A 100,920-nucleotide genomic window follows, 5' to 3' on the forward strand; every position below is an offset into this window, starting at 1 on the left:
CCCCCACCCCGGTTTCGGGCATGCTTGCCCTCAACCCAAAACGGCTCGGCTCCCTGCGGTCGCCTTCGAAACCTTGAAATACAATGCATGTAAACCCTACCTGGACACGAAACGCTACTGGTAGGTTTGCGACATATGTGTTCGACTGGGCCTGGGCCGACGCGTACAAGCGCAACGGCCTGCCCTATTACCCGAAGCTGCTGTGCGCGGTGCCCTTCACGCCGGTACAGGGCAACCGGCTGCTGTCGGCGAACGAGCATGCGTTGCGCCATCTCGCGGCCACGTTGATGGCGTTCGCCGAGCAGGCCGAGGTGTCGTCGCTGCATGTGCTGTTTCCGACGCAGAGCGAAGCGGACGCGCTCACCGATATCGGCATGATGCAGCGCGAAGGCGTGCAGTTTCACTGGCTCAACGACGGCTATCGCGACTTCGAAGACTTTCTGTCGACGCTCGAACAGAAGAAGCGCAAGAACATCCGCGCCGAACGGCGCAAGGTGCACGAGGCCGGCATCACGATGCGAAGGATCCGCGGCGCAGACATCGAGGATGCCGACTGGCGCTTCTTCAGCAAGTGCTATCGGCAAACCTATCGCGAGCATTTTTCGAGTCCGTATCTGAACCTCGATTTCTTCCGGATGATCGGCGCGTCGATGCCGGAGAATCTGCTGCTCGTGATCGCCGAATATGAAGGCAAGCCGATCGCGAGCTCGCTCGTCGTCTATCAGCGCGACGAGAAAACCGGCGGCACCTTGTATGGCCGCTACTGGGGCGCGCTCGAACACGTGCCGTGCCTGCACTTCGAAACCGCGTACTATCAGCCGCTCGAATTCTGCATCGAAGAAAAGCTCGGCGCATTCGAAGGCGGCGCGCAGGGCGAGCACAAGATGGCGCGCGGCTTTCTGCCCACGGTCACGCGCTCGACGCATTGGCTCGCGCATCCGGCGTTCGCCGATGCGGTCGGCCATTTCCTCGATAACGAAAAAAACAGCATCCACGCGTACGTGGACGAGCTGCGCGAACACAATCCGTTCAAAGGCTAGAAGCGCGGTTATGGCGTGGTTTCTCTATCTGCTCGAATGCTCGGACGGCAGCGTCTATACCGGCATCGCGACCGATGTCGCTGCTCGCTTCGACAAACATCTGAGCGGCACGGGCGCGCGTTATACGCGCTCGCGCAAGCCGGTGCGGGTGCTGGCGTCGTTCGAGCTGGCGGACCGGTCGAGCGCGTCGAGCGCCGAGTATTGGGTCAAGCGGCTCACGGCGGCCGATAAACGGGCGCTGGCGGCCGGGGTGTTCACGCTGCAGTCGGTGTTGCCGGTGGCAGCGGTGAATGACGTCGCGGAAGACGGCGAGCGTTCCGACGGCTGAGTCGAGCTACCCCCTCGCCTCCCGCATCCTCTCCGTCAGCAGCCGATGCACCCGCGCCAGCTCGCCCACCACATCTGCTTCCAGCGACGTCAATTGCTCGCGAGCGGGTAACTCGAGCCGCACCGGCCGCAACGTGCGATTCAGCGCGGCCTCGATCGCCGCGCTGATCGCCTCGACCCATTCGTCGAGTTCGCTATGCATGTCGCGACGGTTCGCGGTGAGGCGCAACTGCGTCGCGGTGCCGGCCATCCGTCGCAGCAGGCTCAGCACCGTCTGCGTGACCGTATCGGCCATCGAGTCCTCGAGCTTTTCGAGCCGCACGCGGCCAATCGCTTCTTCCGCGTTGTTGCTGGTGAGGCCCGCGGCGCGGCGCAATTGCTCGATCTCCTTGCCGCCATGCCGAGGCGCGTCGAGCGACGCGCGCAGATACGCGAGATTCGCGCGCACCGCGTCGCCGAGATAGACGCGCACATCGAGCTTCTCGCGCGTCGGCCATAGAAGGAACGTCGCGAGCAGCGCGAGCACGCAGCCGAGCACGTTGTTGCCGAGCCGCGTCAGCGCGAACGCCAACTCGTTGGCGCCCGGCGTCGCGAAGTCGGCGACCAGCACGAAGGTCGGCGTCAGGAACAGCACGAACAGGCTGTAACTGACGGGGCGCAGCGCCATCGTCGCCATCACCAGCGGGAACACCGCGAGCGAGATGCCGAGCGGCGAATGAATCGCATAGCCGATCGCCGCCGCGAGCACGCCGCCGACGATACTGCCCGTCGCGCGTTCGATGCTGCGCGGCCAGGTCGCGGCGATCGACGGCTGCAGGATCAGCAGCGTGGCCATCGTGGCCCAATAGCCGAACGGCAGACCGAGCGCGCGAATCACGACGAAGCCCGCCGTCGTCGTCACGCCGACACGCGCCGCATGGCGCAAGCCGACCGACTGCCACGACAGATTGGCCTTCAGCGTCGACCACGCGCGCGCCGTATAACGCGCAACGCACGCGCTCCACGGCTCGACGTGCACCTCACGCGGCGCGAAATCGACGAGCTCGAAACCGGATTGCAGCTTCACCGGTTCGAGCAACGCGCTTTCGAGCCGATGCGCGAGACGCCGCAGACGCGCCTGCGGGTCCGCGAGACGTTCCCAGCGCGCGTCGCCGGTCGCGCTGCCGATGTCGCTGAGCACTTCGCCGATCGCATTGAGCGAGCGCACCGCGCGTCGCGTGCGGCGCGGATCGTCGGGCACTTTCGCGCCCGCGCCCGACACCGCGATCAGATACGCGAACAACGCTTCGCCGTCGGTCAACAAGCCGAGCAGCGTGTCGTAGACGGCCGCGCCGCCCGCTTTCGATGCGGGCACGTTCGCGAGCGCATCGCGCGAACGTTCGAGCGACGCGCGCGCATCGGCGCGAAAGCGCGCGGCATGCGTGGCCCATTCGCGCGGCGCGGCACGTCCGCCGACAAGCCGCGCGCTATCGAACGCGACATCGGCGAGGCGCAGATACACCGCGCGCAACGACGCGCGGCTCGCGCCGAATGGATGAATGCGCCACACCGTCAAGCTCAGCACGATCGCGAACAGGCAGCCGACCAGATAGACGCCGAGAAACGCGACACCCGCGCGCGCGTCGTGCATCGGCCGATCGACCATCACGACGCAGGCGGTCGCCGCGAGGATCGTCACCTGCGACGTGGCCGCGCCCCAGATGCGGCCGAACGCGCCGAGCGTCGTGAACGCGAGCACCGCGAGCGCTGCCCACGCGGCACCCGAGGCGGACGCGAACGCGGTCATGCCGCCGCACAGCGTCGACAGCAGCGCGAAGCTCATCATCGACATGAAGCGCGCGCGGTTCGAGCCGGCGGCATCGGCGAGGCAGGTCCAGAACGCGCCGATCGCCGCCCACGCAAACACCGGATCGTGCAGCACGTTGCCGAGCGCGAGCATCGCCGTCGACGCGCACGCCGCCCTCAAGCCCTCCGACAGATTCGCCTCGCTCGCCGCGAACGACACCATCCAGACCGGCCGCTTGCGATAGATCGCGGTGACGACCGAATGCAGCCGGGTCGACCAGCGCGGCGATGTCGAGTGGGACTTGCTGCGGTTCATCATCCGGACCGTGGTTCTTGAAGTGATGGAAACGCGCGTAGATGCCTGGAGTTCGCGCGCGAGGTCGTGCGGCGAATGATAAGGGTTTACACCTAAATATAAAAATGCGTTCCGTTCATCGGAGCGATGCGTTCAGGTTATGCGCGCGAGACGAAGCGTGCGAGACGAAGATCGCGGCGTTTTTGCACGGTAGTCGAATGCGGCGCAAATCAGATGAAAAAACCGCGCGGTCCTTGCGGACTCGCGCGGTTTTCGTACTGCATGCAGCAAGCGGATGAACGGCGGCGCGCTTAGTAGCGCTCCGCGGCTAGAAAATCGCGAAAGATTCTCACAAGATATTGATTTCATTGTCATTCCGCGCTCATTATAGGTCTTCGCCCCCGTCGCCAATCTTACGTTTTTCACTGCGACGCGCTTTTGACGGTCGACTGTATTCAGTCTGGCGTTGCCCGCGAAGCGCTGCCAAGGTCTCGCCTGTGTGCCTCCGGCCTGCCGAGAGACTGCAATCCAAAAGAGAAAAGGGAACCTGTATGCGCATCCCAATCCGTCCGTCTGGACCACTGGTACTGTCGGTAGCCGTCGCGCTTTCCATATCGGGACTTGGCGCACCGCCTGCATCCGCTGCTGGTGCACAGGGCACAAACTCAACCGAAGCGCCCTTCCTGCATGAAAACGATGCGGCAATGACGAAGATGATGACAGACATGTCCATCAAGCCGACTGGCGATGTCGACCGGGACTTCGTCGCCATGATGGTGCCTCATCATCAGGGAGCCATCGACATGGCGCAGGCCGAATTACGCTATGGAGATAACGAGCAATTGCGTCGTCTCGCCCAGGAAATCGTCGTCGAGCAACAGCAGGAAATCGTTGCCATGCGCCTCGCCCTCGGGCAGCCCCTGCCCCCTTCGGCACCCGCTCCAGACCAGCAGCAGCGCGTCCCGTCATCCGCAGACCACACACATTCGATGTCCAACCCTGGCAGGCAGATGAACATGCCGAATCACGCGCAACAGGAGCCCAAATGAAACGCACGCCGCTTCTCACCACCGCCCTGACCACAGCGGCACTGACTGCAGCGCAGTTCGCGTGGGCCGGACAGGTACCCGGTTCGTCGTCCGACCCAGACATTGCCGTGAGTCACCGCGACCGGGTCTATGCGGCCGAGCAATTCTCGAATACCGTCTCCGTCGTTGACCCGGCGGACAACAAGATGGTCGGGCTGATTCGTCTGGGCGACCCATCGCCGGGCAACTTCAGCCCATTGTACAAAGGCCAGTTGCTGGTGCACGGCATGGGTTTTTCGCCCGACCACCGGACAATTGCAGTCGTATCCATCGGCTCGAACTCGGTCTCGTTCATCGATACTCAGACGAATGCGGTCAAGCATGTTACGTACGTGGGCCGGTCGCCTCACGAGGCCTTCTTTACACCCGACGGGAAGGAGGTCTGGGTGACCGTGCGCGGTGAAAACTATGTTTCCGTGCTGGACGGTACAACCTTTGAAGAAAAGACCCGGATTACTGTGCCGGCCGGCCCGGGCATGCAAATCTTCTCGCCGGATGGAAAGTATGGCTACGTGTGCTCTTCGTTCAATCCCGAGACGAAGGTCATTTCGGTCGCCGACCACAAGATTGTCGGCACGGTGAAGCAGGCGAGCCCGTTCTGCCCGAACATCGCTGCGACCCCGGACGGCAAGCAGGTGTGGTTCACGCTCAAGGATGTGGGCAAGACTCAGGTCTTCGACGCGCGGCCGCCATTCGAACTTATCAAAACGCTCGACACGGGCCCGATTACAAATCACGTGAACATCGTGCATAACACCAACGGTACGTTCGCCTATGTGACCGTTGGAGGCCTGAATCAGCTCAAGGTGTTCCGGACCAACGACTTCTCGCAGATCGCGACAATTCCTGTCGGCAGTCTGCCGCATGGTCTATGGCCGTCCGGTGACGGCAGCCGCATCTACGTCGGCCTTGAAAACGCAGACGCGATGACCGCCATCGACACGCTGACAAACAAGGTCATTGCGACCGTACCCATTGGACAGGCGCCGCAGGCCGTAGCCTACGTACCGAATGCGGTCCCGGAAGGAGACGGCACGCAAAACACGCAGCCGCTCGGACTCGCCGGGCAGAGCATTCACCTGGTGCTGGTCCCCGTGGGGTCGGGCAAGCCGGCCGATGCCAGTAGTGCCCCCACGACTGTGGCGTTGTTTGACCAGGGTCTCCTGCAGGTCCTTCAGGCGGCCGTCACCGGTCTGCAACCGAAGCAGCCGTATGTACTGTGCCTTGCAGACAATCCTGACGGCAGCGGCAAGGTAGAGGCGCTAGCGAACTTCATGACCAATCCGGCCGGCTCGGCGATTGTGAATGCGCTTGGTCAGATTCGCCAGTTGGTCACGCCAGGTATGGAGCCTGCTGGCGACAGGCACCGCTACCTTATGATTGCGCCGCAAGTTTCGGGCAAGCCCGGCGCCCCCGTACAGGTGCAGGCAGCACTGAACGCGTCGTAGGCAAGTCTCGATGTCGACGTCACCAGCTCCGACGGAGACCGGACCAGGCAATCAAATGAGTGAGCCAACGAGCAAAATTAGACCGCCCACGGCGCGCGTGAGGTGTGGAATGCACGTCACGTCACGGGGTAGTACGATATTCGTTCTTCCTTTTCCCCTCCCGCCAGGCGTGAAGCGTCACGCCGCGCTGGCGTGACCCTTCCGGACGCAGGAGGCCCGCATGCGCGTACTGATAGTCAGCGCAACCGGAGCGCTCGGCAACGCGAACGCGCGCCTGCTCTCGTCCGAACTCCAGGTCATTGGCGCAAGCCGCAATGGCTCGGACCTGTCCGTGGGCCTCGCTGACAAAGCGTCCATCGTGTCCATGTACCAGAAACCTGGAACCGTGGACGCCGTGATTTGCGCCGCAGGTACGGCAAAGTTCGCGCCGCTCGAATCTCTCTCGGATGAAGACTTGGCGTTGAGTCTGGGCAACAAGCACGAGAAGAGGCGCAAAATCGCGCGGGATTTAACGCACTCGAGTTCGCCATGGAATCATTGCGGCAGGTTCTGAACAGCATGCGCTCTCTCGCCAGAAGGCGATATCTGTGGTCTCGTGTGAGAGCCGCCTATCTGATAGTCGCTGTTGCACTCGCCGCCTCGAGCCTCTCACAACCCTCTACAGCACAACTTCCTCCGAAGCCGACATCGACTGCATCAGCAAAGCAGCGCTCCTCACAGCCTCCGGCAGCGCAAGCCGGGTCAAGTCTCGCTGCTAGTTCAGCAAGCTCTGCCCCGCCTCAGGTCGGAACATCGGCAGCCCCCACAACCAGTGGCTCGGCTGCAAGCACACCAAGCCCCCATAGTAATCCTGCTGCCAGCGGTTCGTCCCCAGCCAGTACCCCTCCGGTGGTGGAAGAGGAACAGTTGGGGAAAAGATATGGGTGGATGGTCGCCAGTGCGCTCGCGCTCCTGTCACTCCTGGTATCAGTGTTCGCGGTCTTGCTCTCCATTCTGACCGTTTGGCGCAACTGGAGCATTGCACGCGTGAATATCGTCGCGAACTGCCACAAGACTTATGGAGACATTTTCAGCGAACTGTTCGAGCTTCGCGAAGCGTACGGACTTCAAGGCCCTGCCCAAGCCGCCCAAGCCGCAAACCAACCTCCTCTGATGCCCTTGCCTGTCATCAAAAGTCGGGCGCACAGCCTGTTCATAAAGCTGTGGAATCTTCAGCACGAGCAGTATCTGTACTTTCGCGAGGGACTTATTCCTCAAGCAATATTCGAGAGCTGGGTGACGTATCGCTACGCCGATTACCATGGCAACGACTACGACTTCGATGGAGTCACCTACAAATGGACATGGGACACGCGAAAGAACGAGTTTGGCAACCAGAGCGACTTCGTGCGATTCATGGACCTTGCGATGGATACCGCAGGGGTTCACGCCAACGCCCCGGATGCACCGGCACAGGCGCGGACCCAAGCAATGCAGTTATACATTCAATCAACCGAGAGGAGCAACCTGAAGCGGCATTGGGAGCGCATCGTCGACCTCTATAATCACTAAGCCGCCAGTCCTGCCGTCAAATCAAGCGTCTTCCCTATGCAGCCAGCCGGTGCTCGTAGTACGGCCGGTCCCTGTCACCAAGTATCGCGTACAGTGCCGCCAGGTCTGACGCATCCGGGTTCAACCACGCATCGACGTTTTCAGGCTTGATAGGTACGATGCATCGGTCGTTTCCTGCCGCCGCGACCTCTGGCGGCGGCTCATCCGTAATTGCCGCAAACGACAGCAAGTCCGGCTCACCCGGGGCGCTCCATCGAGACCAGAGGCAGGCGACCAGCATCAGTTGGCCATTGCTCGGACGAAATTCCAGAACAACATTCTCATCTCGCTCATGAGTCTCCAGTAACGTTCCCTCGAACTTCGCCTTGCTCACATTCTCGTAGAACACTTCGACAAGCAAGACGCCATGCGTGCGTCCAAAGCATGGTGCCCAGAAACCTTCGAGACTATCCCGGCGCGCATTGTAAGTTCCAGGGTATTTGACATCGTAGAAGGCGGGTTTTCCGGCAATGCGACATTGATAACGCATTGGCTTCACGATGCGTTGCCCGTCTTCGATGACTAGCACGGGCGCCTGGTGTCCCGGAAAAATCCGGGAGTTCCGCGGCTTCGGCTCGGTTCGCTGCAAGTCGTCAAGCTTCCCTCGTATCGAGGCAATCGTATCGGTAGAGATGCGCTAACTTTCGGTTGCTGCTTTAGTTATCTTTGTCTGCAGTGACCGTTCCGCATCCGCTAGGCGCTTGCGCTGTTTAAACAGGTCCTGTTCGAGCTTCGTTGCCTGTCCGGCATTGAACTGGCTGATGAGAGCGTTGATTCCGCGCTCCGCTTCATTCTGTGGTTCGGCAAAAGCGTCTTCCATTGCCTTCGGTATTTTCGCCTTGCTGATGCCCTCGGCGCGCTCGAAAAACAGACGCGCGAACTCGTGTATGTCCATCAGTGCGCCAAAGGTGCGCACAAATTTCCGGTAGTCCGCCTGGATTTGAGCCTAGTAGCACATCGATCTCCGTTTCATGCTCCCATGATACGCACTCTCTCGAACGACGCGACCGCGACGAATATGCGGCGTCGATGAATGGCCCCGTGAACTTTGGCCTGCATCAAGCTGCCAAAGAACGTGGGGCCACTCGGACATTTGTGTATGGCAAGCGTACTGCTGGTAGACGATGATGCGGAGGCTTTGGCCGCGTGGGGCGCCTGTTGCGCCGCTGACGGATTTGAAGTAAGAAGCGCGAGCGACGGCCAGGCGGCATTGAAGATGTTCATCGAATGCCCTGTCGACATAGTGGTTGCCGACTGGCGCATGCCGGTGATGTCGGGAAGCGAGCTCTGTCACCGTTTGCGAACACGTCCCGGATTAGCTGACGTCACATTCATTCTGGTTTCGGGGGAGCCCAGCCCACCAGCCTTCGTAAGCTACGACGGCTTTCTCTGCAAGCCTGTAGATGGGCAAATTTTACTGACCACAATGCGTCGCTTGCTGGCGGACCACGTAACCCATCGAGAGCAACAGCGCGGCAAGCCAACCTAGTCGAAAAGCCGCCTCTTGTGCTGACGAGGCCAATCGAAATATGGCTGTTGAAAGGAAATGCCGCTTCCAGGGGCAAATGGCAAGTCAGCAAAAATTTCTGCTCGCAGTAGTCAGGCCACCAAGCAGATGAGACATATCGATAACGCGCTGCGCGACCAGATGTCGAACCTCTCCCTGGCATTGCCATGTTCCGTACACGGCAAGTAGCGATGCGCCGAGCGCTTCCTTTCTCTGCTTTTCGAGCAGGCTCGGCCACACGATTACATTCATGTTGCCGGTCTCGTCTTCAAGCGTCACAAACATGACCCCCTTCGCAGTGCCCGGCCGTTGCCGTACTGTAACAAGTCCGCACCCACGAGCCAGGCGCCCGTCGCGATAGGTGCGCAGCGTCGACGCTGGCATCAGGCGATTTGCGAGCAGTTGCGGCCGCAGCAGCTCGAGCGGATGTCGACCTAGTGTGAGACCGACCGATAGTCCACGACGATGTCGTGCGCCTCCGTCGGCGCGCCCAGTTCAGGAGTCTCGTCCTCGATGGCCGCTATCGCAAGCATGTCTTTGTCCGGCACAGCGGCGACAGATTGCCAAAGCGCTTCGCGACGATTGCCGGCAACGGATGCCAAGGCATTAGCATCGGCAACGACATGCAGGTCTTTGCGGTCAAGCTGCGCTCTGCGGGCAAGGTCAGCGACGGTTTCGAACAGACGCACGGCTCTGGCATTCAATCCGCTCTGCGGCGCCGTCCTTCATGCCGCGCAGGAGCGACATGCCGAGTCGGACAGCCGGGCGGTCGTTGTCTGCCAGCCTCACCAGAGCAGAGTCCCAGCCGCTGACAGCAACGTCAACTGGCAGCACGTTCACGCCATGGCGTTGTGCGTCCTGCACAAGCTGCGACGGCGAATAGAATCCCATCGGCCGGCTGTTGAGCATGGCAGCAAGGAACGCTTCTGGTTCATGGCACTTCAGCCAGCTACTCGCGTATACGAGCAACGCGAAGCTGGCCGCATGACTTTCGGGGAAGCCGTATTCACCAAAGCCTTTGATTTGCTCAAAAATACCATCGGCGAAACCTTGGTCATAGCCCCGCTCCAACATACCATTCACAATGCGGTCGTAGTATTTTTCAAGACCGCCTTTGCGCTTCCATGCGGCCATGGCACGTCGCAATGCATCGGCCTCGCCGGCAGTGAATCCCGCGGCGAGTATGGCAACTTGCATCACCTGTTCCTGAAAAATGGGCACGCCGAGCGTACGACCCAGCGCCGTTTTCAGTGCATCACTCGGGTATGAGACCGGCTCGAATCCCTGTCGACGCTGCAGATATGGATGGACCGCACCACCTTGAATTGGCCCCGGCCGGACAATGGCGACCTCGATAACCAGGTCGTAAAACGTCCGTGGTTGCATGCGCGGCAACATCGACATCTGGGCACGAGATTCAATCTGGAAAATGCCGACTGTGTCCGCAGCGGAAATCATCTCGTACGTTTTCGGGTCCTCTGCGGGGATGTCCTGCATTTCAAAGCGTTCGCCGCGCTGTTCGGAAACGAGGTCGAGCGTGCGGCGAATAGCTGAGAGCATGCCGAGCGCAAGGACATCTATCTTAAGCAGACCCAATGACTCAAGGTCGTCTTTGTCCCACTCAATTACGCTGCGGTCTGCCATCGCCGCGTTTTCAACCGGCACAAGACGCGTAAGCTTTCCGCGGCTAATAACGAAGCCACCGGAGTGCTGTGACAGATGGCGAGGAAAGCCGCCGAATTTTCATTAGTGTGTAAATGTGTTGCGCGAGTTAGCCCGGGCTGGGCACGAGACCCTCGGGTCGTTCCGTACAACTGAACCGCAACAGCCGACCGCAGGGTACTCGCATAGGGAAACGCAAGCGAAGCGCGAAATCCTTGCCAACCTTTCGTCATGGCATGCTCATTGCGCAGAAAGGGAAGCTCCCTCATGGAGAAATTGATAACGGCACCTGGCGCGACTGGGAGCGGCCGTTTGCCGCCAGCCGCACCGCGGCGCATATCAGACGGGGCGCACAGAGGAATCATGCCGCAAGTCATCGTCGAGCTTTTTAACTCGTTTCTCGACGGCGATGAGGCGCTCCGAGCGTTGCAGGCAATGGGTTTATCCCCGACTACGGACACCTGTACCAAACGGAGCGACGAGAACTCGACTCCACTTTTGCCGAGGATGCTTTAGTTGCGGATTTGCGCGCGCAGGAGTACGCGGAGTATGCCGCGCACGGCGAACGGTTGGGCCTCGCCGGTTCGGCAATTCGATACAGCAGCGCAGACGAGCGCAATTCGCTGCCCGATACCGGACCAGGCATCGAGACGCCGACGCGCACGCTTCTGGTGGTCGGAGACATGCGCGGCCTGCGAGCGGCAGCCGTTCGCGAGGTCTTGTACGACTTCGGCGCGGTTGCAGTCAAGGACCCTACCGGTCACTGGCGCTTCTCACCTTATCGCAAGGTCTGCCGCAGCCAGGAGTAGAAGGCGGTAGCGGCGCGAGGGCGAAACTTGCAGTTCCTCGCGCCCGATGCAGCGCCCATAAGTTGGCTCAGCCGCCGCGCTTCGCCGATATAACACTGCGGCCCTGCTTTGTGCGCAGCCCGGCCGGACGAACCGGATTCTGGCGCGCGACCCAAGTGCCTTGGGGCAACTGTACCTCCAGCAGACGTTTCCTTAATCCTGACGCTGCCAGATACGACAAGCGCCGCAAAAATGGGCCTGTCGTGTGCGGACCATCGCTTCTCCCGGCATTTGCGCGTCGCTTGCCCCTCAAGGGCCAGACTGTATCAAGGACGCAATGAATGGAGGTAAGGCAATGGACGACCGATTTGATAGACGGGAACTGCTGCTTCATCTCGGGGACATTCTCGAAGCGTTGAACTGTTTAGCCAGGACAAGTCGGCGCGAACGCGCCGGTGACGCAGCTTGCGCAGGAAGAGGATTCGTTGCAGGACTTCGAGTTCCTCCGGGCGCTTGCGCCCAAGATGAAGGGGGTCGAGTTTAGTGCACGCATCGCCAGCGCGTTCTTCCTGTGGCCAAAGGAGCTGTTTGATACTGAGCCCAACCGCAATGCGCTTGCGTCAACCGTTCAGCAGGACCTTTTTGAGGGCAACCATGACGGTTGGAAGGCGTACGCCGCTCACGTCCAGAAGAAGGAGAAGTGGTTCGTGACTGGGCTTCCCGGGGTGAGGAAGGAGGCGGGGGCCGAATCGTTGCACGATGCAGTGGAGGAAGCGGGTCCGGTCGAGGCATCGGTCACGGCCGCGCCGCCCGTTCAGGGGGATGCGCATAAGAAAAGCGGTTGGCCCTGGGCCGAGTCGAGGTCTACGTCATGACGCATGCAATTCGTGGCGTCTATTCCGAACTCAAGGCGCCCCGGCGCTCAAACTCTCGTAGTGACCTCCATTCCGCTCGCTCTTGAAGCCGGCGCGCGTTTCGCATGTCGAGGCGCCTCCCCTATCAGGACGCGCCCGACCCTTAAAGAGTGAAAGGGAACCCGGTAAGCCCGACCAAGGATGTCGTTCCCCCTCGCGACGCGGCACCCAGCGCTTTCCGTTCCTGGCCCGCCCACCGTCAGTCCGTTGTTTAGCTCCCTCCGAAAAAAACGTTGCATTGTGGGTCTACCCTGCACGGCCTGGCATGTTTTACGCCGCTTTGTACCTTCGTGTCGGGCATACCGCCATATGCCTCCATCCCCGCACTGGGGTCGGTGGCTTGAGTCGCGGCGTTTTCCTGTGGGGCGGGTTGAGGGACTTGGGGCGCGCCTTGCGAATGCGCAAACCCGGCCATGACAAACAACCCGGCAGCAGAAGCGACCATCAGTGATGATTTCACGTTGGCTCCTTTAATCTACGTTGAGTTTTCCACGCATGAGATTCGCTATTCGCGTGCTCCGAACTCGAAATCCACATGGGAATTTCGGAGGTGCGAAGCCCACTTCGGGCATGCGTGGCTAGCTGCCCTGATAGATATCGCAGGACAGGCCCACCGTGCACGCGGCACCGTTTCTAGCTTTGCCGCTGCCGCTGCTTCCGCCGGGCTGCGGTCCGTATCCCAGGTCAGGGGTGCGGTCCATAGTCGTGGCCGGCTGAGCAGTTGTCATGGGCTGCTGGGCAGACGACGGGTCAGTTGTGCCCGACGGTTGCATTTGCTGCGAGTGGGCGGCGCCGGTCGCAGCGAGCAGGGATACTGCACTGAATACAGCTAAAAGTTGCACTTTCATCTCGTCACCTCTTTTTCGTCAACGGGTTGCGAATACCACGACCCCGGAATAACAAGGGGATTGGCATCCCCACGAGCGCGCGATGCTTGCATAAGACCTTTTCTCGCGCCTTGCTGATTCTTGCTTTCGCTCCACCAAATGCCATACAGCGTCGTCTCCGACGCCATTTAGCCGAGCAAATGCGAAGTTGGCTTGTTGCACCGTTTGTGCACAAAGCCGGACTTATCCGATGACTACCTGGGTAATGACGCGAGGCTGGTACCGGGCGGGGCAGAAGTATGCGCAATGAGTGCGCCGGTGACAGGACGTTGTACGCCCATTGACCAATAAGACCGCTGCTGCGTTTATGTTATAGAACGCCAAGGTCGTGATTGACAGCGGAATTGACAATCGGCAAGTCAGGGGCGACAGTCGCGCCTGGTCGCTCGCACTGCCATCGGAAGCAGCGACACACCTGTCCCCCCCCGCATCCAGCTACCCGAGGCCCCCGTATATGCAGTCAACGCAGCGCAATCCGGCGTCCCGTCATGAGGAAACCTCTCATGAAACACACCGCTTTTCTCGTTGCTGCCGCGTTGTCAGCCGCAGGGTCCGGGTTTTCGCGGCTAGCGATACCGTCACGGTGGACGGTCCGGCGACGTATCCCGTCGAAGACATTGTGGACATCGCGATGAATTCGACGGACCACACCACGCCCGTCGTCGCAGTTAAGGCGGTAGGCCTCGTGGGTACGCAGAAGCGTGTTGCGCGCTTTATCGTTTTCGCACCAACCAATGAAGCATTTGCAGCATTGCCGCCGGCCACGGTCGACAGCCTCATCAAACCAGAAAACAAGCCGATGCTGACCTGTATCCTTTCCTGTCACGTTATCCCGGGGCGTTACGATTTTTAGAAGCTCGACCAGCCCATCAGGGAAGGTGACGGGAAGGTGGAACTTAAAACCGTGAACGGCGAGACGCTCACGTCCCCGGACGGACCACACAACATCGTGCTATTGGACGCTGCGGGGGCACACGGCAGACATCTCGGCCTACGACGTCATCCAGAGTACCGGCGTAGTCGTGATGGTCGACAAGATACCGATGCCGAAGTAGCAGGACCGGCGCGCACGGTCAAAATGTTCGAATCCAGCCCGGCTCTGTCATTTTCGGCGCCGAACCACGACTTACCTGCATGCCTGACGTCCGGATAAGGCAAATGTCTGCCCTGTTCTGGCCCGAGCGGCTGCTTGCGCTTCGCCGCTGTGCAATCAGCCATCCAACGGTCAGGCGTTAGCGGTGCATGAAACTTCGACGCTGCTACAGCACGCGCCGAAATCGCAGGAGAAATGTGATGGAAAAGACAACGCGGAAAGTCGTGCTGGCGTGCGTCGCTGTCGTCTCGCTCTACGCCTCGAGCGCGACGTTTGCGCAGGGTGGAGGGAATGGGAACGGTGGAAGTGGGGGCGGTGGTGCTCACGGTGCCGCAACAGCAGGGATGACATACCACAGCGAGCCTGTCTCGAGCCCGTGGAACGCGAGACCGGGCAAAATGACAAAGAACACTGGCTCGACCGATACAGGCATGCACAGTATGTCGCCGGACGACGATGTTATGCCGGCAAAAACAGGGCAGTAGTGCCCACTGCCAGTAAAAGGCTGGCGCGTTTCATACAGTTCTCCTGTCCCGCTTACTGCTGGCGGGTACATGACAAGAGGGAGCGGCTGGGGCTGTACGGGTGGCTCGCCGGACCAGGTAAAGCCGAAACGCGCATTCTGGCCGGCAGCCCCCCGCCGGTCATGTCGGCTTTCACGATGAATACGACGCCGTCAGAAAGTCGTCGGCGACAACGTACGCCATCCCCTTCACGAGTAACGGCTACATCGGCAACGGCGTAATGACGGCAGCAGCGTATGCTACAGGGAGTGTTCAGGAGACAACCATGACCCTTGCCGGCAAGACAATATTCATGTCTGGTGGCAGTCGCGGCATCGGACTCGCCATTGCACTCAGAGCCGCACGTGACGGAGCCAATATCGTGATTGCGGCGAAGACCGGCGACCCGGACCCGCGTCTCGAGGGCACGATTTATACGGCAGCGGCGGCTGTCGAAGCTGCTGGCGGCAGGGCGCTCCCGCTTGTTGTGGATATTCGCGACGAAGAACGCGTGAAAGCCGCGGTTGCCGAGACCGTTGAGATGTTCGGTGGCATCGATATCCTCGTGAACAATGCCAGCGCCATTCGACTGACTGGCACGCTAGACACACCCGTCAAACGGTACGACCTGATGCATGGGGTCAATGGCAGAGGCACGTTCGTGTGCGCGCAAGCGTGCCTGCCGCATCTCCTCAATTCGCCGAACCCGCACATCCTCACGCTGTCACCTCCGTTGGTCCACGACGCAAAATGGTTTAGCGACTTTGCGGCATACACCATTGCAAAATACACGATGAGCCTGTTCACATTAGCGCTTGCCGGGGAGTTCAAAGACCGAGGTGTCGCAGTCAATTCGCTGTGGCCTCGAACAGCTATCGCGACCGCGGCTGTGCGAAATGAGATTGGTGGTAAGGACATGATTGCAGCGTGTCGCAAGCCTGAGATAGTTGCCGACGCGGCCCACTATATCCTGACGCGCCAAGCCAGGGAGTGTTCGGGAAACTTCTTCCTCGACGACGAGGTTCTTCTGGCAGCCGGTGTGCGCGACTTTGCACAGTACGACGTGCAGGCTGGGGCTGCATTGCAAGCAGATTTCTTTGTGGATGCCCTGCCGGGCATGTTGCCGGCGGACAATATGACGAAGCGTCCACCCCGCGATCCACTCCGCTAAAAAGTTAGGGTGTGCGGAAACGGACTGACGGCACGGCATACGTAGCTACTCAAGTCCCTGTTGAAGCAGGAGGAACCATGAGTCGAATTGAGACCGCTTTGATTGTGGGTGCGGGAAAGGGATTGAGTGCCTCCCTCGCGCGACTGTTTGCGGCCGAGGGGATGCAGGTTGCACTCGCTGCCCGCGACACCAGCAAGCTGACACACCTCGTCGACGAGACCGGCGCTCTCGCCTTGAGTTGCGACGCCAGTCGAGCGGACGAGGTCAAGGCACTCTTTGACCACGTAGAAGACGCATTCGGCGCTCCTGACCTCGTTGTTTTCAACGCGAGTGGCCGCTATCGCGCGGCTGTCGAAGATGTCGAGGCGGAGAAACTTGAGGATGCCTTCAAAGTGACCGCCTTCGGTGGCTTTCTCGTTGCCCAAGCAGCGGCTGTTCGAATGCTGGCACGCGGCAACGGCACCATCCTCCTGACCGGCGCTACGGCGAGCGTAAAAGGTCTACCCGGTTCGACGCCATTTGCAATGGGCAAGTTCGCCTTGCGAGGGATGGCCCAATGCATGGCGCGAGAGCTCGCACCGAAAAATATTCATGTGGCGCATTTTGTCATCGACGGCGGCATCGCCAATGGTCGGGCGCAACCGGACGACGGCAGCACTGACGACAAATGGCTGGACCCAGACGCCATAGCCAGCGAATATCTGCACGTTCATCGTCAGCACCGCAGTGCGTGGACATGGGAAGTCGAACTGCGGCCCTGGGTCGAGGAGTTTTAGGGCATACATCCTCGCCGAATGGGGAGTGGACGCAGCCGCGGTGAGATTCGGTATCGGGCGCTTCGTCCGTGGCTGGTCGTGTCATTGAGCGACACTCACTTCACATTAGGGAGCGTAAATTGTTGCCACATCTCATTGTGATAACGTTCGCCGAGAACGCCTTCACCGTCGAATCGACCGACGGTCGGCAGTTGAATGTGCCACTGGATATTTCACCGAAACTGCTGGCAGCCGTGCCAGAACAGCGTCCTGCGATGAGCCTCACGCCGAGCGGACTACACTGGGACGAACTTGACGAGGACCTCGGGGTTGCTGCGCGAATCCGGGCGCATGCTGTCGCTCGAAGATGCAGAAACGAGCCCTCAGTGATGAGCGGGAGGGGGCAAGTTCTATCCCAAAACAGTTCTACGCGAGCGGCTAAAGTCAGTCGGTCGGGTGATTAAGGTCGACCCAGAGGACATTTAGCGGCGGTCCCGCCGTAACCACCCTGCACACAATAGCCACCACGTCGAACCCGGCGCAACCGATTGATTTCACAAAGTCTCCAGTCCTAAACGGAAGATGCGGCAAACATACCGAGAGCGCGTCGTTGGTCACAATGGCGGACAACTCGCATTGAAACATAGGCGTCTGATTTCACATCCCGGGTGGGTTGTCAGTAAGCGTCGCGGCACGGCCGTCTTGATCTGTGCAATCGGAGAGGCCAAAGTGGTTCCCACCATTTCGAGTAGCGGGAACCATTTTGGGATCAGAAGAGAAGCCAGCGTCGGGAACACGTAAAGGCAGCCCGAACCATAGCCCAGAGTTTCGACGTCGCCTGGCCGCGGCTGCATGTGAACCAGGCGTCTCTGTTTCGAAACTCGCCCGGGAACATGGCATCAACGCGAACATGTTGTTCAAGTGGCGGCGGCGTTATCGTGCAGAGCAAGCTGCCGGGACGACCGGGCTTGTTCCGGTGATGGTCGTGAGCGACGCGCCGGTTGCCATCACGCCGACATCTTCGGTCGAACAGGAGATGGTGAAGCCAACCAGGACCATCGGCACGATTGAAGTTCGAATTGGCCGGGCGGTGGTGAAGGTCGATGGTGTAGTTGACGCCGAAACGCTGCGTACGGTGCTCAAGAGTGTGCGATCGTGATCGGCCTGCCTCGTGGCGTGATAACAACTTCATCGGGAATCACGACACCGAGCGCCTTAGCAATATTGGAAACATAGGGACGAGTCCGCCCGGGCAATTCCGTGCACCCGCGCACGACAACTTCGGTACCGCGGACAGTGACCAGAAACTCCAACGCGCGTCGGTCACGTTCGGAGTCTACGATGATGCCAACTGCAGTAAGTGCCGAGAAGTCCACAGGCAATCTCCGGTCGAAAACCAATTACCCCGGAGAACTCTATACGAAAAAACACAAAATTCAACAAATTCAAAGAACTACGCAATCTTGCACGAAGATTTGTGCGGCATGCGTGATTGGCCTCAGCGCCCTGCTGGGCGCCTCGGAAAACCTTTGAGAAATTTTCTCTATCTTTAAAACCAAAGGCGCGCAGGGTCTCACCGCCGAAATTCAGCCGAACAAACGCAAAGAGGCAAACCGTTGTGGCTTGCCCCTTAAAGACCTACTGAGTGTTCGCAAAGCGAGGTCAATCTTTCACTTCGCGATTACCCTGCTCTACTTCTTGTAGTTCGCCACGCCTTCGCTGATTTCCTTGTGGGCAGCATCGACGTCGGCCCAGCCTTCGACCTTGACCCACTTGCCCTTCTCCAGCGCCTTGTATTGCTCGAAGAAGTGCTTGATCTGGTCCTTCAGGTAAGCCGGCACGTCGTCGACCGACTTCAGGTTCGCCGTCATCGGGCAGATCTTGTCGTGCGGCACGGCGATCAGCTTCGCGTCGACACCGGACTCATCAGTCATTTGCAGCATGCCGAGCGCGCGGGCGCGCACGACCGAGCCTGCCAGCAGCGGGAACGGCGTGATCACCAGCACGTCGACCGGATCGCCGTCGCCCGACAGCGTCTGCGGAATGAAGCCGTAGTTGGCCGGATAGCGCATGCCGGTGCCGATGAAACGGTCGACGACGAGCAGGCCCAGGTCCTTGTCGGCTTCGTACTTCACCGGGTCGCTTTGCGCCGGGATTTCGATGATGACGTTGAAATCGTGCGGAAGGTCTTTGCCTGCGGGAACGTGATTGAAGCTCATGAGCGCTCTCTGAAGGGGATGGAAATCGGAAGGCGGCGAACGGCGCGCGAGCTGCCGATGCGGTGCGAACTGTGTGCGAACCGCGAACGTCGGGCACTGAAACCCTCTCGCCCCGAACAACGGGGCCGCGCACCGGACCGTACGGAATGCGCCATTATAGCCAATCGGCAGGTGGCATCCGCGGTCGGATCGGCGCGATAATCGTCTGGCGAGTCTCGCTTCGCGTCTCTACCGTTTTGTGTCTCCCCTTCGAACCCGCGCCGCCGCACGCCGGCCGCACGTCATCAAGGAGCATGCATGGAAGAAGCACGGCATTTCATCGGCGGCGAGTGGTGCGCCGCTTCCGGCGGCGATTCGATCGCCGTACTCGATCCCTCGGACGGCCAGCCGTTCACGCGCATCGCGCGCGGCACCGAGGCCGATATCGACACCGCCGTGCACGCCGCGCGCGCAGCGTTCGACGGCACATGGGGCGCGCTGAGCGCCGCCGAGCGCGGCCGCGTGCTGTACCGGCTGTCGCTGCTGGTGGCAGCGCGCCAGGAAGACCTTGCACGGCTCGAAGCGCGCGACACCGGCAAACCGCTCAAGCAGGCGCGCGCCGACGCCGCCGCCCTGACCCGCTACTTCGAGTTCTACGCCGGCGCGGCCGACAAGCTGCACGGCGAAACCCTGCCCTACCAATCCGGCTACACGGTGCTGACGATCCGCGAGCCGCACGGCGTGACCGGCCACATCGTGCCGTGGAATTACCCGATGCAGATCTTCGGGCGCAGCGTCGGCGCGGCGCTCGCGACCGGCAATGCGTGCGTCGTCAAACCGGCCGAGGACGCGTGCCTTTCCGTGCTGCGGGTCGCAGAGCTCGCCGCCGAGGCCGGCTTGCCGGCCGGTGCGCTGAACATCGTGACCGGCTATGGGCACGAAGCGGGCGCCGCGCTCGCGCGTCATCCGGGCATCGATCACATCTCCTTCACGGGCTCGCCCGAAACCGGCAAGCTCGTCACGCAGATGGCCGCCGAAAACCACGTGCCGGTCACGCTCGAACTCGGCGGCAAGTCGCCGCAAATCGTGTTCGCCGACGCCGATCTCGACGCCGCGCTGCCGGTGCTGATCTCCGCGATCGTGCAGAACGCCGGGCAAACCTGCTCGGCGGGCAGTCGCGTGCTGATCGAGCAGGCGATTTACGAGCCGCTGCTCGACAGACTCAGCAGCGCCTTTCAGGCGTTGCGCGTCGGGCCGTCGAATGCCGACCTCGACTGCGGACCGCTGATCAGCGCGAAACAGCAGCAACGCGTGTGGGACTTTCTGTCGGACGCGCAACACGACGGCATCGCGATGGCCGCGCACGGCGAGGTGATTCCCGAAGCGCCTGAAAGCGGCTTCTATCAGGCCCCGACCTTGCTGCGCGACGTGCCCGCGAGCCACCGCCTCGCGCGCGACGAAGTGTTCGGTCCGGTGCTCGCCGCGATGTCGTTCCGCGACGAAGCCGAAGCGCTCGCGCTCGCGAACGGCACGCAGTTCGGGCTCGTCGCCGGCATCTGGACACGCGATGGCGCGCGCCAGATGCGCCTCGCCCGACGCGTGCGCTCGGGCCAGGTGTTCATCAACAACTATGGCGCGGGCGGCGGCGTCGAATTGCCGTTCGGCGGCGTCAAGCATTCGGGACATGGCCGCGAGAAAGGCTTCGAGGCGCTGTATGGCTTTACGGTGCTGAAGACGATCGCGATCCGGCACGGCTAGCGGGTGCCGTAGGGCTCGCTCGCGATCGGCGCGAGCAGCACGTTACACGCAACAACGCATCGCTCTATCCATCACGAACAACGGAGACATCATGCGGTTGACAGGTAAAACGGCCATCGTCACGGGCGGCGGTTCGGGTTTCGGCGAAGGGATCGCAAAGACCTTTGCGCGCGAAGGCGCGAACGTCGTGGTCAACGACCTCAACGGGCCGGCCGCCGAACGCGTCGCGAGTGAGATCGCGATTGCGGGCGGCAAGGCGATCGCGGTACCCGGCAACGTCGCGCGACGCGACGACTGGCGCACGCTGCGCGAGGCCGCGCTGGAAGACTTCGGCAGCGTGCAGATCGTCGTCAACAACGCGGGCACCACGCATCGCAACAAGCCGGTACTCGAAGTGACCGAGGCCGAGTTCGACCGCGTCTATGCGGTGAACGTGAAGAGCATCTACTGGAGCGTGCAGGAGTTCGTGCCGTATTTTCGCGAGCAAGGCGGCGGCAGCTTCATCAATATCGCGTCGACGGCGGGCGTGCGGCCGCGGCCCGGGCTCGTCTGGTACAACGGCAGCAAGGGCGCGGTGATCGTCGCTAGCAAGTCGCTCGCCGTTGAGCTGGGGCCGGAGCGGATTCGCGTGAACTGCGTGAATCCGGTGATCGGTGAGACCGCGCTGTTGTCCGAGTTCATGGGGGTCGAGGATACGCCGCAGAACCGGCAGAAGTTCCTGGCAGGGATTCCTCTCGGGCGGTTTTCGACGCCGCAGGATATTGCGAATGCGGCGCTGTATCTGGCTTCGGATGAGGCGGAGTTTATTACCGGCGTGTGCCTCGAAGTGGATGGGGGGCGCTGCGTGTAGCGGTAGGTCAAGCGCTGCGCACGCACTGCGTGCGCAGTCAGTGTTTTCCCCCGATATCGATTCGTCCTGCAAAAGACCTGGCGCGGATAGAATCGTTCGGCGGCGGCACTTCAATTCCATAAAAAAGAGGAGACATAGTCATGGCTAGTCCTGCAGATCCGCTCCACCATCCCGGCGCTGGCGCGCCGCCTTCGACGTTCGAAGAGGCGACTTATCGCAAGGTTACCTGGCGGCTCGCGCCGCTATTGATGCTCTGCTACATCGTCGCCTATCTGGACCGCGTGAACGTCGGCTTCGCGAAGCTGGGGATGAGCACCGATCTTGGCTTGAGCGATGCGGTGTATGGCTTCGGCGCGGGGATTTTCTTCATCGGCTATTTCATCTTCGAAGTGCCGAGCAACGTGATCCTGCATAAGGTCGGCGCGCGTGTCTGGATCGCGCGGATCATGATTTCGTGGGGCGTGATATCCATGCTGACGATGTTAGTCACCACGCCGACGATGTTTTATGTGATGCGCTTTTTGCTCGGGCTTGCAGAGGCGGGTTTCTTTCCTGGGATTATTTTGTATCTCACCTACTGGTATCCGGCGCATCGGCGTGGACGGATGACGACCTGGTTTATGACGGCGATTGCGTTGTCGGGGGTGATTGGTGGGCCGGTGTCTGGGTACATCCTGAAGAACTTCAACGGCGTGAACGGTTGGCACGGATGGCAGTGGCTGTTTCTGCTCGAAGGGGTGCCGTCGGTGCTGGTCGGGATCATCGTGTTCGTGATGCTCGATGATCGGATTTCGAAGGCTAAGTGGCTGACCCGGGAAGAGCAGCAGTTGCTTGAGAGTCAGGTGTCGGCTGAGGAAGCGACCAAGCACGATATGCCGATTCGGCAGGTACTCACTAGCGGGCGGGTGTTGATGTTGAGCCTCACCTACTTCTCGTTTGTGATGGGGCTTTATGGGGTGAGCTTCTGGTTGCCGACGATTATCAAATCGACCGGCGTTACCGATGCGTTTTTGATTGGGCTGCTATCGGCCGTGCCGTTTGCGGCGGCTGTTGTGGCGATGGTGTTTGTGGCGCGGAGTGCGGATCGGTCGAGGGAACGGAGATGGCATATTGCGTTGCCGGCGTTTCTTGGTGCTGTGGGGCTCGTGCTTTCCGTCGTTTGGGCGCATAACACCCTGCTTGCCATGACTGGGTTGACGCTGGCTACTATGGGCATCCTCACTACACTGCCGTTGTTTTGGAGTTTGCCGACGGCGATTCTGGCAGGCACCGGCGCCGCTGCCGGGATTGCGATGATTAATTCGATTGGCAACCTTGCCGGTTTCCTTAGTCCTTATGCTGTGGGGTGGTTGAAGGAGGTTACCGCGGCGAACGATTCGGGGATGTATATGTTGGCGGCGTTCATGGTGCTGGGCGGTTTGCTTGCTATTAGTGTGCCGGCGAGGATGGTTAATAAGTGATTGGAGTCGCTGCTGCGAGAGTCTGGCGACACTCGTTACCGCCTCTCTCTTCTTCCAGGCGGGAAGCCCACGGCTTTTGTCTACCTCAACGCCCTCAGGAGGCGTGGTTCGTCACTCCTCAGGAACCGCCTCAGGGCGTGAAGCGGTCGATCAGAGTCCGAAATCAAACGTCCGCTGTCGGTACGATTTCGGCCCGTCAACACAACCTCGTTGAACATTGCCTCCTGGCCGAACCTTGGCCGATGATGAACTGCATAGCGGCCCGGCATGAACAACCCGCCGCGCCTCGAAACCGTCGTGGCACGGTGTTCCTTTTGCGCAAAGGTGATTTCGATGTCCGGCACTTCCGGCGCCAACGCCCCGCGCCTAAAGTCAGGTCAGCCTTCGGATGCGGATCCTCACAAATGGAACCGCGCGAAGCCCCCTCAAAACTCAACAGGAGCAAAACCATGCTGACCAGGACATCCCCCGCGCTTCTCACCAAACCGAATGTCGCCACGGAAGACGCGCAATACTTCGAATACACTTCGTCCGCCAATCCGATTGGTGCGAAGCTCATCTCGCGTGTGCCGTTCTGCAGCTTCTCGCCTTCGCTTTATGCAGACGGCGCAACCCGAGTCGTGCCGCTTGACCTGTCTGCGGAGTTGGGCTGCCCGGGTCCCGCGACCGGTCCCGGCTTGAGCGCCCACTTCCTGCGCATCAATGCGGGCGACGCGTTGACACTCGATCCCAATGCGACCTCGCAGGTCTGCTACGTCATTAGCGGAGCGGGTAGCGTGCAGCAATCCGAAACGAGCTTCCCCTTTTCGATGGGCGATTTCTTCACGCTCCCAGGCGGCCATGCCACGGTGCTGTCCGCTGCTGCGACGGCCACGCTCTATTACGTCAATGACGCGCCACTGCTCACCTATCTTGGTACCACCGGGGTACATGCGCGCTTTGCGCCGACACGCTATCCGGCCGCCGAGGCGCAGGCAGCACTGCGCGCGGTCGCGGAACAAGCGAACGCGGGTCGTCGCAACCGCATCAGCGTACTAATGGGCAACACCAACTTTCCGCAGACGCGCACGGTCACGCATGTGTTGTGGGCGATGTTCGGCATCGTGCCGCCCAACTCGGTGCAGAAGCCGCACCGGCACCAGTCGATTGCACTCGACTTCATCGCCAGCGGCAAGCTGGGTGTCTATACGCTGGTCGGAACGGAACTGGACAGGGATGGCAATATCGTGAACCCGACCCGCGTCGATTGGAAAACGGGGATGGCATTCGTCACGCCGCCGGGACACTGGCATGCGCATTTCAACGAAACGAACGAAAACGCCTATGTGATTCCGATCCAGGATGCAGGCTTGCAGACTTACCTGCGCACGCTAGACATCCGCTTCGCCCATCAAGGCTGACGCTCCAGTGCGAGTCCGTCGTCCCAGTACGGCGGCTCGCCAAACGCCTCGGCATAGAAATCCACGAAGGCGCGCACCTTCGACGAGACGATCTTCTTCGGTGGGTAGACCGCCCAGACCGCGGGTTCGGCTCGTCCGGTGCGTGCTTCCCATTCCGGTAGCACGTGCTGCAAGCGTCCTCCGCGCAGGGCCGTAGAGGCGAGCCATGTCGGCAGGAGCGCCACGCCACAACCGGCCACGGCGAGCGCGAGCACGGCTTCGGAGTCGTCAGCGCGCAAGCGCCCCTGCAACTCCACCAGCACCTGTTCCTGTTCTTGCGACGCCCGCGCGTCCGCGGTGACCAGCGTGAAATACCATTTGTCGTCCGGGACCAGGGACACGCGAAGCGCATCGCGCGCGGCCAGATCGCCAGGCACACGCGGTGTGCCGCTACGCGCGAAATACGCCGGGCTGCCACAGACGATACGACGATGCGGTGCCAGGCGCCTCGCCATCAATGACGAATCGGGCAGCACGCCGGTACGGATCGCCACATCAATGCCCGCATCGATCATGTTGAGCGTTTCGTCTGTAGAGACGATGTCGAGGTCGATATCAGGATAGCGCGCCATGAAGGCCGGCAGATGCGGCACGATGTGCAGGCGGCCGAATGCCGGTGGCATTGTCACGCGCAGCACGCCTTGTGGCGTGCGATTTAGCGACGACGTCACTTCGCGCGCGTCATCGAGTGCTTGCAACGCTAACAAGGCGTGTTCACGAAACAGCCGGCCGCCTTCTGTCAGGACGAGGCCGCGCGTCGACCGGTTGAATAGGGCGATGCCCAGATCTCTTTCGAGTTCGCTTACGTAGCGGGAGACAGTCGAGGTCTTGACTGACAGTGCATTGGCCGTCTTGCTGAAGCTCTGCAGTTCCGCTGCGCAAACGAAGGCCCGTACTGCGGCGAAGTAGTCCATGGACTGTCTGACGTGGATGGGATTACCTGGCTTTTGCCGAGACCGGTAGTGTACTGCCCCGGCGCGGGCGAGTGTCGCTCGTTCCCCGGCTGCAGCCCGGCAGCGATTGGCGGCACGCGACCCCTTCGAGTGACTCAATCCACGTTGACGAATGTCCCCTTGCTGCCCTACAGGAGGCCATCGTCAATCTGTTCGCCCCGAAGGGCTTTTCAAGTCAAGGCCGAAGGTAGTCCATGGGCAGCACTTATTGGCGGATCAGTCATACCTTTGCTGGGATTCAACGGCATCGGGAGCACCCGTCAAAAAATGTTCATGGTCAAGCGGCCCGGATGGACTATATACAAACGAGGGGCGGCGAATGGCTGTACGTCCAACGAAAACCGCCCTTGACTCAGGTCCGCGAGAGCCGCAGTCAAGCCGAACGGAGATGTACGACGCCGAATAGTCGCGACCCGTCTTTTCCCACATAAACCGGTCAGTGGATTGCAGCGTTAGCATCATTGCCGGGGGCGATGCGCTCCCGGCCAATCCACCGCGGCCCGATGTTCCCTGTTCGACCTCCTTAACCACCGTTAGTAAACGCGACAAGGGGTGAAGTAATGAAACAGCTCGCGAACTGGGTAACGCTCTTGCAGGTCTGCCTGTAGCCCAATTTATCAAGGACGTAACGTGCAGCTACCTGCTCTGCCCACTCGTCCATCCGACGTCACCCGTTCGCTCGTCGCCCACGCAAGGAGTACGCCATGTCATTTATCACGTGCCGTTTAACGTTTCTGTTGCGAACCATCGCGTTCGCTACGGCGTTAGGATTCGCTTCAATCAGCATTGCGCAAGCCGATTCGGAGGTCGATCCGCCAGGAGCGGTTTACGTTCTGTCAAACCAGCCGTCGGGGAACTCGGTTCTTGTCTATTCGCGCGCTGCCAACGGAATACTCACCTATGAAGCCACGTACTCAACCGGCGGCCAAGGAGCAGGCACAGGAACCGATCCGCTAGGCTCGCAGGGTTCGCTGACGTTGCAAGGGGGCTTTCTGTTCGCCGTGAATGCCGGCAGCAATGAGGTTTCGCTGTTCGCGGTCGACGGCAGCAAACTGACGCTGCTCGACAAAAAACCATCGGGCGGTCAAATGCCCGTCAGCGTGACAGTCAAGGGGCCCATCGCGTATGTGCTCAATGCCGGCGGCACACCGAACATCAGTGGCTTTATCGTCGACGCGTTTGGCAAGCGTCTCGTTCCGTTACCGGGTTCACAGCGACCACTTGCCGGCGGAAACCTCGCCCAGCCCGCGCAAGTGAAGTTTGCGCCGGAAGGCAACGAACTGCTCGTGACCGAAAAGGGCACACAATTCATTGACACGTATTATGTCGGCTTCACCGGTTACGCCTCGACTCCAACCCCCCATAGGTCAAACGGCGTCACGCCGTTTGGCTTTTCCATCACGACCCGGGGTTATGCGATCGTCTCCGAGGCCGGGTCTGATTCGGTTTCCTCATATGAGGTCGAGGACAGCAAACATCTGACTTCCATCAGTGCAGCAATTCCCTTGGGCCAGAGCGCCCCTTGCTGGCTTGTCACCACGGGCGATGGACGTTTTGCCTACACGGCCAATGCCGGTAGCGGCTCGATCAGCAGTCTGCGGATCGCGGCGGACGGTACAGTACGCTTGCTCAATCCGACTGCAGGCACACTCAGCGCTCCCCTTGACATGGCGCTCAGTGGTCACAGCAAATTCCTCTACGTTCGTGAAGGTAACGGCGCTGTAAGTGGCTTTCACGTGATGCCAGACGGAACACTCGAGCCACTTGGCTCAGTCACCGGCGTACCGCCGGGGGCACAAGGGATCGCGGCGCGCTAGACACATCTCCCCCCGCGCGGGGAGATGTGCACGCGGGATCATGCTTTCGTATCCCTGTATCGGCAGCCTTTGCGCAAGAAGGTTGCCGGTACCGCTGAGCACCCGCCGTCCATCTTGACCCGATTGAAATCGAGGCTCCCGGTCAAGCAGGTGTTAGGTGAGTCCAAACGGGCGACGGTGAGCGAGTCGAATCCCATCACTTTCTTCTGCCCAACCGACGCTCGAAAGCCATTGACCCGCTTTCGATCACGTTCATACGGGTAGCGACACGCTGCGTCTATCTGGCGGTCATCCTCCAGCCAGATCAGTACCATCCGATTCGGCGAGCGGCGCAACGCATCCTACACTTAAGTTGAACCGCGCAGGCTTGCACGTGGCTGCGCCACAAATTGGGCCGAACGCATATTGCGCTGATGGCCATCGATAGCGAGCATGGCGCGGTCGCGTTCGGCGGCGACCGAGGGATTCGTATCGCCTCCGGATATGTCTCAGAGGCTAACCACCAAGGAGGCGGTTTATGAACAGTAAGTTAGCCAACCCGGCGCCGCTCGGGCTCGCTGGATTCGCATTCACCACATGGATGCTCAGCATGGTGAACGCCGGCTGGTTCGACAAGGATGCCTTGGGGCTCGTGCTGGCGCTAGCGTTCGCTTTCGGCGGCACGGCGCAGATGATCGCGGGCGTGCTCGAATTTCCACGCGGCAATACGCTAGGCACGGTGGCGTTCCTCAGTTACGGCGCCTTCTGGTGGTCCTTTGCGCTGTTCGTCGCGTTCCTGGGCACCAGGGTGCCTGAGGCCTTCATCGGCTGGTATCTGTTTGTGTGGGGGGTCTTCACGTTCTACATGTGGATCGGCTCGCTGCACACGAGTACGTCTGTGCAACTGGTGTTTCTCTCGCTGTGGATCACTTTTCTGCTGTTGGCGATCGGCGCATGGACAGGTATGGGCGTTGCCACGCGGGCCGGCGGCTATGTAGGCTTGATTACCGCTCTACTGGCGTTCTATGCGTCGGCGGCGATGGTGATCAACGAAAGCTTCGGACACACCGTGCTTCCGACACACGACTGGGCACAAGCCCATCCGCGAGCGGCCTAGCCACTCGGCGCGGGTCGGCCGGCGTGCAGCAAGCGCGCCGGCCAGTCAGGCCTGCGGTGCTCCATGGAGACGGAGACCAAGTCTGAGTATCGAGTCTTTCCGGTATCAGCTAAGTGGGTCGAGAAAGGTGGACCGACTGGACTCGTTACGAGGCGATGGATCGCCGTTCGATGGAGGTACTCTGATGTTCGAACGAATACCCCTGACAATTCGCGCTATCGGCGGGTGTGATCACTGGCCGGCTCTACGACGTCGTAAACGTGTCAGGACGAAACGCAAAAGGTGCTAACACACAGCAAGATACCAGCGCTGGTATATCGGAGCCGGTGAACAAATTCGGGGCGTCGGCAGCATGTCGCCTTCGTCTTGTCTGAGAAGTGGGCCATGCCGGGCACACGGCATTGCGGCACCCGTTGCTGTCGCGGCGGCGCAACGTCCTACGCCTGCTGCAAAATCTCCATTGCACGAATCGTGTCGCCCAGCGCGTCCATTGCCAGATAGGCAACGAACTGTGTGCCGATAGCGGCAGCCGAAACGCCGCGAAGGTTGATTCCCCCGGTAGCCAACTTTTGGGTCAACTCTGCAATGATGCCCGGCCGGTCGGGGCCCATCACCCGCACCGAGTGAAGACTCGGGAGGACGTTGAACCCCACCTGCGAGGCGGCACGAATTTCTCGGTCGTTCTGAAGCGGCGCGAGAAACACGACTGCCTTCCCCGGTGCTTCCGCAGTTCGACGGGAGATGATGAATTGCAGGTTCGCTCCGGCATCTCGCAGGACACTTAACACTTCGGCGAGACCGCCGGGCCTGTCCTCGATTGTGGCCGCCCATACATCGACACGTTCAACGAGCAGATCCATGGCGCCTCTCCCGTTTGATGAACCCCAATGAAAATTTAGTTCAGGGTTGACCGACCGGCAAGTCAACGCTCGTCGTCGCGCTAACACCATTGGCCCTCGGGATGCAGCTCTTTGACAGGGAATACGTTGCTTGGCATTGCATCCGCCCTGGCCTTAAATTCGTTATGCAGCGCACGGACTGTCGCGCCTGGTGTCCAGACCCATGAGACAAGTCAAAAGACGCGCTGCCGCGGGTAGCGTGGGACACCTCGTGTCCCTGGGCACCTAGAAGCAAGGAGGAACTGTCATGTCACGAGACAAGTCATCGCGCCGCGCTTCCGCAGAGCAACAAGCGGCCGAGGTTTCCGAGGCGCAAATCGCCGTGCACTGGCCTGAAGAGGAATATTTCCCGCCGCCCGCCTCGTTCATCGCCCAAGCCAATCTGACAGACGCGGGAGTGTTTGCACGTTTCTCTCTCGACAAATTCCCCGAGTGCTTCAAGGAGTTCGCGGACCTTCTCGACTGGTACAGGTACTGGGACACGATGTTCGACGCGAGCAATCCTCCGTTCTGGCGCTGGTTCGTCGGTGGTCGGATCAATGCCTGCTACAACTGCGTGGATCGTCACCTCGCCGCCTACCGGAACAAGGCCGCGATCCATTTCGTGCCAGAGCCCGAGGACGAGACGGTCCAGCATGTCACCTACCAGGAACTTTATGTCCGCGTAAGCGAGTTCGCGGCCATGCTACGCGACGTCTGCGGTCTAAAAGCCGGTGACCGGGTTACTCTCCATATGCCTATGGTGGCGGAGCTGCCCATCACGATGCTCGCCTGCGCCCGGCTCGGGGTGATTCACTCGCAGGTATTTAGCGGCTTCAGCGGCGCGGCCTGCGCCGACCGCATCCTGGATTCCGAGAGCCGTCTGCTGATTACGATGGACGCTTACTGGCGTGGCGGCAAGCTGATCGATCACAAGGAAAAAGCCGACACCGCGTTCGCCGAAGCTGCAGGGAAGGGTCACCGGGCCGAGAAGGTTCTGATCTGGCAGCGGTATCCGGGCAAGTATTCGAGTCCGACGCAGCTCGTGGAAGAACGCGATGTCATCGTCAACGACGCCCTCAAGGCGTTCCGCGGCAAACGTGTCGAGCCCGTGCAGATGCCCGCTGAGGCACCGCTATTCCTCATGTATTCGAGCGGTACCACGGGCCGCCCCAAGGGGTGCCAGCATTCCATTGGAGGCTATCTCGCCTACGTCGCCTGGACATCGAAATACATCCAGGACATCCACCCCGAGGACGTGTATTGGTGCATGGCCGACATCGGCTGGATTACCGGTCACTCCTACATTGTCTACGGCCCGCTCGCGCTCGCGGCCTCGTCGGTCGTGTACGAAGGCGTGCCCGTCTACCCCGATGCCGGGCGCCCTTGGCGAATTGCCGAAAACCTCGGCGTCAATATCTTCCACACGTCGCCGACTGCGATCCGCGCACTGCGGCGCAGCGGACCGGACGAACCCGCGAAGTACGGCTATCACTTCAAGCACATGACGACCGTGGGCGAACCCATCGAGCCCGAAGTCTGGAAGTGGTATCACCGGTCTGTCGGGAAGGGGGAGGCCGTCATTGTCGACACGTGGTGGCAAACTGAAACGGGCGGGTTCCTTTGCAGCACGGTGCCGGCGTTGCACAAGATGAAGCCCGGCAGTGCCGGTCCGGGAATACCTGGCATTCATCCGGTGATTTACGACGACGCCGGTAATGAACTTGCAAGCGGTTCCGGCAAGGCGGGCAACATCTGTATTCTCAATCCGTGGCCCGGCGCGTTTCAGACCATCTGGAGGGCCCCGGAGCGCTACGTGAAAACGTACTATGCCCGCTACTGCCGGGATCCCAGGAGCAAGGACTGGCGCGACTGGCCCTACATGGCGGGAGACGGTGCTGTCGACGCTGCGGACGGCTACTTCCGGATTCTCGGTCGTATCGACGACGTGATCAACGTCGCCGGCCATCGCCTCGGTACCAAAGAAATCGAGTCAGCCGCCCTGCTTGTCCCCGAAGTCGTCGAAGCGGCTGTCGTGCCGGTCGCCGACGAGATCAAGGGCAGAGTGCCCGAACTGTATGTTTCGTTAAAGCCCGGGGTGGAAGCTTCGGAGGAGCTTGCAAAGCGGGTCACAAACTCGGTGGTCGATCGGATCGGAGCCATCGCGAAGCCGCACCGGGTGGTCATTGTTCCGGACATGCCCAAGACCCGGTCGGGCAAGATCATGCGGCGCGTGCTCGCAGCACTTTCAAACCATCAAGACCCCGGAGACGTATCCACGCTGGCTAACCCGGAGGTCGTTGACAGTCTGCGGGAGCTCGTGAAGTAATGGGGGCTACGTCCATGATCATCACGCGGCGCGCGCGGCGGGCGGGCGGCCATCGGGCGCCGCAGCCTTCGTCACCCATGTGACTCGACTCATAGGGAAAACTGGCCGGTCACCGCGGCCATTATCGATTGGTCCTGCGAAAACTCCCGCGTCAATCCTTTTCCGCCACCCGCCCCGGCTGCACAGCCGGCATCCTGCGATAGATCGTGTTCCGCGAGACCCCGAGCGCACGCGCCGCGGCAGACACGTTTCCGCCATAGCGCGCCAGCGTCATCGCAACCACAGAGGTGGCAACATCCTGCAGCCGAGCACCGTCGGGCAGCGACGCATCGCCAGCAGCAGAGGCATCCGCAGCCGAACCGGCCGAAATGGCTGAAGAGCTCGAAGCAGCCGACGCAGCAGAGTCCCCCTGTCCAACCTCGCCATCGCCGCAACCCGCGCCCCCCACATCATCCAAAAAATCATCCGGCAAATGTTCCCACCGAATCACCTCATCCTCATCCACCATCGCCGCCGCAGTGCGCAGCAGATTAGCCAGTTGCCGACAGTTACCCGGCCACGCATGTCGGCCGAACACCGCCATCACATCAGCCGCAACGCTGAGCGCCTGCCGCCCCCCGCTTTCGACTGATTCCCACTGCAACATCTTTTGAACGACGACCGCGAGATCGCTCCGCTCACGCAACGCCGGCAAACGAACCGCAAGCCCGTTGATCCGATAGTAAAGATCCTCACGAAACTGATTCTGCGCGATCATCTCGCGCAAGTTGCGGTGGGTCGCGCAAATAATGGAGACATCGACAGGAACCGCCCGCGTCGCCCCAAGCGGCGTCACAACCCGCTCCTGCAAAACACGCAGCAACCGCACCTGCAACGAATACGGCATATCCCCGATCTCATCGAGAAACAGTGTGCCTCCATTCGCCTGCATCAGCTTGCCGATCGCCCCTTTCCGCCGCGCTCCGGTAAACGCACCCTCTTCATACCCGAATAGCTCAGATTCGATCAGCGACTCCGGAATCGAAGCACAGTTAACCGCAACAAACCGCCCATCACCTCGCGGCGAATCGTTATGAATCGCCTGCGCGAGCAACTCCTTGCCGGTACCGGTCTCGCCGGCGATCAGAATCGGAATATCCTTGCCGAGCACCTTGCGAACCTTCGCGATCAGTGCGGACACACGAGCATCGCCAGTATCGAGATCGCTGAGCCGCGACAGTCCCGCAGCCGGCTGACGCGCGTTTGCGCATACCGGTCGCGGTGCGGCGACACCTTGCACATCCACCGCCCCATGCCCCAGCCCAAACGACGCCCGCCTGAACTGCCCGCGCGCGCAAACCACCGCACCGTTGTGCAAATTCAGCATCAGATGCGGCGCGACGCCATGCGTCAAACGATCGATCAATTGCGCATACGAGATCTGAAATAGCGACGACAGCGTATGCGCGCGCAACGCAGCGAGCGACAAGCCCAACTGAAACTGCGCACTTCGATTCGCGGACAGAAAGCGACCATCATCGGTAAATGCAATGATCCCTTCCATCAGCGTGCCGAGAAACTCAGGACGTCCGTGGAAAGATACTTGCAGGACGTCGCGAAACGCAGTCGAGAACAGATGGTTTTCGATCATCTGCACCGACATTTTCGCGAGTGCCGTCGTGTGCTGGTGATAGCTGCGGTGGTCGCCCGTCACGTCGAGCACGCCGATCAGATCGCCGTACGGATCGAGAATCGGCACACTCGAACAGGTCAGGAAGCGGTTCGCCGCCAGATAGTGCTGATCGCCATGAACGACCATCGCACACCCCTCGGCCAGCGAGGTACCGATCGCGTTGGTCCCCTGACGATCCTCGGCCCAGTTCGCGCCAGGCCGCAGCGCCACTTTTTCCGCGCGATGCAGAAAGTCGTCGTCGCCGATCGAATGCAGGATCAACCCGTCGGCGTTGGTCAGCACGATCATGCTTTGCGTGTTGACGATCTGCTCGCGCAGCGTCTCCATGACCGGCATCGCATGCGCGCACAGCGCCTGGTTCTGTTCGCGCTTCAGCGCGAGGCCCGTGTCGGACAGAATGTCGTAATCCGGCCGGATCGATGCGCGCAGGCCGAACGTCTCGGAGCGTTCGTGGGCTTTCTGGATCGCCGGTGCGGGCCAACCTTTGGAGCGATTAGCCGCCGCCACGCTGAGCGGATGAACGTCGTCGCGCATTGTCTCCTCCTGAATGCGCCCGGGTCGTGCCGGACGCTTTGATGCGTGTCAACAGAATACTCCCTTTGTCAGTGCGCCCGACGCGTGCGGCGACCCCGCGCGGGCCCGCATCCTTGATCTGCGTCAGCGTCGGCCGGACCTGCGGCGTTTCTGAACACCCGCAGCCCGCGCACCTGTTCCGAAACGAAACACTTCCGCCATGCGGCTCACCGCAATCCCTGAAATATCCCACTTCGATGCATTGGTACGGTTCGTGCCTGATGTGGTCCCGCGCAGTCACCCGATCACCATCACAAAACGGAGACAAGTGATGAATCCATTTGACCTGAAAGCCCTCGGCATCGACATCGAGTATCCCTATCGCCAGCGTTACGAAAACTACATCGGCGGCAAGTGGGTACCGCCGGTCGGCGGCGACTATTTCGACAACGTGTCGCCGATCAACGGGCAGCCGTTTTGTCTTGTGCCTCGCTCGAGCGCTGCCGATATCGACCTCGCCATCGACGCCGCGCACGCAGCGCGCCGCAAATGGGCGAAGACGTCGGTGACAGAGCGCGCGAACCTGTTGCTGGCGGTGGCCGAGCGCATGGAGAAGAACCTGAAGCTGCTAGCGGTCGCCGAGACGATCGACAACGGCAAGCCGTTGCGCGAAACGATGGCCGCTGACCTGCCGCTCGCCGTCGATCATTTCCGCTATTTCGCGGGCTGCATCCGCGCGCAGGAAGGCGGCATCTCGGAGATCGACGACAACACGGTCGCTTATCACTTTCACGAGCCGGCTGGGGTGGTCGGTCAGATCATCCCGTGGAATTTTCCGCTGCTGATGGCCGCATGGAAGCTCGCGCCCGCGCTCGCGGCCGGCTGCTGCGTCGTGATGAAGCCGGCCGAGCAGACGCCGGCTTCGATACTCGTGCTGATCGAACTGATCGGCGACCTGTTCCCCGCCGGGGTCATCAACATCGTCAACGGCTTCGGCAAGGAAGCGGGCGAAGCGCTCGCCACCAGCAAGCGCATCGCGAAGATCGCGTTCACGGGCTCGACGCCGGTCGGCAAGCGCATCCTGCACGCAGCCGCGGACAACCTGATCCCGTCGACGGTCGAACTCGGCGGCAAGAGCCCGAACATCTTCTTCGCCGACGTGCTCGATCGCGACGACGCGTTCCTCGACAAGGCGCTCGAAGGTCTCGCGATGTTCGCGCTGAATCAGGGCGAAGTGTGCACGTGCCCGTCGCGCGTGCTGGTTCAGGAGTCGATTTACGAGCGCTTCATCGAGAAGGCGATCGCGCGGGTGGAACGCATCAAGGCTGGCCATCCGCTGAACCTCGAAACGATGATCGGTGCGCAGGCATCGCAGCAGCAGCTCGACAAGATCCTGTCGTATATCGACATCGGCCGGGACGAAGGGGCGCGGTGCCTCGTCGGCGGCGAGCGCGCAACGCCTGGCGTCGGCCTCGGCGAGGGTTTCTACGTGAAGCCGACGATGCTGTTCGGCAACAACGATATGCGTGTGTTCCAGGAGGAGATCTTCGGGCCGGTCGCCTCGGTGATGACGTTCAAGGACGAACAGCAAGCGATCGAACTCGCGAACGACACGTACTATGGCCTGGGCGCGGGCGTGTGGACTCGCGACGGTACCCGCGCTTACAAGTTGGGACGCGAGATCGAGGCGGGACGCGTGTGGACCAACTGCTATCACCTGTATCCGGCGCATGCGGCCTTCGGTGGCTACAAGCAGTCGGGGATCGGGCGCGAAACACACAAGATGGCGTTGTCGAACTATCAGCAGACGAAGTGTCTGCTGGTCAGCTATCAGGCGGAGGCGCTGGGGTTCTTTTAAGCGAAGTGCGCGTCGTCTATGGACGGCGCGTGCCGAAGAATGCAGCCGTGCGGCGTGGTGGCCGCTCCGGCTGCATCAATCGATGCGAAATCACGAAGTCCGCTCAGACCTCAGTCCGCCTCGACTTCTCCGCCAAAGCCGCATTCCGTCATCAGTCTTTCTAAAACCGGAAGCATCGGCTCGCGAGCGCGCTGTTGGCAGGTTCATCCGGGGCCTCGGCGCATGGGGGATGCTTCTTCTGGAAGCTGTGAGATCCCGTTCGCCCGACAAATCAAATAAATCGCCTACATAGGCTAAAAATTCATCCAATTCCGAATGCTCCTGGTTGCCCCGCTCCCGATACTGTCGTTCGCACATAACAGAGGATGAGCGATGAAGAACGGCAACGGCCAGCCGATGATCCGGCTCGCAGACAAGACGACGCACGACGGCACGGTCATCGAGGCCGCGACAGACCTCATGCACATGGGCATCCCGGTTGCACTCGATGGAGACGGCGTCGAGTGTCCGAGGTGTGGCGGTGTCTATCCGATCATCGCGACCGGCCAGCGAACCCACAACGGCAAGCGGGTCAGCCATGCCGGCGACAGGACGGGCTGCGGCGCGATCCTGATCGCTTCATGATCGCTTCCCGATTGCCACGAAACACCGAGCTCCTTGCACGCATGGTCGAACCCGCACAGGACCGCACGCTAGGTCTTTCCAGTGACGCGCTACCCACATGGGGCAATGAGCCTTTGCTGGCTCCGCTACGCCTGCGCGGCACCGAATCCCTGGGCAAGCTCTATCGATACACGCTCGATGTGGCGACGATCGAAAGTCCGACGCTCGGATTGTGGCAAGCCCAGGAACTGGTCGTACCCGATAACCTGATTGGCAAAGTCATCGACATTTCGATCGCGTTCGACGGGAACGGATTGTTCGGTCAACAGGAGTTGGAACCCGGTGACGTGGCACACGCGGGCGCGGGCCGCCGCACGATTTCGGGCCTCGTCACAGGCATGAAACAGACCGGCACCGACGACCGGCGCGCCCATTACCGCTTCGTCGTGCGCCCCTGGCTGTGGCTGGCCACGAAGAACCGCGAAAGCAGGATCTTTCAGGACGCGAGCGTAACGGACATCACCGACCGGATACTCAAGGAGCGTTATCACTTTCCGGTGGTGATGGAGTTGGGCGCGACCGGTCTGTGCGAAGGCTACCCAAAGCGGGACCATGTCCGGCAGATGTGGGAATCCGATTTCGAATTCCTCACGCGGATCTGGAGAGAATGGGGAATCTACTATCTGTTCGACGGAATGACGCTGGTACTGTGCGATTCGCCCGGCTCGCACAAACAGCACGACAACGGCTACGACACTATCCGCTATCACGCGCCTGACAGCCGGCACGTCGACGAAGAACACATTCACAGACTCGAGGTCTCGCGTCAGATCACGACGGGCAAGGTCAGTCTGATCGACTACGACTACACGCGCCCCGGCATGCACTTCGAGGGCGAGTACGAGAGCTTCAGCGAACGGGCCTTCGACAACATCGAGCAACACGGCTGGGGCGACTACTCGCAACCGCTCGCCGGCGCGACGGGATTGTCGGGTAGGCGAAACAACTTCCGCAATGAAGCCGAACACCTCGCGAGCGTGCGCGTCGATGCAATGCGCTGCCACCGGCTACGTCTGAAGGGCCGAGGGAATCTGCGCGGCCTGACAACCGGGAAAACATTCTGGCTCGACAACCATCCGCAATGCGACATCAACGCCGAGTACCTGGCGGTATCGACCACACTCGACATTCGCAACGCGCCGCAGAACACACAGCCGTCCGATAACGACACGAACGACGCGTTGCGCCAGTGCGTGACCAGCTTCGTGCTTCAGCCTGCCAATACATTCTTCAGAAACCGCCCGAAGAAAAAGCCGCGCTGCGCGGCGGAAACGGCGATCGTGGTTGGGCCCGAGCACCAGCCGATCTGGGTCGATGGATACGCGCGCGCCAAGGTGCGTTTCGTGTGGGACCGGCTTGGCCCGACAAACGAGAGCGCCAGTTGCTGGGTGCGCGTGTCGTCGCCGTGGCAAGGCAATGGCTTCGGCGCGATCTATCCGCCGCGTGTCGGTCAGGAGGTCATGGTCAGCTACCACGAAGAGGACCCGGACAAGCCGTACGTATCGGGCCGGATGATCAATGGCTGGAACCAGCCGCCCTGGAAACTACCGGATAACCAGGCACTTTCAGGCGTCTTGAGCAGTGAGCTCAAAGGTGGCTGCGACGGCCAGACCAATCACGTCGTACTGGATGACACGCCGGGCCAACTCCAGGCACAGCTCGCCAGCGATCACGCACGCTCGCGCCTCGTGCTGGGCTACAACACGCGGGTCGTGCGCGAGGCCGGCCGACAGCAGGCCCGCGGCGAAGGCTGGGAACTGGCCACCGACGCATGGGGTGTCGCGCGCGCCAACAGAGGCATGCTGATCACCACGGAGGCGCGTCGCGGCGCGACCGAGCCGGCAAAGGATCTCGGCGAGACCGTGGCGCGCCTCACGCAGGCGCGCGATATCCACGAGAACCTCGCGGGTCTCGCGCGGCAGTATGAGGCACAGGAGCAACAGACCAGTCAAAGCGACGTATCGCGGGCCATCAACACGCAGAACGAGGCGATACGCGGCGTCGCGGCGCGTGCGGACCTTCCCTTCCCGCAACTGGGCGCGCCCGACATGGTGCTGGCCAGCGCGGCGGGGGTCGGTCTCACCGCAGCGCAAAGCACGCACGTGGCGAGTGTCGAACACATCGCGCTCACAGCGGGCGGACACGTCAGCATGGCGGCGGCGAAATCGCTGCTGGCGTCGGCAATCAACGGCGTGCGGGTGTTCACGCAGAATCTCGGCATCAGGCTCAAGGCCGCGTCAGGCAAGGTGCGAATCGACGCGCAGAGCGACGATGTCGAGATCATCGCGCAGCGGGTCGTCAGCATCATCAGTAGAACCGATTCGATCAATCTGATGGCCAGCAAAGAGATCGTGCTCCATGCGGGAAGCACGAAGGTGGTCATCAATTCGGAAGGGTACAGGGTCTATACGGATGGAGAGCATCGGGTCCACGCGCGTGGTCATCAAACCGACAGGCCAGCGGCGCGGCCTGTCAGTGTGCCGGTAACGCCCGGAAAGCCGGGCAAGCTGGCCGCGCATCATGTTCTGATCGAACACGCTACGGGCTTTGCGCTGCCGAACCAGCCGTACCGGATCACGCTCGACGATGGTCAGGTGATTCAGGGCGTGACCAATGCGCTTGGAGAAACGAGTCTCGTCACGAGCAATCTTCTTGCATTCGCGACGGTTGAACTGTTCGCCGCGAGCGAACCGGACAAGGTTATTGCGGTGAGCAGAGGCGCGGTGATCAGGGAGGCGAACGAGCCGTTTGCGGGCGCAGTGCCCAACGCGGAGAAACGCACCGCCAGGGTCGCAGGAAAGGCCGTGGCCTCTCCCAATCAAAGCGCGACGACGGAAGACAAGCCGCCCGAATTCGTTTCATGCGATCCGATGAACTTCGGTCTGCGCTTTCATCACTTCATCAACGGTGCGACCGAGGCTGATGCGCCGGCTGGTATGTCGATGCGCAAGGATGTTGAATATCCAGTGACCAAGGCTTATACGGCTGCGATTAAAACCGCGTTGCAGGGAATCGATTGGGCCGGGGTGAGGTGGCCGTTGACTTCCAGTTCGATAGAGACGATTCAAAACGCGGTCACGCCGCAACTGGAAATCGCGCTTGGTGCCGGGCCCTTTGGATTGCCACGACGCGATGCCGCCAACTCGGAAAAAGGTGGTGCCATGCCAAAGCTTGTGATTGTCGATCCACAGCGGGCAACGCAGTACGCCCTGCGGCAGGATGTCAGCGCCGCATTCATCGGGAAGTACTGGGTAATCGCCGTCAACGAGAGCGAGATCGCGCACATCGTCGAACTCAGGGACCAGCCGGCCTCGCTGGATAACCGTCTTAGGGCATTTGCCGACACTCTGTATCACGAGTCTCGCCACTGTCAGCAGTACTTCTGGATGCTTTCTTTGCTTCAGCACTTTCCGGAGGACTACAGAGACCTGCCGAATGTCCAGACGTTGTATTGGTCGACGATGCTGAAAAAAGCCTATACAGCGGCTGGGAACACGTCGCTACCCGACGATCAACGCGTTCACATCGGTCTGCACAGGATGCTTGTATTCCACTACTACTGGCTGATTTCCTACATGCAGAACAAGCGGGGCTGGGAGTACGTCAGGCGAGATCTCCCGAGTGCTGAAAGGAAGGTATGTGACCTGCTGAATGTCTCCGCTGAAACAGCTCAAAAAATGGTGCAATTCGAAACCGGCTATAGGAGCCAGATTCATGAAGAAGATGCCTACGCCTGCGCGGAAGTGGTTCAGGCCTACTGGCGCAATCCTGGTGATCCTCTCGTTCGCAATCCCGGTACATGCACGGCTCAGTACGCTGACGCCCTCAGGATCGTCGGGGCCAGGAACTGAGATGAGACCGACTGTGACCGACGCCCAGCGCGACATGGCCTTGAGAATATTGACCACGGCAATGGCGATCCTGCGGGACGACCAGCCCTTCGATCCCGCACATACGATATTCGGCCGCATTCTTGCAGCGCGGCCTGAGCGCGGCGTGGTAGGTGTTACGGAGTATTCCTTCGAGAATCCGGCGTTCCCACGGACGGAAATCACCGTAGTTGTGATACCCGATCCGCTCGACCGCTCTGCCGACCGCGCGCAGGTCAAGCAAGTCATGCTGGACTTCACGATCCGTTTCAGTCCACTGTTGACGGACATTAACCGTTCGACGCTGGAAGACCTCCTCCAGGTCGATATCGGCTACTGGATCGACGGCAACGGCGAGCGGCGGCCCGGCAACGATATGGGAACGGCGCCACCGCAGATTCGGCTGCATAGCTATCGCTATCGTGCTTCGAATCTGTCAACGAGCCGGTTTCCGGTGGACGTCGAATTTGCTTTCGGCGACCCCGACCCGAACGATCCGGCGCCGGACCAACCCAAAACGCCGGTCCTGATGGACGTTCTCCTCAGTCGTGACTACTCCGCGTTGAAACGGCAACACCGTGAATAGAGCCCGTCTTGAACAGCAGGTGGCAAAGCGCCACGGCGCGCGGAAGTGGTTCAGGCCTACTGGCGCAATCCTGGTGATCCTCTCGTTCGCAATCCCGGTACATGCACGGCCCAGTACGCCGACGCCCTCAGAACAGTCGGGGCCAGGAGCTGAGATGAGACCGACTGTGACCGATGCCCAGCGCGACATGGCCTTCAGAATATTGACCACGGCAATGACGATCCTGCGGGACGACCAGCCCTTCGATCCCGCAAATACGATATTCGGCTGCATTCTTGCGGCGCGGCCTGAGCGCGGTGTGGTAGGTGTTGCGGAGTATTCCTTCGTGAATCCGGTGTTGCCGGACACGCAAATCATCGTAGTTGTGGTACCCGATCCGCTCGACCCCTCGGCCGACCGCACGAAAATCAAGCAGGTCGTGAGGCGCTTCACGATCCGCTTCAATCCACAATTGACGGACATCAACCGCTCGACGCTGGAAGACCTCCTCCATGTCGATATCGGCTACTGGGTCGACGGCAACGGCGAGCGGTGGCCCGGCAACGATATGGGAACGACGCCACCGCAGATTCGTCTGCATCACTATCGCTATCGTGCTTCGAAACTGCCGATGAGCCGATTTCCGGTGGACGTCGAATTTGCGTTCGGCGACCCCGACCCAAAGGATCCGGCGCCAGACGAACCCAAAACGCCAGTCCTGATGGACGTTCGCCTCAATCGTGACTACTCCGCGTTGAAACGGCAACACCGTGAATAGAGCCCGTCTTGAACAGCAGGTGGCAAAGCGCCGCATGTACAGAGACGACATCCGCATTTTCAGCTTTGCATGGACTCGCTTGCCACCACCCTGTTTCGCCCACCCGCCTTCGCGGCGTACAGTCGCTGGTCCGCGACCGCAATCAACCCCTCGAGGTCAAGGCAGTTATCCGAGACACTCTCCGCCACCCCGATCGATATCGTGAACCATATCTCACGGCCTGGCGCGGTACGGGTTAATTGCGTCTCCTGAAGGACGCAGGCGTTGCGGGCGACGGCCTCGCGCACGCGCTCCGCAATCCGGGCCGCGTCGTCCGCGGTCGTATCGGGCAGCAGCACACAGAACTCCTCGCCACCCAGACGTGCCATCAGATCCCCCGGGCGCACGGCAATCCTGACCACGTTGGCCAGGTGCTTCAGTGCCTCGTCTCCGGCAGCGTGCCCCCAGTTGTCGTTGATCACCTTGAAATGGTCGACATCGATCATCAGCAGCGCGATGCGGCGCTCGTCGTTGCGCCGTGAAAGTGCGTCGAATTCCTCATTCAAACGGCGGCGGTTCGCGAGACCGGTCAGGGGGTCCGCGAGCGACAATTCCCGCAGCCGCCCGTTGAGTGCCATCTGCGTGGAAAGAAGCTGGTCGACGACAAAAAGAGTGGCCCAGAGAAGCAATGCCATCAGTATCCACACCCCGGCAAACAGCGCGCTGCTCAAGCGAACGACCGAGAAGAATACGGTCGCAGCGGATACATAATCGGTCAATACGAGATCCGCCGTATCCAGCTTTCTGAAGAGCAGGAAGTCCTGTCCCGCACTCAACGTTCCGCTGGGTGTCCGAAACAGCGTGGAAGCAGAGAGCGTGTTCCACTGCGCCGGCAGAGTCTTCAGCCAATTCTCATCATTGACCGAGAAAGTACTTCCGCTCGTTGCAATTGGCATCCCGCTCGGGTCTATCAGAGCGTGAGTTTCATCCGCTGTGGTGTTGTTCCACAGATAGTCCTGAACGATGCGTTGCGGGACCACAAAGAATATGAGGCCGCGAACCACGTCGTTACTCATCACCGCTGTCCCAAACAGCAGGCGAGGTCCTGCCGGGTTCTTGCGCCCGCGAACCGGATCGAACGTGACGTCATAGTCGAGCGGGTTCTGGTTGGCCAGCTGTAACAGGCGCGAGCTGCCGTACATTTGCAACAGCCGGACTACCTCGTCGTCGTCAACGGTTGGGTGAGCGACCACGATACCGGTCGGCGAGACATATACCGCGCGTTCGAGCCCGGTGCCCATCTGGAATTGCACGGCAAACAGCCGGCTCATCAATTGGGCGAGCCGCAGGTCCTCGACAAATGTGGGCTCGTCACGGTGCAAACCAGGAGTCACCGCGAGCTGCTGTGTGCCGATACCCCGAATGGGGGCGTCGATATCGCGAACTTGAAGATTCCAGACGCGCTCGTCCTGCGCCCGGAGTACCGCCTGGAGCGAGGCATCCGGTGTTCGATCGAGCTGTGCTGTCCGGTCCGCAAGAAGCCGCTCGGCACTCTCGCGAAGAAACTGCAAGTGCTGCCTGTTATTCCGGACCGCGACATCGAGAACCCTGGCCTGAATCTCGAGCCGATGCGAACGGTTATCGAGCTCCCGGGCACGTACGAGAAAATATTGGTGTACGGCAAGAATCAACGTGACAACGAATACCACGCCGAAACACAGGATCACGGTATGCCGCGGACGTGAACTGGCGCGGTCCCAAACCGTTTTCGCAGGCGTTTTAGAAGCGGACGGCAGGCGCATGCCGGCTCTCCGGTGATCCAGCTCCAGGTCCAAATACTATTCCTTCCCAACCATCTCGACATAGCTATCAACCGCACTGTTCACCGTCGGATGAAAGCCCGCATCGCCAATCAGATCGGTCAACTCGAAGCGTCTGAGCTTGTCGCGAACCGGATCCTTCACCTCTGCAAAGTGCAGCGCAATCCCGCGCTCGTCGAGCGTGCGCGTCAGTTCCCGCAGCATGTCGGCGGAGGTGACGTCCACGCTCGTCACCGGTTCGGCCGCCACCACCACACACCGCACCGGTGCCGGCGATTCGGCGACGGCTTCCAGCAGGCGCTCCTGAAACTGCTCGGCATTCGCAAAGAACAGCGGTGCATCCCAGCGAAACAGCACGAGCCCGGGGATTCGCTGGGCATGCGGATAGCGCTGCAAGTCGTGATAGCCGCGCAAACCTTCGACGCGACCGAGCACCGCGTAGTGCGGTCGCCAGCCGTCCCACAGAAATTCGATGACCGCGATCACCACCGCGAAGCAGATGCCGGGAATCGCACCGAACACCGCGACGCCGGCAAAGCAGGCCATCGACAGCCAGAACTCCCATTGCTGGATGCGGAAAATCCGCTTCAGGTCCGTGATCTCGAACAGACCGATCGCCGCCGCGATGACGACCGCGGCGAGCGCACTGTTGGGCAGGTAGCGCATCAGATTGGGCGCGGCCATCAGCAGCGCCGCGACCGCCAGCGCGCCGACGACGCCCGTCAGTTGCGTCTTCGCACCCGCCGCCTCGGCGACCGGCGTGCGCGACGAACTGCTGCTGATCGGGAAGCCGTGGAACAGGCCGGCCGCAAGATTGGCCGCGCCGAGCCCGACCATCTCCTGATTGGGGTCGACGCGGCTGCGAAAACGTGCCGCGAAAGTTCGCGACAGCACGCTGGTATCCGCGAACGAGATCAGCGCGACCGCGCAGCCGCCGAGCAGAATCTTGACCAGATCGGCGTCGGTGACCCACGGCAGCGCAAAGGTCGGCAGGCCTTGAGGAATCTTGCCGAGCACTTTCACACCAATGCTATCGAGGTGCAATGCGGTTACGCACAACGTCGCGACGATCACGGCGATCAGGATGCCCGGCAGCTTTTCGAAGCGCTTGAGAAACAGGATCAGCACGAGGCTTCCAGCGCCCACCGCGAAGCTATACCAGTTGGATTTGCCATCGGCGATGGCCTGCACGAGGCTCACGATGTCCCGCAATGGCCCGCGCTCTTCGATTGAGATGGCAAACAGTTTGGGCAGCTGACTGACCAGCACGGCGAGCGCAATGCCGTTCATATAGCCGTATCGAATGGGTTTCGACAACAATTCAGTGATGAATCCCAGCCGCAGCAAGCCCATCAAGATACAGAACAGGCCGGACACGATCGCCATCATGCTGGCCGCCGCAATCGCGCGCGACGGGTCGCCCGCAGCGATTTGCACCACGACCGCCAGAATCGGAGCGGCGAGCGCGGAGTCGGGACCGAGCACGAGAATCCGGCTCGGACCGAACAGCGCATACGCCAACAGCGGAACGATCGTCGCGTAGAGGCCGTACACGCCAGGGACGCCGGATGCCTCCGCGTAAGCGATCCCAACCGGCACCAGCATCGTGGTCAGTACCAGTCCCGCCGTCAGATCGTTCGGCAACCAGCTCAGCCGGTACGTCTTGAGCACCGTCAGTCCCGGCAGCCAGCGCATCCAGCGGCGCGCGCTGCTTACAGCAGTCTGTTCTTTGTGAGGAACTGGCCTGTCCGCGTCCATTTTTGGAATGTTCGTAGTCGAGGACGCCGCACCACGGTTTGTGGGCGGTACCGTCATTCGAAGGATAGTCCAGACATTCCGTCGGCGACAGGGATGAGGCCGACCGGCCGCGGATCAGGGCCGCTTGCGCCTCAGCAGCCACGCGACGCCCCCCGCCAGCGCCATCGCTGCCGCGCCGTACACCGCATTGCGATGCCGATCGGTGAACATCTGCCAGCAGTACGCACGCGCTTCGTCATCGAAGCGACCATGCGAAGTGTAGTGGCCCGGCACCGGCTCGTAGAGATTCGCGGGCGCATCGGCGGGCAACGGTTCATCGGTCAATTGCCCGTCGTAACCCGCCCGCGCGAGATAGCGGTCGAGCAGCGTCGGCGCGATCCGGTTCGCGAGGATCGCCTTGACCGTCGACCACCCGACCCACACCTGCCGCCGTCGATGGGTGGCCGCAAAGTAGATCGCCCGTGCCGCCACTTCCGGCTGAAACACCGGCGCCACCGGCCGTGCCCTGCGCCCCGTGCGATTGAGCGCCCAGTCGAATTGCGGCGTATTGACCGCGGGCAGATCGACCATCGTCAGATGGATATCGACTCCGTCGTGCAGCAACTCGGAACGCAACGAATCGGTGAAGCCGCGCACGGCAAACTTCGCGCCGCAATAGATCGACTGCAACGGCACCGACCGGTACCCGAGCGCCGAGCCGACATTGACGATCGTCCCGTGCCCGCGCGCGCGCATCACGGGGAGCGCCGCCAGCATGCCGTTGACCTGCCCCAGATAGGTCACCTGCGTGCCGCGCTCGACATCGCGCGCGCTGAGCGCCGACACCGGCGCAAACGCGGTCGCCATCGCGACGTTGACCCAGACGTCGATGCCGCCCCACTCGCGCTTCACACGCTGCGCCGCGCGCTCGATCGCGTCGGCATCGGCGACATCGGCCGGAATGGCGAGTGCGCGCACGCCATAGGTCGCGGCGATCTCCTCGGCGGCACGAGCGAGCCGTCGCGGCTCGCGCGCGATGAGCCCAACGTCATAGCCCTGCCGCGCGAATTCGGACGCGCTCGCGCGCCCCACGCCGGCACTTGCCCCTGTAATGACGACGACGCGCTTGCGCTCGACGTCGCCGCTGCGGGTCTCGGTTTGCACCGTCACAGCGTCGCTGGCCACTTTGAACACCTCCGAGGTTGCACATCCAGTGAGGTGGTGAAGCAAAGCGCAGTCCCGACGATTCGAGCTCGGGATCTACGAATTGCGCGCGAGTCCAGCGCACGCTCGGCCGCCGGGACGCCGGCCGCGGAAGCCGGAAAAAACAAAAGGCCGCAGCGCGGGGCTGCGGCCATCAGGTAGCGGTTTCCGAGGCTTGCGCGCTTCAGCGCATGGCCGAAAATGCCGAACTCACGTCACGTTCATCGCCAACGCACTCTCGCGATAGTGCTGGCTCGCCTTGTCGGTATCGCCCAGCTGCTCGTGCAGACGCGCGAGCGCGCGATGCGAGCGGATCTTCAGCGTCTCGTTGTCGGCAAGCTTCAGCGCGCGTTCGAGGAACGACTGCGCCTTGCCCCACAACTGCTGATGCAGGCACAGGCGCCCCAGCGCGAACATCAGGTCCGCGTCTTCCGGCCGATCCTTCTGCCACGCCTCGGCCTTCTGGATCAGCGGCAACGCGTCGCCGCCGGCCGTGTCCGGATAGCGTCGCAACAGGCGCGCATCCCAGTTCTGCGCGAGCGCCTCCTCGACGATCTTGCGCGCCTCCTGCGGACGGTTCAGCGCGACCAGCAGTTCGGCGGCGGTGTCGGCGAGGCGCGGCGAATGACGCTCGGTCGCCGACAGCGAGTTCCACAGTTCGAGCAGCGCGTCCGCATTGTGGCGACGATCGCGCAGCAGATTTTCCGCCGCCAGTTGACGCAGCCGCACCGCGACCGCCGGATGGATCGCCTCGCGCTTCTCCAGCGTCTTCACGAGCTTCAGCACTTCGCCCCAGTTCTTCAGTTGCTGCTGCGCGCGCAGCATGATTTGCTGCGCGTGAATGCGCCGCGCGCCCTGCGATTGCATCTCGGTCAGCGCATTGAGCGCGCCGTCGGCGTCGCGGCCGTCGGCGCGCATGTCGGCGGTGGCCATCAGGCGCGCGTCCTGCCAGTCGGCTTCGTCGATCTGCGCGAGCCATTCGTCGCGCCGCGCGTACTCATGCATGCGATGCGCTGCGGTCGCCGCGATCAAACCGGCCGCGCCCTTGTTGTCGCCATTCGTGAGCGCGTCCTTGGCGGCCTTTTCCGCGCGCGAGAAACGCCCCGCGTACAGGTTGCCGATCGCATCGCGCAACGCCGCGTGCGCCTTCGCGATACGCGCGCGTGCGCGGTACGCGGCGACGCGCTGCGGCATGCGCCAGATATTGCGGATGATGCGCAACAGCGCATAGAGCAGGATGAACAGCACCACCAGCCCGACGACGAACAGGTTCAGCGACATGTCGACGCGGTACGGCGGATAGATCAGCAGCACTTGCCCAGCGTCGAAGCGCCCGCCCACCGCGAGCACGACCGCGACGGCGAACAGCGCCGCGAGCCATAGGAGTCCCCGGATCGCCATGATTAACCCCGGTTCCGGTATTGATTGACGGCCTGCAGGCTCGTATCGAGGTTCGGCAGCTCGACCGCGGCCGAATCGGCGTCCACCTGCTTGACCAGATCGATGACCGTCTGCGTGTCTTTCGACGACGCGTCGAAGTAGCGCGTCAACGCGGACTGCGCCGCCTGCAGGTCGGACTTCAGCGTGGTCTGGTTGCGCGACAGCAGCGCGAGACGCGCCGACAGCAGACGCAGCTTCAGGTTCTCGCGCACGAAGTAGCCTTGATCCGGCGTGACCAGCATCGCGTCGGCGTTGTCGATACGGCGCACCTGCACGAGGCTCGTCAGCTGTTCGCCGATGCCGTGCGTGACCTCGTCGATCCACACTTCCCAGCGCGGCTTGCCGGTGGCCGCGGCCACCTTCGCGGTGTCGGCCCACGTGGCCGCATGCGGCGTGGCACGCGGAATCGGTGCTTCACCCGACAGCGGCAGGCCGTTCACGTGATCGATCGCGTTGTCGAGCTTGATCGCGAGGCCGGTCAGATCGGTGGACGGCGCGGCCTTCAGCTTGTCGATGTCCTGCGCGATCGCCTTGCGCACCGCGACCGCCTGCGGACTGTCCGACGCCGCGAGGCGCGTATCGGCGCTTTGCAACGCGAACAGCGCGAGCTGCGTATTGCCGGTCAGCTGCAACTGCTGGCTCGCCGCCGACAGCATCTGCCCGACTTCGGCGAGCGTCCAGTCGTCGCGATTGCGCGCGAGATCCGCGTATTGCTGTTGCAGCGCCTGCTGCGCGGCCTGCGCATCGGCGAGCTTGCCTTCGAGCTGCGCGACCTGCGAGTCCGATTGATGCACGGTGGCGAGCGCCTGGTCGATCTTGATGCGCAGTTCGTTGGTCTGGGTGTCGTTGGCCTGCTGACGCTGCGCGAGTTCCTGCTCGGTGCGCACCAGCTTGCGGTTCATCGCGAAGCCGCCCACGCCCGCCGCGCACGCGATGACCACGATGACCAACCACAGCAGCGGTCCGCTCGCGCTGCGGCTCTTTTGCGCTTCGTACGGCGTGAAGGGTGGGTTCGGCGGCAAGGCGGCGCTTGCTGGCGGCTGGGGTGAGGCGTTCGTGGATGCGTTCGTTTCAGTCATGCGTGGTTGAGCCGGGTTGGACGATACCGGTTGGACGACGGGAGGCACGGCGGCTGCGGCAACGAGGGCTCGAACTATGCGCTCGTCGCCCGCGCCGGACACCGTAATCCTATCAAAACCCAATGCCCGCGCGGTCTGCGCGATGCGCGGATGCGGCGTGACGAGGGGCGCGTGTTTGAGCTGCTCGATCTCGCCGGCGGTCAGATGCTCGTGCGCGAGTTCGTGCAGATTGCGTACGCCTTCGGAGCTGGTCAGAAGCCATGCGTGCGGCGTGCCCGCGAGCAGTTCGTGCACGCGCGCCCATGCGCCGATCGACGGCTCCGGCACGATGCGCCGGTAAGCGGCCACCGCGTCGACTTCGGCGCCGGCTTCACGCAGGCGCTCGCTCAGCCATTCGCGGCCGCCGTCGCCGCGCACGATCAGCACGCGCTTGCCTTCGAGGCCCGCGGCACCGAGTTGCGCCTCGAGCGCGGCAAACAGGCTCTCGGAGTCGAAGCTCGTCGATTCGTCGTCGGCGCCCGCCGCGGGGCTGATCACGCGATGCTCGGGCGCGCTGACGCCGTGGCGCGCGAGCGCTTGCACGCTGCCCGGGCCGACCACGCCGATCGGCAGCGCATGCGGCCAGATATCGTGCTGGCGCGCGAACGCGTGATCGACTGCGTTCGGCGACACGAACACGACGAGCGCGTAGCGTTCGAGCGACGCGAGCGCGGCGCACAACGGCGCGTCGTCGATGACGGGCGCGATGTCGATCAGCGGGAAGTCGAGCGACGCGAGTCCGGCTGCTTCGAGCCGTTCGACGAGTTCGCTCGACTGGCCGGCCGGCCGCGTGATCACGACCGTGAAGGGCGCCTTCTCGGGCGAGACGGCGGCCATCACTCGCTGGCCGCCGCGCCGGGCGCGGCCGCGGGACCGCTCGCCGTACTGAGCGCGCGGACGATGTCGAGGGCGCCCTGCTGCACGAGCGAGTGCGCCACTTCCTCGCCGAGCGCGAGCGCGCGCTCGACGGTGGGCGCCGGCGCCGACGCCTGCGCGCTCAGCACGCGCTGGCCGTCCGGCGTCGCGACGATGCCGCGCAGATGCAGCGCGCCATCGCCCCAGGTTGCGTAGGCCGCGAGCGGCACCTCGCAGCTGCCGCCGAGCACGCGCGATACCATGCGCTCCGCTTCGACGGCGGCCGCCGTGTGCGGATGATGCAGCGGCGCGAGCCATGCGGCGAGGTCCGCGCGATCGGCGCGAATCTCGATGCCGAGCGCGCCCTGGCCCGCCGCGGGCAGACTGTCCTCGGGATCGAGCAGCGCGCGGATGCGATCGGCGAGACCCAGCCGCTTCAGCCCGGCCGCGGCCAGAATGATCGCCGCGTAATCGCCGCGATCGAGCTTGGCGAGTCGGGTATCGAGATTGCCGCGCAACGGCCGCACGTCGAGATGCGCATAGCGCATGCGCAGCATCGCCTCACGCCGCAGACTCGAGGTGCCGACCACGGCACCGGCCGGCAGCGCGGCGAGCGAGTCGTACTGATTGGACACGAGCGCGTCGCGTGGGTCCTCGCGCTCCATGATGGTAGACAGCGCGAAACCGGCGGACAACTCCATCGGCACGTCTTTCAGCGAATGCACCGCGAGGTCGGCGCGGCCATCGGCGAGCGCGGCTTCGAGCTCCTTCACGAAGAGCCCCTTGCCACCCACCTTCGACAGCGTGCGATCGAGAATCTGATCACCGCGTGTCGTCATTCCGAGGATTTTTACGTCACAAGATGGATATAATTTGTGCAGCGCACATCGCACATGCTCGGCTTGCCACATGGCAAGGCGGCTCTCTCGCGACGCAATCACAAGCGTGTGGGGTGGCGTGGAAAACGTCTCGGTGTTCATTAGCTTGCTGCTGGATGTCGGGATGGAATAACAATCAATGTTAGCACGCGCCCTCGTTCGCGCCCTTTGGTTCCAAGGCACGGCAAAGCGCCGTGCGCAAGCGGCATCGACGGAGGAGACGGGCTTCGCGCCACGCGCGAAGGCCCCCATTGCGCGTTGTCACGTACGGTCGTTCGCGCACTGCGCGGCGGCATGCGGGATGATGCAATGCGGCGAACATGCTGAGGCGATGCCTGACGCGTGTTCGGTCCCAGCGCGGGCTGGCAGCCCGTGGCTCCTCTCTCCCTCGTCGGCGTCGCGCGATTCGGCAGCGCTCGTGTCGTTCCGCGTACGCGGTGCGGCACGCGCGGGCCCCGCTTCTAGTGGGTCGAGCAATCGCCGTGTACAGTCGCCGTTTCAAGTCTCCGTTGCAGTTGCACTAGCAGTCCGTCTTGTAGTCCGTTGCGTAGTCCCTGTTGCACGCAGTTCACGTTGCACTTGCTGGTTGCAGTTCCGCAGTCGCAGTTCATCAATCAACAGACCCTGGCTTCCCCGAGGAAACTCATCGTGACGTCTTCCGGATCGGCGCGCCCCGCCCGCCGCAACACTGCCTCGCCCACCGCTCGCCCGGCCGACGCCGCGGCGCCTGACGCCCTGTCCGACGTTGCCGCGCACGCCATATCGTCGAGCGTCGGTCAACATGGCGACACGCGCGCCGACCAGCGCGCCAGGCGCCGCGCCCTCGCCGCTCGCGCCACCAAAACCCCGAAGGCCGCGCAGACCTCGGTGCCCGTCAAGCAGGACAAGGCGCAAAAGGCGTCGAAAGCCGGCAAGGCCAGCAAGGCTGAACAGGCCGCGACGTCGGCCACCGCGCGCAAGCCGGCCAAGGCCAAGGTCGATGGCGACGCAACACCCCCGCGCGCCGCGAAACCGTCGAAACCGAAGGACGTGCCGCCGGCTGAGTCCGCCGCCGCGACCACCGCGAAGAGCGGCGGCCGCACGCGCGAGGACAAGGACCACCCGCTGTTCCAGGATATCCGCTATCTCGGGCGTCTGCTCGGCGACGTGCTGCGCGAGCAGGAAGGCGAGGCGGTGTTCGACATCGTCGAGACGATCCGGCAGACGGCAGTGCGTTTCCGTCGCGAGGACGACAGCGCCGCCGCGCAGACGCTCGACAAGAAGCTGCGCACGCTGACGCCCGAGCAGACCGTCAGCGTCGTGCGCGCGTTCAGCTACTTTTCGCATCTCGCGAACATCGCCGAGGACCGTCACCGCAACCGCCGTCACCGAATTCACGCGCTCGCGGGCTCGGCCTCGCAGCCGGGCACGATCGCCCATGCGCTCGAGCGGCTCGCCGCGGCTGGTGCCGCCGCGACACCGGTGCTGCAGCGGTTTTTCGACGACGCGCTGATCATGCCGGTGCTGACCGCGCACCCGACCGAAGTGCAGCGCAAGAGCATTCTCGACGCGCAGCACGACATCGCGCGTCTGCTCGCCGAGCGCGACCAGCCGCTGACGAACCGCGAGCGCGCGCACAACGAAGCGATGCTGCGCGCGCGCGTCACGTCGCTGTGGCAAACGCGCATGCTGCGCGACTCGCGTCTGACGGTCGCCGACGAAATCGAAAACGCGTTGTCGTACTACCGCAGCACCTTCCTCGAAGAACTGCCGGCGCTGTACGCCGACATCGAGGAGGCGCTGAAGGAGCATGGCCTCGAAGCGCGCCTGCCGCCGTTCTTCCAGATGGGCAGCTGGATCGGCGGCGATCGCGACGGCAATCCGAACGTCACCGCCGAAACGCTCGAAAATGCGATCACGCGTCAGGCCGCGGTGATCTTCGAGCACTACCTGGAGCAGGTGCACAAGCTCGGCGAGGAGCTATCGATGTCGAATGTGCTCGTCGGCGCGAGCGATGCGCTGAATGAGCTCGCGGCCATCTCGCCCGACCATTCGCCGCATCGCACCGACGAGCCGTATCGTCGCGCGCTGATCGGCATCTACACGCGGCTCGCGGCAAGCGCGCGCGTGCGCCTCGGCGAAGGCAGCGTGCCGCTGCGCAGCGCCGGCCGCGGCGTCGCGCCGGTCCGCGCGATTCCCTACGACGACGCCGCCGACTTCGTGCGCGACCTCCACGTGCTGATGGATTCGCTCGCCGAGCATCACGGCGCGCCGCTCGCCGCGCCGCGTCTCGCGCCGCTCGCGCGCGCGGCCGAAGTGTTCGGCTTCCATCTCGCGAGCATCGATCTGCGCCAAAGCTCCGACATCCACGAAGCGGTGATCGCCGAGCTGCTCAAGCGCGCCGGTGTCGAGGACGATTACGCGGCGTTGCCGGAAGCCGACAAGCTGACCGTGCTGGTCGCCGAACTCGCGCAGCCGCGCGCGCTGCGCGTGCCCTCCGCCGACTACTCCGAGCTCGTGAAAAGCGAACTCGCGGTGCTCGAGGAAGCGCGCATGACGCGCGAGAAGTTCGGCGTGCGCGCGGTGCGCAACTACATCATTTCGCACACGGAGACCGTTACCGACCTGGTCGAGGTGATGCTGCTGCAGAAGGAAACCGGCCTGTTGCGCGGACGCCTCGGCGACGAGCACGACCCCGCGCGCGCCGGCCTGATGGTGATCCCGCTGTTCGAGACGATCCCCGACCTGCGCAACGCGCCGCACATCATGCGCGATCTGATCGCGCTGCCGGGCATTAGCGCGCTGATCGAACATCAGGGCAACGAGCAGGAAGTGATGCTCGGCTACTCGGACAGCAACAAGGACGGCGGCTTCCTGACGTCGAACTGGGAGCTGTATCGCGCGGAGCTTGCGCTCGTGTCGCTGTTCAACGAACGCGGCGTGACGCTGCGTCTGTTCCATGGGCGCGGCGGCACCGTCGGGCGCGGCGGCGGCCCGACCTACCAGGCGATCCTGTCGCAGCCGCCGGGCACCGTCGACGGTCAGATCCGTTTGACCGAGCAGGGCGAAGTGATCGCGAGCAAGTTCGCGAATCCGGAAATCGGCCGGCGCAATCTGGAAACCGTCGTGGCCGCGACGCTCGAAGCGTCGCTGCTGCCGCACGACCACACGTTGGCCGAGCTGCCGGTGTACGAGGAAACGATGCAGCAGCTGTCCGATACGGCGATGGCCGCGTATCGCGCGCTCGTCTACGAAACGCCGGGCTTCAAGGAGTATTTCTTCGAGTCCACACCGATCGCGGAGATCGCCGAGCTGAACATCGGCAGCCGCCCCGCGTCGCGCAAGCTGCAGGACCCGAAGCAACGCAAGATCGAGGATCTGCGCGCGATTCCGTGGGGCTTCTCGTGGGGTCAATGCCGGCTGCTGCTGACCGGCTGGTACGGCTTCGGCAGCGCGGTCGCCGAGCACCTCGACAGCGCGCCGTCCGACGCCGAACGCGCGCGCCGTCTCGCGCTGCTGCAGAAGATGCACAAGAGCTGGCCGTTCTTTTCGAACCTGATGTCGAACATGGACATGGTCATCGCGAAGACCGACCTCGCGGTCGCGTCGCGTTATGCCGCGCTCGTGACCGACAAGAAGCTGCGCAAGCATGTGTTCGAGCGCATCGTCGCCGAGTGGGAACGCACGTCGAAGGCGTTGTCGGAGATCACCGGCAAGAGCGAGCGGCTCGCCGAAAATCCGCTGCTCGCGCGCTCGATCAAGAATCGCTTCCCGTACCTCGATCCGCTCAATCACCTGCAGGTTGAACTGCTCAAACGCTATCGCGCGGGCGACACGAATGCGCGCGTGCGGCGCGGCATTCATTTGAGCATCAACGGAATCGCGGCGGGGTTGCGCAATACCGGTTGAGGTTGCCGCATTGGCGGACAAAAGCCGGGTGTGGCCGACGCAGGTCACACCCGGCTTTTCTCATTGCGCGAACCCTGCCGCTACAATAGAGCCCGCCATGTACCAGTACAAGTTCGGCAATTATTCTGGTATCTCTATTACCCCCTCCACGCGCAGCCGATAGCATGACAACGCCGTCTTCCGCCGATCACCCGCCGCCGCTCGACGCTACCCCGGCCCGCGCGCTCGGCGACTTCATCCGCGCCCATCGCGAGCGGCTGTCGCCGCAGGCGGTCGGGCTGCCGCCGGGGCCGCGTCGCCGCACGCCCGGTCTGCGGCGCGAGGAAGTCGCGCAGCTGTGCGGCGTGAGCCCGACCTGGTACACGTGGATCGAGCAGGGCCGGCCAGTGTCCGCTTCCGCCGATGCGCTCGCGCGCATCGCGGTCGCGTTGCAGCTGTCGCGCGCCGAGCGCGCGTATCTGTTCGAGCTCGCCGCGCAACGCGATCCGGCCGAGCCCGACCCGGCCGCCGCCGATGCGCCCGCCACGCTGCTGCAAACCGTGCAGCTCATCGACACGCCCGCCTACGTGCTCGACCGGCAGTGGAATGCGCTTGCGTGGAACGAGCGCGCGGCCGATCTGTTCGTCGGCTGGCTCGACGGCGCGCACGACCGCAACCTGCTGCGCTACACGTTCACCGAGCCGGCCGCGCGCGCGTTGATCGTCGATTGGGAAACGCGCGCGCGGCGGCTCGCCGCCGAATTCCGCGCCGACTCGATCCGCCATCTGAACGATGCGCCCACACGTGGGCTGATCGATTCGCTGTCGGCCGCGAGCGACGAGTTCGCACGCTACTGGGCGTCCCAGGACGTCGGCGGGCGCGAAGGTGGCAGGCGCGAGTTCAACCATCCGCGCGACGGGCGCATCGTGTGTGACCAGATCACGTTCAAGCCCGCGCATCGCGAGGATCTGAAGCTCGTGGTGCTGGTGCGCGAATAGGCCCGCAATGGGCGGCAGCGCTTTGGCCGCCCTCACCCGGTGTTAAAATCTTCGTCTTTCTTCGCTGCGGCGGCGCTCTTGCACGATTCGCGCACTCGCGTTGCCAGCCTCTTCACCGCTCGTTTTTACCGCCCAACACCATGACGTCCCAACTGCACAAAAAAGGCGAAGCCTGGTCGGCTCGCTTCTCGGAGCCGATGTCGGAACTCGTCAAACGCTACACGTCGTCGGTTTTCTTCGACAAGCGTCTGGCGTTCGTCGACATCGAAGGGTCGCTCGCGCACGCGTCGATGCTCGCCGCGCAGAAGATCATTTCCGCCGACGACCTCGCCGCGATCCAGCGCGGCATGGCGCAGATCAAAGGTGAAATCGAGCGCGGCGAGTTCGAATGGCAGCTCGATCTCGAAGACGTGCACCTGAACATCGAAGCGCGCCTGACCGCGCTGATCGGCGACGCCGGCAAGCGCCTGCACACCGGCCGCTCACGCAACGACCAGGTCGCGACCGACATCCGCCTGTGGCTGCGCGGCGAGATCGACCGCATCGGCGAGCTGCTCACCGAACTGCGCGTGGCGCTGCTCGAGATCGCGGAGAAGAACGCCGCGACCATCATGCCGGGCTTCACGCACCTGCAGGTCGCGCAGCCCGTCACGTTCGGCCACCATCTGCTCGCGTACGTCGAAATGTTCTCGCGCGACGCCGAGCGCATGATCGACTGCCGCAAGCGCGTGAACCGTCTGCCGCTCGGCGCGGCCGCGCTCGCCGGCACCAGCTATCCGATCGACCGTCACGCCGTGGCGAAGACGCTCGGCTTCGACGGCATCTGCGCGAACTCGCTCGACGCAGTCTCCGACCGCGACTTCGCGATCGAATTCACGGCCGCCTCCGCGCTCGTCATGACGCACGTGTCGCGCTTCTCCGAAGAACTGGTGCTGTGGATGAGCCCGCGCGTCGGCTTCATCGATCTGGCCGACCGTTTCTGCACCGGCTCGTCGATCATGCCGCAGAAGAAGAACCCGGACGTGCCCGAACTCGCGCGCGGCAAGACCGGCCGCGTGAACGGCCATCTGATGGCGCTGCTCACGCTGATGAAGGGCCAGCCGCTCGCGTACAACAAGGACAACCAGGAAGACAAGGAGCCGCTGTTCGACACCGTCGATACCGTCGCCGACACGCTGCGCATCTTCGCCGAAATGGTCGCCGGCATCACGGTCAAGCCGCAGGCGATGCGCGACGCCGCGCTGCAAGGCTTCTCGACCGCGACGGACCTCGCCGACTATCTCGTCAAGCGCGGCCTGCCGTTCCGCGACGCGCACGAAGCAGTCGCGCTCGCGGTGCGCGTGTGCGCCGATCGCGGCTGCGATCTCGCGGACCTGACGCTCGACGAAATGCGCGGCGAACTGCCGAACGTCGCGCATCTGATCGGCGACGACGTGTTCTCGTATCTGACGCTCGAGGGCTCGGTGGCGAGCCGCAATCATCCGGGCGGCACCGCGCCCGAGCAGGTGCTGGCCGCGGTGAAAGCGGCGCGTGCGACGTTGAAGTAATCGACGCCTGGGCAGCGCCGTGAGCCTAAGCTTGCGGCGTAGCTGGTTGAACCGGAATCGAAAAGGCGAACCCGCTTGGCGGGTTCGCCTTTTTTATTGCCGCGTGTGAATGGCGAATCGAAGGCAAAAGAAAGCCCGCCAGAAGCGGGCTGAAAAGACTTCCACCGATGCCTCAGCAAGAGGCCATCAGAGTGTAGGCGGGTTTCGCTCGCCGACCAATGCGCGCACATTTCCGGCCATTACAGCGGAAAGCAAAGCGCCTCAGCGGGGCACGCACGATGACATCCGGCGCGCGAACGCCAATTGAATCCCGGCAGTTTTTGACTACCATTCAATCAGGTTCTCCTCGCGGTTCGTCGACGATGCTCTCTCGCACTTCTCCCCCTCCTGTTCCTCACCGTGTGGCTCTGCGCGCCTTCATGGCCGCTCGCATGCATCGGCTATCGCTCGCCGCGCTCGGTGTTGTCGCCGTGGCCGGTTGCACGATCACACCGCTGACGCCGCACGAAACCGTCAGCACACCGGTGGCCGCGATCAACAGCGCGACGCTCGATCAATATCGCGACGCGGTCGCACGACGGATCGTCGAGCGCAATCCGTCGTATGTGCTCCAGGGCAGGCCCCAGCCGATGCTGCGCTCGCTGGTGGTGGTGTCGTTCACGGTCGATCGTTATGGACACATCGTCGAGTCGTCGGTGTATCGCACGAACGGCGACGGCGAAGCCGAAAGCACCGCGCTCGCGACGCTGCGCCGCTCGGCGCCGCTGCCGCTACCGCCCGGCAAGCTGCTGAACGGCCGCGGCCAGCTCGAGCTGTTCGAAGACTGGCTGTTCAACGACAACGGCAAATTCCAGCTGCGCGAGCTCGCCTCGCCGCAAGCGGAAACGTACGACTGAGCGCGGTTGGCGCGTGCACTGACACGCACCGCCCGGCGCAGCCGCGCATGGGTCGGCCACGCGCGAGCTACTCGAGTCATCGCGCATAACTCATAAAGCCCCCTCGTTGCCGCGCAAACTTACACCGCCATTGCTGCGCGACGAGCGCGCTCGCTATAATTTTCCGATTCCCCGCGCCGGAGCCTTCCGGCATGGCTCACGCCGTCCGCACACCCGCCGGCGCGGCGCATGAGCCGACTGCAGTGCCGCGCCGCCACCCCGCGTGCGGCGCCCAAACCTATACCTCAACGAGGATGCCGCCCTTGCGCGCCGCCTGTCTGCGACGCACGGCTCAGCGCGCCGCGGCCTCATACAATTGGAGACCCTGCATGTCCACTTCGCCGATTTCCGCCGCTCAGCCCGCAAGCGGGCAAAACAGTAGGGCGCGGATCATCTTCGCGAGCTTCATCGGCACCGCGATCGAGTTCTACGATTTCTATGTCTACGCGACCGCCGCGGCGCTCGTGATCGGACCGGTATTCTTCCCGCATGGTTCGGCCACCGCGCAGGCGCTGTCGGCGTTCGTCACGTTTGGCATCGCGTTCGTCGCGCGACCGATCGGCTCGTTCCTGTTCGGCCACTTCGGCGACCGCATCGGCCGCAAATCGACTCTGGTTGCGTCGCTGCTCGTGATGGGCCTGTCGACCACGCTGATCGGCTTCGTGCCGGGCTACGACGCGATCGGCAGCCTCGCGCCGATCCTGCTGTGCGTGCTGCGTTTCGGCCAGGGTATCGGCCTCGGCGGCGAATGGGGCGGCGCCGCACTGCTCGCCACCGAAAACGCGCCGGCCGGCAAACGCGGCTGGTTCGGCATGTTCCCGCAGCTCGGGCCCTCGATCGGCTTTCTCGCGGCCAACGGTCTGTTCTTCGCGCTCGCAATGTCGCTCTCCGACGAGCAGTTCCGCAGCTGGGGCTGGCGCGTGCCGTTCATCGTCAGCTCGGTGCTCGTCGCGCTCGGGCTGTACGTGCGGCTGAAGATTGCCGAAACGCCCGCGTTCCAGGTAGCGATCGAGCGCAAGGAGCGCGTGCGCGTGCCGATCGCGACGCTGTTCTCGCAGCACTGGCGGCCGACCGTGCTCGGCGCGCTCGCGATGGTGGTCTGCTACACGCTGTTCTACAACGCGACGACGTTCTCGCTGTCGTACGGCGTCGGGTCGCTGCATATTCCGCGGCAGACGTTCCTCGGCCTGCTGTGCATCGCGGTCGTGTTCATGGCAATCGCGACGCCGCTGTCGGCCCGTGCGAGCGATCACTTCGGGCGTAAGCCGGTGCTGATCGTCGGCATCATCGCGGCGATCCTGTCGGGCTTCACGATGGCGCCGCTGCTCGGCAGCGGCGAGCCGTTGCTCGTGCTGCTGTTTCTCGTGATCCAGCTGTTCCTGATGGGCGTGACCTTCGCGCCGATGGGCGCGCTGCTGCCAGAACTGTTTCCGACCAACGTGCGCTATACGGGCGCCGGCGTCGCGTACAACCTCGGCGGAATTCTCGGCGCGTCGGTCGCACCGTATATCGCGCAGGTGCTCGCCGCGCACGGCGGCTTGGCGTGGGTCGGCGCGTACGTGTCGGTCGCCGCGGCCGTGAGCCTTGTCGGCGTGCTGTGCATGCGCGAGACGCGTGATGAGAGTTTGATGAAATGATGCAACGCGCATCGACGGAACGACGCTTTCGTCGATGCGCGTTTGCCGAGGTTCGATCGATGCTGCACCCGCGCAGTTTTTACGCGTCTGCGGCAGCATGCAGAGAGCATTATTTCCTCGCTGTTTCCGCGGCCCGGGCCGGGTAAAACCCCCGCCTTGCGCGTCCTTTTGACTTGCCTATACTCCCTGACATAACCCTATAAAAAACGGGGAGATCCGCATGAACGTCCATCTTCACAATGCCGATATCGTGACGATCATCGCGCTGGCCTTGCTCGGCTCGCTGCTGCTCGCGCTGCGCTTCCGTCCGAAGACATGGAAATCCATCGTCGTCGAGGCGCTGGCCGCGAACGCCGCGGCCATTGCCGCGGTGGTCGCGTTCGAAATGCTGGTCGCCTGAGGCTGGTGCTCCGGGCCTGAGCACGGCGCGCGGCTTAGCGGTAGTAGTAGCCGTGATGGTAGTAGCCACCGCCGCCGTAGTAATAGCCCGGTGCCGGCGCGATCACGCAGCCGCCGAGTGCCGATGCGAGCAGCGTGCCGGCCACGAGAGTCAGGATCAAGCGTTTCATGTTGTTCTCCATCGAGTCAGATTGATTCGAGCGCAAACCCCGAATGACCCGATTGGACACGATGCGCGCCGCAGCGAACGTTGCCATTTGTAAGGGAACATCACCGAGCTGTTACAGGACCGGCGCGCTGGATCGGCGCGTTCGATCGACCGCCCCGCTGCCGCCGGATCGCGCCACCATGGCGGAAAACACCGCCTATACTCCGTTGAGCGCACTGTCGCGATAGAAACCTTGCTGGCCGCGCCAGCGTCGCCGCAATCGAGCGGTTCGACGCGCGCCGTGCGAGCCTCGACGCACCGCGGCGTATCAGCTTGCCGCCCTGGCGTGCGCGCATCGGACGCTTCGGCGTCCAACGAAAAGCGACAGTTTTAACAGACGTGTAATCGATTCCTCTCCGCCCGCTGTTCCCCGACACGGGCGTTCTTTGAGGCGCGACGATGCAGTCCCCGCCAGCAAGGGTGGACTACGCATCGCGCCTCTTTTCTTTTGCGCAAACGATTGCGCGAGCGCGCGAACGAACTCAGGCGGCGGCTGATCCTTGCTGCATCGCGAGTACCGGCTCTGCCGCGTACACGTAGTCGATCGCTTCGAGCGCCGCGCTGATGGGCGGCACCGAGTCGCCGTCGCCGATCGAGGTCGAGCGATACGGCGCCTCGACGCCGCAATGCAATGGCGACGTCGCGACGAAGATCATCACGGTGCGCTTCTGCAGCGCATGCGCGAGGTGCACGAAACCCGTATCGGTACCGACCACGAGCGCGCACGCGCCGATCATCTGCGCAACTTCGGTCACACTCAATGGCGGCAGCACGGTCGCGCCTGGCACCTGCGCGGCGATCTGCCCGGCTTCGGCAAGCTCACCGTCCGAACCCCACGGCAGCACCACACGGAAACCGCGCTCGCTCAACTCGCGTCCAAGCGCCGCCCAGTGCGTGAGCGGCCATTTCTTGTCGGCTTTCGAGGTGGCGTGAAAGAGCGCCGCGACAGGCGCGTCTTGCGTCGCGAACGGCTGCGGGACGGTTTCGGGTAGCTGCAGGTCGTAGATGGGCGGTCCTTCCACTTCGTAGCCGAGCGCCTCGCTGGCGCTGATGCGCATGCCGTGCCACGCGCTGCCTTGCGGACGTGGGCCGAAACGCCCGGTGTAGGCGAACGCCGCGCCACGCTCGCCCAGATCCAGGGATTGATAGCCGATGCGCCGCGACGAGCGCGCGAGGAAGGCGATGATCGCGCTCTTGTAGACGCCGTGAATGTCGATGATGTAGTCGTAGCGATACGCGCGCAGCTCGGCGATGGATGCCCAGATCGCCTTCAGATCACTCCAGCGACGCGCCTTCTTGAAGCGGCGCAGCGGCGCGCACAGCACGCGATCGACGCCCTGGCTCCAATGCACGACTTGCGCGAATGCTTCGTCCGCCGCCCAATCCACCTGAACGCCAGGAAATGCGCGTTTGATGTCGGCGACGACTGGCAACGCCTGCACGATATCGCCTAGTGAAGTGACCTTGACAATAAGTATTCGCTTCATTGAGGGTCTGTTCGTTATTCAAAGTTGAAACTATTCTAGCTGACGTTTTACCGATCCCGCCAAATGGCCGTTGCGCGCGGTCCGATTCTCAATACGGCACGTTACAGCAAAAAATATCCGCCTGATGATTCACTTCACTTCAGTATTTCAAACATCTTTCACGTATTCTGGCCGGTCCCGCACGCTTTATACTTGGCCCTTTGCACGAATCTAATTCATGTCCCGGCCCTTCCCTTCCCGTTCGCCAGTTGCCATGCGTCGCGCAAAACGCCTGTGGCGGCAATACGGCATCTTCTGGCTCGGTGCAATCGCCGTCGGCCTGGTCGCGGTGCTGTACGCGCGCCTGATCGACTGGGGGTATGACGCGTTTCTCGATGTCCGGCAGCGGCATGTGTGGGCGCCGCTCGTGATCACGCCCGCGGTTGCCGCACTCGCGGTCTGGCTCACGCGCAAGTTCTTTCGCGGCTCCGAGGGCAGCGGCATCCCGCAGGTCATCGCAACGCTGCACACGAAACAGCGCGGATACGGCACGCGGCTGCTGTCGCTGCGAATTCTGCTCGGCAAAATCGGCGTGTCGTTTCTCGCGATTCTCGGCGGCTTTACGATCGGCCGTGAAGGACCGACCGTGCAGGTCGGCGCCGCGCTGATGTTCAATCTGCGCCGGTTCTATCCGCGCTCGAATGCGCAGATCGAACGGCAGCTCGCGTTGGCGGGCGCGGCAGCGGGTTTGTCGGCGGCGTTCAATACACCGCTCGCGGGCGTCGTATTCGCAATCGAGGAATTGACGCGCAGCTTCGAGGCGCGCACGAGTGGCGTGCTGATCACGGCGATCATCATTGCGGGTGTCGTCGCACTGGGCCTGAACGGCAACTACACGTATTTCGGCACGATCCAGATCGGCGCGCATTTCCCTGATCTGCTCGCCGTCGCGGTGGTGCTCACCGCGATCGTCACGGGAATCGCAGGCGGTATCTTCGGCTGGCTGCTGCTCAATACCGCGCGCTGGATTCCGGAGCCGCTGCGTCAGTTGCACGGCGAGCGGCCGGTTGCGTTCGCCGCGCTGTGCGGTTTCGCGATCGCGGTGGTCGGCGTGATCTCGGGCGGCACGACGTTCGGCAGCGGCTATACGGAAGCGCGCGGCCTGCTCGAGGGACACGAGCAGTTGTCGGTGTTCTATCCGTTCCTGAAGATGATCGCGATGGTCGGCTCATACCTGCCGGGCATTCCGGGCGGCATCTTCGCGCCGTCGCTGTCGATCGGCGCGGGCTTCGGCAATCTGCTGCACATGGTGTTCGATTCGATGCAATTGCCGATGCTGATCGCGCTCGCGATGGTCGGCTATCTGGCCGCGGTCACGCAGTCGCCGATCACTTCGTTCGTAATCGTGATGGAGATGATCGACGGCCACGCTCTCGTGATTTCGCTGATGGCCACCGCGTTGATTGCGAGCCGAGTGTCCCGCCTGTTCGCGCCGCCGCTCTATGAGTCGCTCGCCGAGCGCTACGTGGCGCCGCTGCCGCAGCCCACGCCCGCGCCAGTGCCGGAAGTGCCCGAGGTCGAGGTGCCGGAAGCGGAAAGCGAGGACGGCGAGCCGAGCGCCGACGATGCCGCAGGCGACATCACGACGGATACCGCCGACTCGCCGCGTCAGTAGATGCGCGAGGGCGACGCGAGGCTGACGTTGCGCGGGTAACGGCACCGCTGGAGTGCAACGGTTCATTTCGACCGGGAAATGGCGAGCGCCGTGGAGATGCGAAGAGACGGCTTCAGACAGAAGCCAGACGACGAGCCGAACGCCGCACCGCATCACGTCGCTGCGACGCGACGCCCTGCGACGTTCTGCACATGATGCGAGATGGAACGCGGTCCATCCGAAGCTCAGGCCTGGGGTATTTCGATCTTGACTTCGAGCACTTCGAGATCGTCCTGACGCTCGAGACTCACGCGTATGTCGTCGTCGGAAATCTTCACGTACTTCGAGATCACGGCCACCAGTTCGCGTTGCAACGCAGGCAGATAATCGGCGGGCGCATGGCCGCCGGCGCGCTCGTGCGCGATGATCAACTGCAGGCGTTCCTTCGCTACCGACGCGGACTTCTTTTTCTCGCCCAGCAAAAACGAAAGAATCGACATGACGTGCGCTCCCCTTACTTGGTGCCGAAGAGGCGCTGCAGCAGCCCGGGCTTCTGGTAATCGACAAAGCGAAGCGATTTCTGCTCGCCGAGGAAACGCGACACGACGTCCTTATAGGCTTCGGCCACATCGGTGCCGTCCAGATGCACGGCCGGCAGACCCTGGTTCGACGCGTGCAGCACCGCTTCCGATTCCGGAATCACGCCGATCAGATCGATGCGCAGAATTTCCTGGATGTCGGTCAGCGACAGCATTTCGCCTTCGCTGACGCGCTTCGGGTTGTAGCGGGTGATCAGCAGGTGCTCCTTGATCGGTTCCTTGCTTTCGATCGCGCGCTTGGTCTTCGACGACAGGATGCCGAGAATGCGATCGGAGTCGCGCACCGACGACACTTCCGGGTTCGTCACGATCAGCGCTTCGTCGGCGAAGTGCATCGCAAGCAGCGCGCCCGACTCGATACCGGCCGGCGAATCGCAGACGATGTATTCGAAGTCCATCGCGATCAGATCGTTGATGACCTTCTCGACACCTTCCATCGTCAGCGCGTCTTTATCGCGCGTTTGCGAGGCCGGGAGGATGAACAGGTTCTCGCATTTCTTGTCTTTGATCAGCGCCTGGTTCAGATTCGCTTCGCCCTGGATCACGTTGATCAGGTCGTACACGACGCGGCGCTCGCAGCCCATGATGAGGTCGAGGTTGCGCAGGCCGACGTCGAAGTCGATCACGGCGGTCTTGCTGCCGCGCAACGCGAGGGCCGACGCAAAGCTCGCGCTCGTGGTCGTCTTGCCCACGCCACCCTTGCCCGAAGTCACCACAATGATTTTTGCCATTACCCTTACCTTGTGTTCGTCAAATGCGTCAATTGGTGCGCGGCCCGCCTCGCCGTGAAACGCCGCGTGCCGCAATCGCTCGGGGCAGCGCGCGTTTCGCGGCGCTTTACGTTAGCCGCAGCGGTTCGATCATCAGTTTTTCTTCTTCGAGCCAGATCTGCACCGGCTTGCCGAGCACGTCGGCCGGCAGCGGGTTCTCGGTCGTTCGATAGATGCCCGCGATCGAGATCAGTTCCGGTTCGAGACACGTGCAGAAGATGCGCGCGTCGTGATTGCCCTGCACGCCGGCCAACGCCCGGCCGCGCAGCGGCGCGTAAATGTGGATGTTGCCTTCCGCGATCACCTCGGCGCCATAGCTGACCAGACCGAGCACGACCAGATCGCCTTTTGCGTAAATACGCTGACCCGAGCGCAACGGCTTGTCGACCACCATCGTTTGCGGCGACGTGGCAAGACGCACCGGCTCGGCGGCGGGCGTGGGTTCGACGGCGGCGGCAGCGGCCGTGCCCGTGGCCGCGCTGGCGGTTGCGGATGCAGAGCTGGCGGACGCGCTCGTGCCCGCGCTTGCCTCGGTGCCTGCTGTCGCGTTTGCCGCGCTCGCCGTGCTGACCTCATCGGCCTGCTTCGCCGGCGCGCCGCGGCGATCGCGCGCTTCGAGCAACGGCAATCCCGACTCCGTCGCCCACTGTTGCTCCGCATTCGCGACCACGCCGACCGGACGCATGCGCACGCTGTCGAGCAGTTGCGCGATGTCGGCGAGCGGCACGCGTTCGTTGCCGGCGAGACGCCGCACGTCGATCGCGACGACGTCGTTAGCGAAGAATTCGGGGGTCGCCTCGAAGCGTCGCGTCAGCTCGGCACGCATCGCATCGAGGTCGGTCGTTTTGACCACGAACATCAGCGTGTCGACAGAGCCGCTGCGCAGTTCGAAAAAGGGCGATTTCTTGGGCGACATAGCGTTCGGCGAAAAATTTTGCGTATTTTACAGGCGTACAAGCGCGCGGCCACTATTTTTCCCGGGAGAATCGGTGCTCGCGCGCGCGAGCGCAACGCATGTCGTCGATGCGATCGACGCGCGACGGTGCGAAAGAAACGCTGGCGGGAAAAAGACCGTGATGAAGGGACGGCGAAGACGAGCGGCGCGCGCGACGCGCCGCTTGGGCGATCACTGCTGTAACACCTGCGAAGTAGTCGGCACGTGCCGCACCAGCAGACTTTCGACCTGCTCGGGTGCGCGCTCGACGCGCCGGTGCTCGCCGGTCGGGCCAAAGCCCAGCGCTTCGTAAAAGCGCATCGCGTTGCGGTTCGCGTCGGCCACCCACGCGTAGATTTCCGTGGCGCCCGCATTCGCGAGCCAGCTGCTCGCGGTATCGACGAGCAGCTCGCCGCCGCGCAGATGGCGCACGGCCGGCGCCACCCACAACTCGCAGACGAACGCGCGGCGCGCCGCGGTGTCGTCGAAATGCGCCTCGATCAGCCCGGCCGGATGACCCTCGGTATAGAGCAGGAATGCACCGACGGACTGCGAAACCGCGTGATTCGCCGCGGTCGCGTCGAAACTGGCGGCATCGGCCGACAACGCGTCCTCGAGCGTCGCGCCGAAGGCGTACGGCGCCTCCCGCAGCGAGGCAGTGCGGAGTTCGCGAAAAACGGCGCCCTGATCAGCAGTGATGCGGCGAACGGTCAATGACGGACTCATGCAGACGAAACCCCTGGAAACCCTAACGCGTAGCTTTAACCGAACCGGCCGGCGAGTCAAATTTATTATTGACCAGAATATGCGGTCCCGCTCACGGCGCGTCGTAGTCGCCCGTGCCGTCCGGCCACGGCGTCAGCAGTTCATAGCCGTCGTCGGTCACGGCGACCATGTGCTCCCATTGCGCCGACAGCGAGCGGTCCTTCGTGATCACGGTCCAGCCGTCGCGCTGTACCGACGTGCCGGCGCGGCCCGCGTTGATCATCGGCTCGATCGTGAAGACCATGCCCGGCTTCAGGCGCACCCCCTGCCCCGGCTGCCCATAGTGCAGCACCTGCGGGTCCTCGTGATAGACCTTGCCGATGCCGTGCCCGCAGTAGTCGCGCACGATCGAGAAGCCCTCGCGCTGCGCGACCTTCTGGATCGCGTGGCCGACGTCGCCGAGCGTCGCGCCCGGCTTCACCTCGCGGATGCCGGCCACCATCGCCTCGTAGGTCGTGTCGATCAGCGCACGCGCGACCGTGCTCGACTGGCCGACGCAGTACATGCGGCTCGTGTCGCCGAAATAGCCGTCCTTGATGATCGCGACGTCGATGTTGATGATGTCGCCGTCCTTCAGGATCTCGTTGCGATTCGGGATGCCGTGACACACGACATGATTGACCGACGTGCAGACGGTCTTCGGAAAGCCCAGATAGCCGACATTGGCCGGAATCGCTTTCTGCGTGTGGACGATGTAGTCGTTGCACAGCGCGTCGAGGTCCTCGGTGGAGACGCCTGCCTTGACGTGCTCGCCGATCATTGCCAGCACATCGGCCGCGAGGCGGCCCGCAATGCGCAGCTTCGCGATATCGTCGGGAGTCTTGTAGGTAATGGCCATGAATTCAGTCGATGTGAGTCGCGGGTCAAGCGCGAGACGACCCGCCGCGCCCGAAAGCCCGGCGGCCCGCAACCGCCGCTCGATTGGGCGATTTCGGGCAATTGTACAGAGGATCGCGGATGGACCCCGCGCAAATCGGCTGAAGCGGTGCGCGGCAGGAGGCAGTGGCGCTAGCGGAGCTATGCCGTGGCGCGCGCCCGAATCATAATGACGGGCTTTTGCTCGGCCAGCTTGCGGGCCTGCTCGTTCAGATGGACTGGCGGCAAAGGGACTCGAACGATCATCGAGCCGGACATCGTGATCGTTCAGTTTCCCGAACTAAAATTCGGGCGTCCCGTCATGCCGCCCGCTGCGTTCCGCCCTTCGCCATATCGTACGGATCACGCTGATTGCGGGCGTACTGCTTCGGCGCCATTCCCGGCCAGCGCCGGAACGCGCGAATGAATGCCTTCTCCGACGCAGCGGTGCACTATGCGTCGGTCGTCGCGCTCGGCGAGACGGCCATCCGCGATGGAGCAGCTGAGCGCGACCGTGCAGATCAATGCGAGCAATGTCGAACAGGCGAGCGAACTCGCGCGCGGCGCGTCGAGCCTCGCCGCGCATGGCCGCGACGCTGTCGGCAGCAAGATCGAAACGATGTGCGCGATCCACACGGGCTCGGCGCAGATGACGGGCATCATCAGCACGATCGAGAGCATCGCATTTCAAACCAACATCCTCGCGCTCAACGCAGCGGTCGAAGCCGCGCATGCCGGCGACGAGGGTCGCGGCTTCGCGGTCGTCGCCGGCGAGGTGCGCGGCCGCGATCGCGCGCGTGACCAGCATCGTCGGTGACATTGCGCAGGCGTCGCGTGAGCAGAGCGATGGGATTCAGCAGGTGGGCATCGCGATCACGCAGATGGACGAGGTCACGCAGCAGAATGCGGCGCTCGTCGAGGAAAGCGCGGCGGCCGCCGCGTCGCTCGCGGAACAGGCGCGGGCGTTGAGGGAGGTGACGGAAGGGTTTCGGGTGGGATGAGACGCCCGTCCCCTGGCCTCGATACGCTGAAGGCAACGGTTGGGCGCCGCTGTCAGGCCCGGCGACGTGCTGCCCTTGACACCGGGCAGCATCGACCACAGACGTGCGGGCCTGCTTACGTCAATATCCGCGGCTTAGTTGTCCGGATGGGCCGCCGTGAAGCTTTGGAACGCACTGTACGACGGATTCAACGGCGAGCCGTTCATCATGATGCCGAAGGTCTGGTCGCCGCTGTCGAGCACGTAATACATGACGGCCTGGATATTGTGCGTCTTGCGGTTCTGATAGAACTCGCCGAGCTTCGTCGTGATGTAGTTCCCACGATAGGTCTCGTTTTGCTCCGGTCCGGTGTTCCACTCGGTGATGATGAACGGCACGCCATACCGGGCCTTGCAATAGATCGGCAGATCGAAGCCAGGTTGGGCGCCGTCCGCACCGAGGGAGAACACATCGCCATACACCTCGTAGTTGTGCCACGTGGTGATGTCCCAGCGCACGGTCGGGTGACCGCCGCTGCCATCCGGCTGATTACCGTCCCACAGCGCGTCCGCCGCGCCGACATCGTTCACGCAGAAATTGATGCCGCACTTCGCGTTCGACTGAACCGCTTTCACGCCGTCGATCATCCCGCGCATCACGCCGCGCATCACCGGCCAGTTCGCGTTGTTGAAGTCCGCTGCCTTCGTGCCCGCAGCGTTGAAGTCGAGCACGGTGGCGTTCGTGCGCGTCAACTCGTTGCCGCATTCGTAAATGGTCACGCCATACGGTTTCAGTGCGTTCGCGACCGACTGCGCAACCGCGTAACCCTGGCTGTAAGCGGCATTCTCGCCAGCCAGCAGGTTGCCGTTGGAGTCGTAGACGCCCTGGTCGATCAGCGCGACCAACGTCATGCCCGCCGCCTGGAAAGCCTGTGCGAGCCCGATCGCCGCGTTCAGCTGGTTCGAACTGTTGGTGACGCCGACGCGATAGCTCGTGCAGCCCATGGCCTTCAGGATCGAGACGATCTGCTGGGGCGTGTACGTGTAGTCGAAGTGGCCGTTCATGCCATAGAACATGCCGGCCTGCGGTGTGATCGCGATGCGCGGATCGTTGCAATGCAGCCATAGGTTGGGGACGTCCGCAGTGACGTAGAACTCGCCCCCCGTGCCGCAATGCCAGATCTTGCCGCCGTAGAACAACACGAGCGACACGTTGTACGTGATGCCGAACGTCGCGCCGTTGCGATAAATGACGCCGTTGGAGAGCGTCCACGTCGCGCCGAACTGGTCGATGATGTACGGCGCGGAAGGCAGTGAGGTGCCATCGGGCGACATGTTCGGGACACTCGCCTTCGCGACCGGCGACGTATTGTCCGCGGTGCTGGAGGTAGCGGACGCACCCGAAGCTGCCGCGGCACCGGAAGCACCGGTCGCGGCGGCTGCCTTGCCAGTCGCGTTCGATGACCCACTGCCCCCACCACACGCGGTCAAAAGATAACTTGCGCTCAGGGCCGTCAGGCCCCCAATGAATTGACGTCGTTTTATCATCGCGGAGTAATTCCAAATGTCGGGAAAATTCCCGATAAAAAGACCAAAAGGTGGATTCGCTGTGATTCGACGGACAATGAATAAGGATTCGATGCAAATGAATTTGCAGGCCTTAAAGACTATTGTCCCGAAGTGCTTTGAACGCACGTCTGTGTTGTCCGATTGAACCGAGGCGCGCGAAGGTGCTCCTCGCGGTGGTTCAGATTGACAGGGCTGGGTGCGCGTTGGTTCGCAAACGTTTGCGGTGCAAACGTTTTACTGATCAATTGCCGAAGCTTTCACTTTCAGGAAAATTCTTCCTGTAAAAGCTTCTGACGGCGTAAATCGTACCCTGAACGAATGACCGAGCCCAACCAAAAATCGTATTTATTTGTAAAAAAGGGCAGATCTTGCGGAGATCTGTGGGGTCGGCGAAGATTCGCACTTTCAGAAGTCGATCGGGGGGCGGGTCGCCCGCAAATTTTCTCACTTCGACCCCTTATAGCGTGCAACAGCCACGCCCCGAATATGTCCCGTATATGAATTAGGGGACAGTGCAGCACAGATGACTTAAGATATTTGTATGGAAATGAGATGAAAAAGACCACGAGCAACGAATAGCTTATGTAAAAAATTGAAACAAAGGATTTCGCCAAAATAGAAATGATGCTTGAATAATTTCGAATTGCCTTGGCAAAGCCATTCGAGAACTCAAAGCAAAAACCCCTTGATCTCGGTGAAATCAAGGGGTTTCAGAATTTGGCGGAAAGGGTGGGATTCGAACCCACGGTACGGGGAAACCGTACGCCTGATTTCGAGTCAGGTACATTCGACCACTCTGCCACCTTTCCGGGTATTCCAACTCGCTACTGCATCGTCGGATCCAAGCGGGCCGTTGCTTGGGAGAAAAAGATTATAGAACAGCTCGAATCAGTTTTCCAAGCCCCCTCGTCCAGAAAATTTCTAAAAAATTTTCGCGGGACCCTCGATGCCGTTCGCGGCATCCATCGTCAGACACGCGACGACACCGCGCCTGCGCGCGCATCGGCGACGCTCAGGCCGCCGGCACTTGCAGCCGCTCGACGCCGCCGAGGTAAGGCCGCAGTGCCGTGGGCACCGTCACCGAGCCATCGGCGTTCTGGAAGTTCTCGAGCACCGCGACGAGCGTGCGGCCCACCGCGAGACCCGAGCCGTTGAGCGTATGCACGAGCTCCGGCTTGCCCTGCGCGTTGCGGAAGCGTGCCTGCATGCGTCGCGCCTGGAACGACTCGGTATTCGAGCAACTCGAAATCTCACGATAGGTGTTCTGCGCGGGCAGCCACACTTCCAGGTCGTAGGTCTTCGCTGCGGAAAAGCCCATGTCGCCGGTGCACAGCGTGATCACGCGATACGGCAGTTCGAGCTTTTGCAGAATCGCCTCCGCATGGCCGACCATCTGCTCGAGCGCGTCGTACGATGCGCCTGGCGCTACGACCTGCACCATCTCGACCTTGTCGAACTGATGCTGGCGGATCATGCCGCGCGTGTCGCGGCCATACGAGCCGGCTTCCGAGCGGAAGCACGGCGAGTGCGCGGTCAGCCTGATCGGCAGCGCGTCCGCTTCGACGATGCTCTCACGCACCGTGTTCGTCAGCGAAATTTCCGAGGTCGAGATCAGGTACTGCGTGACCGTGTGTTCACCGCCGCCCTTTTCGACGCGGAACATATCGTCCGCGAACTTCGGCAGCTGGCCCGTGCCGTACAGGATGTCGGGATTGACGATGTACGGCGTGTAGATCTCGGTATAGCCGTGCTGCTGCGTGTGCGTGTCGATCATGAACTGCGCGAGCGCGCGATGCAGCCGCGCAATCTGGCCGCGCAGCATCGTGAAGCGCGCGCCCGACAGCTTCGCGCCGGTCTCGAAGTCGAGGCCGAGCGGCGTGCCGACGTCAACGTGATCCTTGACCTCGAAGTCGAACTGGCGCGGCGTGCCCCAGCGGCGCACTTCGACGTTGCCGGCTTCGTCGTTGCCGACCGGCACGCTTTCGTGCGCAAGATTCGGCACGTCGAGCAGCAGATCGGACAGACGCTTCTGGATGTCTTCGAGCTTGACCGCCGACGCCTTCATCTCGTCGCCGATGCCGCCGACTTCGGCCATCACCGCCGACGTGTCTTCGCCGCGTCCTTTCATCGCGCCGATCTGCTTCGACAGGCTGTTGCGGCGCGCCTGCAGTTCTTCGGTACGGGTCTGGGTATCGCGGCGTTCCGCTTCGAGCGCGGTGAAGGCCGCGACGTCGAGGGTATAGCCGCGGTCGGCGAGGCGCTTTGCGACGCCGTCGAGGTCTTTGCGCAGCAACTGGATGTCGAGCATGGGATGGGACGGATGTTCGTTGTATGAAAACGCGATTTTAACGCACCGGCAAAGGTGAAACGCCTCAAGCCTTCTTCGGCTTGTTCTCGGCGCGCCACCGCGCATCGAGCTCGCCAAGGCGCGCGAGCTTCTCGCCGATCTTGCCTTCGAGACCACGCGGTGTCGGCTCGTACCAATGCGGTTCGCGCATGCCGTCGGGCAGATAGGTTTCGCCGGCCGCGTACGCATCGGGTTCGTCGTGCGCGTAGCGATAGTCGTGGCCGTAGCCGAGTTCCTTCATCAGCTTCGTCGGCGCGTTGCGCAGATGCACCGGCACCGCGCGCGACTGGTCCTTGCCGACGAAGCGCCGCGCCTCGTTGTACGCGTTGTACCCGGCATTCGATTTCGGCGCGACCGCCAGATAGATGATCGCCTGCGCAAGCGCGAGCTCACCTTCGGGCGAACCGAGACGCTCGTAGGTTTCGGCGGCGTCGAGCGTGATGCGCGCAGCGCGCGGGTCCGCGAGGCCGATGTCTTCCCACGCCATGCGCACGATGCGACGCGCGAGATAGCGCGGGTCCGCGCCGCCGTCGAGCATGCGGCAGAACCAGTACAGCGCGCCGTCCGGGTTGCTGCCGCGCACGGATTTATGCAGCGCGCTGATCTGGTCGTAGAAGGCGTCGCCGCCCTTGTCGAAGCGGCGCAGATTCTCCGCGAGCGCGCTGCCCAATAACGCGCCGTCGATTTCGGTGGTCTTCTGCCGGGCGGCCGCGCGCGCGACGATCTCGAGGTTGTTCAGCAGCTTGCGGCCGTCGCCGTCGGCGGATCCGATCAGCGCGGCGCGCGCTTCGTCGGTGAACGTGAGGCCGCCGAGTTCCTTCCGCGCGCGCTCGAGCAACTCGCCCTGTTCGTCGTCGGTCAGGCTCTTCAGCACGTAGACGGCGGCGCGCGACAGCAACGCGCTATTGACCTCGAACGACGGATTCTCGGTCGTCGCGCCGACGAACACGAACAGGCCCGACTCGACGTGCGGCAAGAACGCGTCTTGCTGGCTCTTGTTGAAGCGATGCACTTCGTCGACGAACACCAGCGTCTGATGGCCGTTCGCGCGATGGATCTGCGCGGTTTCGACCGCCTCGCGGATATCCTTCACGCCCGACAGCACCGCCGACAACGCGATGAACTGCGCGTGAAACGCATCGGCCATCAGCCGCGCGAGCGTGGTCTTGCCGACGCCCGGCGGGCCCCACAGGATCATCGAATGGGCCTCGCCCGATTCGAACGCGACCCTGAGCGGCTTGTTCGGACCGAGCAGATGCGACTGGCCGATCACTTCGTCGATATTGCGTGGCCGCAGGCGTTCGGCGAGCGGAACATTGGCACGGGTTTCTTCAAACATGACGTTTTGGGGATAATCTCGGCTTTCCGGGGCACGCACCGCTTCGGAGCAGCGCCTCGCGGGACAAGCGCAAAGCCCGCGTCCGGCCGGAAACACAGGCACGAACGCGGGCAACGTCCTGCATTATGACAGTGACGGCGGCCAAGCGATGGCCGACCCGGGGCGCCGGCAACGCAAAGAATCACAGCACCACCAACAGGAACGAACATCAGATGGCTCAAGATTCCGTCGCCGGCGACGCCGGCTCCACCTACGCGCCGCTCACGGCGGTGCCCGACGCGCGCCGCGCGTTTCGCACCGGCGACGCGTTCGCGCTGTGGTTCTCGCTCGGCATCGGCCTGCTCGTCGCCCAGGCGGGCGCGCTGCTGGTGCCGGGGCTGTCGCTGCCGCATGCGCTCGTCGCGATCGTGCTCGGCAGCGTGATCGGCGTCGTGCTGCTCGCGCTCGTGGGCGTGATCGGCACCGACACCGGGCTCGCGGCGATGTCGTCGCTGCGTCCGACGCTCGGCGTGCGCGGCGCGTCGGTGCCGGCCGTGCTGAACATGGTGCAACTGGTCGGCTGGGGCTCGTTCGAGGTGATCGTGATGCGCGATTCTGCCGATGCGCTCGCGAAACAGGCGTTCGGCCTGTCGATGCCGCTCGTGTGGACCGTGATCTTCGGCGTGCTCGCGACGCTGCTCGCGATCAGCGGCCCGCTGTCGTTCGTGCGGCGCTTTCTGCGCAAGTGGGGGATCTGGCTGCTGCTCGCGGGCGCCGCGTGGCTCACGTGGAACCTGCTCGCGCGCCACAATCTCGCGGACCTGATGCGTCGTCCCGGCACCGGCGAGATGTCGTTCGGCGGCGCGGTCGACCTCGTGGTCGCGATGCCGCTGTCATGGCTGCCGCTGATCGCCGACTACACGCGCTTCAGCCGCCGCGCCGGCGAGACGTTCCGCGGCACGCTATACGGCTATGGCATCGCGAACATCTGGTTCTATGCGCTCGGCGCGGTCTACGGGCTCGCGGCCGGCGGCGGCGATGCATTGCTGACCGGCGCGCTCGCGCAAGCGGGCGGCGGGTTTGCGCTGCTGCTGATTCTGATCGACGAAATCGACAATGCGTTCGCCGACATCCACTCGGCCGCGGTATCGACCGGCACGTTCTGGACACGCGCGAGCGTGCCGTTGCTGTCGGCCGCGTTCGGTGCGCTGTGCACGCTGATCGCGCTGCTCGTGCCGATGGCGAAGTACCAGAACTTCCTGCTGCTGATCGGCTCGGTATTCGCGCCGCTGTTCGGCGTCGTGCTGATGGATCACTTCATCGTGCGCAAGCGTCGCGTCGACGCCGCGGTGCTCGCCGATGTGCGCGGCCGCTACGGCTTCTCGGGCGGCTGGCACCTGAGCGCGTTCGTCGCTTGGGCGATCGGCATCGCCTCGTACCAGGTGATCAATCAATGGCTACCGAATGTCGGCGCGACGCTGCCGTCGCTTGCGATCGGCGCGGTGTGCTATTACGCGTTCGTATCGGCGCGCAAGACCGCGTATGCGTGAGCGCGTCACCCTCAGCGCGTTGTATTAGACGCAGCTGTCACAAAATAAAAAAGACCTGCAATCCAAATGCAGGTCTTTTTTTGTGACCGTCGAACGGCCAATCACAGGGCGCGCCGCGGGCTATTTTTTCGCCGCTTTGCGCCGACGCGATTCGGCCTTGCGACACAGATCCGTGAGCAGCCAACGGGCGACGGTCTCCGGCCGATTCGGCGCGTACGAGGCGAATTTGCTCTCGTTCGCGAAATGGACGACGACGGTGCCCGTCATGACGCGATAAGTTCCGGCGTAGTTTACGCCGTCCAGTTCCACGCTTAGCGCGTGGGTGGTTTCATATTCCGCGAAAGTCAAAATAAATGCGATATCTCGAAACGAGACATTATCGCTACGATTTTTCGGAAGTCAAAAAAATATGCAATTGGTTGCATATTAAATTATCACCGGCGGTAATTCTTGCGTTTCCCGTCCGAAAACCCAAATAACGGGCTGCCGGATACGTTAGATAACCTGACTGCCTTACTGCCGCTCAAGCGGAACCGCCGGCGTATCGGCGAAACGCTCAAGCGCGCGATTGCCTTCCCGATGGGCTTCGGCCTCATCGATAAAGGTTTTTTCACTATATGCAACGACCTTGAAACCACTTCCGGCCGCGCGCGGAACCGTTATTCCCCAATGCCACCCGCCCTCCTGCTGGAACACATGGAGGGATGGGGACAAGCGTGAATCGTGTGAAGAAGACAATCTCATGACATGCCTCACCTTTCCAGACATCTGAAGCGACAACCCAGATTCGATCAGTTTAGGCGTTATTTTGTTGCGTTGCAGCAAAAAATTGTTAGAGATTGCGTACCCAATCCCGGAAAATGATCGGACGCGCCAACTCCAGCCCATGAGCAATGCCGCTCTTTCCAGTCTCGCACTAAATCATTACGTCTGCCGGTACGACGATTTAATGTTCGTCGCGGCGCCGGGCGCGCATCCCTAAGCAATCCACGCGCCGCGCGAAATAAAAAGCCGCGCTCGACAAGCGCGGCTTCGCGGGCGTTTGCAAAGGCGCCAGTGTCGGCGCCTACCGCGCGGTTTATCCGTTGATCACATCCGCGCCCTTCGGCACCGTGAACTTGAATGCATCGGGCGGCAGTTGCGGATTTTTCTGGATGTTCGAGAACGTGAGCAGCGTCACGTTACCGAACACGTCGTGCAATTCCATCGCTTCGAGATTGCCGTCCTTGAAACCGATGCCGACGCGCTCGAACTGCGTGTCCTTCGCCTTCGGCGTCAGTTCGAGCCAGTCGATGCCGGCCTTCACGCCCGCGTCGCGCAGCGAGAAGTTCTTGTCCAGATCGTTGCTGCCGAACAGGATCGCCGCCGGGCTTGCGCCGAGCGCGTTGCCGAGCGGGCGCACCGTCACCTGGTTCAGATCCTTGTCGTAGACGTAGAACTTGTCGCCGTCCGCCTGCAGCAATTGCGAGTAGGGCTTCTCGTATTGCCAGATGAACTTGCCGGGCCGCGCGAACATGAACGTGCCGCTCGACGTGGTCGGCTTGGCCGGGTTCGCGGTGGACAGCGCGCCGCTCGCGCCCTGCGCCTTGCTCGGCGCGCGCACTTCCTGCTGCACGAAGGTGCCGCGCGCCGAACGGACCTGCGCGATGAATGCCTTCAGTTGCTCGGTGCCGCTCGCGAACGCGTGCGAGGCGACGAACAGCGACGCACCGATCGCGACACTGCCCACGGCGCGCGAGATCTTGCGCATGCCGCGGGACACGCGCTCGCCGAGGCGGCCCGCTCGACGCTGTCGGGCATCCTGCTGCGCGATTGCTTGCATAGGTTTTTCTCCCTTGAATGAATTCGGTGATGGGCTGCGCCGGCTCGATGCACTCGCTGAACACACAGTGACTGGCCCGGCGTCGAGCCGCAATGGCGCACCCGACGGTGCACGCGGCGTCGCTCGCGATGGCCGCCATGGCTCGTTACGGCTATTCCGCCTCGCGCGCCGGCGCCAGGATCTCGCGATTGCCGTTCGACGACATCGCCGACACCACGCCCGAATTCTCCATCTGTTCGAGTAGACGCGCCGCCCGGTTGTAGCCGATGCGCAGATGCCGCTGCACGAGTGAAATCGACGCGCGGCGATTCTTCAGCACGACGTCGACCGCCTGATCGTATAACGGGTCCGACTCGCCTTCGGTGGACGCGGTTCCCGCCGAGCCTTCGTCGCCCTCGCCGCTCACGCCGCCTTCGAGAATGCCCTCGATATAGTTCGGCTCGCCCTGCTCCTTGAGCTTGTCGACGACGCGATGCACTTCATCATCCGACACGAACGCGCCGTGCACGCGCACCGGCAAACCGCTGCCTGGCGGCAGATAGAGCATGTCGCCCATGCCGAGCAGCGACTCGGCGCCCTGCTGGTCGAGAATCGTGCGCGAGTCGATCTTCGACGACACCTGGAACGCCATACGGGTCGGCACGTTGGCCTTGATCAGGCCGGTGATCACGTCGACCGACGGACGCTGCGTAGCGAGAATCAGATGGATGCCGGCCGCGCGCGCCTTCTGCGCGATCCGCGCGATCAGCTCTTCGACCTTCTTGCCGACGACCATCATCAGGTCGGCCAGTTCGTCGATGACGATCACGATGTTCGGCAAACGCGTCAGCGGTTCCGGATCGTCCGGCGTCAGGCTGAACGGATTCGGCAGCTTCTCTTCGCGCTTGGCCGCTTCGTCGATCTTGTTGTTGTAGCCGGCGAGGTTACGCACGCCGACCTTGCTCATCAGCTTGTAGCGGCGCTCCATTTCGGCGACCGCCCAGTTCAGCGCGTGGCCCGCCTGGCGCATGTCGGTGACGACCGGACACAGCAGGTGCGGAATGCCTTCGTAGACGCTCATTTCGAGCATCTTCGGATCGATCAGGATCATGCGCACCTGCTCGGCGCTCGCCTTGTACAGCAGCGACAGGATCATCGCGTTGATACCCACGGACTTGCCCGAACCAGTCGTGCCGGCGACGAGCAAATGCGGCATCTTCGCGAGATCCGCGCACACGGGCTTGCCGCCGATGTCCTTGCCGAGACCCATTGTGAGCGGCGACGCGGCATCCGCATACACGGCCGAGCCGAGAATTTCGGACAGGCTCACGGTCTGACGGCGCTGGTTCGGCAGCTCCAACGCCATGTAGTTCTTGCCCGGAATCGTTTCGACGACGCGAATCGACACGAGGGACAGCGAGCGCGCGAGATCCTTCGCGAGATTAACGATCTGACTGCCCTTCACGCCCGTGGCCGGCTCGATTTCATAGCGCGTGACGACGGGCCCCGGATACGCGGCGACCACGCTCACGTCGACACCGAAGTCCTTCAGCTTCTTCTCGATCAGGCGCGACGTGAATTCGAGCGTGTCCGCGGAAATGGTTTCCTGCGCGGCTGGCGCGGGGTCGAGCAGCGCGATGGGCGGCAGCGTGGAGTCGCCGGGCAGATCGGTAAAGAGCGGCACCTGGCGTTCCTTCTCGACACGCTCCGACTTCGCCGGCGTGGCGAGCGGCGGCACGATCACTACGGGCTCGTGCTCCTCGATGCGCACGCGGCCCTTCTCGACCTTGCCTTCGCGCTTCACGGCGGCCGCTTCGCCGAGCTTGCGATCGAGCCCGGCCTCGCGGCGCAGCTTCGCGAACGTCACCGCGGAAATGATCGATTCGCCGACCTTCTCCGCGACCGACAGCCACGAAAAACGGAAGTACAGCGACAGCCCGATCCCGAGACCGAGCAGCAGCGCGAGCGTGCCACCGGTGAAGCCGAGCGCATGCGAGATGCCGCGCGCGACAGCCTCGCCGATCACGCCGCCAGGCGCGCGCGGCAACTGCACCTTCAGCGACCACATGCGCAGCGCCTCGAGGCCGTTGCACGACAGCAGCACGAGCATGAACGCGAACGCGTCCGCGAGCCAGCTGACGCCGCGCGGCGCGTCGTCGTCCTGCGGCTCTTCGTTGCGGGTGATGCGCTTGTAGTTCGCGGAGATGTGGCGGCCGAGCAGCACGATCCACCAGTAGGCGGACAGGCCGAACAGCAGCAGCAGGATGTCGGAAGTCCACGCGCCGACGCGGCCCGCCCAGTTCGAGATATGGTCGACCTGCGCGGCATGGGTCCAGCTCGGGTCGTGCCTGCTGTAGCTGACGAGCGACATCAGCAGGAACACGCCGAGGGCCACCTGCAGAATCCAGCGGATTTCGGTGAAGAGGCGCGACATGCGGTGCGGCAATGCCTGCGCGCTCGCGGTATAGGGAGCTTTTGCCATTGATCCTGTTGCCTGGGGTAGCCGGTTCAGGCTGAAACTGCCGCCGGGAACGCGGCCCGAGCCTCGCCGCGCACGGCTTCGGGCCCGATCCCGGCTACCGGAAACTTCGATCCGGGCTATTGTAAACGCTGTGTCCCGCGCGAGGCTGTAAATGACGGTAACCTGGCTGTTTGACCACAGACCACAGACGCATGCGCGAGGCGCGCTGAATTCGCCGTATCGCGCCGCGGGCTCGCCCCGAGCGCCCACGCCGCCACGCTATCGCGGCGATCAGAAAGCTTGATGGCGCAGCGGCACGCCCCGCCCTTTATAATGCCCGACTGATACCCATCTACAGTTTCAGCTCAAAAACGCACGGCTACGCAGCGGCGAGCCGCGCGCCGTACAAGGATTCGATCATGCCCGCAACTGCAACGAAACACGCCAAGGTTCTGATTCTCGGTTCCGGTCCCGCCGGCTACACGGCGGCGGTTTACGCGGCGCGCGCCAACCTCGCGCCGGTGCTCGTCACCGGCATCGCGCAAGGCGGCCAGCTGATGACCACGACCGACGTCGAAAACTGGCCCGCCGACGCCAACGGCGTGCAAGGCCCGGAACTGATGGCGCGCTTCCTCGAGCACGCCGAGCGCTTCAATACCGAGATCATCTTCGACCACATCCACACGGCGAAGCTCGATGAGAGGCCGATTCGCCTGATCGGCGATTCGGGCGAATACACGTGCGATTCGCTGATCATCTCGACGGGTGCATCGGCGCAGTATCTCGGCCTGCCGTCGGAAGAGGCGTTCATGGGCAAGGGCGTGTCGGCCTGCGCGACCTGCGACGGCTTCTTCTACAAGCAGCAGCACGTCGCCGTGATCGGCGGCGGCAATACGGCCGTCGAAGAGGCGCTGTACCTCGCCGGCATCGCGAAGAAGGTGACCGTGATCCATCGCCGCGACAAGTTCCGCGCCGAGCCGATCCTGATCGACCGTCTGCTCGCGAAGGAGAAGGAAGGCGTCGTCGAGATCAAGTGGAACCATGTGCTCGAAGAAGTAACCGGCGACAACTCCGGCGTGACCGGCCTGCGCATCAAGCACACGCAGAGTGGCGAGACCACTGACATCGCGCTGCAGGGCCTGTTCGTCGCGATCGGCCACAAGCCGAACACGGACATCTTCGAAGGCCAGCTCGAGATGAAGAACGGCTACATCATCACGAAGGGCGGCCTGAACGGTTTCGCGACCGCGACCAGCGTGCCGGGCGTGTTCGCCGCGGGCGACGTGCAGGACCACATCTATCGCCAGGCGATCACCAGCGCGGGCACCGGCTGTATGGCCGCGCTCGACGCGCAGCGCTATCTCGAGACCATCAACGAGATGGCCGGCGAGCACGCGATGAGCGCGGAAGCGGACCGCTGATCCGCAGCGCGCTACCTTATGGCGAGACGAAGTCCCGACAAACGGGCGCGACAGTAAAATGACGGTGGCGCAGCGCTGCTGTCATTGGCTCACGAAGGCCGCGGCTGAAATGCCGGCGGCCTTTGTCGTTTTTGCCGCTTTGTCAATGTGCGTCGAGCGCGTTGGCAGCACCACCGACCGACCTTTCCGCCTGTATTGCCGACATGCCGAAGAATCAGCCCCATCCGAACGAACCGAAACGCCCGCAAGCGGCCACGCGTCCCGCGCCCGCAACGGCTGCGCCCGCCGTCGCCCCGAAGCTCGATCGCGCATCGGGGCTCGCCGGACTCGGTGCGTTGCGTGAAGCGTTGAAGGGCGAAGCCGAGCGGCGCGAGCGCGAACAGGCGGCGACGCGAGCGGCGCAGCGCGAAGCGGCCGCCGACGCCGATCTGTTCCGCCGCGAGATCGGCGAAGTCGCGCCGCTCGCGATTCCGCCGCGCGCGACGCTCACGCGCAATCCCCCGCCGCCGCTGCCGGTGCAGACGCTGCTCGACGAGGAGGCGGTGCTGCACGAAGCGATCTCCGACGAATTCGACCCCGAAGTGCTGCTCGAAACCGACGAAACACTGTCGTATTGCCGCCCCGGCTTGAGCCGCGACGTAGTGCGCAAGCTGCGGCGCGGCGACTGGATCGTGCAGGCGCAGATCGACCTGCACGGCATGCGGCGCGAAGAGGCACGCGAGGCGCTCGCGGAATTCATTCGCGAATCGGCCAAACGCGGCCTGCGCTGCCTGCGCGTGATTCACGGCAAGGGCCTGGGGTCGATCGGCAAGGAGCCGGTGCTGAAGGGCAAGGTGCGCGCCTGGCTCGTGCAGAAATCCGAAGTGATCGCGTTCTGTCAGGCGCGCCCGCATGACGGCGGCGCCGGTGCGGTGGTCGTGCTGTTGCAGCCGGGGTCGTTGCCGCCGCATGGGGCGAGCGCGAAGGTCTGAGGTCGATTTTTTCGGCCGTCGTTCGTCGTGGGGTAAACGGCCAGCCTGGCCGTCGCGCGGTGGCTCTCGTCGTCACCGCGTACTCGTGCTGTGCAACCGTCAAAGGTGATCGCGATGCCCCTGCTGCTTTATGCCCATCCGTTCTCGTCCTACTGCCAGAAGGCCCTCACCGCGCTGTACGAAAACGGTACGCCGTTCGAGATGCGCGTGCTCGCGCATGACGACCCGAAGGTCATGGCCGAATTGGCCGCGCTGTGGCCGATCAGGCGCTTCCCGGTGCTCGTCGACGGCGGGCGCACGGTGGTCGAGGCGAGCATCATCATCGAATATCTGGGCCTGCATTATCCGGGGCCTGTGACGCTGTTGCCCGCCGATCCGCGCGCCGCGCTCGAGGTGCGCACGATGGACCGCTTCTTCGACAACTACATTTCGACTCCACAGCAAAAAGTCGTGTTCGATAGCCTGCGTCCCGAAGCCGAGCGCGACCGGCGTGGCGTCGCCGATGCGCGCGCGCTGCTCGACACTTCGTACGCATGGCTCGACCGTCACATGGCCGAGCGCGAATGGGCCGCCGGCGACAGCTTCAGCCTCGCCGACTGCGGCGCCGCCCCGTTCCTGTTCTACGCCGACTGGACGCACCCGATCGACCCCGCGTTCGCGCACGTGCGCGCGTACCGGCAGCGGCTGCTCGCGCGGCCCTCGTTCGCACGCGCGGTCGACGAGGCGCGGCCCTACCGGCCGCTATTTCCGCTGGGCGCGCCGGAGCGGGATTGAGCCACGAGCGGCGGTGGCGGTTGCGCGCGAACGAGGCGCGGCAGACAACCCGTTTTGCTGGCTGTAGACTTCCTGTCGTGTCGCAAACCTGTCCCGCCCTTCTTCTGGCTCACCACCCACAAGGCACACCATGGACCGTTTCGAAGCGATGGAGATCTTCACGCGCGTGGTCGAAGCGAACAGCTTCACCAAGGTTTCGGAATCGCTCGATCTGCCGCGCGCGAAGGTCAGCCGCACGATCCAGGCGCTCGAGGAACACGTCGGCGTGCGGCTCCTGAACCGCTCGACGCGCCAGGTCAGCGTGACCGAAGACGGCGCATCGTTCTACGAGCGCTGCGTGCGCATTCTCGCCGACGTCGCCGATGCCGAGTCGTCGCTGTCGAGCAAGCGCGAGAATCCGGCCGGGACGATCCGCGTCGACACCTCCGGCACGCTCGCGCGCTCGCTGCTGCTGCCCGCGCTCGACGACTTCTACGCCCAATACCCCGCGATCGACGTGCGCCTCGGTCTCGCGGACCGCAACATCGATCTGATCCAGGACGCCGTCGATTGCGTCATCCGCATGGGCACGCCCGAAGAATCGAGCCTCGTTGCGAAGCGCATCGGGCTTGCGCGCATCGTCACGTGCGCATCGCCCGCGTATCTGCGGAAGTTCGGCACGCCGACCACACTGGCGGAGCTCGGCGAGCATCGCGCGGTCAACTACGTGTCAGCGCGCAGCGGCAGGACCTTCCCGTTCGAATACGAAGTTGACGGCGAAATCGAGCGCGTCGCGATGGATAGCACGCTCGCCGTCAACGACGGCTCGGTGTACATCACGGCGGCTGTGTTGGGCCACGGCATCATCCAGCCGTCGCGCTTCATGGTCGCCGAGCTGATCGAGCAAGGCGCGCTCACGGAGATTCTCGGCAACTACACGAGCCCCGGTACACCGCTGTCGATTCTGTATGCGCATCGCCGCAATCTGAGTTCGCGGCTGCGCGCGTTTATCGACTGGGTCAGCGAGCTCGCGCGCAACAATCCGGACTTGCGTTTGCCCGAGGCGGCGTAACGGCTGCAAAAGAACAGAAGCCCCATGCGCAATTCAACGCATGGGGCTTTTCTGTAGCGACGGATTCAGCGCTTAGGCGACGACTTACGCAATCCGCTCTTCATTCGCCGGATCGAACAACACCGCCTTCGACGTATCGAACAGCAGCGTCGCATTGTTCTCCGGTTGCGGGTTCGACGCCGGGTGCACGCGGCTCACCACGCGCTTGCCGTTGATCTGCGCGAACACCAGCGTGTCCGGACCGGTCGGCTCGATCACGTCGACCTTCACTTCGACCGGCTGCAGCTTCGAGTCGTCGCCGTGCGCGCCGCGCGCATCGGTGATGCGTTCCGGACGCAGGCCGAGAATCACGTTGTTGCCGACGTGCGAGCGCACCTTCGCCGAATCGAACGGCAGCACCAGCACCTTGCGCGCGACGCCCGTATCGACTTCGATGCCGACGCCCGAGCCCTGCTCGACCAGCTTGCCTTCGATGAAGTTCATCGGCGGTGCGCCGATGAAGCCCGCGACGAACAGGTTCGACGGCGAGTCGTAGATTTCCTGCGGCGCGCCGAACTGCTGAACGATGCCGTCCTTCATCACCGCGATGCGGTCGCCGAGCGTCATCGCTTCGATCTGGTCGTGCGTCACGTAGACGATCGTCGTGCCGAGGCGTTGATGCAGCAGCTTGATTTCCGAGCGCATCTCGATGCGCAGCTTCGCGTCGAGGTTCGACAGCGGCTCGTCGAACAGGAACATCACCGGATCGCGCGCGAGCGCGCGGCCCATCGCGACGCGCTGACGCTGGCCGCCCGACAGCTGACCCGGCTTGCGATCGAGCAGATGCTTGATCTGCAGCGTGTTCGACACACGCTCGACAATCTGCGTCTGCTGCTGCTTCGGCACCTTGCGGATGTTCAGGCCGAACGAGATGTTGTCGCGCACCGTCATCGACGGATAGAGCGCGTACGACTGGAACACCATCGCGATGTCGCGATCTTTCGGCGACAGGTTGTTGACCGTCTTGCCGTCGATCTGGATCTCGCCCTTGGTCACGGTTTCGAGACCGGCAATCATGTTGAGCAGCGTCGACTTACCGCAGCCTGAGCCGCCGACCAGAATCAGGAACTGGCCGTCTTCGATGTCGATGTTGACACCCTTCAGAACCGGCACCCCGTTCGGGTAGGTCTTGTACACGTCACGGATGGAAAGGCTTGCCATGCTGTGAATCCTCTAGTCTCTGGTACTGCTTGAAAACGTCTTGTCAGGCGACGACGGCACGCGTTCGGTGAAACGCCGTCGCTCCAGGGTGATTTAGCCCTTCACCGCGCCCGCGGTCAGGCCGCGCACGAAGTAACGTCCGGCGATGATATAGACGAGCAGCGTGGGCAGCGCCGCGATGATCGCGCCGGCCATGTCCACGTTGTATTCCTTCACGCCGGTCGAGGTGTTGACGAGGTTGTTCAGCGCCACGGTGATCGGCATCGAATCGACGCCGGAGAACACGATACCGAACAGGAAGTCGTTCCAGATCTGCGTGAATTGCCAGATCAGGCACACCATGAAGATCGGCAGCGACACCGGCAGCAGGATCTTCGTGAAGATCGTGAAGAAACCCGCACCGTCGATTCGCGCGGCCTTCACGAGTTCAGCCGGCACGCTCACGTAGAAGTTGCGGAAGAACATCGTCGTGAACGCGATACCGTAGATCACGTGCACGAGCACGAGGCCGCTCACCGTGTTCGCCAGCCCGAGGATGCCTTCGAGGCGCGCCATCGGCAGCAGGATCGCCTGGAACGGAATGAAGCAGCCGACCAGCAGCATCGTGAAGATCGGATCGGCGCCGCGGAACCGCCAGTGCGTGAGCACGTAGCCGTTGAACGCGCCGATGATCGACGAGATCAGCACGGCCGGAATCACCATGCGCACCGAGTTCATGAAGAACGGCTGCATGCCGTCGCAACGAACCCCCGTACACGCGCCGCTCCACGCCTTGAGCCACGGCGCGAAGCTCCAGCTCGTCGGCGGCGTCAGCAGGTTGCCGGTGCGCAGCTGGTCGATGTCCTTGAACGACGTCGACAGCATCACGTACAGCGGGAACAGGAAGTACAGCGCGAACAGAACCAGGGCCGCGTAAATGACGGCACGGCTAATCGTCATCTTAGGCTGCATTGCGGGTGCTCCTCGATTCCAGATACATCAGCGGCACGAGCACGGCCACTACGGTAGCGAGCATCATGATCGACGATGCCGCGCCGACGCCGAGCTGCCCACGGTTGAACGAAAACGTGTACATGAAAATGGCCGGCAGCGACGTCGACGTGCCCGGACCGCCGGCGGTCAGCGCGACGACCAGGTCGAACGTCTTGATGGTGATGTGACAAAGGATCAGCAGCACGGAGAAGAACACCGGCCGCATGCTCGGTATCACAATCTTGCGGTAGATGGTCGGCAGGTTCGCGCCGTCCATCTGCGCGGCCTTGAAGATCTCGCTGTCGACGCCGCGCAAGCCGGCGAGGAACAGCGCCATCACGAAGCCGGTGGACTGCCAGACCGCCGCGATCACGATACAGAAGATCGCCCTGTCCGGGTCGCCGAGCCAGTTGAACGAGAAGCTCGTCCAGCCCCAGTCGTGAAACACCTTCTCGATGCCGATGCTCGGCGTCAGAATCCATTGCCACGCGGTGCCGGTCACGATGAACGACAGCGCCATCGGATACAGGAACACGGCGCGCAGCGCGCCTTCGTTGCGGATCTGCTGATCGAGCAGGATCGCGAGCAACAGACCCAGACCGATGCAGATACCGATGAACGGAATGCCGAACCAGCCGAGGTTCGCGGCCGAAGTCCAGAACACGTCGTTCTGGAACAGTTCGCGATAGCGGTCGAGACCCGCGAACTCCCAACGAGGCATCAGCCGCGAAGTAGACAGCGACAGATAGCCGGTGATTGCGATAAAGCCATACACGAAGATCAGGCTGATCACGACGCTGGGTGCGAGCACCAGCTTCGGAATATAGCGATCGGCAAGGGCCGCCATGGGCGACGTGCGGCGGGTGACGGTGGCCGTTTTCCCGTTCCCGCTGATGGAAGCAGTCACTACTCGACTCCTGCTGAAACTGTACCGTCGGGCTGCCCGTGCACGCATGGCGCGGGACCGCGACAGTCTGGGTGTGACTCCATGAAACCAGGGTGAGCCGGGTGGCGCCGGACTGCGCTGCGAACGAAAGCAGCTCGAGGTCCGACTCGACACGGCCCGAAGGGCGCGCCCGGTGCTTCGGATGCAAGCCGCCGGGCGCAACACTTCGTACTTACGCTTACTTGGTCTTCGCTGCCTTCGCGAGAGCCTGAACCGCGGTCTTCGAATCTTCCTGCGAGTTCATGAACTTCGTTACGACGTCGGAGATCGCGCCTGCCGCGGCATCCGGCTGAGCCATGCCGTGAGCGAGCGACGGCACATAACCGCCGGCCTTGATCGCAATCTGCTCATCCGCGTACGACTTCTTCGCGCAGTCGTCGAACTTGTCCATCGGCACGCCGAGACGCACCGGGATCGAGCCCTTGTACAGGCTGAACTGCTCCTGGAACGCCGGCGACATGATCGTCTTCGCGAGCGCGAGCTGGCCCGGCGTCGCGGCCTTCTGGCCCTTCTGCTGGAAGAACACGAACGAGTCGACGTTGAACGTATAAGCCTTGTCGGTGTTCGGCACCACCGCGCAGATGTAGTCCGTGCCCGACTTCTTGCCAGCGTTGGTGAACTCACCCTTCGCCCAGTCGCCCATGAACTGCATGCCGGCCTTGCCGTTGATGACCATGGCCGTGGCGAGGTTCCAGTCACGGCCCGTACGGCCCGCGTCGAAGTAGCCCTGGATCTTGCGGACCGTGTCGAACACCTGAACCATCTTTTCCGAGGTCAGCGTCTTCTCGTCGAGGTCGACGAGCGCCTTCTTGTAGAAGTCCGCGCCTTCCGACAGCACGACGTCTTCCCACAGCGTCAGGTCTTGCCACGGCTGGCCGCCCATTGCGATCGGCTGAATGCCCGCGGCCTTCATCTTGTCGGCCACCGCGAAGAACTCAGGCCACGTGGTCGGCACCTTGCCGCCGGCCTTGTCCAGCGCTGCCTTGTTGATGTACAGCCAGTTCACGCGGTGCACCGAGAAGGGAGCGGCGACGTAGTGGCCGTCCGCGCGAATGATCTTGTCGATTTCCGGCGGCAGGTTCTTCTTCCAGTCGCCCGCGACCGAGTCGATTGGCACCAGCACGCCCTGCGAAGCCCACTCCTGGATCAGCGGACCCTTGATCTGCGCGGCGCTCGGTGCGTTGCCCGAGATCACCTGCGTCTTCAGTGCCGTCATGGCAGCCGCGCCAGCGCCGCCCGCGACCGCGAAGTCCTTCCACGTGTAGCCCTGCTTCGTCATGTCGTCCTTGAGGACGCCGACGGCCTTGGATTCGCCGCCCGAAGTCCACCAGTGCAGCACTTCGATCGACTCGGCGGCCTGCACGGCCGACACGCCACACATCAGACCCGCAGCGCACAGAGCGCCCATGATCGCGCGAAATTTCATTGCTTATCTCCTCCAGACACCTGAACAAAAAAACGAATGGCCCCTGATGTCGCCAGGGTGCTGTGGTTGGTTCAAACAGGCAAAACACTGGCGATCGAGCACGGTCGGGCGCATGCGCGAGGGCATGTGCCGGCGGACCGATGTCCGGCCGCTGGACGCTCAAGAGGTGAGTGGTTCGGGGTGCAACTGACTGTCTCCTCTTTTGATTTTTGCCTGCCCGCATCGCGCTGCAGACTCGAGGTACCTCATACGCCAACTCGACGCCAGCCTGACGTCGGCTGCGGGCAACGACCCGCAAGCCCGTCGACTCCCCGGCTTTCCGTAAGGTCCGCCGGCACCCTGCTGGCGCGTACCGGAAGGCGTTGTCCCATTGTCCGTTAGCGTGCCGGGGACGCCCGCCGATTCGCAAAAAGCGTGCATTCCGTCAGTACAGCGCACGCTTTTTTCATCGAATTAACGCTACCTCTTGATTTGGATTGTAGTTAAACTACAATTCAGTGTCAAAAAATATTTTATCGGACTACGGTCGCTCTTCCGGGGCGCTGCGCGTGCAGTGTCCGATCAGCGCGGCGGCCCTTCAGGACATCGACGGAGACTCATGCATACCGACTCAAGCTTCACCTTCGTTCTCTTCGGCGGAACCGGCGATCTGTCGATGCGCAAGATCCTGCCCGCGCTGTTCGAGGCGCACCGCGCGGGCGGCATGCTCGCCGACAGCGGCAAGATCGTCGCGCTCGCGCGGCACGTCGAGGATCGCGGCGAGTATCTGCAGTGGGTCGACGGGCACGTCAAGCCGCATGTGTCGAAGAACGGCCTCGACGAAGCCGCGTGGACGAGCTTCCTCGCGCGCATCGAGTTCGTGAAGATCGATCTCGGCAATCCGGATGACTTCGAGCAACTGCGCGACGCGATCCAGGAGATGCCCGGCATCCGCGTGTTCTATCTGGCGACGGGTCCGTCGCTGTTCGTGCCGATCTGCCATGCGCTCGCCGCGGTGGGCCTGAACCACAACGCGCGCATCGTGCTCGAGAAGCCGCTCGGCTACGACCTGAAGTCGTCGAACGCAATTAATGATGCGGTCGGCGAAATCTTCGCGGAAGAACAGATCTACCGGATCGACCATTACCTCGGCAAGGAGCCGGTGCAGAACCTGCTCGCGCTGCGCTTCGGCAATGCGCTGTTCGAGCCGCTGTGGCGCCGCGAGTGGGTCGAAAGCATCCAGATCACGATCGCCGAGGAACTCGGCGTCGAAGCGCGCGGCGATTTCTACGACAATACCGGCGCGCTGCGCGACATGGTGCAGAACCACCTGTTGCAGTTGCTGTCGATCGTCGCGATGGAGCCGCCCCACTCGATGGATTCCGACTCGGTGCGCGACGAAAAGCTGCGCGTGCTGCGCGCGCTCAAACCGGTCAAGCCGCAGGAAATCGGCAAGGTCGCGGTGCGCGGCCAGTATCATTCGGGCGTGATCCGTGGCAACACGGTCCCGGCCTACGCGACCGAGCACGGCGTGAAGCCCGATAGCTCGACCGAGACCTTCGTCGCGCTGAAGGTCGAGATCGAGAACTGGCGCTGGGCCGGCGTGCCGTTTTTCCTGCGCACGGGCAAGCGGCTCGCCGATCGCGTCGCCGAGATCGTCGTGAATTTCCGTGCGGTGCCGCATTCGGCGCTTGGCGCGTCGGCGCTGCGCGCGGGCGCGAACCGCCTCGTGATCCGTCTGCAGCCGAACGAAACGATTCGTCTGTACTGTCTCGCGAAGCAGCCCGGCGAGGGTATGAACCTCGCGAGCGTATACCTCGATCTCGCGTTCGACCGGTTCTTCCGCGAAGGCCAGATGGAGGCCTATCAGCGGCTGCTGCTCGACGTGATCAACGGGCGCCTCGCGCTGTTCGTGCGGCGCGACGAACAGGAAGCCGCATGGCGCTGGGTCGAACCCATCCTGAACGAATGGAAGGCCTCGACCAAGCCGCCCAAGCCGTACGCGGCGGGCACGTGGGGACCGGCCGCGGCGAGCGCGATGCTCGCCCAGCACGGCACCTGCTGGCTCGAGGAAGAGAATTGAGTTTGATGAATTGATGGACGGCGCCGCGCGCGATGAACACCTCGGCGCGCGGCGCCGGCAACACCACCGACGAACTGAACGGAGTCGCGCCGGTATCGCGTCATGCGTTTGCAGGCCATCCGCCTTGCAGGCATCGTGCGAGAGCAGTCAGGCTGATTCCGCAGACCTAACAAGAAAGCAGCACGGAGGAGAAGTGATCGAGCTTCACGCTTTCGACGACCAGCGCGCCCAATCCGACGCGCTGGCGAAAGCGGTGGGCGACGCGTTACATGCGTCGCTTGCCGCACAGGCGGCCGGCACCGGCACGTCAACCCCGCTCGCGCGCCCGGCCATGCTGGCGGTGTCCGGCGGCAGCAGCCCGCGTCCGTTCCTGCAAACGTTGTCGACGCAGACGTTCGACTGGCCCCGCATCGCGATCACGCTGGTCGACGACCGCTGGGTGCCGGAGACCGATAGCGCGAGCAACGCGCAGCTCGCGCGCGCCACGTTGCTGCAGAACGCGGCGCAACACGCGACCTTCTGGCCGCTCGTCGACACCACCCAGGATCTGCATTCGCACGTCGCCGCGCTGAACGCGGACGCGCGCTTTGCCACGGCGCCCGACGTCGCGGTGCTGGGCATGGGCGAAGACGGCCACACCGCGTCGATCTTCGCCGATGCGCCCGAATGGGATCACGCGATCAACACGACCGAGCGTTTCGTCGCCGTGCATCCGGGCGCGGCGCCGCACGCGCGCGTGAGCTGGTCGCTGTCCGCGCTGAAGGACGTGAAGCATCTGTTTCTGCTGATCGCAGGGCCGCGCAAGATGGACGTGCTCAACGCCGCGTCCGCCGCGCTACAAAAAAATGCCATCTCGCAGCTGGCAAACGACAAGGGAGTGAGACTCGATGTCTACTGGTGTGCAAACTAAAGCTGTGCCGGGCGCGGTCCAGCACGCCGATGGACCGAGGCTCCTGGCCGACATCGGCGGTACCAATGCGCGTTTCGCGCTCGAGACGGGCCCCGGCGAAATCGGCTCGGTGCAGATCTATCCTTGCACCGACTACCCGAGTGTCGCCGACGTCATCAAGAAGTATCTGAAGGACACGAAGATCGGCCGCGTCAATCACGCGGCGATCGCGATTGCGAACCCGGTCGACGGCGACCAGGTCAGCATGACCAATCACGACTGGACCTTTTCGATCGAAGCGACGCGCCGCGCGCTCGGCTTCGACACGCTGCTCGTCGTCAACGACTTCACCGCGCTCGCGATGGCGCTGCCCGGCCTCACCGATGCTCAGCGCGTGCAGGTGGGCGGTGGCCAGCGCCGGCCGAACAGCGTGATCGGCCTGCTCGGCCCCGGCACCGGCATGGGCGTGTCGGGCCTGATTCCCGCCGACGACCGCTGGATCGCGCTCGGCAGCGAAGGCGGTCACGCCACCTTCGCGCCCGCCGACGAGCGTGAAGATATCGTGCTGCAGTACGCGCGCAAGAAGTGGTCACACGTGTCGTTCGAACGCGTGGCCGCGGGGCCCGGCATCGAGGTGATCTATCGCGCGCTCGCGGGCCGCGACAAGAAGCGCGTGCCGGCCAGCGTCAATACCGCCGATGTGGTCAAGCGCGCGCTCGAAGGCGAGCCGCTCGCGGCCGAATCGGTCGACGTGTTCTGCGGCATTCTCGGCACCTTCGCCGGCAATATCGCGGTGACGCTCGGCGCGCTCGGCGGCATCTATATCGGCGGCGGGGTCGTGCCACGCCTCGGCGAGTTCTTCGCGCGTTCGTCGTTTCGCCAGCGCTTCGAGGCGAAGGGCCGCTTCGAGGCGTATCTGCAGAACGTGCCGACCTATGTGATTACCGCCGAATACCCGGCGTTCCTCGGCGTATCGGCGATTCTGGCGGAGCAGCTGTCGAACCGCGCGGGCGGCAGCTCGTCGGCGGTGTTCGAGCGGATTCGCCAGATGCGCGAAGCGCTGACGCCGGCCGAGCGCCGCGTCGCCGAACTCGCGCTGAACCACCCGCGTTCGATCATCAACGATCCGATCGTCGACATCGCGCGCAAGGCCGACGTCAGTCAGCCGACCGTGATCCGCTTCTGCCGCTCGCTCGGCTGCCAGGGGCTGTCGGACTTCAAGCTCAAGCTCGCGACCGGTTTGACCGGCACGATTCCGGTCAGCCACAGCCAGGTGCATCTCGGCGACACCGCGACCGACTTCGGCGCGAAGGTGCTCGACAACACCGTGTCCGCGATTCTGCAATTGCGCGAGCATCTGAACTTCGAGCACGTGGAACGCGCCATCGACCTGCTGAACGGCGCGCGGCGCATCGAGTTCTACGGACTCGGCAATTCGAACATCGTCGCGCAGGACGCGCACTACAAGTTCTTCCGCTTCGGCATTCCGACGATCGCGTACGGTGACCTGTACATGCAGGCGGCCTCGGCCGCGCTGCTCGGCAAGGGCGACGTGATCGTCGCGGTGTCGAAGTCGGGGCGCGCGCCCGAGCTGCTGCGCGTGCTCGACGTCGCGATGCAGGCCGGCGCGCAGGTGATCGCGATCACGTCGAGCAACACCCCGCTCGCGAAGCGTGCGACGGTCGCGCTGGAAACCGATCACATCGAGATTCGCGAGTCGCAACTGTCGATGATCTCGCGCATCCTGCACCTCGTGATGATCGACATTCTCGCGGTCGGTGTGGCGATTCGGCGCGCGGTGCCGAGCGACGACGTCGCCGAGACGGTCGAAAAAGCGCGCGAAGGCGCCGACGACGACGCGACGGCCGTGCTCGACTGGCTCAGTCACGGCGTTGCTTCGTCGCCGCGCGACTGAGCCTCCGTTAACGGCTGTCCCGATCCGCTCGCGGTGAACGAATCCGCGGCGTGTGCATCGTCTTCGATGCGCCCGCCGCGGGTTTTCCTGTTTGGGGACGCGAAAAGCGACCGATAATAGGCGCTCTATCTCCTGGCCGAACCGCTTTGCCATGATCATCCGCCCGCATCTCCACTGGTTTCACATGCTGCTCGCGTGGCGCGGCTCGGTGCTGCCGCAGTTGCTGCCGCGGCTCCTGCTGATCTTCTTCATCTCGATCATTGCGCTCGCCGCACACGATCATCTGCTGCCCGTCAGCCTGAACCTGAACTCGATCGCGCCGTTCTCGCTGGTCGGCATTGCGCTCGCGGTGTTTCTCGGCTTTCGCAACAACGCGAGCTACGACCGCTGGTGGGAGGCGCGCAAGCTGTGGGGGCAGTTGCTCAATGAGTCGCGCTCGCTGACGCGCCAGGCGCTGACACTGCCGTCGCGCGAGTTGCCCAAAGAAGAAGCCGCCGCGTTCCTGGCGATGCTGAGCGCGCTCCCGCATGCGCTGCGTCATCAGTTGCGCAAGACCGAACCGCGCGACGACCTTGCCGCGCGGCTGCCCCGCGCACTGTTTGAACGTGTGATTGGATCGCGCTACAAGCCAGCCGCGCTGTTGCTGTGCCTCGGCGAATGGGTGCAGCGCGCGGCACGCGCGGGGGCGCTCGATCCGATGGCGGTGCTCGCGTTCGACCGCAATCTGAGCGGGCTGTCGGATGTGATCGGCGGGTGCGAGCGCATCGCGTCGACGCCACTGCCGTTCGCGTATTCGGTGATGATCCACCGCACCGTGTACTTCTTCTGCGCGTCGCTGCCATTCGGACTCGTCAATAGCATCGGCATTTTCACGCCGGTGTTCGCGGTGTTCGTCGCGTACACGTTCATGGCGCACGAAGCGATCGCGTCGCAGCTCGAAGAACCGTTCGGCACCGACGACAATGACCTCGCGCTCAACACGATGTCCGCGATGATCGAGGATGCGATGCGCGATCTGCTCGGCGAGCCGGCGCTCGCGCCGCCGCAGCCGCGCGAAGACCGCTATCAATGGGATTGAATGCGCGGTGGGCCGCGCCCGTCGGCGACCGTCAGTGGTTGCCGGCCGTTTCGGAGAGCCGTTTGATCGTCGCGACGCGCGCGCCGATGATGTCGATACGCCCGTGCTCGTCGACGAGCCGGGTCGACGCCGTCAGATACGCGCTCCACGCGCGTTGCGCGTGCACGAGCGTCGGCCGCGATTGCGCCGGCATCTTCGATTCGAGCACACGATAGTAGCGGTTCAGATCGAACATCGCGTGTTCGCAACGCGCGTCGGCGTTGCAGGCGCGCGGCCGGCGCGGCGCCGGACCGTTCGCATCGGCGAGCGCGCTGCGCAGCGCGAGCGCGCGGTCGCGCACCGGCTGCAGCTGCATGTCGGCTTCGGAAAGCACGTACATCGAACCCTGGGTCGTGGCGAAGACCGCGGCGAGCAACTGCTTCTCGGCATCGCGCGACGCGAGCCAGCTCGACTGGCTCCTTTCCCACAGCCTGCGCCGCGCGGGCGGCAGCTTCGCGAGCAACTGCTGGTACGCGTTGTCGACCGCGACCTTCCAGCCGATGCGCGCAGCGTCCATGCACTGCACCTGCCCCATCGTCGTCGACATGTCGGCGCGCGCGAGACACGCGCGCATCGACGCGTCGATCGGATCGGCGGCGGCCACCTCGGCATGCGCCGCCGGACTCGCGATGCCGCCGAACACCACCGTGCCGGCCGCCAGCGCGAAGGCCAGCACGCCGGCCCCGCGCCGCCAGCGGCCGATCGCTGCCAGGCCCGGCAGAAACATCACCCACCCCATCGTCAGATGCGCACGCAATCGACGAAGTATTCGATGCGCCCGTTGACCATTTCGCCGACGAGCCCGTGGATATCCGTATGGAAGCCCGGGAAGCGCTCGTTGAACTCGCGCGCGAAACGCAGATAGTTGACGATGGTCCTGTTGAAACGCTCGCCCGGAATCAGCAGCGGAATGCCCGGCGGATACGGCGTCAACAGGATCGACGTGACACGGCCTTCGAGCTCGTCGATCGGTACCCGATCGATCTCGCGGTGCGCGAGCTTCGCGAACGCGTCGGAGGGCTTCATCGCCGGCTCCATGCTCGACAGGTACATCTCGGTCGTCAGACGCGCGATGTCGTTCGCGCGATACACGCTGTGGATCTGCTGGCACAGGTCGCGCAGGCCGACACGCTCGTACATCGGATGATGCTGCACGAACTCGGGCAGCACACGCCACAGCGGCTGGTTGTTGTCGTAGTCGTCCTTGAACTGCTGCAGCTCGGTCACCATCGAGTTCCAGCGGCCCTTCGTGATGCCGATCGTAAACATGATGAAGAACGAGTACAGGCCCGTCTTCTCGACGATGATGCCGTGCTCGGCCAGGTACTTCGTGACGATCGCGGCCGGAATGCCGGTTTCGCCGAAGCCGCCGTCCATGTCGAGACCCGGCGTGACGATCGTCGCCTTGATCGGGTCGAGCATGTTGAAGCCTTCGGCGAGCGGGCCAAAGCCGTGCCATGCGTCGTTGGGACGCAGCATCCAGTCGTCGCGCGAGCCGATGCCTTCCTCGGCGAACTGGTCCGGGCCCCACACCTTGAAGAACCAGTCGTCGCCGTATTCGGTGTCGACCTTGGTCATCGCGCGGCGGAAGTCGAGCGCTTCAGCGATCGACTCCTCGACGAGCGCGGTGCCGCCCGGCGCTTCCATCATCGCCGCGGCCACGTCGCACGACGCGATGATCGCGTACTGCGGGCTCGTCGACGTATGCATCAGATACGCCTCGTTGAAGCGATGCTTGTCGAAGCGGCTGTTCTTCGAATCCTGCACGACGATCTGCGACGCCTGCGAGATGCCGGCGAGCAGCTTGTGCGTGGAGTGCGTTGCGTACACCATCGCGCCGATGCGCGGACGGCCCGCGCCGATGGCGTGCATGTCCTGATAGAACTCGTGGAATTCGGCGTGCGGCAGCCACGCTTCGTCGAAGTGCAGCGTGTCGAGCCATTCGCCCAACATCTCCTTGATCATCTCGACGTTGTAGATCACGCCGTCGTAGGTGCTTTGCGTGATCGTCAGAATGCGCGGCTTCAGGTTCGGGTTCTTCGCGAGCGCTTCGCGCGCGAACGGGTTCGCCTCGATCTTCTTGCGGATGTTCTCCGGTTCGAACTCGCTGCGCGGAATCGGGCCGATGATGCCGAAGTTGTTGCGGGTCGGCGTCAGGAACACCGGGATCGCGCCGGTCATCGTGATCGCGTGCAGGATCGACTTGTGGCAGTTGCGGTCGACCAGCACGATGTCGCCCGGCGCCACCGTGCCGTGCCAGACGATCTTGTTCGAGGTGGAGGTGCCGTTGGTCACGAAGAACACGTGGTCGGCGCTGAAGATGCGCGCGGCGTTGCGCTCCGAGGCCGCGACCGGACCGGTATGGTCGAGCAGCTGGCCCAGTTCGTCGACCGCGTTGCAGACGTCGGCGCGCAGCATGTTCTCGCCGAAGAACTGGTGGAACATCTGGCCGAGCGGGCTCTTCAGGAACGCGACGCCGCCCGAGTGACCCGGGCAGTGCCACGAGTACGAACCTTCTTCCGCGTACTGCACCAGTTCCTTGAAGAACGGCGGCGCCAGCGAGTCGAGATACACCTTCGCCTCGCGGATGATATGGCGCGCGACGAACTCCGGCGTGTCCTCGAACATATGGATGAAGCCGTGCAGCTCGCGCAGGATGTCGTTCGGCAGATGGCGCGAGGTGCGCGTTTCGCCGTACAGGAAGATCGGAATATCGGCGTTGCGGCGGCGCACTTCGGTCACGAACGCGCGCAGCGCGACGATCGCGGCGGCAAGCTCGGGCGTCTCGCCTTCGACGACCACGTTATCGACGTACGGCAGCAGCTCGTCGTCGTCGATCGACAGGATGAAGCACGACGCACGGCTCGACTGCTGCGCGAACGAGGTCAGATCGCCGTAGCTCGTCAACCCGAGCACTTCCGCGCCTTCTTTCTCGATGGCTTCGGCCAAAGCCCGGATGCCGGAACCCGAGATGTTCTCGGAGCGGAAATCTTCGTCGATGATGACGACGGGGAAACGGAACTTCATGGGCGATTCTCCAAAAAGAAAACGACCGCTGCGTTACGTAAAAGGCGCAGCGGTCACCCGAATAACTGGTGGGTCAAGACGCTGCCGGCGTCACGTTTTCGGCAACGTGACGCCGTGCTGACCTTGATACTTGCCGCCGCGATCCGCATACGACGTTTCACAAATCTCGTCGCTTTCGAAAAACAGCACCTGGGCGACGCCTTCGTTCGCGTAAATTTTCGCAGGCAAAGGTGTCGTATTCGAGAATTCGAGCGTGACGTGGCCTTCCCATTCCGGCTCGAACGGCGTCACGTTGACGATGATCCCGCAGCGCGCGTAGGTCGATTTGCCGAGGCACACGGTCAGCACGCTGCGCGGAATACGGAAATACTCGACCGTGCGCGCGAGCGCGAACGAGTTCGGCGGGATGATGCAGACGTCGCCCTTGAAATCGACAAACGACTTCTCGTCGAAGTTCTTCGGATCGACGATCGTCGAGTTGATGTTGGTGAAGATCTTGAATTCGTCGGCGCAGCGGATGTCGTAGCCGTAGCTCGAGGTGCCGTAGCTGACAATCTTCCGGCCGTCTTCGGAGACGCGAACCTGATCGGGCGCAAACGGCTCGATCATCTTGTGCGACTCGGCCATGCGCCGGATCCACTTGTCAGATTTGATGGTCATAGGTGAGAGCTGCTCGACGTGAATATCAGGTGTGACGAAAGATAGATGAAAACGGCCGGCGGCGGCGCCCAGCCGGCAAAGGCCGCTTATTTTACGCGATCACGGAGACGCTGCCGCAGATGGCGCGAGGCGCGCCCGATGAAGGGGGTCCGCCGACTGGCACGACGCCGTGGCGGGACGGGCGCGGCGAAAGCGCGCTCGCGCTTCACTGCTGGCGAATCACGCCGCAGGCGATCGCCGCGCCCGCGCCATGCTGAGGGTAAGCGTAGGGATCGGTCGCATCGCGGTGGAGCAGTACCGCGCGCTGCAGCACCGAGCGGATGCCGTCGAGCGACACGTCCGGCGCGACGATGAAGCCGGTGGCCACGCCGTTCGCGTCCGCATGGATGTTGCCGAGATCGCCCTCGACGCGCGCGCCGGCCTTGAGCCGTTCGGCCGCCGGCGAAAACACCGGACCGGCGCTGGAGCCGTCGGCGGCGTTGCAGTCGCCGCGCTCGTGCACCTGCAGCGCGTGGTCGCTATTGGGCGGCAAGCCCGTGAGATTGTAGGTGACCTGGACGCCGTCCGAGCGCTCGATAAAGGTCACGAGACCGTGCGCCTGATTGCCCACGGTGGGCAGCAGTTGCGCGTCGGCGCGCTTTTCCTGTGGTCTCAGGAATACGCCACAGCCGCTCAACAGCACACAGCCGGCAGTCAGGACGATGAACGCATGTACCGCGTGCCCGTCGATTCGTTTTCCCATGCGATCCTCTTGTCGGCCTGGCGGCTGCCCCTGCGGCCGCCGAGCCGAACTCGTGAAGTCGACATGATACCGCGAGAGTTCGTGAAAATAGGGATCGAGATCACCCCTAATCCCTCGCCCGAACGGCCGCTCAGGTGTTCTGCACGACGATGTTCGGAAACTTCGAGCTCATGTCGCGCGCGCGTTCGGCGATATGCACCGCGACCTTGCGCGCGATCGAGCGATAGAGCTCCGCAATGCGCCCGTTCGGGTCCGCGACGACCGTGGGACGGCCCGAGTCGGCCTGCTCGCGGATCGTGATGTCGAGCGGCAGGCTGCCGAGCACGTCGACGCCATACTCCTTGCCCATGCGCTCGCCGCCGCCGGCGCCGAAGATGTGCTCCTCGTGCCCGCAATTCGAACAGATGTGCAGGCCCATGTTCTCGACGATGCCGAGAATCGGGATGCCGACCTTTTCGAACATCTTGAGGCCCTTCTTCGCGTCGAGCAGCGCGATGTCCTGCGGCGTCGTGACGATCACGGCGCCCGTAACCGGCACGCGCTGCGCGAGCGTCAGCTGGATGTCGCCGGTGCCCGGCGGCATGTCGACGATCAGATAGTCGAGTTCGTGCCAGTTGGTCTGGCGCAGCAGCTGTTCGAGCGCCGAGGTCGCCATCGGGCCGCGCCACACCATCGGGTTGTCCGCCTCGATCAGGAAACCTATCGAGCTGGCCTGCACGCCGTGGCCGGTCATCGGGTTCATCGATTTGTCGTCGGGCGATTCGGGGCGGCCCTCGATGCCGAGCATGGTGGGCAGCGACGGGCCGTAGATGTCGGCGTCGAGAATGCCGACCGCCGCGCCCTCGCTCGCGAGCGCGAGCGCGAGATTCACGGCGGTCGTGCTCTTGCCGACGCCGCCCTTGCCCGAGGCAACCGCGACGATGTTCTTCACGCCGGGCAACAGTTTCACGCCGCGCTGTACGGTGTGTGCGGCAATCTGTTGCGAAACCTCGACGCGCACGTTCGCGACGCCGGGCACCGCGCGCAACGCGTCGGCGAACCGCTGGCGGATCGCGTCGAACTGGCTTTTCGCCGGGTAGCCGAGCGTCACCTGAAGGTTGACCGCGTCGCCCTCCACAACCACGTTGCGGATGCTCTTCGCGGCCGCGTACGGCGCGCCCGTGTTGGGGTCAGTGACGGCCGCGACGGCGGCGTCGACCAAAGCCCGATCGATACTCATTGATACTCCGTGGGGAAGAGGTGCGGCGCGGCGAGATGGACCGATCGGCCACGCGGCGGAATTTGCAAGAAATTGTTATGCGGCATTGCGAAAATCGAACGTGCCGGGCACCCTTCGGGGCACGCGGGACGCCGTAGGGTCGCATCGCTGTGTGTTTCAGGCACTATTGTAGTGTCTGACGGCACACGGTGCCCGAAGACCCTTCTTCGCTGTAGGACCGCGCGAAGCAAGGCGCAGGAATCGTTCCCGAACTTTCTGAGTGGTCAGTGCATTGCCGTAATGTTCGCTGCATAGACTGACCGCTACCCGCTAGCTCATTCGCACTCGAAAGGAAACCAAAATGAATGCAAGAATCATGACTCGCGTGGCCGTATTCGCCGTGGCCGGCTCGCTGGTGGCAGGCTGCGCAACTCAACAGGGCACTAACACAGCAGTCGGCACCGGCGTGGGCGCTGGTGCCGGCGCGGCGATCGGCGCGATCTTCGGCGGCGGCAAGGGCGCGGCGATCGGCGCAGCCACCGGCGCCGCGGTGGGCGGCATCACCGGCTACAACTGGGACAACATCCGCAACCGCATGTCGGGCGCGACCAAGGGCACCGGCACGCAGATCACCGAGCAACCTGACGGCTCGCTCAAGCTGAACATCCCGAGTTCGGTCACGTTCGACACCAGCAGCTACGCGATCAAGCCGTCGTTCGCACCGGTGCTCGACCAGCTCGCACAGACGCTGCAGCAGAATCCCGAAGTCGTCGCGTCGGTCGTCGGCCATACGGACAGCACCGGCTCGCTGCAATACAACGAGACGCTGTCGGTCAATCGCGCGCAGAGCGTGACCGGCTATCTGGCGCAACGCGGCATCGCGCCGCAACGCCTGTCGGCCACCGGCATGGGCCCGAACCAGCCGATCGCCGACAACAACACCGAAGCCGGCCGTGCGGCCAACCGTCGCGTCGAGATCTATCTGCGCGCCACAGCCCAGCACGCGACCCAATAAGGGCAACTCTCGAGGAGAAGGCACCGCCGGGCCGGCCGGGCGTTTCAGCCGCACGCGCCCGGCTTGCGGCCGGGACGAGCCGCCGGACCGGTTAGTCGACGGATCGAAAAAAATTTCGAACTCTGCGGAAAATCCGCGGTCTGTCTTTACGGTACGTGGCTGGCGAAGCCATCACGTCACCATTCTCCTCTTGTCGTTGTTGCTCCGGGGTTTATCGACCCCGGTTTTTTTTTGCCCGCGCGGTTTTGCACCCCGCTTCGCCAGGCATCGTTCCTGGCTGTCCCCCACCGCAGCTC

The 100,920-nt window shown here is 63.1% G+C and carries 76 protein-coding genes, 1 tRNA gene and 4 pseudogenes; 45 read left to right on the forward strand and 36 right to left on the reverse strand.

Features of this window, described 5'->3' with window-relative positions; translation table 11 throughout:
- Positions 1-125: 125 nt before the first annotated feature.
- Both F6X40_RS24455 and F6X40_RS24460 read left to right on the forward strand, forming a co-directional pair.
- A pseudogene (locus F6X40_RS24455) lies at positions 126-1,040 on the forward strand (GNAT family N-acetyltransferase); the annotation flags it as partial.
- 10 nt (positions 1,041-1,050) lie between these two features.
- Positions 1,051-1,368, forward strand: coding sequence for a GIY-YIG nuclease family protein (locus F6X40_RS24460; RefSeq protein ID WP_090803545.1), 318 nt, complete (start codon positions 1,051-1,053; stop codon positions 1,366-1,368).
- Between the two features lie 6 nt (positions 1,369-1,374).
- On the opposite strand, the gene F6X40_RS24465 is transcribed toward F6X40_RS24460, so the two are convergent.
- The gene (locus tag F6X40_RS24465; protein WP_187629549.1) at positions 1,375-3,471 is read right to left on the reverse strand and encodes an FUSC family protein; all 2,097 of its coding nucleotides are present in this window, start codon (positions 3,469-3,471) and stop codon (positions 1,375-1,377) included.
- Positions 3,472-3,998: 527 nt separating this feature from the next.
- Here F6X40_RS24465 and F6X40_RS24470 point away from each other — a divergent pair.
- From F6X40_RS24470 to F6X40_RS24485, 4 genes are all read left to right on the forward strand, one after another.
- Entirely contained in the window at positions 3,999-4,496 is a 498-nt protein-coding gene (locus F6X40_RS24470; RefSeq protein ID WP_187629550.1) for a DUF305 domain-containing protein, read from the forward strand.
- Positions 4,493-5,983, forward strand: a complete 1,491-nt coding sequence (locus tag F6X40_RS24475; protein WP_187629551.1) for a YncE family protein — start codon at positions 4,493-4,495, stop codon at positions 5,981-5,983. Before F6X40_RS24470 ends, F6X40_RS24475 begins: the two co-directional genes overlap by 4 nt.
- A 220-nt stretch (positions 5,984-6,203) precedes the next feature.
- A complete protein-coding gene (locus tag F6X40_RS42520; RefSeq protein ID WP_187629552.1) occupies positions 6,204-6,536 on the forward strand; it encodes a hypothetical protein in 333 nt (110 codons plus the stop codon).
- 374 nt (positions 6,537-6,910) lie between these two features.
- Positions 6,911-7,534: a hypothetical protein gene (locus F6X40_RS24485; RefSeq protein ID WP_187629553.1), complete on the forward strand. Its 624-nt coding sequence runs from the start codon at positions 6,911-6,913 to the stop codon at positions 7,532-7,534.
- Between the two features lie 34 nt (positions 7,535-7,568).
- Here the strand turns inward: F6X40_RS24485 and F6X40_RS24490 are convergent.
- Positions 7,569-8,513 (reverse strand): annotated as a pseudogene (locus F6X40_RS24490) (SOS response-associated peptidase family protein).
- Between the two features lie 159 nt (positions 8,514-8,672).
- Here F6X40_RS24490 and F6X40_RS24495 point away from each other — a divergent pair.
- Positions 8,673-9,062: a two-component system response regulator gene (locus F6X40_RS24495; RefSeq protein WP_184065479.1), complete on the forward strand. Its 390-nt coding sequence runs from the start codon at positions 8,673-8,675 to the stop codon at positions 9,060-9,062.
- Positions 9,063-9,146: 84 nt separating this feature from the next.
- Here the strand turns inward: F6X40_RS24495 and F6X40_RS24500 are convergent.
- Positions 9,147-10,811, reverse strand: a pseudogene (locus F6X40_RS24500) (OB-fold nucleic acid binding domain-containing protein); the annotation flags it as partial.
- A gap of 500 nt (positions 10,812-11,311) precedes the next feature.
- Between F6X40_RS24500 and F6X40_RS24505 the strand changes: the two are divergent.
- From F6X40_RS24505 to tnpA, 7 genes are all read left to right on the forward strand, one after another.
- Positions 11,312-11,551, forward strand: a complete 240-nt coding sequence (locus F6X40_RS24505; protein WP_187629554.1) for a hypothetical protein — start codon at positions 11,312-11,314, stop codon at positions 11,549-11,551.
- 434 nt (positions 11,552-11,985) lie between these two features.
- Positions 11,986-12,405 (forward strand): hypothetical protein, encoded by a 420-nt coding sequence (locus F6X40_RS24510; RefSeq protein WP_311539621.1) that lies wholly within the window; start codon positions 11,986-11,988, stop codon positions 12,403-12,405.
- A 1,380-nt stretch (positions 12,406-13,785) separates the two neighbouring features.
- Complete coding sequence (locus tag F6X40_RS42525; protein ID WP_260336409.1) at positions 13,786-14,184, forward strand: fasciclin domain-containing protein; 399 nt, start codon at positions 13,786-13,788, stop codon at positions 14,182-14,184.
- A gap of 1,029 nt (positions 14,185-15,213) precedes the next feature.
- Complete coding sequence (locus tag F6X40_RS24520) at positions 15,214-16,098, forward strand: SDR family oxidoreductase (RefSeq protein WP_184065476.1); 885 nt, start codon at positions 15,214-15,216, stop codon at positions 16,096-16,098.
- 77 nt (positions 16,099-16,175) lie between these two features.
- Entirely contained in the window at positions 16,176-16,874 is a 699-nt protein-coding gene (locus tag F6X40_RS24525; protein WP_187629555.1) for an SDR family NAD(P)-dependent oxidoreductase, read from the forward strand.
- A 137-nt stretch (positions 16,875-17,011) separates the two neighbouring features.
- Positions 17,012-17,317, forward strand: a complete 306-nt coding sequence (locus F6X40_RS24530) for a DUF2442 domain-containing protein (RefSeq protein WP_316251844.1) — start codon at positions 17,012-17,014, stop codon at positions 17,315-17,317.
- 245 nt (positions 17,318-17,562) lie between these two features.
- Entirely contained in the window at positions 17,563-18,012 is a 450-nt protein-coding gene (gene tnpA / locus F6X40_RS43570) for an IS66-like element accessory protein TnpA (protein WP_410452521.1), read from the forward strand.
- A 532-nt stretch (positions 18,013-18,544) separates the two neighbouring features.
- Here tnpA and ppa read toward each other — a convergent pair.
- Positions 18,545-19,072, reverse strand: coding sequence for an inorganic diphosphatase (gene ppa, locus F6X40_RS24540; protein WP_129958864.1), 528 nt, complete (start codon positions 19,070-19,072; stop codon positions 18,545-18,547).
- A gap of 297 nt (positions 19,073-19,369) precedes the next feature.
- Between ppa and F6X40_RS24545 the strand changes: the two genes are divergently transcribed.
- From F6X40_RS24545 to F6X40_RS24560, 4 genes are all read left to right on the forward strand, one after another.
- Positions 19,370-20,809 (forward strand): aldehyde dehydrogenase family protein, encoded by a 1,440-nt coding sequence (locus tag F6X40_RS24545; protein WP_187629557.1) that lies wholly within the window; start codon positions 19,370-19,372, stop codon positions 20,807-20,809.
- Between the two features lie 91 nt (positions 20,810-20,900).
- Positions 20,901-21,659, forward strand: a complete 759-nt coding sequence (locus F6X40_RS24550; RefSeq protein ID WP_187629558.1) for an SDR family oxidoreductase — start codon at positions 20,901-20,903, stop codon at positions 21,657-21,659.
- Positions 21,660-21,799: 140 nt separating this feature from the next.
- Positions 21,800-23,119: an MFS transporter gene (locus F6X40_RS24555; RefSeq protein ID WP_184065461.1), complete on the forward strand. Its 1,320-nt coding sequence runs from the start codon at positions 21,800-21,802 to the stop codon at positions 23,117-23,119.
- Between the two features lie 449 nt (positions 23,120-23,568).
- The gene (locus F6X40_RS24560; RefSeq protein WP_187629593.1) at positions 23,569-24,519 is read left to right on the forward strand and encodes a cupin domain-containing protein; all 951 of its coding nucleotides are present in this window, start codon (positions 23,569-23,571) and stop codon (positions 24,517-24,519) included.
- On the opposite strand, the gene F6X40_RS24565 is transcribed toward F6X40_RS24560, so the two are convergent.
- Complete coding sequence (locus F6X40_RS24565; protein ID WP_090803531.1) at positions 24,510-25,472, reverse strand: LysR family transcriptional regulator; 963 nt, start codon at positions 25,470-25,472, stop codon at positions 24,510-24,512. The two genes, F6X40_RS24560 and F6X40_RS24565, sit on opposite strands and share 10 nt — an antisense overlap.
- A 743-nt stretch (positions 25,473-26,215) precedes the next feature.
- Here F6X40_RS24565 and F6X40_RS24570 point away from each other — a divergent pair.
- The gene (locus tag F6X40_RS24570; RefSeq protein ID WP_187629559.1) at positions 26,216-27,328 is read left to right on the forward strand and encodes a lactonase family protein; all 1,113 of its coding nucleotides are present in this window, start codon (positions 26,216-26,218) and stop codon (positions 27,326-27,328) included.
- A 517-nt stretch (positions 27,329-27,845) separates the two neighbouring features.
- Positions 27,846-28,424 carry an acetate uptake transporter gene (locus tag F6X40_RS24575; protein ID WP_184065455.1) on the forward strand — a complete coding sequence of 193 codons (579 nt, stop codon included), beginning with the start codon at positions 27,846-27,848 and terminating at the stop codon, positions 28,422-28,424.
- 437 nt (positions 28,425-28,861) lie between these two features.
- Here the strand turns inward: F6X40_RS24575 and F6X40_RS24580 are convergent, their stop codons facing one another.
- Positions 28,862-29,284, reverse strand: a complete 423-nt coding sequence (locus tag F6X40_RS24580) for an ACT domain-containing protein (RefSeq protein ID WP_090803525.1) — start codon at positions 29,282-29,284, stop codon at positions 28,862-28,864.
- A gap of 286 nt (positions 29,285-29,570) precedes the next feature.
- On the opposite strand from F6X40_RS24580, the gene acs reads away from it, so the two are divergent.
- Positions 29,571-31,631: an acetate--CoA ligase gene (gene acs / locus F6X40_RS24585; RefSeq protein ID WP_187629560.1), complete on the forward strand. Its 2,061-nt coding sequence runs from the start codon at positions 29,571-29,573 to the stop codon at positions 31,629-31,631.
- Positions 31,632-31,782: 151 nt separating this feature from the next.
- Here acs and F6X40_RS24590 read toward each other — a convergent pair whose 3' ends face one another.
- Entirely contained in the window at positions 31,783-33,837 is a 2,055-nt protein-coding gene (locus F6X40_RS24590) for a sigma-54-dependent Fis family transcriptional regulator (RefSeq protein WP_187629561.1), read from the reverse strand.
- A 310-nt stretch (positions 33,838-34,147) separates the two neighbouring features.
- Here F6X40_RS24590 and F6X40_RS24595 point away from each other — a divergent pair, with 310 nt between their 5' ends.
- The 5 genes from F6X40_RS24595 to F6X40_RS24615 all read left to right on the forward strand — a co-directional run bounded on the left by F6X40_RS24595 (position 34,148) and on the right by F6X40_RS24615 (position 41,549).
- Positions 34,148-35,674, forward strand: coding sequence for an aldehyde dehydrogenase family protein (locus tag F6X40_RS24595; RefSeq protein WP_187629562.1), 1,527 nt, complete (start codon positions 34,148-34,150; stop codon positions 35,672-35,674).
- A 372-nt stretch (positions 35,675-36,046) separates the two neighbouring features.
- Positions 36,047-36,298: a PAAR domain-containing protein gene (locus tag F6X40_RS24600; protein WP_187629563.1), complete on the forward strand. Its 252-nt coding sequence runs from the start codon at positions 36,047-36,049 to the stop codon at positions 36,296-36,298.
- A gap of 41 nt (positions 36,299-36,339) precedes the next feature.
- Positions 36,340-40,188: a type VI secretion system Vgr family protein gene (locus tag F6X40_RS24605; RefSeq protein ID WP_187629564.1), complete on the forward strand. Its 3,849-nt coding sequence runs from the start codon at positions 36,340-36,342 to the stop codon at positions 40,186-40,188.
- Positions 40,189-40,201: 13 nt separating this feature from the next.
- A complete protein-coding gene (locus F6X40_RS24610; protein ID WP_316251843.1) occupies positions 40,202-40,792 on the forward strand; it encodes a hypothetical protein in 591 nt (196 codons plus the stop codon).
- A gap of 154 nt (positions 40,793-40,946) precedes the next feature.
- Positions 40,947-41,549: a hypothetical protein gene (locus tag F6X40_RS24615; protein WP_187629566.1), complete on the forward strand. Its 603-nt coding sequence runs from the start codon at positions 40,947-40,949 to the stop codon at positions 41,547-41,549.
- Between the two features lie 59 nt (positions 41,550-41,608).
- Here the strand turns inward: F6X40_RS24615 and F6X40_RS24620 are convergent, their stop codons facing one another.
- From F6X40_RS24620 to hemC, 6 genes are all read right to left on the reverse strand, one after another.
- A complete protein-coding gene (locus F6X40_RS24620) occupies positions 41,609-43,363 on the reverse strand; it encodes a diguanylate cyclase (protein ID WP_187629567.1) in 1,755 nt (584 codons plus the stop codon).
- Positions 43,364-43,366: 3 nt separating this feature from the next.
- Positions 43,367-45,106 (reverse strand): SulP family inorganic anion transporter, encoded by a 1,740-nt coding sequence (locus tag F6X40_RS24625; protein WP_187629568.1) that lies wholly within the window; start codon positions 45,104-45,106, stop codon positions 43,367-43,369.
- A gap of 114 nt (positions 45,107-45,220) precedes the next feature.
- Complete coding sequence (locus F6X40_RS24630) at positions 45,221-46,270, reverse strand: SDR family oxidoreductase (RefSeq protein ID WP_187629569.1); 1,050 nt, start codon at positions 46,268-46,270, stop codon at positions 45,221-45,223.
- Positions 46,271-46,498: 228 nt separating this feature from the next.
- Positions 46,499-47,689, reverse strand: a complete 1,191-nt coding sequence (locus tag F6X40_RS24635) for a heme biosynthesis protein HemY (RefSeq protein WP_187629570.1) — start codon at positions 47,687-47,689, stop codon at positions 46,499-46,501.
- A 2-nt stretch (positions 47,690-47,691) separates the two neighbouring features.
- Complete coding sequence (hemDX, locus tag F6X40_RS24640; RefSeq protein WP_187629571.1) at positions 47,692-49,683, reverse strand: fused uroporphyrinogen-III synthase HemD/membrane protein HemX; 1,992 nt, start codon at positions 49,681-49,683, stop codon at positions 47,692-47,694.
- Positions 49,683-50,681, reverse strand: a complete 999-nt coding sequence (hemC, locus tag F6X40_RS24645; RefSeq protein ID WP_187629572.1) for a hydroxymethylbilane synthase — start codon at positions 50,679-50,681, stop codon at positions 49,683-49,685. Before hemC ends, hemDX begins: the two co-directional genes overlap by 1 nt.
- A gap of 546 nt (positions 50,682-51,227) precedes the next feature.
- Here hemC and ppc point away from each other — a divergent pair.
- From ppc to F6X40_RS24675, 6 genes are all read left to right on the forward strand, one after another.
- Positions 51,228-54,467, forward strand: a complete 3,240-nt coding sequence (gene ppc, locus F6X40_RS24650; protein WP_187629573.1) for a phosphoenolpyruvate carboxylase — start codon at positions 51,228-51,230, stop codon at positions 54,465-54,467.
- 164 nt (positions 54,468-54,631) lie between these two features.
- Positions 54,632-55,444: a helix-turn-helix transcriptional regulator gene (locus tag F6X40_RS24655; RefSeq protein WP_090803503.1), complete on the forward strand. Its 813-nt coding sequence runs from the start codon at positions 54,632-54,634 to the stop codon at positions 55,442-55,444.
- A 140-nt stretch (positions 55,445-55,584) separates the two neighbouring features.
- A complete protein-coding gene (argH, locus tag F6X40_RS24660; RefSeq protein WP_184021209.1) occupies positions 55,585-56,991 on the forward strand; it encodes an argininosuccinate lyase in 1,407 nt (468 codons plus the stop codon).
- Between the two features lie 419 nt (positions 56,992-57,410).
- Positions 57,411-57,887 (forward strand): TonB C-terminal domain-containing protein, encoded by a 477-nt coding sequence (locus F6X40_RS24665; RefSeq protein WP_262421532.1) that lies wholly within the window; start codon positions 57,411-57,413, stop codon positions 57,885-57,887.
- A gap of 368 nt (positions 57,888-58,255) precedes the next feature.
- Complete coding sequence (locus tag F6X40_RS24670; RefSeq protein WP_184065418.1) at positions 58,256-59,563, forward strand: MFS transporter; 1,308 nt, start codon at positions 58,256-58,258, stop codon at positions 59,561-59,563.
- Positions 59,564-59,783: 220 nt separating this feature from the next.
- Positions 59,784-59,963 carry a hypothetical protein gene (locus tag F6X40_RS24675; protein ID WP_187629575.1) on the forward strand — a complete coding sequence of 60 codons (180 nt, stop codon included), beginning with the start codon at positions 59,784-59,786 and terminating at the stop codon, positions 59,961-59,963.
- Positions 59,964-59,997: 34 nt separating this feature from the next.
- On the opposite strand, the gene F6X40_RS42545 is transcribed toward F6X40_RS24675, so the two are convergent.
- Together F6X40_RS42545 and waaC are read right to left on the reverse strand one after the other, a co-directional pair.
- Entirely contained in the window at positions 59,998-60,132 is a 135-nt protein-coding gene (locus F6X40_RS42545) for a hypothetical protein (RefSeq protein ID WP_260321106.1), read from the reverse strand.
- A 520-nt stretch (positions 60,133-60,652) separates the two neighbouring features.
- Positions 60,653-61,657, reverse strand: coding sequence for a lipopolysaccharide heptosyltransferase I (gene waaC / locus F6X40_RS24680; RefSeq protein WP_187629576.1), 1,005 nt, complete (start codon positions 61,655-61,657; stop codon positions 60,653-60,655).
- A 253-nt stretch (positions 61,658-61,910) separates the two neighbouring features.
- Between waaC and F6X40_RS24685 the strand changes: the two genes are divergently transcribed.
- The gene (locus F6X40_RS24685; RefSeq protein WP_187629577.1) at positions 61,911-63,311 is read left to right on the forward strand and encodes a chloride channel protein; all 1,401 of its coding nucleotides are present in this window, start codon (positions 61,911-61,913) and stop codon (positions 63,309-63,311) included.
- Positions 63,312-63,535: 224 nt separating this feature from the next.
- On the opposite strand, the gene minE is transcribed toward F6X40_RS24685, so the two are convergent.
- From minE to map, 5 genes are all read right to left on the reverse strand, one after another.
- Positions 63,536-63,790 carry a cell division topological specificity factor MinE gene (gene minE, locus F6X40_RS24690; protein WP_008922443.1) on the reverse strand — a complete coding sequence of 85 codons (255 nt, stop codon included), beginning with the start codon at positions 63,788-63,790 and terminating at the stop codon, positions 63,536-63,538.
- 14 nt (positions 63,791-63,804) lie between these two features.
- Positions 63,805-64,620 carry a septum site-determining protein MinD gene (gene minD / locus F6X40_RS24695; RefSeq protein ID WP_184065409.1) on the reverse strand — a complete coding sequence of 272 codons (816 nt, stop codon included), beginning with the start codon at positions 64,618-64,620 and terminating at the stop codon, positions 63,805-63,807.
- A gap of 106 nt (positions 64,621-64,726) precedes the next feature.
- Positions 64,727-65,575, reverse strand: coding sequence for a septum site-determining protein MinC (gene minC / locus F6X40_RS24700; RefSeq protein ID WP_187629578.1), 849 nt, complete (start codon positions 65,573-65,575; stop codon positions 64,727-64,729).
- 210 nt (positions 65,576-65,785) lie between these two features.
- Complete coding sequence (locus F6X40_RS24705) at positions 65,786-66,319, reverse strand: GNAT family N-acetyltransferase (protein ID WP_090803490.1); 534 nt, start codon at positions 66,317-66,319, stop codon at positions 65,786-65,788.
- Between the two features lie 91 nt (positions 66,320-66,410).
- Positions 66,411-67,196 carry a type I methionyl aminopeptidase gene (gene map / locus F6X40_RS24710; RefSeq protein WP_184065403.1) on the reverse strand — a complete coding sequence of 262 codons (786 nt, stop codon included), beginning with the start codon at positions 67,194-67,196 and terminating at the stop codon, positions 66,411-66,413.
- A 504-nt stretch (positions 67,197-67,700) separates the two neighbouring features.
- Here map and F6X40_RS42550 point away from each other — a divergent pair.
- Positions 67,701-68,214, forward strand: a pseudogene (locus F6X40_RS42550) (methyl-accepting chemotaxis protein); the annotation flags it as partial.
- 134 nt (positions 68,215-68,348) lie between these two features.
- On the opposite strand, the gene F6X40_RS24725 reads toward F6X40_RS42550, so the two are convergent.
- The 4 genes from F6X40_RS24725 to F6X40_RS24740 form a co-directional block, all read right to left on the reverse strand.
- Entirely contained in the window at positions 68,349-69,740 is a 1,392-nt protein-coding gene (locus F6X40_RS24725; RefSeq protein WP_184065400.1) for a hypothetical protein, read from the reverse strand.
- 739 nt (positions 69,741-70,479) lie between these two features.
- A tRNA-Ser gene (locus F6X40_RS24730) sits at positions 70,480-70,570 on the reverse strand.
- Positions 70,571-70,773: 203 nt separating this feature from the next.
- Positions 70,774-72,069 (reverse strand): serine--tRNA ligase, encoded by a 1,296-nt coding sequence (gene serS / locus F6X40_RS24735; RefSeq protein WP_090803484.1) that lies wholly within the window; start codon positions 72,067-72,069, stop codon positions 70,774-70,776.
- A gap of 64 nt (positions 72,070-72,133) precedes the next feature.
- Positions 72,134-73,447 (reverse strand): replication-associated recombination protein A, encoded by a 1,314-nt coding sequence (locus F6X40_RS24740; protein WP_187629581.1) that lies wholly within the window; start codon positions 73,445-73,447, stop codon positions 72,134-72,136.
- A 212-nt stretch (positions 73,448-73,659) separates the two neighbouring features.
- Between F6X40_RS24740 and cytX the strand changes: the two genes are divergently transcribed.
- On the forward strand, positions 73,660-74,976 hold the full coding sequence (gene cytX, locus F6X40_RS24745; RefSeq protein ID WP_187629582.1) for a putative hydroxymethylpyrimidine transporter CytX: 1,317 nt from the start codon (positions 73,660-73,662) through the stop codon (positions 74,974-74,976).
- A gap of 120 nt (positions 74,977-75,096) precedes the next feature.
- On the opposite strand, the gene F6X40_RS24750 is transcribed toward cytX, so the two are convergent.
- The gene (locus F6X40_RS24750) at positions 75,097-75,285 is read right to left on the reverse strand and encodes a hypothetical protein (protein ID WP_244144826.1); all 189 of its coding nucleotides are present in this window, start codon (positions 75,283-75,285) and stop codon (positions 75,097-75,099) included.
- A 141-nt stretch (positions 75,286-75,426) separates the two neighbouring features.
- Here F6X40_RS24750 and F6X40_RS43575 point away from each other — a divergent pair, with 141 nt between their 5' ends.
- Positions 75,427-75,696 (forward strand): hypothetical protein, encoded by a 270-nt coding sequence (locus F6X40_RS43575; protein WP_187629583.1) that lies wholly within the window; start codon positions 75,427-75,429, stop codon positions 75,694-75,696.
- 358 nt (positions 75,697-76,054) lie between these two features.
- Here F6X40_RS43575 and lolA read toward each other — a convergent pair whose 3' ends face one another.
- Both lolA and F6X40_RS24765 read right to left on the reverse strand, forming a co-directional pair.
- The gene (gene lolA, locus F6X40_RS24760; protein WP_187629584.1) at positions 76,055-76,798 is read right to left on the reverse strand and encodes an outer membrane lipoprotein chaperone LolA; all 744 of its coding nucleotides are present in this window, start codon (positions 76,796-76,798) and stop codon (positions 76,055-76,057) included.
- Between the two features lie 151 nt (positions 76,799-76,949).
- Positions 76,950-79,259: a DNA translocase FtsK gene (locus F6X40_RS24765; RefSeq protein ID WP_184021169.1), complete on the reverse strand. Its 2,310-nt coding sequence runs from the start codon at positions 79,257-79,259 to the stop codon at positions 76,950-76,952.
- 398 nt (positions 79,260-79,657) lie between these two features.
- Between F6X40_RS24765 and trxB the strand changes: the two genes are divergently transcribed.
- The 4 genes from trxB (at position 79,658) to F6X40_RS24785 (ending at position 83,455) form a co-directional block, all read left to right on the forward strand.
- On the forward strand, positions 79,658-80,659 hold the full coding sequence (gene trxB / locus F6X40_RS24770; RefSeq protein ID WP_187629585.1) for a thioredoxin-disulfide reductase: 1,002 nt from the start codon (positions 79,658-79,660) through the stop codon (positions 80,657-80,659).
- Between the two features lie 203 nt (positions 80,660-80,862).
- Positions 80,863-81,630: a Smr/MutS family protein gene (locus F6X40_RS24775; RefSeq protein ID WP_184059794.1), complete on the forward strand. Its 768-nt coding sequence runs from the start codon at positions 80,863-80,865 to the stop codon at positions 81,628-81,630.
- A gap of 114 nt (positions 81,631-81,744) precedes the next feature.
- Positions 81,745-82,404 (forward strand): glutathione S-transferase family protein, encoded by a 660-nt coding sequence (locus F6X40_RS24780; protein WP_187629586.1) that lies wholly within the window; start codon positions 81,745-81,747, stop codon positions 82,402-82,404.
- A gap of 130 nt (positions 82,405-82,534) precedes the next feature.
- Entirely contained in the window at positions 82,535-83,455 is a 921-nt protein-coding gene (locus F6X40_RS24785) for a LysR family transcriptional regulator (protein WP_184065383.1), read from the forward strand.
- An 84-nt stretch (positions 83,456-83,539) separates the two neighbouring features.
- On the opposite strand, the gene F6X40_RS24790 is transcribed toward F6X40_RS24785, so the two are convergent.
- The 4 genes from F6X40_RS24790 to F6X40_RS24805 all read right to left on the reverse strand — a co-directional run bounded on the left by F6X40_RS24790 (position 83,540) and on the right by F6X40_RS24805 (position 87,999).
- The gene (locus tag F6X40_RS24790) at positions 83,540-84,655 is read right to left on the reverse strand and encodes an ABC transporter ATP-binding protein (protein ID WP_187629587.1); all 1,116 of its coding nucleotides are present in this window, start codon (positions 84,653-84,655) and stop codon (positions 83,540-83,542) included.
- A 93-nt stretch (positions 84,656-84,748) separates the two neighbouring features.
- Positions 84,749-85,606 carry a carbohydrate ABC transporter permease gene (locus tag F6X40_RS24795; protein ID WP_167368627.1) on the reverse strand — a complete coding sequence of 286 codons (858 nt, stop codon included), beginning with the start codon at positions 85,604-85,606 and terminating at the stop codon, positions 84,749-84,751.
- Entirely contained in the window at positions 85,596-86,534 is a 939-nt protein-coding gene (locus F6X40_RS24800; protein WP_184045605.1) for a carbohydrate ABC transporter permease, read from the reverse strand. The genes F6X40_RS24795 and F6X40_RS24800 overlap by 11 nt, the downstream gene beginning before the upstream one ends.
- A 217-nt stretch (positions 86,535-86,751) precedes the next feature.
- Positions 86,752-87,999 (reverse strand): ABC transporter substrate-binding protein, encoded by a 1,248-nt coding sequence (locus F6X40_RS24805; protein ID WP_184065374.1) that lies wholly within the window; start codon positions 87,997-87,999, stop codon positions 86,752-86,754.
- Positions 88,000-88,597: 598 nt separating this feature from the next.
- On the opposite strand from F6X40_RS24805, the gene zwf reads away from it, so the two are divergent.
- The 4 genes from zwf (at position 88,598) to F6X40_RS24825 (ending at position 93,943) form a co-directional block, all read left to right on the forward strand.
- Entirely contained in the window at positions 88,598-90,061 is a 1,464-nt protein-coding gene (zwf, locus tag F6X40_RS24810) for a glucose-6-phosphate dehydrogenase (RefSeq protein ID WP_187629588.1), read from the forward strand.
- A gap of 193 nt (positions 90,062-90,254) precedes the next feature.
- Positions 90,255-90,971 (forward strand): 6-phosphogluconolactonase, encoded by a 717-nt coding sequence (gene pgl, locus F6X40_RS24815; RefSeq protein ID WP_090803460.1) that lies wholly within the window; start codon positions 90,255-90,257, stop codon positions 90,969-90,971.
- Positions 90,949-92,865 (forward strand): bifunctional transcriptional regulator/glucokinase, encoded by a 1,917-nt coding sequence (locus F6X40_RS24820; RefSeq protein ID WP_187629589.1) that lies wholly within the window; start codon positions 90,949-90,951, stop codon positions 92,863-92,865. The genes pgl and F6X40_RS24820 overlap by 23 nt, the downstream gene beginning before the upstream one ends.
- Before the next feature lie 151 nt (positions 92,866-93,016).
- Entirely contained in the window at positions 93,017-93,943 is a 927-nt protein-coding gene (locus F6X40_RS24825; RefSeq protein WP_187629590.1) for a bestrophin family protein, read from the forward strand.
- A 31-nt stretch (positions 93,944-93,974) separates the two neighbouring features.
- Here F6X40_RS24825 and F6X40_RS24830 read toward each other — a convergent pair whose 3' ends face one another.
- The 5 genes from F6X40_RS24830 to apbC form a co-directional block, all read right to left on the reverse strand.
- Positions 93,975-94,709: a lysozyme inhibitor LprI family protein gene (locus tag F6X40_RS24830; protein WP_262421533.1), complete on the reverse strand. Its 735-nt coding sequence runs from the start codon at positions 94,707-94,709 to the stop codon at positions 93,975-93,977.
- A 14-nt stretch (positions 94,710-94,723) separates the two neighbouring features.
- Positions 94,724-97,009 carry an arginine/lysine/ornithine decarboxylase gene (locus F6X40_RS24835; protein ID WP_018419715.1) on the reverse strand — a complete coding sequence of 762 codons (2,286 nt, stop codon included), beginning with the start codon at positions 97,007-97,009 and terminating at the stop codon, positions 94,724-94,726.
- Positions 97,010-97,099: 90 nt separating this feature from the next.
- Complete coding sequence (gene dcd, locus F6X40_RS24840) at positions 97,100-97,669, reverse strand: dCTP deaminase (protein ID WP_008924193.1); 570 nt, start codon at positions 97,667-97,669, stop codon at positions 97,100-97,102.
- A gap of 205 nt (positions 97,670-97,874) precedes the next feature.
- A complete protein-coding gene (locus F6X40_RS24845; protein WP_090803451.1) occupies positions 97,875-98,411 on the reverse strand; it encodes a superoxide dismutase family protein in 537 nt (178 codons plus the stop codon).
- Positions 98,412-98,541: 130 nt separating this feature from the next.
- A complete protein-coding gene (apbC, locus tag F6X40_RS24850; RefSeq protein ID WP_184021091.1) occupies positions 98,542-99,630 on the reverse strand; it encodes an iron-sulfur cluster carrier protein ApbC in 1,089 nt (362 codons plus the stop codon).
- A gap of 340 nt (positions 99,631-99,970) precedes the next feature.
- On the opposite strand from apbC, the gene F6X40_RS24855 reads away from it, so the two are divergent.
- On the forward strand, positions 99,971-100,624 hold the full coding sequence (locus F6X40_RS24855; RefSeq protein ID WP_184007820.1) for an OmpA family protein: 654 nt from the start codon (positions 99,971-99,973) through the stop codon (positions 100,622-100,624).
- Positions 100,625-100,920: the final 296 nt, after the last annotated feature.

Origin of the sequence: Paraburkholderia sp. UCT31 (assembly GCF_014397655.1) — a bacterium.
Lineage (GTDB): Bacteria > Pseudomonadota > Gammaproteobacteria > Burkholderiales > Burkholderiaceae > Paraburkholderia > Paraburkholderia tuberum.

Coding starts and splice junctions, on each gene's coding strand:
- F6X40_RS24615 (WP_187629566.1), top strand. CDS start 40,947: ATGAGACCGACTGTGACCGATGCCCAGCGCGACATGGCCTTCAGAATA.
- F6X40_RS24665 (WP_262421532.1), top strand. CDS start 57,411: ATGGCCGCTCGCATGCATCGGCTATCGCTCGCCGCGCTCGGTGTTGTC.
- minD (WP_184065409.1), bottom strand. CDS start 64,620: ATGGCAAAAATCATTGTGGTGACTTCGGGCAAGGGTGGCGTGGGCAAG.
- F6X40_RS24740 (WP_187629581.1), bottom strand. CDS start 73,447: ATGTTTGAAGAAACCCGTGCCAATGTTCCGCTCGCCGAACGCCTGCGG.
- F6X40_RS24780 (WP_187629586.1), top strand. CDS start 81,745: ATGCCCCTGCTGCTTTATGCCCATCCGTTCTCGTCCTACTGCCAGAAG.
- F6X40_RS24570 (WP_187629559.1), top strand. CDS start 26,216: ATGTCATTTATCACGTGCCGTTTAACGTTTCTGTTGCGAACCATCGCG.
- F6X40_RS42525 (WP_260336409.1), top strand. CDS start 13,786: ATGCAGTCAACGCAGCGCAATCCGGCGTCCCGTCATGAGGAAACCTCT.
- F6X40_RS24835 (WP_018419715.1), bottom strand. CDS start 97,009: ATGAAGTTCCGTTTCCCCGTCGTCATCATCGACGAAGATTTCCGCTCC.
- F6X40_RS24580 (WP_090803525.1), bottom strand. CDS start 29,284: ATGGATCTGCTCGTTGAACGTGTCGATGTATGGGCGGCCACAATCGAG.
- F6X40_RS24830 (WP_262421533.1), bottom strand. CDS start 94,709: ATGTTTCTGCCGGGCCTGGCAGCGATCGGCCGCTGGCGGCGCGGGGCC.
- F6X40_RS24550 (WP_187629558.1), top strand. CDS start 20,901: ATGCGGTTGACAGGTAAAACGGCCATCGTCACGGGCGGCGGTTCGGGT.
- dcd (WP_008924193.1), bottom strand. CDS start 97,669: ATGACCATCAAATCTGACAAGTGGATCCGGCGCATGGCCGAGTCGCAC.
- hemC (WP_187629572.1), bottom strand. CDS start 50,681: ATGAACACCGAGACGTTTTCCACGCCACCCCACACGCTTGTGATTGCG.
- acs (WP_187629560.1), top strand. CDS start 29,571: ATGTCACGAGACAAGTCATCGCGCCGCGCTTCCGCAGAGCAACAAGCG.
- F6X40_RS24705 (WP_090803490.1), bottom strand. CDS start 66,319: ATGAGTCCGTCATTGACCGTTCGCCGCATCACTGCTGATCAGGGCGCC.
- F6X40_RS24775 (WP_184059794.1), top strand. CDS start 80,863: ATGCCGAAGAATCAGCCCCATCCGAACGAACCGAAACGCCCGCAAGCG.
- hemDX (WP_187629571.1), bottom strand. CDS start 49,683: ATGGCCGCCGTCTCGCCCGAGAAGGCGCCCTTCACGGTCGTGATCACG.
- F6X40_RS24485 (WP_187629553.1), top strand. CDS start 6,911: ATGGTCGCCAGTGCGCTCGCGCTCCTGTCACTCCTGGTATCAGTGTTC.
- F6X40_RS24595 (WP_187629562.1), top strand. CDS start 34,148: ATGAATCCATTTGACCTGAAAGCCCTCGGCATCGACATCGAGTATCCC.
- F6X40_RS24805 (WP_184065374.1), bottom strand. CDS start 87,999: ATGAAATTTCGCGCGATCATGGGCGCTCTGTGCGCTGCGGGTCTGATG.
- F6X40_RS24475 (WP_187629551.1), top strand. CDS start 4,493: ATGAAACGCACGCCGCTTCTCACCACCGCCCTGACCACAGCGGCACTG.
- F6X40_RS24545 (WP_187629557.1), top strand. CDS start 19,370: ATGGAAGAAGCACGGCATTTCATCGGCGGCGAGTGGTGCGCCGCTTCC.
- F6X40_RS24495 (WP_184065479.1), top strand. CDS start 8,673: ATGGCAAGCGTACTGCTGGTAGACGATGATGCGGAGGCTTTGGCCGCG.
- F6X40_RS24565 (WP_090803531.1), bottom strand. CDS start 25,472: ATGGACTACTTCGCCGCAGTACGGGCCTTCGTTTGCGCAGCGGAACTG.
- F6X40_RS24560 (WP_187629593.1), top strand. CDS start 23,569: ATGCTGACCAGGACATCCCCCGCGCTTCTCACCAAACCGAATGTCGCC.
- F6X40_RS24605 (WP_187629564.1), top strand. CDS start 36,340: ATGGTCGAACCCGCACAGGACCGCACGCTAGGTCTTTCCAGTGACGCG.
- F6X40_RS24655 (WP_090803503.1), top strand. CDS start 54,632: ATGACAACGCCGTCTTCCGCCGATCACCCGCCGCCGCTCGACGCTACC.
- ppa (WP_129958864.1), bottom strand. CDS start 19,072: ATGAGCTTCAATCACGTTCCCGCAGGCAAAGACCTTCCGCACGATTTC.
- apbC (WP_184021091.1), bottom strand. CDS start 99,630: ATGAGTATCGATCGGGCTTTGGTCGACGCCGCCGTCGCGGCCGTCACT.
- F6X40_RS24575 (WP_184065455.1), top strand. CDS start 27,846: ATGAACAGTAAGTTAGCCAACCCGGCGCCGCTCGGGCTCGCTGGATTC.
- F6X40_RS24685 (WP_187629577.1), top strand. CDS start 61,911: ATGCGTCGCGCAAAACGCCTGTGGCGGCAATACGGCATCTTCTGGCTC.
- minE (WP_008922443.1), bottom strand. CDS start 63,790: ATGTCGATTCTTTCGTTTTTGCTGGGCGAGAAAAAGAAGTCCGCGTCG.
- F6X40_RS24790 (WP_187629587.1), bottom strand. CDS start 84,655: ATGGCAAGCCTTTCCATCCGTGACGTGTACAAGACCTACCCGAACGGG.
- F6X40_RS42545 (WP_260321106.1), bottom strand. CDS start 60,132: ATGAAACGCTTGATCCTGACTCTCGTGGCCGGCACGCTGCTCGCATCG.
- F6X40_RS24785 (WP_184065383.1), top strand. CDS start 82,535: ATGGACCGTTTCGAAGCGATGGAGATCTTCACGCGCGTGGTCGAAGCG.
- F6X40_RS24520 (WP_184065476.1), top strand. CDS start 15,214: ATGACCCTTGCCGGCAAGACAATATTCATGTCTGGTGGCAGTCGCGGC.
- F6X40_RS24600 (WP_187629563.1), top strand. CDS start 36,047: ATGAAGAACGGCAACGGCCAGCCGATGATCCGGCTCGCAGACAAGACG.
- serS (WP_090803484.1), bottom strand. CDS start 72,069: ATGCTCGACATCCAGTTGCTGCGCAAAGACCTCGACGGCGTCGCAAAG.
- F6X40_RS24670 (WP_184065418.1), top strand. CDS start 58,256: ATGTCCACTTCGCCGATTTCCGCCGCTCAGCCCGCAAGCGGGCAAAAC.
- F6X40_RS24825 (WP_187629590.1), top strand. CDS start 93,017: ATGATCATCCGCCCGCATCTCCACTGGTTTCACATGCTGCTCGCGTGG.
- lolA (WP_187629584.1), bottom strand. CDS start 76,798: ATGCAAGCAATCGCGCAGCAGGATGCCCGACAGCGTCGAGCGGGCCGC.
- argH (WP_184021209.1), top strand. CDS start 55,585: ATGACGTCCCAACTGCACAAAAAAGGCGAAGCCTGGTCGGCTCGCTTC.
- F6X40_RS24635 (WP_187629570.1), bottom strand. CDS start 47,689: ATGGCGATCCGGGGACTCCTATGGCTCGCGGCGCTGTTCGCCGTCGCG.
- F6X40_RS24855 (WP_184007820.1), top strand. CDS start 99,971: ATGAATGCAAGAATCATGACTCGCGTGGCCGTATTCGCCGTGGCCGGC.
- F6X40_RS24465 (WP_187629549.1), bottom strand. CDS start 3,471: ATGATGAACCGCAGCAAGTCCCACTCGACATCGCCGCGCTGGTCGACC.
- trxB (WP_187629585.1), top strand. CDS start 79,658: ATGCCCGCAACTGCAACGAAACACGCCAAGGTTCTGATTCTCGGTTCC.
- F6X40_RS24845 (WP_090803451.1), bottom strand. CDS start 98,411: ATGGGAAAACGAATCGACGGGCACGCGGTACATGCGTTCATCGTCCTG.
- minC (WP_187629578.1), bottom strand. CDS start 65,575: ATGTCGCCCAAGAAATCGCCCTTTTTCGAACTGCGCAGCGGCTCTGTC.
- F6X40_RS24795 (WP_167368627.1), bottom strand. CDS start 85,606: ATGCAGCCTAAGATGACGATTAGCCGTGCCGTCATTTACGCGGCCCTG.
- F6X40_RS24765 (WP_184021169.1), bottom strand. CDS start 79,259: ATGGCAAAAGCTCCCTATACCGCGAGCGCGCAGGCATTGCCGCACCGC.
- waaC (WP_187629576.1), bottom strand. CDS start 61,657: ATGAAGCGAATACTTATTGTCAAGGTCACTTCACTAGGCGATATCGTG.
- F6X40_RS24725 (WP_184065400.1), bottom strand. CDS start 69,740: ATGATAAAACGACGTCAATTCATTGGGGGCCTGACGGCCCTGAGCGCA.
- F6X40_RS42520 (WP_187629552.1), top strand. CDS start 6,204: ATGCGCGTACTGATAGTCAGCGCAACCGGAGCGCTCGGCAACGCGAAC.
- F6X40_RS24675 (WP_187629575.1), top strand. CDS start 59,784: ATGAACGTCCATCTTCACAATGCCGATATCGTGACGATCATCGCGCTG.
- F6X40_RS24820 (WP_187629589.1), top strand. CDS start 90,949: ATGTCTACTGGTGTGCAAACTAAAGCTGTGCCGGGCGCGGTCCAGCAC.
- F6X40_RS24525 (WP_187629555.1), top strand. CDS start 16,176: ATGAGTCGAATTGAGACCGCTTTGATTGTGGGTGCGGGAAAGGGATTG.
- F6X40_RS24470 (WP_187629550.1), top strand. CDS start 3,999: ATGCGCATCCCAATCCGTCCGTCTGGACCACTGGTACTGTCGGTAGCC.
- F6X40_RS24625 (WP_187629568.1), bottom strand. CDS start 45,106: ATGGACGCGGACAGGCCAGTTCCTCACAAAGAACAGACTGCTGTAAGC.
- map (WP_184065403.1), bottom strand. CDS start 67,196: ATGGCCATTACCTACAAGACTCCCGACGATATCGCGAAGCTGCGCATT.
- F6X40_RS24590 (WP_187629561.1), bottom strand. CDS start 33,837: ATGCGCGACGACGTTCATCCGCTCAGCGTGGCGGCGGCTAATCGCTCC.
- F6X40_RS24460 (WP_090803545.1), top strand. CDS start 1,051: ATGGCGTGGTTTCTCTATCTGCTCGAATGCTCGGACGGCAGCGTCTAT.
- cytX (WP_187629582.1), top strand. CDS start 73,660: ATGGCTCAAGATTCCGTCGCCGGCGACGCCGGCTCCACCTACGCGCCG.
- zwf (WP_187629588.1), top strand. CDS start 88,598: ATGCATACCGACTCAAGCTTCACCTTCGTTCTCTTCGGCGGAACCGGC.
- F6X40_RS24555 (WP_184065461.1), top strand. CDS start 21,800: ATGGCTAGTCCTGCAGATCCGCTCCACCATCCCGGCGCTGGCGCGCCG.